This window comes from Microbacterium sp. P5_E9 (assembly GCF_054049175.1).
On the sequence record NZ_JBFUMV010000005.1, the window covers coordinates 55,548 to 170,658 of the forward strand.

Annotated in this window: 95 protein-coding genes, 1 tRNA gene and 1 riboswitch (2 of these 97 only partly in view); of the genes, 43 read left to right on the forward strand and 53 right to left on the reverse strand. The window is 69.2% G+C overall.

Going from position 1 to position 115,111, the window contains the following annotated elements:
• Together ACXJ3V_RS09420 and glyA are read right to left on the reverse strand one after the other, a co-directional pair.
• Nucleotides 1-839, reverse strand: partial view of a bifunctional methylenetetrahydrofolate dehydrogenase/methenyltetrahydrofolate cyclohydrolase gene (locus ACXJ3V_RS09420; protein ID WP_457100032.1) — the 5' portion only. The gene continues 43 nt to the left of window position 1, outside the view; 839 of the gene's 882 nt are visible here — the first part of the coding sequence; it begins with the start codon at nt 837-839; its stop codon lies off the left edge, out of view.
• A gap of 141 nt (nt 840-980) precedes the next feature.
• Nucleotides 981-2,255 (reverse strand): serine hydroxymethyltransferase, encoded by a 1,275-nt coding sequence (gene glyA, locus ACXJ3V_RS09425; RefSeq protein WP_457100033.1) that lies wholly within the window; start codon nt 2,253-2,255, stop codon nt 981-983.
• 69 nt (nt 2,256-2,324) lie between these two features.
• Nucleotides 2,325-2,409, reverse strand: a riboswitch (ZMP/ZTP riboswitch).
• A 115-nt stretch (nt 2,410-2,524) separates the two neighbouring features.
• On the opposite strand from glyA, the gene ACXJ3V_RS09430 reads away from it, so the two are divergent.
• The 5 genes from ACXJ3V_RS09430 to ACXJ3V_RS09450 all read left to right on the forward strand — a co-directional run bounded on the left by ACXJ3V_RS09430 (nt 2,525) and on the right by ACXJ3V_RS09450 (nt 9,169).
• Nucleotides 2,525-4,039, forward strand: a complete 1,515-nt coding sequence (locus ACXJ3V_RS09430) for a family 20 glycosylhydrolase (RefSeq protein ID WP_457100034.1) — start codon at nt 2,525-2,527, stop codon at nt 4,037-4,039.
• Nucleotides 4,024-5,211, forward strand: coding sequence for an N-acetylglucosamine-6-phosphate deacetylase (gene nagA / locus ACXJ3V_RS09435; protein WP_457100035.1), 1,188 nt, complete (start codon nt 4,024-4,026; stop codon nt 5,209-5,211). The genes ACXJ3V_RS09430 and nagA overlap by 16 nt, the downstream gene beginning before the upstream one ends.
• A 380-nt stretch (nt 5,212-5,591) precedes the next feature.
• On the forward strand, nt 5,592-7,355 hold the full coding sequence (locus ACXJ3V_RS09440) for a sigma-70 family RNA polymerase sigma factor (RefSeq protein ID WP_457100036.1): 1,764 nt from the start codon (nt 5,592-5,594) through the stop codon (nt 7,353-7,355).
• A 54-nt stretch (nt 7,356-7,409) separates the two neighbouring features.
• A complete protein-coding gene (locus tag ACXJ3V_RS09445) occupies nt 7,410-7,802 on the forward strand; it encodes a YrdB family protein (RefSeq protein ID WP_457100037.1) in 393 nt (130 codons plus the stop codon).
• Nucleotides 7,799-9,169 carry an FAD-binding oxidoreductase gene (locus ACXJ3V_RS09450; RefSeq protein WP_457100038.1) on the forward strand — a complete coding sequence of 457 codons (1,371 nt, stop codon included), beginning with the start codon at nt 7,799-7,801 and terminating at the stop codon, nt 9,167-9,169. Before ACXJ3V_RS09445 ends, ACXJ3V_RS09450 begins: the two co-directional genes overlap by 4 nt.
• Nucleotides 9,170-9,176: 7 nt before the next feature.
• Here ACXJ3V_RS09450 and ACXJ3V_RS09455 read toward each other — a convergent pair whose 3' ends face one another.
• The 8 genes from ACXJ3V_RS09455 to ACXJ3V_RS09490 all read right to left on the reverse strand — a co-directional run bounded on the left by ACXJ3V_RS09455 (nt 9,177) and on the right by ACXJ3V_RS09490 (nt 16,971).
• A complete protein-coding gene (locus ACXJ3V_RS09455) occupies nt 9,177-9,896 on the reverse strand; it encodes a hypothetical protein (protein WP_457100039.1) in 720 nt (239 codons plus the stop codon).
• A 224-nt stretch (nt 9,897-10,120) separates the two neighbouring features.
• A complete protein-coding gene (locus ACXJ3V_RS09460; RefSeq protein WP_457100040.1) occupies nt 10,121-10,516 on the reverse strand; it encodes a PPOX class F420-dependent oxidoreductase in 396 nt (131 codons plus the stop codon).
• Entirely contained in the window at nt 10,513-11,208 is a 696-nt protein-coding gene (locus ACXJ3V_RS09465) for a hypothetical protein (protein WP_457100041.1), read from the reverse strand. Before ACXJ3V_RS09465 ends, ACXJ3V_RS09460 begins: the two co-directional genes overlap by 4 nt.
• A gap of 192 nt (nt 11,209-11,400) precedes the next feature.
• Entirely contained in the window at nt 11,401-12,342 is a 942-nt protein-coding gene (locus ACXJ3V_RS09470; RefSeq protein WP_457100042.1) for an ROK family protein, read from the reverse strand.
• A gap of 43 nt (nt 12,343-12,385) precedes the next feature.
• A complete protein-coding gene (locus ACXJ3V_RS09475; RefSeq protein ID WP_457100043.1) occupies nt 12,386-13,297 on the reverse strand; it encodes a carbohydrate ABC transporter permease in 912 nt (303 codons plus the stop codon).
• A complete protein-coding gene (locus ACXJ3V_RS09480) occupies nt 13,297-14,256 on the reverse strand; it encodes a carbohydrate ABC transporter permease (protein WP_457100044.1) in 960 nt (319 codons plus the stop codon). The genes ACXJ3V_RS09475 and ACXJ3V_RS09480 overlap by 1 nt, the downstream gene beginning before the upstream one ends.
• Nucleotides 14,257-14,336: 80 nt before the next feature.
• The gene (locus tag ACXJ3V_RS09485) at nt 14,337-15,671 is read right to left on the reverse strand and encodes an extracellular solute-binding protein (protein ID WP_457100045.1); all 1,335 of its coding nucleotides are present in this window, start codon (nt 15,669-15,671) and stop codon (nt 14,337-14,339) included.
• Nucleotides 15,672-15,768: 97 nt separating this feature from the next.
• Entirely contained in the window at nt 15,769-16,971 is a 1,203-nt protein-coding gene (locus ACXJ3V_RS09490) for an ROK family transcriptional regulator (protein ID WP_457100046.1), read from the reverse strand.
• 137 nt (nt 16,972-17,108) lie between these two features.
• On the opposite strand from ACXJ3V_RS09490, the gene ACXJ3V_RS09495 reads away from it, so the two are divergent.
• The 4 genes from ACXJ3V_RS09495 to ACXJ3V_RS09510 all read left to right on the forward strand — a co-directional run bounded on the left by ACXJ3V_RS09495 (nt 17,109) and on the right by ACXJ3V_RS09510 (nt 21,979).
• A complete protein-coding gene (locus ACXJ3V_RS09495) occupies nt 17,109-17,567 on the forward strand; it encodes a hypothetical protein (protein ID WP_457100047.1) in 459 nt (152 codons plus the stop codon).
• 91 nt (nt 17,568-17,658) lie between these two features.
• The gene (locus ACXJ3V_RS09500) at nt 17,659-19,143 is read left to right on the forward strand and encodes a L,D-transpeptidase family protein (protein WP_457100048.1); all 1,485 of its coding nucleotides are present in this window, start codon (nt 17,659-17,661) and stop codon (nt 19,141-19,143) included.
• A gap of 89 nt (nt 19,144-19,232) precedes the next feature.
• Nucleotides 19,233-20,207, forward strand: coding sequence for an acetylxylan esterase (locus ACXJ3V_RS09505; protein WP_457100049.1), 975 nt, complete (start codon nt 19,233-19,235; stop codon nt 20,205-20,207).
• Entirely contained in the window at nt 20,204-21,979 is a 1,776-nt protein-coding gene (locus tag ACXJ3V_RS09510) for an ABC transporter ATP-binding protein (protein ID WP_457100050.1), read from the forward strand. Before ACXJ3V_RS09505 ends, ACXJ3V_RS09510 begins: the two co-directional genes overlap by 4 nt.
• A gap of 8 nt (nt 21,980-21,987) precedes the next feature.
• Here the strand turns inward: ACXJ3V_RS09510 and ACXJ3V_RS09515 are convergent, their stop codons facing one another.
• Entirely contained in the window at nt 21,988-24,141 is a 2,154-nt protein-coding gene (locus ACXJ3V_RS09515) for an alpha-galactosidase (protein WP_457100051.1), read from the reverse strand.
• The gene (locus ACXJ3V_RS09520) at nt 24,138-25,163 is read right to left on the reverse strand and encodes a LacI family DNA-binding transcriptional regulator (protein WP_457100052.1); all 1,026 of its coding nucleotides are present in this window, start codon (nt 25,161-25,163) and stop codon (nt 24,138-24,140) included. Before ACXJ3V_RS09520 ends, ACXJ3V_RS09515 begins: the two co-directional genes overlap by 4 nt.
• 275 nt (nt 25,164-25,438) lie before the next feature.
• Between ACXJ3V_RS09520 and ACXJ3V_RS09525 the strand changes: the two genes are divergently transcribed.
• The 7 genes from ACXJ3V_RS09525 to ACXJ3V_RS09555 are packed head-to-tail and all read left to right on the forward strand — an operon-like array spanning nt 25,439 to nt 35,031.
• Nucleotides 25,439-26,755 (forward strand): ABC transporter substrate-binding protein, encoded by a 1,317-nt coding sequence (locus ACXJ3V_RS09525; RefSeq protein WP_457100053.1) that lies wholly within the window; start codon nt 25,439-25,441, stop codon nt 26,753-26,755.
• Between the two features lie 25 nt (nt 26,756-26,780).
• Nucleotides 26,781-27,779 carry a carbohydrate ABC transporter permease gene (locus ACXJ3V_RS09530; protein WP_457100054.1) on the forward strand — a complete coding sequence of 333 codons (999 nt, stop codon included), beginning with the start codon at nt 26,781-26,783 and terminating at the stop codon, nt 27,777-27,779.
• Entirely contained in the window at nt 27,776-28,642 is an 867-nt protein-coding gene (locus ACXJ3V_RS09535; protein ID WP_457100055.1) for a carbohydrate ABC transporter permease, read from the forward strand. The genes ACXJ3V_RS09530 and ACXJ3V_RS09535 overlap by 4 nt, the downstream gene beginning before the upstream one ends.
• Entirely contained in the window at nt 28,639-31,143 is a 2,505-nt protein-coding gene (locus tag ACXJ3V_RS09540; protein WP_457100056.1) for a glycosyl hydrolase 2 galactose-binding domain-containing protein, read from the forward strand. The genes ACXJ3V_RS09535 and ACXJ3V_RS09540 overlap by 4 nt, the downstream gene beginning before the upstream one ends.
• On the forward strand, nt 31,140-32,111 hold the full coding sequence (locus tag ACXJ3V_RS09545) for a glycoside hydrolase family 113 (protein ID WP_457100057.1): 972 nt from the start codon (nt 31,140-31,142) through the stop codon (nt 32,109-32,111). The genes ACXJ3V_RS09540 and ACXJ3V_RS09545 overlap by 4 nt, the downstream gene beginning before the upstream one ends.
• Nucleotides 32,108-33,037, forward strand: a complete 930-nt coding sequence (locus tag ACXJ3V_RS09550; protein ID WP_457100058.1) for an N-acetylglucosamine kinase — start codon at nt 32,108-32,110, stop codon at nt 33,035-33,037. The genes ACXJ3V_RS09545 and ACXJ3V_RS09550 overlap by 4 nt, the downstream gene beginning before the upstream one ends.
• Nucleotides 33,037-35,031: a beta-galactosidase gene (locus ACXJ3V_RS09555; protein WP_457100059.1), complete on the forward strand. Its 1,995-nt coding sequence runs from the start codon at nt 33,037-33,039 to the stop codon at nt 35,029-35,031. The genes ACXJ3V_RS09550 and ACXJ3V_RS09555 overlap by 1 nt, the downstream gene beginning before the upstream one ends.
• Nucleotides 35,032-35,094: 63 nt before the next feature.
• Here ACXJ3V_RS09555 and ACXJ3V_RS09560 read toward each other — a convergent pair whose 3' ends face one another.
• Nucleotides 35,095-37,314, reverse strand: coding sequence for an NADP-dependent isocitrate dehydrogenase (locus ACXJ3V_RS09560; RefSeq protein WP_457100060.1), 2,220 nt, complete (start codon nt 37,312-37,314; stop codon nt 35,095-35,097).
• Between the two features lie 145 nt (nt 37,315-37,459).
• Here ACXJ3V_RS09560 and ACXJ3V_RS09565 point away from each other — a divergent pair, with 145 nt between their 5' ends.
• Nucleotides 37,460-37,912 carry an N-acetyltransferase family protein gene (locus ACXJ3V_RS09565; RefSeq protein ID WP_457100061.1) on the forward strand — a complete coding sequence of 151 codons (453 nt, stop codon included), beginning with the start codon at nt 37,460-37,462 and terminating at the stop codon, nt 37,910-37,912.
• A 270-nt stretch (nt 37,913-38,182) separates the two neighbouring features.
• Here ACXJ3V_RS09565 and ACXJ3V_RS09570 read toward each other — a convergent pair whose 3' ends face one another.
• From ACXJ3V_RS09570 to ACXJ3V_RS09600, 7 genes are all read right to left on the reverse strand, one after another.
• Nucleotides 38,183-40,000: an ABC transporter ATP-binding protein gene (locus ACXJ3V_RS09570; protein ID WP_457100062.1), complete on the reverse strand. Its 1,818-nt coding sequence runs from the start codon at nt 39,998-40,000 to the stop codon at nt 38,183-38,185.
• Nucleotides 39,997-41,850: an ABC transporter ATP-binding protein gene (locus ACXJ3V_RS09575; RefSeq protein ID WP_457100063.1), complete on the reverse strand. Its 1,854-nt coding sequence runs from the start codon at nt 41,848-41,850 to the stop codon at nt 39,997-39,999. Before ACXJ3V_RS09575 ends, ACXJ3V_RS09570 begins: the two co-directional genes overlap by 4 nt.
• A gap of 336 nt (nt 41,851-42,186) precedes the next feature.
• Nucleotides 42,187-42,681 carry a methylated-DNA--[protein]-cysteine S-methyltransferase gene (locus tag ACXJ3V_RS09580; protein WP_457100064.1) on the reverse strand — a complete coding sequence of 165 codons (495 nt, stop codon included), beginning with the start codon at nt 42,679-42,681 and terminating at the stop codon, nt 42,187-42,189.
• Entirely contained in the window at nt 42,678-44,291 is a 1,614-nt protein-coding gene (locus ACXJ3V_RS09585) for a DNA-3-methyladenine glycosylase 2 family protein (RefSeq protein WP_457100065.1), read from the reverse strand. The genes ACXJ3V_RS09580 and ACXJ3V_RS09585 overlap by 4 nt, the downstream gene beginning before the upstream one ends.
• Nucleotides 44,292-44,382: 91 nt before the next feature.
• On the reverse strand, nt 44,383-45,990 hold the full coding sequence (gene purH / locus ACXJ3V_RS09590; RefSeq protein ID WP_457100066.1) for a bifunctional phosphoribosylaminoimidazolecarboxamide formyltransferase/IMP cyclohydrolase: 1,608 nt from the start codon (nt 45,988-45,990) through the stop codon (nt 44,383-44,385).
• 31 nt (nt 45,991-46,021) lie between these two features.
• Complete coding sequence (gene purN / locus ACXJ3V_RS09595; RefSeq protein WP_457100067.1) at nt 46,022-46,612, reverse strand: phosphoribosylglycinamide formyltransferase; 591 nt, start codon at nt 46,610-46,612, stop codon at nt 46,022-46,024.
• A gap of 72 nt (nt 46,613-46,684) precedes the next feature.
• Nucleotides 46,685-48,439: a cell division protein PerM gene (locus ACXJ3V_RS09600; RefSeq protein WP_457100068.1), complete on the reverse strand. Its 1,755-nt coding sequence runs from the start codon at nt 48,437-48,439 to the stop codon at nt 46,685-46,687.
• A 110-nt stretch (nt 48,440-48,549) separates the two neighbouring features.
• Here ACXJ3V_RS09600 and ACXJ3V_RS09605 point away from each other — a divergent pair, with 110 nt between their 5' ends.
• On the forward strand, nt 48,550-50,016 hold the full coding sequence (locus ACXJ3V_RS09605; RefSeq protein ID WP_457100069.1) for an NCS2 family permease: 1,467 nt from the start codon (nt 48,550-48,552) through the stop codon (nt 50,014-50,016).
• A 46-nt stretch (nt 50,017-50,062) separates the two neighbouring features.
• Here the strand turns inward: ACXJ3V_RS09605 and ACXJ3V_RS09610 are convergent, their stop codons facing one another.
• Nucleotides 50,063-50,503 (reverse strand): nitroreductase family deazaflavin-dependent oxidoreductase, encoded by a 441-nt coding sequence (locus ACXJ3V_RS09610; protein ID WP_457100070.1) that lies wholly within the window; start codon nt 50,501-50,503, stop codon nt 50,063-50,065.
• A gap of 93 nt (nt 50,504-50,596) precedes the next feature.
• On the opposite strand from ACXJ3V_RS09610, the gene ACXJ3V_RS09615 reads away from it, so the two are divergent.
• Nucleotides 50,597-50,815, forward strand: a complete 219-nt coding sequence (locus ACXJ3V_RS09615; protein ID WP_457100071.1) for a tautomerase family protein — start codon at nt 50,597-50,599, stop codon at nt 50,813-50,815.
• Between the two features lie 89 nt (nt 50,816-50,904).
• Here ACXJ3V_RS09615 and sucD read toward each other — a convergent pair whose 3' ends face one another.
• Both sucD and sucC read right to left on the reverse strand, forming a co-directional pair.
• The gene (gene sucD / locus ACXJ3V_RS09620) at nt 50,905-51,807 is read right to left on the reverse strand and encodes a succinate--CoA ligase subunit alpha (protein WP_457100072.1); all 903 of its coding nucleotides are present in this window, start codon (nt 51,805-51,807) and stop codon (nt 50,905-50,907) included.
• Between the two features lie 14 nt (nt 51,808-51,821).
• Nucleotides 51,822-52,985: an ADP-forming succinate--CoA ligase subunit beta gene (sucC, locus tag ACXJ3V_RS09625; protein ID WP_457100073.1), complete on the reverse strand. Its 1,164-nt coding sequence runs from the start codon at nt 52,983-52,985 to the stop codon at nt 51,822-51,824.
• 176 nt (nt 52,986-53,161) lie between these two features.
• Here sucC and ACXJ3V_RS09630 point away from each other — a divergent pair, with 176 nt between their 5' ends.
• Genes ACXJ3V_RS09630 through ACXJ3V_RS09640 form a run of 3 tightly spaced genes read left to right on the forward strand, consistent with a single transcriptional unit; the run spans nt 53,162 to nt 55,387 of the window.
• On the forward strand, nt 53,162-53,833 hold the full coding sequence (locus ACXJ3V_RS09630) for a TetR/AcrR family transcriptional regulator (protein WP_457100074.1): 672 nt from the start codon (nt 53,162-53,164) through the stop codon (nt 53,831-53,833).
• A gap of 14 nt (nt 53,834-53,847) precedes the next feature.
• Nucleotides 53,848-54,963, forward strand: a complete 1,116-nt coding sequence (locus ACXJ3V_RS09635) for an alcohol dehydrogenase catalytic domain-containing protein (protein WP_457100075.1) — start codon at nt 53,848-53,850, stop codon at nt 54,961-54,963.
• A gap of 10 nt (nt 54,964-54,973) precedes the next feature.
• Nucleotides 54,974-55,387: an acyl-CoA thioesterase gene (locus tag ACXJ3V_RS09640; protein ID WP_457100076.1), complete on the forward strand. Its 414-nt coding sequence runs from the start codon at nt 54,974-54,976 to the stop codon at nt 55,385-55,387.
• 3 nt (nt 55,388-55,390) lie between these two features.
• Here the strand turns inward: ACXJ3V_RS09640 and ACXJ3V_RS09645 are convergent, their stop codons facing one another.
• Nucleotides 55,391-55,819: a VOC family protein gene (locus ACXJ3V_RS09645; RefSeq protein ID WP_457100077.1), complete on the reverse strand. Its 429-nt coding sequence runs from the start codon at nt 55,817-55,819 to the stop codon at nt 55,391-55,393.
• Between the two features lie 298 nt (nt 55,820-56,117).
• Here ACXJ3V_RS09645 and ACXJ3V_RS09650 point away from each other — a divergent pair, with 298 nt between their 5' ends.
• Both ACXJ3V_RS09650 and ACXJ3V_RS09655 read left to right on the forward strand, forming a co-directional pair.
• Nucleotides 56,118-57,152 carry a phosphotransferase family protein gene (locus ACXJ3V_RS09650; protein WP_457100078.1) on the forward strand — a complete coding sequence of 345 codons (1,035 nt, stop codon included), beginning with the start codon at nt 56,118-56,120 and terminating at the stop codon, nt 57,150-57,152.
• On the forward strand, nt 57,152-58,354 hold the full coding sequence (locus ACXJ3V_RS09655; RefSeq protein ID WP_457100079.1) for an acyl-CoA dehydrogenase family protein: 1,203 nt from the start codon (nt 57,152-57,154) through the stop codon (nt 58,352-58,354). Before ACXJ3V_RS09650 ends, ACXJ3V_RS09655 begins: the two co-directional genes overlap by 1 nt.
• 137 nt (nt 58,355-58,491) lie before the next feature.
• Here the strand turns inward: ACXJ3V_RS09655 and ACXJ3V_RS09660 are convergent, their stop codons facing one another.
• The 4 genes from ACXJ3V_RS09660 to ACXJ3V_RS09675 form a co-directional block, all read right to left on the reverse strand.
• Nucleotides 58,492-59,064 carry an SDR family NAD(P)-dependent oxidoreductase gene (locus ACXJ3V_RS09660; RefSeq protein ID WP_457100080.1) on the reverse strand — a complete coding sequence of 191 codons (573 nt, stop codon included), beginning with the start codon at nt 59,062-59,064 and terminating at the stop codon, nt 58,492-58,494.
• Between the two features lie 157 nt (nt 59,065-59,221).
• A complete protein-coding gene (locus ACXJ3V_RS09665; protein ID WP_457100081.1) occupies nt 59,222-60,238 on the reverse strand; it encodes an NADPH:quinone oxidoreductase family protein in 1,017 nt (338 codons plus the stop codon).
• Nucleotides 60,231-60,815, reverse strand: a complete 585-nt coding sequence (locus ACXJ3V_RS09670) for a TetR/AcrR family transcriptional regulator (RefSeq protein ID WP_457100082.1) — start codon at nt 60,813-60,815, stop codon at nt 60,231-60,233. Before ACXJ3V_RS09670 ends, ACXJ3V_RS09665 begins: the two co-directional genes overlap by 8 nt.
• Nucleotides 60,816-60,823: 8 nt before the next feature.
• Nucleotides 60,824-61,561 (reverse strand): SDR family oxidoreductase, encoded by a 738-nt coding sequence (locus tag ACXJ3V_RS09675; RefSeq protein WP_457100083.1) that lies wholly within the window; start codon nt 61,559-61,561, stop codon nt 60,824-60,826.
• A gap of 160 nt (nt 61,562-61,721) precedes the next feature.
• On the opposite strand from ACXJ3V_RS09675, the gene ACXJ3V_RS09680 reads away from it, so the two are divergent.
• A complete protein-coding gene (locus ACXJ3V_RS09680) occupies nt 61,722-64,439 on the forward strand; it encodes a cation-translocating P-type ATPase (protein ID WP_457100084.1) in 2,718 nt (905 codons plus the stop codon).
• A 132-nt stretch (nt 64,440-64,571) separates the two neighbouring features.
• Complete coding sequence (locus ACXJ3V_RS09685) at nt 64,572-65,804, forward strand: acyl-CoA dehydrogenase family protein (protein ID WP_457100085.1); 1,233 nt, start codon at nt 64,572-64,574, stop codon at nt 65,802-65,804.
• A gap of 36 nt (nt 65,805-65,840) precedes the next feature.
• On the opposite strand, the gene ACXJ3V_RS09690 is transcribed toward ACXJ3V_RS09685, so the two are convergent.
• Nucleotides 65,841-67,574, reverse strand: a complete 1,734-nt coding sequence (locus tag ACXJ3V_RS09690) for an aspartate:alanine exchanger family transporter (RefSeq protein WP_457100086.1) — start codon at nt 67,572-67,574, stop codon at nt 65,841-65,843.
• A 77-nt stretch (nt 67,575-67,651) separates the two neighbouring features.
• Here ACXJ3V_RS09690 and ACXJ3V_RS09695 point away from each other — a divergent pair, with 77 nt between their 5' ends.
• The gene (locus ACXJ3V_RS09695) at nt 67,652-68,698 is read left to right on the forward strand and encodes an ATP-dependent DNA ligase (RefSeq protein ID WP_457100087.1); all 1,047 of its coding nucleotides are present in this window, start codon (nt 67,652-67,654) and stop codon (nt 68,696-68,698) included.
• Between the two features lie 214 nt (nt 68,699-68,912).
• On the opposite strand, the gene ligD is transcribed toward ACXJ3V_RS09695, so the two are convergent.
• The 5 genes from ligD to ACXJ3V_RS09720 form a co-directional block, all read right to left on the reverse strand.
• Nucleotides 68,913-69,944 carry a non-homologous end-joining DNA ligase gene (gene ligD, locus ACXJ3V_RS09700; protein WP_457100088.1) on the reverse strand — a complete coding sequence of 344 codons (1,032 nt, stop codon included), beginning with the start codon at nt 69,942-69,944 and terminating at the stop codon, nt 68,913-68,915.
• Nucleotides 69,945-70,103: 159 nt separating this feature from the next.
• Entirely contained in the window at nt 70,104-70,580 is a 477-nt protein-coding gene (locus ACXJ3V_RS09705) for an SRPBCC family protein (RefSeq protein WP_457100089.1), read from the reverse strand.
• Nucleotides 70,577-71,005: an ArsR/SmtB family transcription factor gene (locus ACXJ3V_RS09710; protein WP_457100090.1), complete on the reverse strand. Its 429-nt coding sequence runs from the start codon at nt 71,003-71,005 to the stop codon at nt 70,577-70,579. The genes ACXJ3V_RS09705 and ACXJ3V_RS09710 overlap by 4 nt, the downstream gene beginning before the upstream one ends.
• Before the next feature lie 82 nt (nt 71,006-71,087).
• On the reverse strand, nt 71,088-72,224 hold the full coding sequence (locus tag ACXJ3V_RS09715) for an SseB family protein (protein WP_457100091.1): 1,137 nt from the start codon (nt 72,222-72,224) through the stop codon (nt 71,088-71,090).
• Between the two features lie 135 nt (nt 72,225-72,359).
• Nucleotides 72,360-74,825, reverse strand: coding sequence for an ATP-dependent helicase (locus ACXJ3V_RS09720; protein WP_457100092.1), 2,466 nt, complete (start codon nt 74,823-74,825; stop codon nt 72,360-72,362).
• An 87-nt stretch (nt 74,826-74,912) separates the two neighbouring features.
• Between ACXJ3V_RS09720 and ACXJ3V_RS09725 the strand changes: the two genes are divergently transcribed.
• Complete coding sequence (locus ACXJ3V_RS09725) at nt 74,913-75,311, forward strand: YccF domain-containing protein (protein WP_457100093.1); 399 nt, start codon at nt 74,913-74,915, stop codon at nt 75,309-75,311.
• A 35-nt stretch (nt 75,312-75,346) separates the two neighbouring features.
• Here ACXJ3V_RS09725 and ppk2 read toward each other — a convergent pair whose 3' ends face one another.
• The 3 genes from ppk2 to ACXJ3V_RS09740 form a co-directional block, all read right to left on the reverse strand.
• The gene (ppk2, locus tag ACXJ3V_RS09730) at nt 75,347-76,147 is read right to left on the reverse strand and encodes a polyphosphate kinase 2 (RefSeq protein WP_457100094.1); all 801 of its coding nucleotides are present in this window, start codon (nt 76,145-76,147) and stop codon (nt 75,347-75,349) included.
• Between the two features lie 57 nt (nt 76,148-76,204).
• Nucleotides 76,205-79,231, reverse strand: coding sequence for a hypothetical protein (locus ACXJ3V_RS09735; protein ID WP_457100095.1), 3,027 nt, complete (start codon nt 79,229-79,231; stop codon nt 76,205-76,207).
• A 253-nt stretch (nt 79,232-79,484) separates the two neighbouring features.
• On the reverse strand, nt 79,485-80,264 hold the full coding sequence (locus ACXJ3V_RS09740) for an MBL fold metallo-hydrolase (RefSeq protein ID WP_457100096.1): 780 nt from the start codon (nt 80,262-80,264) through the stop codon (nt 79,485-79,487).
• A gap of 121 nt (nt 80,265-80,385) precedes the next feature.
• Here ACXJ3V_RS09740 and ACXJ3V_RS09745 point away from each other — a divergent pair, with 121 nt between their 5' ends.
• On the forward strand, nt 80,386-80,787 hold the full coding sequence (locus tag ACXJ3V_RS09745; protein ID WP_457100097.1) for a hypothetical protein: 402 nt from the start codon (nt 80,386-80,388) through the stop codon (nt 80,785-80,787).
• Between the two features lie 106 nt (nt 80,788-80,893).
• Here the strand turns inward: ACXJ3V_RS09745 and ACXJ3V_RS09750 are convergent, their stop codons facing one another.
• The 3 genes from ACXJ3V_RS09750 to ACXJ3V_RS09760 all read right to left on the reverse strand — a co-directional run bounded on the left by ACXJ3V_RS09750 (nt 80,894) and on the right by ACXJ3V_RS09760 (nt 84,922).
• Entirely contained in the window at nt 80,894-84,013 is a 3,120-nt protein-coding gene (locus tag ACXJ3V_RS09750; protein WP_457100098.1) for a S8 family serine peptidase, read from the reverse strand.
• A 145-nt stretch (nt 84,014-84,158) separates the two neighbouring features.
• Nucleotides 84,159-84,668, reverse strand: a complete 510-nt coding sequence (locus tag ACXJ3V_RS09755) for a PucR family transcriptional regulator (RefSeq protein ID WP_457100099.1) — start codon at nt 84,666-84,668, stop codon at nt 84,159-84,161.
• A gap of 23 nt (nt 84,669-84,691) precedes the next feature.
• The gene (locus tag ACXJ3V_RS09760; protein ID WP_457100100.1) at nt 84,692-84,922 is read right to left on the reverse strand and encodes a hypothetical protein; all 231 of its coding nucleotides are present in this window, start codon (nt 84,920-84,922) and stop codon (nt 84,692-84,694) included.
• Nucleotides 84,923-85,319: 397 nt separating this feature from the next.
• On the opposite strand from ACXJ3V_RS09760, the gene ACXJ3V_RS09765 reads away from it, so the two are divergent.
• Together ACXJ3V_RS09765 and ACXJ3V_RS09770 are read left to right on the forward strand one after the other, a co-directional pair.
• Nucleotides 85,320-85,395, forward strand: a tRNA-Met gene (locus ACXJ3V_RS09765).
• Between the two features lie 628 nt (nt 85,396-86,023).
• Nucleotides 86,024-86,893, forward strand: coding sequence for a tetratricopeptide repeat protein (locus ACXJ3V_RS09770; protein WP_457100101.1), 870 nt, complete (start codon nt 86,024-86,026; stop codon nt 86,891-86,893).
• Nucleotides 86,894-86,929: 36 nt separating this feature from the next.
• On the opposite strand, the gene ACXJ3V_RS09775 is transcribed toward ACXJ3V_RS09770, so the two are convergent.
• Both ACXJ3V_RS09775 and ACXJ3V_RS09780 read right to left on the reverse strand, forming a co-directional pair.
• Nucleotides 86,930-87,388, reverse strand: coding sequence for a hypothetical protein (locus ACXJ3V_RS09775; protein ID WP_457100102.1), 459 nt, complete (start codon nt 87,386-87,388; stop codon nt 86,930-86,932).
• Nucleotides 87,389-87,619: 231 nt separating this feature from the next.
• Nucleotides 87,620-88,087, reverse strand: coding sequence for a hypothetical protein (locus tag ACXJ3V_RS09780; protein WP_457100103.1), 468 nt, complete (start codon nt 88,085-88,087; stop codon nt 87,620-87,622).
• 182 nt (nt 88,088-88,269) lie between these two features.
• On the opposite strand from ACXJ3V_RS09780, the gene ACXJ3V_RS09785 reads away from it, so the two are divergent.
• Both ACXJ3V_RS09785 and ACXJ3V_RS09790 read left to right on the forward strand, forming a co-directional pair.
• Complete coding sequence (locus ACXJ3V_RS09785; RefSeq protein WP_457100104.1) at nt 88,270-88,641, forward strand: hypothetical protein; 372 nt, start codon at nt 88,270-88,272, stop codon at nt 88,639-88,641.
• Between the two features lie 7 nt (nt 88,642-88,648).
• Entirely contained in the window at nt 88,649-89,326 is a 678-nt protein-coding gene (locus ACXJ3V_RS09790; protein WP_457100105.1) for a hypothetical protein, read from the forward strand.
• Between the two features lie 662 nt (nt 89,327-89,988).
• On the opposite strand, the gene ACXJ3V_RS09795 is transcribed toward ACXJ3V_RS09790, so the two are convergent.
• Both ACXJ3V_RS09795 and ACXJ3V_RS09800 read right to left on the reverse strand, forming a co-directional pair.
• A complete protein-coding gene (locus tag ACXJ3V_RS09795; protein WP_457100106.1) occupies nt 89,989-90,861 on the reverse strand; it encodes a hypothetical protein in 873 nt (290 codons plus the stop codon).
• Nucleotides 90,839-91,918 (reverse strand): type IV toxin-antitoxin system AbiEi family antitoxin, encoded by a 1,080-nt coding sequence (locus ACXJ3V_RS09800; RefSeq protein WP_457100107.1) that lies wholly within the window; start codon nt 91,916-91,918, stop codon nt 90,839-90,841. The genes ACXJ3V_RS09795 and ACXJ3V_RS09800 overlap by 23 nt, the downstream gene beginning before the upstream one ends.
• 552 nt (nt 91,919-92,470) lie before the next feature.
• Between ACXJ3V_RS09800 and ACXJ3V_RS09805 the strand changes: the two genes are divergently transcribed.
• The 5 genes from ACXJ3V_RS09805 to ACXJ3V_RS09825 all read left to right on the forward strand — a co-directional run bounded on the left by ACXJ3V_RS09805 (nt 92,471) and on the right by ACXJ3V_RS09825 (nt 99,008).
• Complete coding sequence (locus tag ACXJ3V_RS09805; protein ID WP_457100108.1) at nt 92,471-94,303, forward strand: hypothetical protein; 1,833 nt, start codon at nt 92,471-92,473, stop codon at nt 94,301-94,303.
• Complete coding sequence (locus ACXJ3V_RS09810; protein WP_457100109.1) at nt 94,303-95,148, forward strand: hypothetical protein; 846 nt, start codon at nt 94,303-94,305, stop codon at nt 95,146-95,148. The genes ACXJ3V_RS09805 and ACXJ3V_RS09810 overlap by 1 nt, the downstream gene beginning before the upstream one ends.
• A 181-nt stretch (nt 95,149-95,329) precedes the next feature.
• Nucleotides 95,330-95,548 (forward strand): hypothetical protein, encoded by a 219-nt coding sequence (locus ACXJ3V_RS09815; protein ID WP_457100110.1) that lies wholly within the window; start codon nt 95,330-95,332, stop codon nt 95,546-95,548.
• 176 nt (nt 95,549-95,724) lie between these two features.
• Nucleotides 95,725-95,892 (forward strand): response regulator transcription factor, encoded by a 168-nt coding sequence (locus ACXJ3V_RS09820; protein WP_457100151.1) that lies wholly within the window; start codon nt 95,725-95,727, stop codon nt 95,890-95,892.
• A gap of 98 nt (nt 95,893-95,990) precedes the next feature.
• Nucleotides 95,991-99,008, forward strand: a complete 3,018-nt coding sequence (locus ACXJ3V_RS09825) for an ExeM/NucH family extracellular endonuclease (RefSeq protein WP_457100111.1) — start codon at nt 95,991-95,993, stop codon at nt 99,006-99,008.
• A 106-nt stretch (nt 99,009-99,114) separates the two neighbouring features.
• On the opposite strand, the gene ACXJ3V_RS09830 is transcribed toward ACXJ3V_RS09825, so the two are convergent.
• A complete protein-coding gene (locus tag ACXJ3V_RS09830) occupies nt 99,115-99,957 on the reverse strand; it encodes a lysyl oxidase family protein (RefSeq protein WP_457100112.1) in 843 nt (280 codons plus the stop codon).
• A gap of 232 nt (nt 99,958-100,189) precedes the next feature.
• On the opposite strand from ACXJ3V_RS09830, the gene ACXJ3V_RS09835 reads away from it, so the two are divergent.
• A complete protein-coding gene (locus tag ACXJ3V_RS09835; RefSeq protein WP_457100113.1) occupies nt 100,190-101,305 on the forward strand; it encodes a Zn-dependent alcohol dehydrogenase in 1,116 nt (371 codons plus the stop codon).
• A gap of 47 nt (nt 101,306-101,352) precedes the next feature.
• Complete coding sequence (locus tag ACXJ3V_RS09840; RefSeq protein WP_457100114.1) at nt 101,353-103,470, forward strand: RecQ family ATP-dependent DNA helicase; 2,118 nt, start codon at nt 101,353-101,355, stop codon at nt 103,468-103,470.
• 411 nt (nt 103,471-103,881) lie between these two features.
• Here the strand turns inward: ACXJ3V_RS09840 and ACXJ3V_RS09845 are convergent, their stop codons facing one another.
• Together ACXJ3V_RS09845 and ACXJ3V_RS09850 are read right to left on the reverse strand one after the other, a co-directional pair.
• Nucleotides 103,882-104,277 (reverse strand): VOC family protein, encoded by a 396-nt coding sequence (locus ACXJ3V_RS09845; protein ID WP_457100115.1) that lies wholly within the window; start codon nt 104,275-104,277, stop codon nt 103,882-103,884.
• Nucleotides 104,274-104,558, reverse strand: coding sequence for an ArsR/SmtB family transcription factor (locus ACXJ3V_RS09850; RefSeq protein ID WP_457100116.1), 285 nt, complete (start codon nt 104,556-104,558; stop codon nt 104,274-104,276). Before ACXJ3V_RS09850 ends, ACXJ3V_RS09845 begins: the two co-directional genes overlap by 4 nt.
• Before the next feature lie 87 nt (nt 104,559-104,645).
• On the opposite strand from ACXJ3V_RS09850, the gene ACXJ3V_RS09855 reads away from it, so the two are divergent.
• Both ACXJ3V_RS09855 and ACXJ3V_RS09860 read left to right on the forward strand, forming a co-directional pair.
• Entirely contained in the window at nt 104,646-105,524 is an 879-nt protein-coding gene (locus ACXJ3V_RS09855; RefSeq protein ID WP_457100117.1) for a CHAD domain-containing protein, read from the forward strand.
• 219 nt (nt 105,525-105,743) lie between these two features.
• A complete protein-coding gene (locus ACXJ3V_RS09860; RefSeq protein WP_457100118.1) occupies nt 105,744-106,781 on the forward strand; it encodes an amidase domain-containing protein in 1,038 nt (345 codons plus the stop codon).
• 15 nt (nt 106,782-106,796) lie between these two features.
• On the opposite strand, the gene ACXJ3V_RS09865 is transcribed toward ACXJ3V_RS09860, so the two are convergent.
• The 6 genes from ACXJ3V_RS09865 to ACXJ3V_RS09890 all read right to left on the reverse strand — a co-directional run bounded on the left by ACXJ3V_RS09865 (nt 106,797) and on the right by ACXJ3V_RS09890 (nt 114,805).
• On the reverse strand, nt 106,797-107,930 hold the full coding sequence (locus ACXJ3V_RS09865; RefSeq protein WP_457100119.1) for an LLM class flavin-dependent oxidoreductase: 1,134 nt from the start codon (nt 107,928-107,930) through the stop codon (nt 106,797-106,799).
• A gap of 71 nt (nt 107,931-108,001) precedes the next feature.
• Entirely contained in the window at nt 108,002-109,120 is a 1,119-nt protein-coding gene (locus ACXJ3V_RS09870; RefSeq protein WP_457100120.1) for a fatty acid desaturase family protein, read from the reverse strand.
• Between the two features lie 177 nt (nt 109,121-109,297).
• A complete protein-coding gene (locus ACXJ3V_RS09875) occupies nt 109,298-111,658 on the reverse strand; it encodes an ATP-binding cassette domain-containing protein (RefSeq protein WP_457100121.1) in 2,361 nt (786 codons plus the stop codon).
• Nucleotides 111,659-111,746: 88 nt separating this feature from the next.
• The gene (locus tag ACXJ3V_RS09880) at nt 111,747-112,793 is read right to left on the reverse strand and encodes an ABC transporter permease (protein WP_457100122.1); all 1,047 of its coding nucleotides are present in this window, start codon (nt 112,791-112,793) and stop codon (nt 111,747-111,749) included.
• Nucleotides 112,790-113,770 (reverse strand): ABC transporter ATP-binding protein, encoded by a 981-nt coding sequence (locus ACXJ3V_RS09885; protein WP_457100123.1) that lies wholly within the window; start codon nt 113,768-113,770, stop codon nt 112,790-112,792. Before ACXJ3V_RS09885 ends, ACXJ3V_RS09880 begins: the two co-directional genes overlap by 4 nt.
• A gap of 9 nt (nt 113,771-113,779) precedes the next feature.
• A complete protein-coding gene (locus tag ACXJ3V_RS09890; protein ID WP_457100124.1) occupies nt 113,780-114,805 on the reverse strand; it encodes a glycerophosphodiester phosphodiesterase family protein in 1,026 nt (341 codons plus the stop codon).
• Between the two features lie 153 nt (nt 114,806-114,958).
• Here ACXJ3V_RS09890 and ACXJ3V_RS09895 point away from each other — a divergent pair, with 153 nt between their 5' ends.
• Nucleotides 114,959-115,111: the 5' end (the start) of a Bax inhibitor-1/YccA family protein gene (locus ACXJ3V_RS09895; RefSeq protein WP_457100125.1), read on the forward strand. It continues 774 nt past the right edge of the window; 153 of the gene's 927 nt are visible here — the first part of the coding sequence; it begins with the start codon at nt 114,959-114,961; its stop codon lies off the right edge, out of view.

Below are 115,111 nucleotides of genomic sequence, written 5' to 3' on the forward strand. Positions count from 1 at the left end.
AGCAGCGCCACGGTCATCGGGCCCACGCCGCCGGGATTCGGCGACAGGAAGCCCGCGACCTCGGCGACGTCGGGATGCACGTCGCCGTAGACCTTGGACTTGGCCGTCTCGGGGTCGGTCTCGCGCGTGACACCGACGTCGAGCACGGCAGCGCCGGGCTTGACGTCCTCGGGGCGCACGATGTGCTTGACGCCCGCCGCGGCGACGATGACGTCCGCCTCCCGCAGATACCGGCCGAGATCGACGGTGCCCGTGTGGGTGAGGGTCACCGTCGCGTTGATCTCGCGGCGCGTGAGCAGCAGCCCAATCGAGCGGCCGATCGTGACGCCGCGGCCGACGACGACCACGTGCTTGCCCTTGAGGTCGTAGTCGTTGCGCAGCAGCAGCTCGATCACGCCGCGCGGCGTACAAGGGAGCGGCGTCGTGATCGGGGAGTTGACGTTGAGCACGAGCCGGCCGAGGTTGGTCGGATGCAGGCCGTCGGCGTCCTTGGCGGGGTCGATGCGCTCGAGGATCGCGTCGGTGTCGAGGTGCTTCGGCAGCGGCAGCTGCACGATGTAGCCGTGGCAGGTGGGGTCGGCGTTGAGTTCGTCGATCAGCGCCTCGACCTCGGCCTGCGTGGCGTCGGCGGGCAGCTCGCGCTGGATCGAGTTCATGCCGATCGCCTCGGACTCGCGGTGCTTCATGCCGACGTACAGCTGCGACGCGGGGTCGGCCCCGACGAGCACTGTCGCGATGCCAGGCACGATGCCCCGCTCGTTGAGCGCGGCGACGCGCTCGCGCAGTTCGGCCTTGATGCCGGCCGCGGCGGCCTTGCCGTCCAGTCTCTGTGCGGTCATGGTCGTTCCTTCCTCATCTCGAGAAACCACATTGCCGATGAGACATCACGCTGCGCGTGGTTTCTCGATCGCGAAGTGGTTTCTCAGGCGCGAAGTGGTTTTTCGCGGGGGGTCGTGGGCTTGGGCGGAGTGCGACGCGCCCTACTGCTGGAGACCCGGGTAGAGCGGGAACGCGGAGGTGAGGGCGGCGACGCGCCCGCGCAGCGCCTCGACATCGGCTCCGGGCAGCAGCGCGAGCGCGATGATGTCGGCGACCTCGGCGAACTCGGCGTCGCCGAATCCGCGCGTGGCGAGCGCCGGCGTGCCGATCCGCAGCCCCGACGTCACCATCGGCGGACGGGGGTCGTTCGGCACCGCGTTGCGGTTCACCGTGATGTGGATCTCATGCAGGAGGTCCTCCGCCTGCTTGCCGTCGATCTCGGCGTGGCGGAGGTCGACGAGCACGAGGTGCACGTCGGTGCCGCCCGAGCGCACGCTGATGCCCGCGGCCGCGACATCCGGCTTCGAAAGCCGCTCCGCGATGAGGTGTGCGCCATTCAGCACGCGCTGCTGGCGCTCCTTGAACTCCGGCGTCGCGGCGAGCTTGAACGCGGTGGCCTTCGCGGCGATCACGTGCATGAGCGGGCCGCCCTGCTGGCCGGGGAAGACGGCGGTGTTGAGCTTCTTCGCGAGATCGGCGTCGTTGGTGAGGATGAAGCCCGACCGCGGTCCGCCGATGGTCTTGTGCACGGTGGACGAGACCACGTGGGCGTGCGGCACCGGCGACGGATGCAGGCCTGCGGCCACGAGGCCGGCGAAGTGCGCCATGTCCACCCAGAGCAGCGCGCCGACCTCGTCGGCGATCGCACGGAAGGCGGCGAAGTCGAGCTGACGGGGGTACGCGGACCAGCCCGCGATGATGACCTTGGGCTTGTGCTCGATCGCGAGCCGGCGCACCTCGGCCATGTCGACGAGCGACGTCTCGGGGTCGACCCCGTACGCGACGATGTTGTAGAGGCGGCCGGAGAAGTTGATCTTCATGCCGTGCGTGAGGTGGCCACCCTGGTCGAGGGACAGGCCGAGCAGGGTGTCGCCGGGGCGGGCGATGGCGTGCAGCACTGCCGCGTTCGCCGTGGCACCCGAGTGCGGCTGGACGTTCGCGAACTCGGAGCCGAACAGGGCCTTGGCCCGTTCGATGGCGAGCTCCTCGGCGACGTCGACCTCTTCGCAGCCCCCGTAGTAGCGGCGACCGGGGTAGCCCTCGGCGTACTTGTTCGTGAGCACCGAGCCCTGCGACTGCAGGATCGACACGGGCACGAAGTTCTCGGACGCGATCATCTCGAGATACCCGCGCTGTCGCTGCAGTTCGCGCTCGAGCACCTGCGCGATCTCGGGATCGACTTCGGCGAGGGGGGCGTTGAAGTACTTATCGGTCACTGGGGATCTCCTTGACGACGGCTTTGTGAGTTTCGGCCGCCCGCGGTGCGGGCTTGCCGAGTTCGGTCTCGCATCGGCCCAGGCGCGCGGTCGAATGCCGTTGTCGGTCGCTCCCCGGTGGTAACCCACCTCAACGCCAGTTGCGACTCGTCGAGCATATCGGACACCGCGCTGATAGGCTGGCCGGGCTATTTGTTAGGGCTCTTTACGTGAGATCCTTGGATGGGCCGCACCGGTGCGAGTGGCGGCCGACCAGAAGTGGAGAAGCCGTGCCGCTGCCGCCCGTCGTCCCCGCCCCCGCCTCGATCGAGGCGTCGGCCGGAGCCCCCTTCGTCCTTGACGCCGGCGTGCTCGTCACGGGAGAGACGGATGCCGCGGCCGCCCTACGCCGCCTGCTCGAGGCGCGCACGGGCCTCACCGCCGCCGGCGCCGACGAACCCGGCGCCGACGCGCGGATCGACGTGCGCATCACGCCGGGCGGAGCGCCCGAGTCGTACCGCATCGCGGTGGACGCGGCATCCGTCGTCATCACCGGCGCCGATGCGGCCGGGGCGTTCTACGGCGTCCAGACGCTCGGTCAGCTGATCGCGCGCGACGGCGAGCGCTGGGTGATCCCGGCGCTCGAGATCGCCGATGCCCCCCGCTTCGCGTATCGCGGGGTGATGCTCGACGTCGCACGCCATTTCCAGACTGTCGAGACGACGAGGGCGTACATCGACCGTGCGGCCGGCCTGAAGTTCAACACCCTGCATCTGCACCTCAGCGATGATCAGGGCTGGCGCCTCCAGCTCGACTCCCGTCCGAAGCTGACCGAGCTCGCCTCCGGCACGTCGGTCGGCGGCGATGCCGGCGGGTACTTCACCAAGGCGGACTACGCCGAGATCGTCGCGTACGCGGCCGCGCGGCACATGACGGTGGTCCCCGAACTCGACATGCCCGGTCACACGCACGCCGTCGGCCTGGCGTACCCCGAACTCGCCGAAGCACCCGTGCTCCCCGAGCACGGCGAGCCGCACGACGCAGACCCACCCCCGCGCGCCGGCCACGGATACGAGGGGATCGCCGTCGGCTTCTCCTCGCTGCGGATCCACGAGGAGGCGACCTACGACTTCGTCTCCGACGTGTTCGGCGAGCTGGCGGACATGACTCCGGGGCCGTACCTCCACCTCGGCGGCGACGAGTCGCTCGGCACCGATCCCGACGACTTCGCCGAGTTCATGGCGCGTGCCACCGCGATCGTCGCGGACCTCGGCAAGATCCCGGTGACCTGGCACGAGGCCGGCGCCGCACCCGACCTGCACCCCGACACGGTCGGCCAGTACTGGGGGTTCTTGACGCCCACGAACGGCATGGACGAGAAGACCCGCGCCTTCGTCCGCCACGGCGCACAGGTGATCCTCTCCCCCGCCGATGCGATCTACCTCGACATGAAGTACGACGACACGACCTCGCTCGGCCTCGCCTGGGCGAACGGCCCCACGAGCGTCGAACGCGCCTACTCCTGGGAGCCCTCCGACATCATCGACGGCATCGCCGATGCCGACATCCTGGGCATCGAGGCGCCGCTGTGGAGCGAGACGATCCGCGACCTGGAAGACATCGACACGATGGCCTTCCCGCGCATCGCCGCGGCCGCGGAGGCCGCCTGGTCTCCCCCGGCCGGCTCCAGCGAACAGCGCACCTGGGCATCCTTCCGCACGCGGGTGGGCGCCCTCGGACCGCTCTGGACGAGCCTCGGCATCCGGTTCCACGCATCGAAGGAGATCCCATGGACGACCGACTGACCACCGTCATCCACTCCGTGCGGCAGGTTCTGCCCGGCCCGCACGCCGGGGGTCGCATCATCGACGACGCGTGGGTGCGCTTCGACGGCGATCGGGTCGTCGCGACGGGGACCGGCGACGGCTGGCGGGCCACGCAGGGGACGGATGCCGCGACCGTCGTCGACGGCACCGCACTGGCCGGCGCGGGAGCCCTGCTGACGCCGGGCTTCATCGATCTGCACGGGCACGGCGGCGGCGGCGCCTCGTACGACGACGGACCGGACGCCATCGAGGTCGCCCGGGCGCTGCACCGCGCGCACGGGACGACCCGCGCGGTGGTCTCGCTCGTCACCGCCCCCCTCGAAACCCTGGAGCGCCGGGTGGCGATGGTCGCGGACGTCATGGCGGACGACCCCGAGATCCTCGGCTCGCATCTCGAGGGACCGTTCCTCGACCCCGGGCACAAGGGCGCGCACGATCTCTCGCTGCTCCGCGATCCCAGCCTCGCCGCCGTCGAACGTCTGCTCGCGGCGGGGCGCGGCACGGTGCGCCAGGTGACCTTGGCACCGGAACGGCCCGGCGGGCACGACGCGATCCGCGCCATCGTGGCGGGCGGCGCGGCGGCCGCGGTCGGACACACGGATGCCGGCTTCGACGCGGCCGGGGCGGCCTTCGACGCCGGTGCGACGATCCTCACGCACGCGTTCAACGCGATGCCCCCGCTGCACCACCGGGATCCCGGACCGGTTGTGGCCGCGGCATCCGACTCCCGTGTCACCCTCGAGGTCATCGCCGACGGTGTGCACCTGCACCCGGAGATCGTGCGCCTCGCGTTCCTCGTGGCGCCCGGACGCGTGGCGCTGATCACCGATGCCATGGCCGGAGCGGGCGCCGCGGATGGGCGTTATGAGCTGGGCGGGCTCGAGGTCGATGTCGTCGCCGGCATCGCCCGACTCGCCGACGGCGGGTCGATCGCCGGATCGACGCTGACCCAGGATGCGGCGCTGCGCTACGCGGTGACCGCGGGGGTTGACCTGGTCGACGCCGTCGGCGCGCTCACCCTCGTTCCCGCCCGCGCGATCGGGCGCGAGCAGGACCTCGGCACACTGGCGCCGGCGTCGCTCGCCGATGCGGTGCTGCTGTCCGCGGACCTGCAGGTCCGCGGCGTGTGGATCGGCGGCGCAGCCGTCTGAGCGCGCGACGATCGGCGGATGCACCGTGTCGGCTGTGGCGCCAGGTACGTCCGTTGCATTCCCCAGATGCAACGGCCGCGCCACCCCAGGTGAGCCGGGTCCGGAGATCCCTCCCCCGAGTTCTCTCCGGACCCGGCTCACCTCTCGAAGAATTCGGGTGAGTCTTCTTGCTTGAGTAGACGGCGATCTGCCAGGTCTATTACGCGACTTCGGCAGGTTTTCTTCGAGCGCAGGCGCTGGATCGTCCTGAGCGAGACGCGCCTGCCGATCCGGGCATGGCGGAAACCGGGAATCGCGCGGACAATGGAGGCGCAGCGCGGCAAGAACTCGCGACACCGCCCTCCGGCCCTGCCGGACCCGATCGCAGATCCGGAGACGACGTGACGACCATCGACGGCGCCGGCGAGCCAGCGGCCGCGCTCGACGACGCCGCCGATCAGGAACTCGTCCTGCGCAGCCGATCCGGCGACCGCGCCGCGTTCGGTGAGCTCTGGCGCCGCCACTACCGAGCCGGGATCGCGGTGGCCCGGTCGATGACGTCGAGCCTCGACTCCGACGACCTCGTCCAGGAGGCGTACGCGCGCATCTATCAGTCGATCCTGCGCGGCGGCGGCCCCACCGGCTCGTTCCGGGCGTATCTGTTCACCAGTATCCGCAATACCGCGGCCGGCTGGGGACGCGCCCGCAGAGAGACGACCACCGACGACCTGGAGACGATGGAAGACCCCGCCACCAGCGACCGCGCGACCGAGGATGCGCTCGACCGCAGCATCACCGTGCGCGCCTTCCGCAGCCTGCCGTCGCGGTGGCAGGAAGCGCTCTGGTACTCCGAGATCGAGGGGATGAAGCCGGCGGAGGTCGCCCCGCTGCTCGGCATGAAGCCGACCGCCGTCGCCCAGCTGACGTTCCGGGCGCGCGAGGGGCTGCGCGAAGCCTGGATCCAGGCGCATCTCAAGGACGTCGCGAACGGCTCGGACTGCCAATGGACCATCGAACGCCTCGGCGCGTTCGCGCGGTCCAATCTCGGCCGGCGAGACCAGGCAAGGGCGGAGGCGCATCTCGCCGATTGCCCCCGATGCTCGATCGTCGCGAGCGAGGCGAAGGATGTCTCCCGTCGCCTCACCCTCGTGCTTCTTCCCCTGACTGTCGGCGTGACGGGAACCGCCGCGTACCTTGCGACCGTCCAAGGCGGTGGGTCATCCCTCGTGGCACTCGCGGCGATGCCGAGCGGTGTCGTCCACGGCACGGTCGCGATGCATGGCGGCACGGGCCTGGCGGTCGCCGGGACGGGGTTCGGGGCCACCGGCTCGGGAGTCGCGACCGTGGGCGCGGGCGCGGGAGCCGCCATGGCAGGCACCGCGGGCGCAGCCGGAACCGTCGCAGGCACGGCAGCCGCCACGGCGGGGCTGGTGGCCGCCGGGGCGGCAGGCGGGGGGCTGCTCTCGACCATCGGAGGCATGGTCGGCGTGGTCGTCGCCGGCGCGGTCCTCGTCGGCTCGGCGGCCTCGGGCATCGCCCTGCAACCCGCGGTCCCCGCGCCCTCTGCGACCACGCACGTCGCGACCGAACTGCTCCCCACCGGGGTCGACGAGACGGGGACGGTGCCCGCTTCGGCAGGCGATTCGAACAATCCCACCGAAGGCTTCTCCTCGGCTGAGGACGAAGAGGTGGGGAGCGACGGCACCACCGCGAGCCGCACCGGCGACCCGACCGCCGACGGAACGGCGACGGGCAGCGCCAACGGCACCGGACCCGGCTCCGCCAACGGAACGGCGACGGGCAGCGCCAACGGCACCGGACCCCGCTCCGCCAACGGCACCGGACCCGACTCCGCCAACGGCACCGCAACAGGCACCACCAACGGCCCCGGACCCGGCTCCGCCAACGGCACCGCAACAGGCCACACCGACCACACTGCGCCCGGCGCCGAACCCGCGACTACGGCGGACGGCAGCGATGGCGAAGTACGCGAGCGCGGGAGCTACCCTCAGGCGAGGGTCGTCCCCCCGCCGCCGCCGGCAGGGGCTGCGGCCGCTGCCTCCGCGGCCGATCGCGGCGCACCTGCCAGCGGCCTTGCGCCCGCCGCTGCCCCGGGTGCCGCCGTCCAGGTGCCCATCAGCGAACTGGTCGCCCCCTCCGACTGAGGGTGCCGTCGGGGCCCCGGCGGGCCGGCCAACAGGCCGCCGTAGACTTGACGCATGTCCGAGACCCCCCGTGTGACCCCTGCGAAACCCGCAGAGCCCGCACCCGGCACCCGTGCGCCGCTGACTCCGCTCGACCTCGCGGCCTTCGTGTGCGAGCTCCTGGCATTCGGCTCCCTCGCGCTGTGGGGCTTCGTCGCGTGGTCGTTTCCGTGGAACATCGTCGTCGGCATCGCCGCTCCTTTGGTCGCCCTCCTCATCTGGGCGCTGTTCGTCTCGCCGCGCGCCGTCTTCGCCGTGCATCCCTTCATCCGCGCCCTCGTCGAGCTGCTCGTCTACGTCGCGGCGACGATGGCCTGGTGGAGCCTCGGGCAGGCGTGGATCGGCATCATCTTCGGCGTCGTCGCGGTGACCGTGGGCGTGCTCGCCGGCCGGCGACGCCTGACGTGAGCGAAGCCGCCGACGTTCTGGCGCTCCTGTGCGCGGCGCTCGGCGATCGGGTCGACAGCACCGCGGCCGCGCTGCGCGAGGCCCGCGCCGACAAGTCCGGGCACGCGGCATCCGGAGTCCCGCTTGCTGTCGTCCATGCGCAGTCGATCGCCGACGTCCAGGCGACCCTGCGCATCGCGACCGAGACCCGCACCCCCGTGGTCGTCCGCGGTGCGGGAACGGGTCTGGCGGGGGCGGCGAACGCCGGCGAAGGCGAGATCGCACTGTCGATGCGGGCGATGGATCGCATCCTCGAGGTGCGTCCAGACGACCTGCTCGCCGTGGTCGAGCCCGGCATCCTCAACGGCGATCTCGACACGGCGCTCGCCGAGTTCGGCCTGTGGTGGGCGCCGGACCCCGCGAGCCGTGCGATCTCGACCGTCGGCGGCAACATCGCCACCGGCGCGGGCGGCCTCCTCTGCGCGAAATACGGAGTGGTGCGGGATGCCGTCCTCGGCGTAGATCTCGTGCTCGCCGACGGCCGGCTCCTGCATCTCGGCCACCGCACGGTCAAGGGTGTGACGGGCCTCGATCTCACCTCGCTCGTCATCGGGTCGGAAGGGACGCTCGGCGTCGTCGTCGGCGCCACCCTGAAGCTGCGCCGGCTCGTCCCCGGGGACGTGTGCACGATCGCGGCCACGTTCCCCGACGTGCGGGCGGCGGCTGAGGCATCCGCCACCGTCACCGCGTCCGGCGTGCAGCCGTCGATCATGGAACTGATGGATGCCGCGTCCCTGGCCGCCGTCCACGCGCTTCTCTCCCTCGGCGCACCGGCTCGCGGCGCCGCGCAGCTGACGGTCCAGACCGACGGGCCGGCCGCGGCCGCCGAGGCTGACGCGATCGCTGCGACCCTGCGGGCCGTGGGGGGCACGGTCGTCGTCTCGCATGACCGCGCCGAGGGCGAGCGGCTGCTGGCGATCCGCCGGTCGATGCACCCGGCGATGGAGACCCTCGGGACGACGCTCATCGAGGATGTCTCGGTGCCGCGCAGCGCGCTGCCCGCGATGTTCGACGAGATCGCCCGCGTGGAGCGCACCTACGGCGTGACGATCCCCACGGTCGCGCATGCCGGCGATGGAAACCTGCATCCGAACTTCATCTTCGAGGGACCGGATGTTCCCGCGGTCGTCTGGGAGGCCGCGGACGATCTCTTCCGCTCCGCCCTGCGTCTCGGCGGCACCCTGACCGGCGAGCACGGCATCGGCGTGCTCAAGCGCCGCTGGCTCGTCGACGAGCTCGGCGATGACCAGTGGGAGCTGCAGCGTCAGATCACGCGCGTCTTCGACCCGCTCGGCATCCTCAATCCGGGCAAGGTCTTCGAGCGCTGAAAGCCGGTCAGACCGCCGGCGCGGACGGGTCCGCAGGCGTGATCGCGAACGAGTCCGACGGCGGCGTCTCCGCGCGCGCGGCGCGACGGCCCGCTGCGACGGCCAGTCCGATCGCGAGTACGCCGAGCAGGAGGTGCGCGACGATGTCCGCCCAGAGGACCGCTTGGAAGGGGAAGTCCATAAGCAGCATGTAGGCGCCGGTGTTGGACATGATGCTCGTGACGTAAAGGATGAGGTAAGGGCAGATCGCGATCGCCGGAGCCCATCGCCAGAGACCCGGAATCGCGCGCGCCCGCCCGATCGAGACAACCGCGATGATCACGACGATGGGCAGGAGCACCGGCAGGCCGATGAGGATGAGGAGCGACACCAGATTCTCGCCCGGATTCGCCTCGAGAAGTGGCGGCCCGACGAGCAGGAGCACGAAGTTCCACAGCCCGAGCACGGTCATGGCGGTCAGTCCGACGGCCTTGCGCGCGACGACGCTGCCCTCGCCGCGCACTCCCCAGGCGAAGACGAGAAGGGACGCTCCGAAAAGCCCAGCTCCGATCATCGGCGGAAAGTAGTACACAAGTCCCTGCACCTGGATACCCAGCGCGTCCCACGGGAGCGCGGCCCTCACGAATTCGACGAGCGAGGCCGCGATCAGGAGACTGCCCCCCAGGACGAACGCGATCCTTCCGTTGCGGGTGCTTACGGCCGTCCGCCCGGCGAATGGTTGCGACATAGCGAGTGCCTCCACTCATCGGAGGCTGAGGCACACCACCGAGTCGATAGTCCGATGCACCGTTGCATCCGACTTGGCGGCGAGCATATACCCCCAGATCGCCCGTGCATCAGGGCTGCTCTGCCACCGTCGCGCATACCGCCCGTGCGGCGAGGAAGCCGCGGCAACGCCGAAGGCGAGCAGTGCGCCCGCCGACCCCTGCGATCTGCCGTCGAATCGGCCGATCAGCGGCCGACGCTGCTGACCTTGTCGGCCTCGATGGTGATCACGACCCGCACCTGATCGCGCCCGCCGTACCAGGCGTAGGGACCCCCGGTGTATTTGTGCGAGAGCGTGTCGATGTGGTCAGGGCCGCCCACCTCGGTGATCTCGATCGCGCGTCCGCGCACCTGGAAGTAGCCGCCCGGCCGGGCGGGATCGCTGATCGTGACTGCCACGCGCGGGTCACGCCGGAGGTTGCGCACCTTGAGGTGGGTGTCGACGCTGTTGATCACGATGTGCTCGCCATCCGTGTCGACCCACACCTGGGTCAGCTGCGGCGATCCGTCCTTCATGAGGGTGGCGATGTAGCAGATGCTCGGGGCGCGCAGCAGGGCCAGGAGCCCATCGGGAAGGGTCATCCTTCGACCCTACGTGCGGTTCCGGCGTCACTCGCCAACCAGATCGCCACGGCGCCGAGCACAAGTGGACTGACGACCGGGTACCAGGCCGTCATTTGGCCGACCACGGTGCGAATCGAGTCCGTTACGGCGGGTTCGGCCGACGAGAAGGCCGCCATGACTCCCCACAGCGCCACGGCGATCCCGAACGACACAGCGATCACCGGCAGCCACCGCCACCCACCCGGCACAGCCCCGACCAGCGCGATTCGCATGGCGCCCGTGACCCCCGCGAGCGGCATCACGAGGATCGACACCAGATTCACACCCCAGGCCACCGCCCCCAGAGAGTCATCTGGGTGGGCGACCGTGAAGAGGAGACCGACTGCGTCGACCACCGGTATCGAGAGCGCGAACAGCGTCAGAGCGGTGAGCCCGAGTGGTCGACGAGCAACCACGCTGCCTTTGCCCCGGATACCCCACGCGAACACCAGCACTCCCGCGCCGAAGAGCACAGCCGCACCAAGGTGGAGCACGTCCGCGACGCTCAGATCTGCGCTTGCCGGTGGCGGATAGTCGGAACCGCTGACCGGCGCCAGCACGACATTGAGGATGGCAGAAGCAATGAACAGCCCGCCTCCGAGGACGAACGCGATCCGCCCGTCTCTCGTGCTCACCGCCGTCGCCGATCGGTCGGTCGCGGATCCGGACATCGATGCTCCGCTCGCGGAGGAGTCAGAGCTGACCCCGGCTCAGGATCAGACACCCCAGTGCATCCGATCTGATGCAGAGGATAGACCCCGGGTGCCGCGTGTCAGCGTCGCGCCTGCAGTCCCTGCCGCTCCGGCTTGTTCGCAAACGCGCAACGGCAGCAGTCGGCGAACCTCAGGCGGGATGCCGCGGCTTCAGCCATGGATCAGCGCCTCCTCGGGTTCCGGATCGCGAGCGCCGATGAGCGCCGCGCCGAGCGCGGCGGCCGGAGAGCCGAACGTGAGCATCTCGACCCGTTCCTCGAGCCGGAGCGAACGCATGAACGGCGAAGCCTGGGCGCTGGCGGCGAGTTCGGCCGCGACATCCGCCATCAGCCGCTCGCCGAGCGCCGTGACACCGCCGCCCAGCACGACCACCTCGACGTCGGCGGTGAGGACGAGCACCCGGACGGCGGCGGCGACTCCGCGAGCCAGGCCAGCGCGCAGTGCACGTGCGAAGGGATCGCCGGCGTCGGCCGCATCGAACACGTCGAGCACGGGCAGATCCCCTCCGCGGTCCCAGCGCTGCGCGATCGCACCGCCGCCGGCGAGCGCCTCGATGCAGCCGCGCTGACCGCAGCGGCACTCGGGCCCCTGCGGGTCGACCGAGATGTGGCCGACCTCCCCGGCTGCGCCGTGGGCGCCGCGCCACAGCCGCCCGCCGATCACGATGCCCGCGGCGATGCCGGTGCCGAGGTTGAGGTAGGCCATCGAGTCGATGCGATCGCCGCCGGCGCGGTGGAGGGCGTGGGCGCCGAGCCCAGCCGCCTTCACATCGTTCTCGACGCGCACCGTGACGCCCAGCTCGGCCGAGACCGCCGCGCCGAGGTTCAGTTCGTCGACGCCGAGGTTCACCGCGTGCAGCACGCGGCCGGTGCCCGGATCGACCTGACCGGGGATGCCGATCCCGACCGATCTGATCGACGCCAGCGTGGCCCCGGCATCCGTGGCTACTGCGTGCACGGCCGCGATCACGGTGTCGATGACCCCCTCGGCCCCCCAGCCGGTCGCCAGTCGAACGCGTGCCGCGATCTCCCCGGTCGGGTCGACCACGACGGCGTCGATCTTGCTGCCGCCGACATCCAGCCCGACCCTCATCGGCCGGCCTCCCTGGGGAAGGCGGCCCGTGTCTGCGTGCCCATCAGCCCTTGACCGCCCCGGAGACGAGTCCGCTCGTCATTCGGCCCTGGACGATCAGGAAGAAGATGATGACCGGCACCGCGACGATCGTCGAGGCGGCCATCACCTGTCCCCAGTCGATCGCGCGGGTCGTCGACGCCTGCACGAATCCGCGCAGCCAGAGCGGAAGCGTCTCGCTGTCGGCGCTCATGATCACGAGCGCGACGGTGAATTCGTTCCAGCACTGCAGGAACGCGAAGACGGCGGCTGCCACGAGCCCGGGCGCGAGCAGCGGCAGGGTGATCCGGATGAACGCCTGGGTGCGACTCAGCCCATCGACCATCGCCGCCTCCTCGAGCTCGGCGGGCACGCCGGCGACGAAGCCGCGCAGCATCCAGACCGTGAACGGGACGACAGCGGCGATGTAGAGGAGGCTCAGACCGGCGATGTTGCTCAGCAGGCCCAGCTCGCTCATCATCTTGTACTGCGCGACGAACAGGCCCTCGGCGGGGAGCATCTGGATCAGCAGGATCGAGATGATGAAGGCCGTGCGTCCGCGGAACTTGAACCGGCTGATCGCGATGGCGGCGAGGAAGGCGAAGATGAGGCAGAAGAACACCGCGATCAGCGTCACGCTGAGGCTGATCGCCAGCGCTGAGAAGAAGCTCTCGTCGATGACGGCGCGGAAGTTCGCGAACGAACCGCCGAACGGCACGAACGTCGGGGTGAACGACTCCAGGGCCGACGTCGGCAGCAGTGCGGAGTTGACCATCCAGTAGACCGGGAAGGCCCAGGCGATCGCGACGACGATGGCCAGGACGCTCCAGCCCCATGTGGCGGGCCGGCCGAGGCGGTGGCGGCGCGTGGGGACCGGCTTCGCGGACGCGGTCCGGGGCTGCCCCGCGCCGGGTGCGGTGACGGTGTGCGTGGACATCAGGCCTGGTCTTCCTTGAGGAGGCTCCGGATGTAGAACCAGCTGATCAGGATGGTGAGAGCGAGCACGAAGATCGCCATGGCGGCGCCCTGGCCGAAGTTGAGCCCCGCGACACCCTGCTTGTAGATGTAGGTGCCGAGCAGGTCGTAGTCGCTGGCCTGGGGCCCGGCATCCTGCAGCATCGTGATCTGCGTGAACACGCGGAGGTCCCAGATGAGGTTCAGCAGCAGGACGATCATGATGACGGGGCGGACCATCGGCAGCAGGATGTAGCGCAGGCGCTGCCACCCGGACGCGCCGTCGAGCTGAGAGGCCTCGATGACCTCGTCGGACACCTGCGTCAGGCCCGCATACGACGAGAAGGCGACGAACGGCACCGACATCCAGATGACGATGATGGATGCCACGCCGAAGAAGATCGCGGGGTCACCGCCGATCCAGTTGAAGTTGTTCATGTCGACGCCCGGGATCTTGTCCAGGAGGTAGTTGACGACGCCGCGACGCCGGTCGAACAGCCAGATCCAGACGGTCATCGCCGCTACGACCGGCATCGCCCATGCGAGCAGGAGCGAGACCTGCAGGATGATGCGGACCACGGTGGGCACCTTGCTCATCAGCACGGCCAGCAGCATGCCGATCACGACGGTGATGACCGCGGTGACGATGCAGAACACGATGGACCGGATGGCCACGGCCCAGAAGGTGGGGCTGGTGGCGACGGCGATGTAGTTGTCGAGGCCGATGAACTCGGGGGCCTTGCCGCCCAGCTGCTGCATCGCGCCGTACTTCTGGAACGACGTGATGACCTGCCACACGACCGGGTAGCCCATGCCGAACAGCAGGATCGCGATAGCGGGGAGGAGCAGGAACAGGTGGGTGAGGGGCCGGCGGCGTGAGCCGACCGCCTCATTGGCACGCGGGCCCGCCGTGACACTCGTGGTGGGGGCGGCGATCGCCATGGTCACATCCTTGGTGGTCGCGAAGGTGAATTCGGGATGTTCCCGGGCCGGAGGCGATGCTCCGACCCGGGAACGGTGGATCAGCCGTTGATGATGGCGTTGATCTTCTCGTCGTACTCCTTGGCGAGGGCCTCGATGTCGCCACCGCCGGCCACCTTGCCGAAGAACTCCTCGAGGATCTTCGCGCCCTCGACCGCGGCCCAGCCGGGCGCCGCAGGGGTGAGCTTCGAGTTCAGCGCCGAGTCGATCAGGGCCGTGGCGAACTGGTCGTCGCCGAGCGAGCCGACCTGCGTCGTGTTCGCCGGGCCGAGGCCGTTCTCACCGAGCATCTGCTGGTACTCGTCCGAGAAGATGATGCGCATCAGCTCCTTGGCGCCGGCCTGGTTCTTGCTCTTGGCCGAGATGCCGATGTTCGAGCCGCCGGCGAACACGGGTGCGGCCTCGCCGGCCGTGGTGCCGGGCAACGGGAAGACGCCGAACGTGTCGTCGTTCCACTCGCGGACCTCGACCGTGTCGCCCGCGTCGTTGGTCTTGTCGCCGGTGTAGTCACCGATCGACCAGTGCGCCCAGCCGGGTGCGATGATCGTGGCGGCCGTCGGCGGGGCGCCGGTCTTGTCGTTGTTGATGTTGACCCACGGGGTGCTGTCCGCCTCGGTGACCGGAGCCGTCGACGCGTTCACGAACAGGTCCTGGAACTGCTCGAGGCCCGCGATGCTCTTCGGGTCGGAGAGGGTCGAGACCCACTTGTCGCCGTCCTTCTTCGCGAGGTCGCCGCCGTTGGCGAAGATCCACGAGATGCCGTTGCGCCAGTCCTGGCCGCCGATGTAGAAGCCGGCCTGGTCGTCGGTCTTCAGTGACTTGACCGAGGTGTTGAACTCTTCGAGCGTGGCGGGCACCGACAGGCCGGCGGCCTCCCAGATGTCCTTGCGGTAGGTGATGTAGCGCGAGCCGAAATAGTACGGCAGCGCGTACTGCGCCCCGTCGACCGAGCCGACCTCGACGAAGGACGGCAGCAGATCGGACCCGCCGAGGTCCTCGTAGATGTCGCTGAGGTCGCTGAACGCACCGGCCGTGGTGAAGGTCGGCGCCCAGGTGTTGCCGATCTCGGTGACGTCGGGGGTGTTGTTGGCGTCGGGCAGCTGGTTCGCGAGCTTGGTGAGCGCGTCGCCCCAGCTCTGCTCCTCGATCGTGAGGGTGCCGCCGGTGGCATCCTTGTACTCCGCGACGAGGTAGTCGCGCAGCGCCGCGGGGGTGTCGCCGCCCATCACCCAGAAGGTGATGTTCTGGTCTTTGGCGCCTTCGGGGTCGAATCCCGACGGAGCGGCGCTCTCCGAGCCGCCGGCGCCGCCGGAGCAGCCCGCGAGCACGAGTGCCGCTGCGCCCAGGAAGGCGAAGGCTCCCAGCTTCTTGTTCATGTGTCTTCCTTCGTTTCTTGGTGATTTCGATGGGCCGGGTGGCCCATCCGGGGGGATTTCGGGTCCGGGGCGAACCCGTGGAGCGGGTCGTGCGGTGCTATGACACCCCGAGTTGTCCGGACAGAACCATGACGGCCGCGCCGCGCAGGACGATGTCCTGGCCTTGCTCCGTCATCCGCACGCGCACGCCGTCGTGGAACTTGGCGAGCGTCCGGGTGCGGAGGGTCTCGACGATCGCTTCCGCGAGTACTCCGTCGAGAAGTTCGGTGGGGCCGGAGAGCACGATCTCCGACACGTCCAGGACGCCCACGATCGGCGCGAGGGCGATGCCGAGGCGCTCCCCCGCGTCGCGGAGGATCCCTTCGCGGGCGTCGGCGGATGCCGCGGCCAGCCGCGCCGTGAGCGCAGGCACCGAGAGCCAGGCTTCGAGGCATCCGACCTTGCCGCAGACGCACAGCGGTCCACCGTCGGTGCCGACCGTGACATGGCCGATCTCGCCCGCGGCGAAGTGGGCGCCGCGCATGGGCTGCCCGCCGGCGAGCAGGCCCGACCCGACGCCTCGGCCGACCTTGACCAGCAGCACATCGTCGCCGGAGCCGCCGAAGGTGTACTCCGCGAGCACTGCCGCATTGGCGTCGTTGGCGACGAGGACGGGCAGGTCGAGCGCACCGCGCAGCGCGCCCTCGAGATCGAAGCCGGCCCAGCCCAGGTTCGGCGCGGTGAGGATGACGCCATGGTCGTCGACCACGCCGGGGGTGCCCACGCCGATGCCGAGCACCGGGGCGTGCGACTGGGCGACCAGTTCGCGGGCGAGCGCGACGACCGTGTCGACGACGTCGTCGGCGCCGGTCGGCACGGGAGCCTCGAGTCGCACGACGATGTCGCCGTCGAGGGTGAGGACTGCGCCGATGAACGCGTCGCTGCCGGAGAGGTCGATGCCGACGATCCGGTGTCCGTCGCGATCGAGGTCGACGAGCATCGCCGGCTTGCCGGGCCCCGAGGCCTCGCGCACACCCTTCTCCACGACGAGCTGATCGGCGATGAGCTCGGCCACGAGGTCGGAGATCGTCACCCGGGTCAGGCCGGTCTCGCGAGCCAGGTCGGCCCGGCTCATCGCGCCCTGGTGGAAGAGGGTCTGCAGGACGAGCGCGCGGTTGTGGCCGCGAGCGTGCTCGGGGAGCACTTTCGCTCCCTGGCGGAGGGCGCGACCCGGGCCGAACGAGCGCGAGGCCGCGGGCCCTGTGTGTGGGTGCGCCGGCTCGAGGGTGGATGAGCCGCGCTGCACTTCCGATGCAGTCATGTTTGTTAGTAAAGCGTACGAACAAACGACCAGCAAGCTTTCCCAGGGATTTGGATGCCGTGTTTACAAACTTGTTACATGCGGCTCGTCGCCCGCTGCCCGTCCTCGGGGCGCGACCGGCCGCGTAGGTTGAACAGGTGGACTCCCTGAGACGATGCATCGCCGCACTGGCCATCACTGTCGCCGCGCTCGCGGGATCGACCGCGTGCACGACCGTCCCCGGCGGAGTCGGATCCTCCCCCACGGCAGCCGAGCAGGCCGGTGACGCAGACCAGACGGTCGCGGAGGGGTGCGCGCTCGTGCAGGACACCATCACCGACGCGACCAGGGAATTCGAGGATGCTGCGGCCAAGGATCCCGCCGCCGTGGTCGAGGCGATGCAGGCGGCCGCGGGCAAGCTCCACGATGCGGCATCCGCCGTCACGAACGACGAGGTCGCCGCGATCCTCCCGGACCTCGAGGACATGTTCGCCACCGTGGCGGACGTCATGCAGGCGATCGTGGAGGGCGACACGTCGAAGGTGCAGGACCTCGCGGCGCTGGGCGAGTCATTCCAGCAGACCAGCGAGCGCTTCCAGGAGCTGTGCGTGCCCTGACAAGTCACCGGACTGTGATCTTCTGGTGACATAGCGACCGCGCCCATCATTTAGCATTAGGGGACGTGTTCAGGAGCCGGGGGGTGATGGCATGACAGATCTGGCGACCAGGCCCGGCGCCGACGAGACGACCGTCGACGGCGAGGTCAAGCCTTTCGTCGATGCGTCGCAGCCTCTCGACGGCGGCACCGATGCCCCACCGCCCGCGTACGAGTGGGCGTCGACCGGGCCGGCTCCCCGCCGTCGCCGGCTCTGGCTGTGGATCGCGATTCCCGTCGCGGTCGTCGCGGTCGGGCTCGGCATCACCTCGCTCGTCCTGATCGCCCCCGGAACCGCGGTGGCCGGCGTCCCCGTCGGTGGACTCACCCCGGGCGCGGCCGTCGAGGCCGTGCAGCAGCATCTCGCCGACACGACGATCGTCCTCACCGGATCCGGCGCCGACGCCACGGTCACCGCCGCAGACCTCGGAGCCTCGGTCGATGCCCGCGCGCTGGTCGACGAGGCCTTCGCCGCGCACCCTGCCTGGAACTTCGGCGCCTGGTTCGCCTCGCCGATGGACGCCCAGGTCACCGTCGACACCGCGACCGCTGTCGCGGCGCTGCGCGCAGCTGTCCCCAGCCTGTACGTCGATCCCACCGACGCGACCGTCGCGTTCGACCCCGCGTCGGCGACCTACGTCGCCACGCCCGCGGTCGATGGCGCCGGCGTCGACGTCGACGCGGTGCGCGCCGCCCTGCAGGATGCGTTCGTCGCCGGCGACCTGACGGTCGACCTCGCCGCCACGACTGCTGCGGTCGCCCCTGAGGTCCCGACGTACGTCGCGAACGCGACAGTCGGCACCCTGAACAGCATGCTGGACACGGCCGGCTTCTATATCGGGGCCGAGCGGACCGTGCCGATCGACCGGGCCACCCTCGCCTCATGGCTGACCGTGACACGCACCGCGGATAACACGTTCGAGATCACCGCCGAGGAACAGCCGATCCAGCCTGTGGTCGATGGGCTTCCGGCAGCCGTCGACCGGGCGGCCGTCGCCGCGACCGTGATCGCCAACGACTCCGGGACGGTGCTGCGCACGCCGACGGCCGGCGTGACGGGCCGGGCCCTCGAGACGACGGCGGGCATCGCCGCCGGGTTCGCCTCACAGCTCGCCACCGGCAACGCCGTCTACCAGCTCCCCGTCCAGGAAGTCGCGTTCAACACGACGACCATCGTCCGACTGCTCGAGGTCAACCTGAGCGAGCAGCGCCTGTACCTCAAGGAGAACGGCGCGGTCGTCGACAGCTGGCTCATCTCCAGCGGCCTGTCGTTCCCGACCGAGACCGGGCACTACCGCATCAACTCGCACTACCCCGTGCAGACGATGAAGGGCCTCAACGTCGACGGCACACCCTACACGACCGAGAACGTCCAGTGGGTGATGTACTTCAACGGCGGCCAGGCGTTCCACGGCGTCTACTGGCACACCAACTGGGGTCACCGCATGAGCCACGGCTGCGTCGGCATGCCGATCTCCCGCGCGCAGCAGATCTACAACTGGTCAGCCAGCGGCACCGACGTGTGGATCCACAACTGATCTGAGCTCCCTCGGGTTTGCGCAGTTTGCGCGACGAGCGACGCGGCGTCTATCGTGGCGCCGTCACACACCGCGCAAGAGGAGCATGGATGCCGCGATTCGATCTCTCACCCACCGAGCTGGAGACCTACCTGCCCGACGTGGGTGAGCCCGCCGACTTCGAGGATTTCTGGGCCTCGACTCTCGCTGAGTCCCGCGCCGTCGGAGCCGAAGTGGTCGTCAAGGCCGAGGCATCCCCGTTCCGCACCCTCGACGTCTTCGACGTCACCTTTCCGGGCTTCGCGGGCGACCCCGTCAAGGCGTGGCTCACGCTCCCGCGCGGGATCGAAGGGCCGCTGCCCACGGTCGTCGAATACAACGGCTACGGCGGCGGGCGCGGCCTGCCGGTCGAGCGGCTCGGCTGGGCGTCGGCCGGCTATGCCCATCTGTTCATGGACACCCGCGGGCAGGGCTCCGGGTGGGGCAGCGGCGGGGGCACCCCCGACCCGCACGGCACCGGTCCATCATCGAGCGGCTTCATGACGCGCGGGATCGAGCACCCCGAGGACTACTACTACCGCCGGGTGTTCACCGACGCCGTTCGCGCCGTCGACGCCGTGCGAACGCTGCCGCAGATCGACGCGTCGCGCGTCGCGGTCGCGGGCGGCAGCCAGGGCGGCGGGATCGCCCTCGCTGCGGCCGGGCTGTCCGAAGGACTGATCGGCGTCATGCCGGACGTCCCGTTCCTCTGCCACTTCGAACGCTCTGTCGGCTTCACCGGCCAGGACCCCTATCAGGAGGTGGTCCGCTATCTCTCCGTCCATCGCGGCGCCGAACCGCGCGTGTTCGAAACGCTCTCCTACTTCGATGGCGTGAACTTCGCGAAGCGAGCGGACGCCGCCGCACTGTTCTCGGTCGCGCTGCTCGACCCGATCTGCCCGCCATCGACCGTCTACGCCGCCTTCAACCACTACGCCGGCGCAGACAAGCACATCGAGGTGTACGCCCACAACGAGCACGAAGGCGGCCAGTCCTACCAGTGGATCGCGCAGACATCGTTCCTCGCCGAACGATGTCGTCCATGACGGGCTTCGCAGACGCGGAGGCCCTCCTGGCCGGAAGCCTTCAGCGATCGCACCCGCTTCGGTCGCTGCTGCGGCTGCTGCACCCGCATCGCAGCAGCCTGATCCTCGCGATGCTCTGCTTCGTCGTCAAAGACAGTCCGGCGTGGATTCTGCCTCCGATCACCGCCGCGGTCATCGACATCGTCGTCGCCGGCGGCCCCGTGGACCGCCTGTGGGTCTGGGGCGGTCTCGCTCTCGCGCTGCTCGCCTTGAACTATCCGTTCAACATGATCGTCGTGCGGCTGACGTCTTCGGCGACCCGCTCGATGGCCTACAACGTGCGATCCGGTCTCGCGGCGCGACTGCAGCGTCTCTCGCTCGGGTACCACAACCGCCAGAACGCCTCGATCATGCAGACCAAGATCATCCGCGACGTCGAGAACCTCGAACTGACGATGCAGCAGGTGTTCCCCACGGCGGTCGGCTCGATCGCGACCCTGGTCGGCGCGATCGTCGTCACCGCCATCACCGTGCCTCAGTTCGTCATCGTGTTCGCGCTCACCATCCCGGTCGCGGCGGGGCTCATCATCTACATCCGGCGGCGCGCGACGCAGCGCAACGAGGAGTTCCGCCGTCAGGTCGAGCGCCTCTCCGCGCAGGTGAACGAGATGGCGACGCTCATGCCGCTCACCCGCGGACACGGGCTGGAGGACCTCGCGACGTCGCAGGTGGCCGAGCGCGCGGCATCCGTACGATCCGCCGGTCGCGACCTCGACGTGCTCAACGGCCGGTTCGGCGCACTCTCCTGGATCTCGTATCAGGTGCTCGGGCTCATCTGCCTGATCGGGGCGGCCGCGGTCTCCGTCCTCGGACTGGTGCCGATCACGCCCGGACAGGTGGTGCTCCTGACGACCTACTTCACGGTGCTCACCAACGCGATCGTCATGCTGCTCAACGTGGCGCCCGTGTTCAGCCGCGGCATGGACTCGGTGCGCTCCATCGCCGAGGTGACCGACGAACTGGACGTCGAGGACAACACCGGCAAGGCCCCAGTGGGAGCCATCGACGGTCGAATCGAGCTGCGCGCCGTGACGGTCCAGTATCCGGATGCCCCGCGGGCGGCCTTGGACGCACTGTCGCTGGACATCCGGCCCGGCGAGACTGTCGCCTTCGTCGGCCCGTCCGGCTCGGGCAAGTCGACGATCCTGAACGTGATCCTCGGGTTCGTCCGTCCCGTCGAGGGGGACGTCCTCATCGACGGGCAGGATCTCGCGGGCCTCGATCTGCGCTCACTGCGCCGCCGCGTGGCGATCGTCCCGCAGGAGACGGCGCTGTTCGATGGGAGCATCCGGCAGAACGTCACCTATGGCGTGGGCGAGAAGAGCGACGCCGAGATCCTGGACGCGCTGGGCGCCGCCAACGCGCTCGACATCGTCCGCGACCAGCCCGGCGGGCTGGACGCCGTCGTGGGCGACCGCGGGTCCCGGTTGTCGGGCGGGCAGCGGCAGCGGCTGGCGATCGCGCGCGCGCTCATCCGCGACCCGCGCATCCTCGTCCTGGACGAAGCGACCAGCGCCCTCGATCCGGAGTCCGAGTCGAAGGTCACCGCAGCCATCGATCGCGCCCGCGCGGGCCGGACCACGCTCGTGGTCGCGCATCGCCTCTCCACCGTGCGTGGCGCTGACCGGATCGTCGTGATCGATGCGGGACGCATCGTGGAGATCGGCGACCACCGCACGCTCCTCGCGCGCGACGGGCTCTATGCTCGCCTCGTCGCGCTGCAGACCCACTGACCGGTGACTTAGACGGCCACCAGGTCGAGGATGAATGCCTGCGTCGGCCAGAGGGTCGGCAGCTGCAGCCCGACCCGCGCGAGCACCGCCGCCGGAAGCGTGATCTCGCCGCTCGTGTACCACTCCGGCGCAATCCACCCGTAGGCGGCGGCGCCGATCTCCCGCCGCACGCGCACGCGGTACTCGCGCCCCTGATCCAGACCGGGGATGCGCAGTCGCTCGGCCCTGGCATCCTCGAGGCTTCCGACGTTCGCCACGACCACGACCGCCCGCAAAGCATCCGGTGCGACGAATCCCGTGACCCGCCAGGCGGGATCCCGCAGCTCCGGGTGGATGACGACACCACCGTGGATTATGGGCCGCAGCTCGCGGTACAGCGCCGCGAACCGGGTGATCGCGGCGAGCTCGTCCTCGTCGCAGCCGAGGATGTCCCACTCGAACCCCGCGGAGCCGAGCAGGCTGGTCGCCATGCGGTAGCTCAGGGCCGTCGTCCGGCCCGAACTGTGGGATTCGGTGGGGCCGACGTGAGCGCCGACGAGTTCGGGCGGCAGCAGGAGGCCCGTCCAGCGCTGGATGTCCTGGCGTTCCACCGGGTCGTTCGAGTCGCTCGCCCAGACGCGATCGCACACCGCCATGATCCCGAGGTCGGTGCGCGCGCCGCCGCTCGAGCACGACTCGATCTCGAGGCCGGGATGCCGCTCCTTCAGCTCGCCGATGAGCCGGTAGACCGCCGCCATCTGCGCGTGGGTGCCGGGCCGGCCATCGTGCACCGTCTCGGTGAGGTCGCGGTTGTGGTCCCACTTGATGAAGTCGATGCCGAGCTGCGAGATGAGGGCGTCGATCTGGTCCCGCACGTGCCTGTAAGCGGCCGGATTCGCCAGGTCCATGACGTACTGCGTGCGCCACGAGAGCTCTGGGGCGTGATCCAGGTGGCCCGGATCGTGCAGCAGCCAGTCCGGGTGCGCGCGGGCGACGTCGGAGTCCGCGCTCACCATCTCCGGTTCGAACCAGAGACCGAACTCCATGCCGAGCCCGTGCACCTGGCGCGCGAGCGGCCCCAGTCCCTCGGGCCACACGGCACGGTCGACGGTCCAGTCGCCGAGACTCGTCGTGTCGTCCCGCCGCGCCAGGAACCACCCGTCGTCGAGCACGAAGCGCTCGATCCCCACTTCAGCGGCACGCTCGGCCAGCTCCGCGATCCGCGCCGGGTTGTGGTCGAAGTACACCGCCTCCCACGTGTTGAGGGTGAGGGGGCGGGGGGAGACCGGATGCTGCGGCCGCGCGCGCAGCCACGTGTGCACTCGACCAGCCAGCGTGTCGAGCCCATCGGCCGCCCAGACGAACGCCGCACGCGGGGTTCGGTACTCTTCGCCGGCGCTCAGGACGATCTCCCCGGGGCGCAGCAGCTCGCCCGCGCCGATGAGGGTCACGGCGTCGGTGACGCGATCCACTCGGTACGTCACGTCCGACGACCACGCGAGGTGGGTGCCCCACAGTGCGCCCGAGCGCCAGCGCGGTTCGGCCTCGGACGCGATGAACAGCGTGGGGGCGTCGTGGCCCGGTCTGCCTCTGCGGGACTGACGCACCGTGGAGCCGGGTGGCATCCCGGACGTCACGGGGCGCTTCTCCCTCGTCCAGCGGCCGTCGAAGGTCGTCAGATGCGTCGTGCTCGAAGGCACCGGCAAGGTCGGCTCGAGCCAGTCCACCTCGAACCGCGCGTCAGTCTCGCCTTCTGCTGCGGCGAGCGCAACCTCGACCCACACCACTCCGCCCGTCTCGATGCTGAGGGAGAGTTCGAGCCTCAGAGCGGATGCCGCATCGGCCGCCGTGATGACGCAGCGCACACCGTCTGCGCTCGTATCGTGGGCGATGCCCTCGAGGCGCCATCTGCAGTGGTGGAGGAGGCCATTTCGTCGCACCTGCAGACCCGGTCGTCCCGTCCAGCCATCACCCTCCTGCGGGATGAGCGAGAGCTGCCAGGCGGCATCGAGCGTGCCAGGGGCGGACTGGCGACTCACTCCGTCTGCCAGCCTCTCCAGCGCGGCGTGCGACAGCGAACCGAGTGCTTCGCCCCAATGAAGCACGCGCGGCAGACCTGCCCCGCGCGCGTCGAGCACCAGCCCGACGCCGGCGGCCTCCAGCTGAACAATTCCCGCGGTCATTCCTCGCCTCTCTGAGCTGCGTGCCGTTCGCCGGTGCCTCGCTCGATGATCCAGGTGGGCAGTGCGATCTGCCGGGTGAAGCCGGCCGGGTCGCCGATGCGCTCGAGCGCAACCTGCGCAGCCCTGCGACCGAGTTCGACGGGGTCGTAGCTGATGACCGAAACCCCGAGCACGTCGGCGGTGTCGAAGTCGTCGAAGCCGACGATCGCGGTTCGCCCGTCGTCGTGGAGGTCGCGCAGCACCCGAAGCGCGCCGATCGTGACGCGGTTGTTCCCCGCCAGGAGCGCGGTGGGCGGGTCGTCCATGGTCATCACCCTCCGCACGAGCTCGTCCGCCGGGATCGCCAGGTCGTCCGCCAGCATCTCCCACCTCGCCGTCTCGGTCACGCCCGCCGCCGCCATCGCATCGCGATAGCCGCGCAGGCGCTCAGCCTGGGTGTAGACGGATGCCGGATTGCAGATGTACGCGATCCGCCGATGGCCCCGTGCGAGCAGCCGGCTGGTCGCGTCGAAGACCCCACGGTGGTTCTCGAGCACGATCGAGTCGGCCACGAGATTGCGTGCCGGCCGGTCGATCGCAACGACCGGCGTGCCGAGCTGGCGCTCTCCTTCGAGATACGACTGGTCGTCGGCCACCGGGATCAGCAGCAGCGCGCCGATGCGCTGCGCGAGCAGCGCATCGGCGACGCGCTCCTCGCCTTCTGGGGTGTCGTCGGTGGTGGCGACGACCAGCCCGTAGCCGGCGCCGGCGAGCTCGCGCTCGATGCCGGAGGCGACCTTGTAGTAGAACGGGTTGCTCAGCTCACCCATGATGAATCCGACGGTGTTCGTGCCCCCGCCGCGCCGCAGACCGCGCGCGAGGGTGTTGGGCCGGAACCGCAGTCGCTTGGCGGCCGCGAGGACCCGATCGACCGTCTCGGGCGCGACCAGTTCGCGGGTCGTGAAGACGCGCGAGACCGTCTTCGAGCTGACCCCTGCGAGCCGGGCGACATCATCGAGCGTGGCGCGCTGCTGAACCGTCATCGGCCCTCCTCCCGGTCAGATTAGCAGAGGTACAGGGGAATGGCGACGATGGACATTTCATGGACATTTCAGACATGAAGCTACGATCAAGGTCACCTTAAAGTGCTGATCGAGGGCTGTTTTTTGAATCTGAATTCTGAACGGACAGAATACGACAGCGTTGACATTTACCCTTGCGGAGAGCGCTCTCACGCGCCTAATGTGGGCCCGCGACAACCCCGATGCGGCGGCGACTGCATCCGAGGTCAACGGAGAACCCTCACAAGGAGATACACATGGCAAAGAAGACATTGGGAGCGCTCGCCCTGCTCACCGTCACCGGGATCGCCCTCGCGGGCTGTGCCGGCGGAGGTGGCTCGAGCGACGCCGACAACACGATCGACGGCGACGTGAAGGGCGACATCACGGTGGTCACGTGGCGCACCGACCTGATCGCGGACGGCACGTTCGACAAGTACGCGAAGGAGTTCACGGCGAAGTACCCCGACGTGAAAGTCACCTTCGAGGGGATCACCGACTACGCCGGCGAAATGCAGACGCGGATGAGCACCTCGAACTACGGCGACGTGCTCGGCATCCCGACGATCTCCCCCAACCAGTACGACCAGTTCCTCGAGCCCCTGGGCAAGACCGCCGACTTCGCGGACACCTACCGGTTCCTGCCGGCGGCGAGCTACGACGGCACGCAGTACGGCATCGCCTTCGGCGGCAACGCGAACGGCGTGATCTACAACAAGAAGGTCTGGGAAGAGGCGGGAATCACGACCCCGCCGACCGACGAAGACGAGTGGCTCGAGGCGCTGCAGGCGATCAAGGACAACACCGACGCGATCCCGCTCTACACGAACTACAAGGACGGCTGGCCGCTCACCCAGAGCTTCGGCAACCTCGGCGTCGTGACCGACGACCAGGACGCACCGATCACGATGGCGGAAGACCCGGCGCCGTGGACCGAAGGTACCGATGTCTACGCGATCGACTCGCTGCTGTACGACTCGGTCGCCGCAGGCCTGACCGAGGAAGACCCGCTCACCACGAACTGGGAGCAGTCGAAGGTCGACCTGGCCACCGGCAAGATCGCGACGATGACCCTCGGCTCATGGGCGATCTCGCAGATGCAGGCGAAGGCTGAAGAGAACGGCGCCTCGGCCGACGACATCGGCTACATCGCCTTCCCCGCGACCGTGGACGGCACGCAGTTCGCCGTGGTCGGCGGCGACTACAACCTCGCCGTGAGCAAGCACTCCAAGGCCAAGGCGGCCGCATGGGCATGGATCCAGTGGGTCGTTTCGGAGTCCGGCTACACCGAGGCGCAGGGCATGATCTCGCCGGTTCTCGAGAAGCCCCTCCCCGACAACCTCGCCGGCTTCACCGACGCGGGCGTCGAGCTCATCGAGATCAACCCCGCTCCTGCGGGCAAGGAGAGCCTCCTCGCMGACACCGCCAACGACGCGCAGATCGACATCTACGGCCCGCTCTACCGTCAGAAGCTCGTCGACATCGCCCGCGGCGCTGCCGACGGCGACAAGGACAGCTACTTCGCCGAGCTCAACGAACGTTGGGGCGCTTCGGTCGAGAAGCTCTCCAACTGACCCACCCCTGGACTCGGAGAAGCACATGGCACTCGCACCACTCGGCTCCGCACCCGCGGGCGCCCCGTCCGTCCTCTCCGCTCCCGTACGTGCTCGCCGGTTCCGCGGTTCCCGCGGAACCGGCGATGCCGGGCCCAAGACCGGCCGTTCCGCGGGACGGTCGTTCCGGCAGCACCTCACCCCGTGGCTGTTCCTGGCCACCGCGGTGGGTCTGCTCCTGGTGTTCACCTACTGGCCCGCGCTGAATCTCTTCTACTTCAGCGTGACCGACTGGGACGGCATCGATCTCACCAAGAACTTCGTCGGCCTGGAGAACTACGTCCAGGTCTTCACCGACCCGCGCATCTTCAGCGTCTTCGGGGTCAGCCTCTACTACTTCCTCGCCACGTTCGTGCAGATGGCGATCGCCCTCTACTTCGCGACGATCCTGAGCTTCTCGACGCGGTTCCAGAACCTGTTCCGCGGCATCCTCTTCTTCCCCTACCTGATCAACGGCGTCGCGATCGGGTTCGTGTTCCTCTACCTCTTCCAGCCGGGCGGCACACTCGACACGGCACTGTCGTGGTTCGGCGTCACCGACCCCCCGCACTGGCTCGGCGACCCCGCCTACGTGAACTGGTCGCTGGCAGCGACCTCGGTCTGGCGCTACACGGGCCTCAACTTCGTGCTCTTCCTCGGAGCGATCCAGTCGATTCCCCGCGAGCTGTATGAAGCCGCCGAGATCGACGGCGCGTCGCGGTTCCAGCAGTTCTGGGCCCTGATCTTCCCCGGCATCCGCCGCGTCATCGGCCTGTCATTCATCCTCGCGGTGGCCGGCGCCCTGAGTGTGTTCGAGATCCCGTTCATCATGACCGGCGGCGCGAACGGCTCGGCGACGTTCGTGATCCAGACGCTGCAGACCGCCTTCAGCTACCGGCAGGTCGGCCTCGCGTCGGCGATGGCCGTCGTGCTGCTGTTCATCGTGCTGATCGTGACCGTGATCCAGCGCAAAGTCTTCCCCGACGAGAAGGTTGACCTGACATGACGACCGTGCGCCGCTATGAGAGCGGCCTGACCCCCTTCATGCGCTTCAAGGGCATGAGCGCGACCACCGCGAAGTACGTCAGCCTCATCGTGGGTGCTCTGTTCACCCTGCTCCCGCTGTCGGTGGTGCTGTTCGCGAGCTTGAAGACGAGTTCCGAGTTCGCCTCCACCGGCCCGTTCGATCTGCCGCAGAACTGGCTCAACTTCGACAACTTCGTCACGGCGTTCACGAGCGGCGAGATGCTCGAGGGCTTCGTCAACACGACGATCGTGCTCGTGGTCTCGCTCGTCGGGACGATCTTCATCGGCACCATGGCCGCGTACGCGCTCGATCGGTTCGTGTTCCGCGGCAAGAAGCTCGTGGTCGGGCTCTTCCTGGTCGCCACGCTCATCCCGAGCGCGACGAGCCAGGTGGCGACCTTCCAATTGATCAACGGACTCGGCCTCTACGACACGAAGACCGCGCTGATCCTCCTCTTCATGGGCACGGACATCATCGCGATCTACCTGTTCATCCAGTTCATGCAGTCGATCCCCGTCTCGCTCGATGAGGCGGCGATGCTCGACGGCGCCAATCGCTGGACGATCTACTGGCGCATCATCCTTCCGCTGCTGCGCCCGGCGATCGCCACCGTCGTGATCATCAAGGGCATCGCGATCTACAACGAGTTCTACGCGCCGTTCCTCTACCTGCCTTCCGAGGGCTTCATCTCCACGTCGCTCTTCCGGTTCAAGGGACCGTTCGGAGCCCAGTGGGAAATCATCGCGGCCGGCACGATCGTCGTCATCATCCCCACGATCCTCGCGTTCCTCTTCCTGCAGCGCTGGATCTACCGTGGCCTCACCTCAGGAGCCGTCAAGTGACATCCACCCGCACCCTGCACGACGGCTGGTCCGTACGCGCAGGCTCCGGTCCCGCGCCCGAGCCCATCGCCTCGGCGCTGATCCCCGCGACAGTGCCTGGGGTCGTCCATCTCGATCTGATGGCGGCGGGACTGATCCCGGATCCCTACCTCGACGACAACGAGTCGGCGCTGGCCTGGATCGGCCTCGTCGACTGGACGTACGAGACCACGTTCACCGTCGACGAATCGGAGCTCGCGGCGCACTCTCGCCACGACCTCGCCTTCGACGGGCTCGACACGGTCGCGACCGTGCGGCTCAACGGCACGACGGTCGCCGAGACCGCGAACCAGCACCGCACGTACCGCATCGACGTGCGCGACGCCCTCGTCGCGGGCGACAACGTGCTGACGGTCTCGTTCCGCAGTCCGATCCGCTACGCGAACGAGCAGAGCGTCGCCCTCGGCGTGCGCCAGCGCCCGTACCCCCTCCCCTACGACGCGATCCGCAAGTCCGCGTGCAGCTTCGGGTGGGACTGGGGCATCAAGACCGCGACCAGCGGCATCTGGAAGCCGGTGCGCCTCGAATCCTGGTCGACCGCGCGGCTCGCGTCGGTGCGCCCGCAGGTGCGGGTGACGGATGCCGCGACCGGCATCGTCGACGTCGCCCTCGTGATCGAGCGCGCGGGCGACGAGCCGGTCACCGCGACCGTCTCCGTGGCGGGCGTGTCGGTCAGCGCCGAGATCGCCGCCGGGGAGACGGAAGCGACGGTGTCGGCGTCCGTTCCCGACGTCGAGCTGTGGTGGCCCGCCGGCTATGGCGAGCAGCCGCTGTACGACGTGGACGTGCGGATCGAGGCATCCGGAGTCGTCGCCTCCGAAGCCCGTCGCCGCGTCGGGTTCCGCACCGTCGCGTGGGATTCCACCCCGGACGACGCGGGCACGCCGTTCACGCTGCACGTCAACGGCGTGCCGGTCTTCGTCAAGGGCGCGAACTGGATTCCGGATGACGCGTTCCCGGTGCGTGTCGACCGTGCCCGCTACGAGCGGCGGCTACGTCAGGCGCGCGCCGGCCACCTAAACCTKATCCGTGTGTGGGGCGGCGGCATCTACGAGGCGGACGACTTCTACGACGTCGCCGACGAGCTCGGCCTGCTGACCTGGCAGGACTTCCTCTTCGCGTGCGCGGCGTATGCCGAAGAGGAGCCCCTGCGCGGCGAAGTCGAGGCGGAGGCGCGCGACAACGTCACGCGCATCGGCCACCACGCATCGCTCGTGCTGCTCACCGGCAACAACGAGAACCTCTGGGGCTACGAGGACTGGGGCTGGAAGCTCCGCCTCGACGGCAAGACCTGGGGCGCCTACTACTACTACGACCTGCTGCCTTCGGTGGTCTCAGAGCTCGCCCCGCTCGTGCCGTATGCACCCGGGAGCCCGTTCAGCCCTGGCGGGCGCGCGTCAGCAAACCGGGGGTTTGGGGCGGAGCCCCATAAGGCGCCGGGCGACCAGCACCCGAACGCCGAGCAGCACGGCACGATGCACATCTGGGATCTCTGGAACCAGAAGGACTGGCCGCACTACCGCGACTACACCCCGCGGTTCGTCGCCGAGTTCGGCTGGCAGGGTCCGCCGACGTGGTCCACCCTGACCCGGTCCATCAGCGACCAGCCGCTGACCCCCGAGTCGCCGGGCATGATCGTTCATCAGAAGGCGATGGAAGGCAACGTCAAGCTCACGAACGGCCTGATCGCGCACTATCGGCTTCCCGAGGACATGGAGACCTGGCACTGGGCCATGCAGCTCAACCAGGCGAATGCGATCTCGACGGCGCTCGAGCACTTCCGCTCGCACGCTCCGCACACGGCCGGCGCGATCATCTGGCAGCTCAACGACTGCTGGCCGGTGACGTCGTGGGCCGCGATCGACGGCGACGAGCACCAGAAGCCACTGTTCTACGCGCTGCGCAACGCCTTCGCGCCACGGGTCGTCACGATCCAGCCCCGGGGCGACGGCCTCGTGGTGGCCGTCGTGAACGACACCGGCGACGCGTGGAGCGGCGAGCTGCGGATCACCCGGCGCGACTACAGCGGCGTCGTGCTCGCCGAGCACATCTCCTCAGTGACGACGCCCGCGCGCGCCGTGACGACCGTCGCGATCCCGGATGCCGCGGCCCAAGCGGGCGACGCCGGTTCGGAACTGATCGTCGCCGAGCTCGACGGCGTGCGCGGACTGTGGTTCTTCGGCGAGCCGCGGGATTCCGCTCTCGAGCCCCCGCGCGTGTCGGTCGAGGTCGCCGAGCACGCCGCCGGAGTGGAGATCACGCTGACCGCCCACAACCTGGTGCGTGAGCTGGCCCTGCTCGTCGACAAGATCGTCCCCGACGCCGTCGCCGAGGAGGGCCTGGTGACGCTGCTGCCCGGCGAGTCCACGACGATCCTCGTGCGTGGGCTCAGTGCCCGCGAGGCTCCGGCCATCTCGCACCCGAGCGTGCTGCGTTCGGCGAACCAGCTGGTGGTGACATGACGACCTTGATCGACGCGCTCGGCGAGCCGATCTGCGGCATGACGTGGGGCTGGGTGGGCACCCGCGGCACGTGGGCGACACCGGAGGCCGCGGCATCCCTCGCGGCGATGGCCGACCACGCCGTCACCTGGACCGCGATCGCCTACGCCGCCGTGCAGCAGACGCCGTTCTCGACGGAGATCCCGTTCGACTCGGAGCCGACCGTCACCGACGATGAGATCGTCTGGGCGATCCGCGAGGCCAAGGGCCTGGGGCTGAAAGTCGCCCTCAAGCCGGTCGTGAACTGCGCCGATGGAACCTGGCGCGCACACATCGGGTTCTTCGACTGGGATGTGCCCAATGAGCCGAGCTGGTCCGACTGGTTCGCCTCGTATCGCGCCTTCATCCTGCATGCGGCCACGATCGCCGAGGCAGAGGGCTGCGAGATGCTCTGCATCGGGTGCGAGATGGTGCGCGCCGACGGCCAGGAAGAGCACTGGCGACGCCTGGTGGATGACGTGCGCATGGTGTACTCCGGACTCATCACCTACAACTGCGACAAGTACCAGGAGGACCACATCACGTGGTGGGATGCCGTCGACGTCATCTCCTCGAGCGGGTACTACCCGATCGACACCTGGCAGACCCACCTCGACCGCATCGAGCAGGTGGTCGAGGCATCCGGCAAGCCGTTCTTCTTCATGGAGACGGGCTGCCCCAGTCGCACCGGCTCGGCAGACCTGCCCAACGACTGGGCGCTGCCCGGCGAGCCGTCGGGCGAGGAGCAGCTGCGCTACTACCGCGCGATGTTCGAGGCGTGCGCCGATCGGCCGTGGGTGGGCGGGTTCATGCTGTGGGATTGGCCGGCCACGCTGTACGCGATCGAGGATGCGCCGTCGAACGATGACTACTGTCCCTACGGAAAACCCGCAGGTGTCTACCTGCGGGAGGTCTACACCGCGATGAGCACGCGAGAGGTGAGCGCATGACCGCCGCAGGGGTGCTCGCGATCGACGCGGGCCAGACCGGGATGAAGGTGCGTCTCCAGGACGGCGATGGGCGCCGCGATGTGCTGTTCGGCGGCATCAGGACGCACGAGCCGCTGCTCCCCCAGCTCGCCGCCGTCGTGCACGCCGCGATCGTCGAGACCGGCACCCGCCCCGAGATCGTCACGGCGGGCATCTCGGGCCTTACAGATCGGGATGCCGATGCCGGGTCGCTCCTCGCGCTCCTGCGCGACACCGGCATCCGCGAAGCGGCGCTCGCCCACGACTCGACGACGTCCTTCCTCGGCGCGCTCGGCGACACCCGGGGCGCCGTCGTCGCCGCCGGAACCGGCGTGGTCACCCTCGCCGTCGGACGCGACGCCATCGCCCGCGTCGACGGCTGGGGCCACATCATGGGCGACGCCGGCAGCGGGTACTGGATCGGTCGCGAAGCGCTCGACGCGGTCATGCGCGGCTACGACGGCCGGGGGCCGGACACCGCGCTCGTCGACGTCGTCCGCGAACGCTGGCCCCAGCTGGAGCAGGCCTACATCGCCCTGCAGGCCACCGACGATCGGGTACGGGTGGTCGCGTCCTTCGCCGCGGACGTCGCGCGGCTGGCGGAAGAAGGCGACCCGGTCGCGTTGACCATCACCGAGGCGGCGGGGCAGCAGCTCGCGCTCAGTGTGTCGACGGCGATCGGCAGGGTGGCACTTCCCGACGATCACCTCGTGGTGTGCGCGATCGGCGGCGTCTTCCGCTCGCGGCTGCTCCAGAGCGCGTTCTCGGCCGCGCTGCTCGGCGGCGCGCACGGCGCCGTCATGACGCTCGTCGCGCCCCAGGGCGAAGGCATCGACGGGGCTGTGGCACTCGCAGATCTCCCGCCGGGGCATCCGCTCTCCGCCGGCGTGCACAGCGCGAGAGCGTGATGGCGACGAATCTGCAGACGACTCGTCTGTTCTTCGGCGGCGACTACAACCCGGAGCAGTGGCCGGAGAGCGTGTGGCAGGAGGATGTCGCGCTCATGCAGGAAGCCGGCGTCAACATCGTGACGCTCGGCGTGTTCTCGTGGGCGTTCGTCGAGATCGACGACGACCAGTGGGACTGGGGCTGGTTCGACCGCATCGTCGGGCTGCTCGCCGACGTCGGGATCGGCATCGACCTGGCCACCCCGACGGCGGCGCCGCCGACGTGGCTGCACCGCGCGCACCCCGAGATCATTCCGGTCGACCGGCGGGGCGTCCGCTTCCACCAGGGCGGTCGGCTCGGCTGGTGTGCGAGCCATCCGGTCTGGCACCGCTACTCCACGCGGATCGCCGAGCGCCTCGGCGAGCGCTACGGCGCCCATCCGGCCGTGCGGATGTGGCACGTCGGCAATGAGCTCGGCGGCGGAAACCGCCAGTGCTACTGCGACGAGTCGTCCAAGGCGTTCCGCGAGTGGACGCGCGAGCGCTACGGCACGATCGATGAGCTCAACCGCGCGTGGGGCACCGCCGTGTGGGGACTGCGGTACCGCAGCTTCGACGATGTGATCGCGCCGCTCGCCAGCGAGTCGGGGCAGAACCCCTCGCTGCTGCTCGCGTTCGACCGCTTCAGCTCGGACGCCCTCCTGGACCAGTACCGGCGCGAGCGCGACGCGCTCCGGCGGGTGGGCGTCTCGACGCCTATCACCACCAATCTCATGCTGGGAGTCGGCGGCAGCGTGGCGGACTACGCCGGCTGGGTGGACGACCTCGACATCGTCGCGATCGATCACTACACCGCCATGGCCGACCCGCGGCGCGAGCGCGAATTGGCGTTCGTCGCTTCGCGGGCGCGCGGGCTCGATCGAGGGCGCCCCTGGCTGCTGATGGAGCACTCGGCGAGTGCGGTGAACTGGCAGCCGCGCAACCCGCCGAAGGCGCCGGGCGAGATGACCCGCCACAGCCTCCAGCACATCGCGCATGGCTCGGACGGAGCGCTCTTCTTCCAGTGGCGCGCGTCAGCGTCCGGCGTCGAGCAGTACCACTCCGGGATGGTGCCCCACGCCGGCACGGACACCCGGCAGTGGCGCGAGGTGACGCAGCTCGGCCGCACGCTGGCGGGCCTCAGCGAGGTCGCGGGAAGTCTGGTCGAGGCATCCCGCGTCGCGATCGTCGCCGACATCCCCGCCAAGTGGGCGTGGGAGGAAGGCCAGAAGCCGCTCAACGACTACCCGCTCGAGAGATCGGGCCGACGGTGGCACGAGGCGCTCTCCGAGCGCGGCCACGGACCGGATGTCGTCGCTCCCGGCGCGGATCTGTCGACGTACGACCTGCTGATCGTGCCGGGGCTGTACGCCGTCGCCGACGCAGTGGTCGCGGACCTCTCCGCCGCCGCGGAGCGCGGTGCGACGGTGGTCGTCGGGCACCTCTCCGGCATCGTCGACGAGGAGAACCGGATCCGGACGGGCGGCTACCCCGGCGCCTTCCGCGACCTCGTCGGCGTGTTCGGCGAGGAGTTCACGCCGCTGCTCGAAGGCGATCGGGTCGCGCTGTCCAACGGTGCGATCGCGATCGACTGGACCGAACGCATTCGTGCGATCGATGCCGAGGTCGTCGCCACCTATGCCGAGGGTGCGCTGGCCGGCCTGCCCGCGATCACCTCCCGCCGCGTCGGCGCCGGGAGCGCGTGGTACGTGTCCGCGGACGTGCACGAGGGCTTCGGCGCCCTCGTCGACACTGTCGTTGCTTCCTCGGGCGTCGCGGCGCGGCTGCCCGTCGTGCCGGGTGTGGAGGCCGTGCGTCGCTGCGCGGACGGCACGTCCTGGCTGTTCCTGATCAACCACGGAGCGGCCGCCGCCGACGTTCCCGTCAGGGGACTGGAACTGCTGACCGGCGACTCCGCGGACGGCGTGCTCACGGTCGCCGCAGGGGCGGTGGCGGTCGTCCGTGAGGCACCCTGAGCTGCTTCGACCATGAAAAGAGGGGACGGATGCCGCGGCATCCGTCCCCTCTTTTCGTGTCGGTCAGGAAATACTRTCGACGATCTCGTTGAAGGTCGCGGACGGGCGCATGACGGCCTCGACGAGCTGCGCGTCGGGGCGGTAGTAGCCGCCGATGTCGACCGGCGAGCCCTGCACGGCGAGGAGCTCGGCGACGATCTCCTGCTCGCGCGCGGCGAGCGTCTCGGCGATCGGCGTGAACACAGCCGCGAGCTCCGGATCGGCGTCCTGCGTGGCCAGCTCCTGCACCCAGTACAGGGCGAGGTAGAAGTGGCTGCCGCGGTTGTCGATCGTTCCGAGCGCGCGCCCCGGCGACTTGTCGTTCTCGAGGAACGAGCCGGTCGCAGCATCCAGCGTGTCGGCCAGCACCTGCGCCTTGACGTTGCCGGTGAAGGTCGCGAGGTGCTCAAGCGAGGCGGCGAGCGCGAAGAACTCGCCGAGCGAGTCCCAGCGCAGGTAGTTCTCCTCGAGCAGCTGCTGCACGTGCTTGGGCGCCGACCCGCCTGCGCCGGTCTCGAACAGTCCGCCGCCGGCGAGCAGCGGAACGATCGAGAGCATCTTGGCGCTCGTGCCGACCTCGAGGATCGGGAAGAGGTCGGTGAGGTAGTCGCGCAGCACGTTGCCGGTCACCGAGATGGTCTCGAGGCCCTCGCGGATGCGGTCCAGCGAGTACTGGGTGGCGGCGGCGGGCGCGAGGATCTCGATGGTGAGGCCCTCGGTGTCGTGCTCCGCGAGGTAGGTCTTCACCTTGGCGATCAGCGCGGCGTCGTGCGAACGGGTCTCGTCGAGCCAGAACACGGCGGGCGAGCCGGTCGCGCGGGCACGGGTGACCGCGAGCTTCACCCAGTCGCGGATCGCGACATCCTTCGTCTGCGTGGCGCGCCAGATGTCGCCGGGTGCGACGGCGGACTCGAGGAGCACCTCGCCCGCCTGGTTCAGCACCTGCACGGTGCCGGCCGACGCGATCTCGAAGGTCTTGTCGTGGCTGCCGTACTCCTCGGCGGCCTGCGCCATGAGGCCGACGTTCGGGACGGTGCCGATCGTGGCCGGATCCAGCGGACCGTGCGCGATCACGTCGTCGATGGTGGTCTGGTAGACGCTCGCGTACGAGGAGTCCGGGATGACGGCGAGCGTGTCGTCCTCGCCGCCGTCGACGCCCCACAGCTTGCCGCCATTGCGGATCAGCGCCGGCATCGAGGCATCGACGATGACGTCCGAGGGGACGTGCAGGTTCGTGATGCCCTTGTCGGAGTTCGTGTACGAGAGCCGAGGGCCGCGGGCGAGGTCGGCGGTGATCGCGGCCGCGATCTCGGCGCCGCCGTCGACCGACGGCAGGCCCGCGAGGATCGCGCCGAGTCCGTCGTTCGCGGTGAGCCCGGCCTCGGCGATCTTGTCGCCGTACGTGTCGAACACGTCGGCGAAGAACGCCTTCACGACGTGGCCGAAGATGATCGGGTCGCTGACCTTCATCATGGTCGCCTTGAGGTGCACCGAGTACAGCACGTCGTCGGCCTTGGCCTCGGCGAGCGTGTCGGCGAGGAAGGCGTCGAGCGCGGCGGCCGAGAGGAACGTGGCATCGAGGATCTCGCCGGGCAGCACCTTGAGACCGCTCTTCAGCGCGGTGACGGCGCCGTCGGCGGCGACGTGCTGGATCGTGAGGACGTCGTCGGCGGAGATGACGACGGACTGCTCGTTGGACTTGAAGTCGTCGTGACCCATGGTCGCGACACGCGTCTTCGACCCGGCGGCGAAGGCCTTGTTGCGGTGCGGGTGCTTCTTCGCGTAGTTCTTCACCGACAGCGGCGCACGCCGGTCGCTGTTGCCCTCGCGCAGCACCGGGTTCACGGCGGAGCCCTTGATGCGGTCGTAGCGGGCGCGGACGTCCTTCTCTTCGAGCGTCTGCGCGTCGTCCGGGTAGTCCGGGATGTCGAAGCCCTGCGCCTGCAGCTCGGCGATGGCCGCCTTCAGCTGCGGGATCGAGGCCGAGATGTTCGGCAGCTTGATGATGTTCGCCTCGGGGAGCGTGGCGAGGCCCCCGAGCTCGGCGAGCGCGTCGCCCACCTGCTGCTCGGGAGTCAGGTTCTGCGGGAATGCCGCGAGCACACGACCCGCGAGCGAGATGTCGCGGGTTTCGACATCCACCCCCGCCGTGCGCGTCACTGCCTTCACGATCGGCAGGAACGAGGCTGTCGCCAGAGCCGGCGCCTCATCGGTGTGGGTATAGAAAATGGTCGAGTCGGTCACCGGCGCTGCTTTCGTTTCGGGTCGTCATGCCAGACTATCGCACCGCGAAAGTATCTTGATGTCGAGATACTTCGGCATGTGAAATCCACGTTAATGCTGATACTCGAGCGTGCCGGATATCGGGTTTGGCCACTAGCCTGGCCCTATGGGTGACCTCCGGCTCGTAGAACTGTCCGCCGCCACGATCGTGGCGGTCAACAACATGTCGCTCAAACCAGGTCAGGAGCAGTTCCTCGCCCCGATCTCCTATGCCGTCGCCGGCACCGTCGCCAATCCCGCCACGGCGTGGCAGCGCGTCGTGCTCGACGGCGACGACGTCGTGGGATTCGTGAGCGCGAACTTCGATCTCGAGGCGACGCAGGACTACTTCCGTTCGGTGCTGTGGCGCATCAACGTCGACGCCGATGATCAGGGCCGCGGTGTCGGCCGCTTCGCCGTCGCGAAGCTCATCGAAGAAGCGCGCGACCGCGGCATGAGCCACGTGAACGTCATCTACGAGGCGGGTTCGGGCGGGCCGGAGGCCTTCTTCGAGCGCGTCGGCTTCACAGCGGTCGGTGAGACCGAATACGGTGAGGTCATCGCGGAGATCCGGATCTAGCCGCCGCCCGTTCACCCGGGCGCCGGCATTCAGACCGGCGGCGGGGCCTCGAATTCCCCTCCCCCATCGAGACCCCGTCGCCTTTCTCCGCGACGGTGATCGTTGTCGTGCAGGCGGCTGGCCCCGACGCCCCGATGCTCGCGCGGTCGAAACCGCCACGCGCGCCCGAAAGTCATGACCGCGAGTGGCGGTTTCGGCAGCGCGAACGACGACGAAGCGGATGCCGCGGCCGGCACTCGTGGCCGGGCCGCGGCATCCGCTCTCAGACGATCAGACGAGCGACTCCCGCCACGCCGAATGCAGCTGCGCGAACTTGCCGGTGCCGCTGATGAGGGTCTCGGGAGTGTCGTCCTCGATGATGCGGCCATGCTCCATCACGAGCACCCGGTCGGCGATCGCCACGGTGGAGAGCCGGTGGGCGATGATGATCGCGGTGCGGTCGGCGAGCAGGGTCTGCAGCGCGTCCTGGATGAGCCGCTCGCTCGGGATGTCGAGCGACGCCGTCGCCTCGTCGAGGATCAGCACCGCCGGATCGGCGAGGAACGCCCGCGCGAACGAGATCAGCTGACGCTGCCCCGCTGAGACGCGGCCGCCGCGCTTGTTGACGTCAGTGCCGTAGCCGTCCGGGAGCTCCTGGATGAAGGCATCCGCTCCCACCGCCCGTGCGGCGGCCCTGATCTCGTCGAGCGTCGCATCCGGCTTGCCGAGCGCGATGTTGTCGGCGACCGTGCCGCTGAAGAGGTACGCCTCCTGGGTGACCATGACGATCGCCCGACGCAGATCCTTCGGATGCAGCGACCGCAGGTCGACGCCGTCGAGCGTCACCTGGCCCCTGGTGGGGTCGTAGAAGCGCGAGACGAGCTTGGCGAGCGTCGACTTGCCGGCGCCGGTCGTCCCCACGAGTGCGATGGTCTGACCCGCCGGGATGTCGAGGCGGAAGTCGGGCAGGATGATCCGGTCCTCGCTGTACCCGAAGGTGACGTCCTCGAACCGCAGCGCGCCGCGCGCCTTCCACAGGTCGATCGGGCGGGTGGGATCGGGGACGGTGGGCTCTTCCTCGAGCACGCCCGACACCTTCTCGAGCGCCGCGGTCGCGGACTGGTAGGAGTTCAGGAAGAACGCCACCTCCTGCAGCGGCGAGAAGAAGTTGCGGACGTACAGCACCGCGGCGAGCAGAACGCCGACCTCGAGCGAGCCTTCGGCGACGCGGATGCCTCCCCACAGCACGACGAGCGCTGTCGAGAACGCCGCCACCGCGATGAGGCCGGGCTCGAACGTGCCGAACAGGCGGATCGAGCGGAGGTTGACCTCACGGTACTGGCTGGACAGCTCGCCGAACTCCTCGTCGTTGCGCGACTCCTTGCGGAACGCCTTGACGGCGCGGATGCCCGTCATCGTCTCGACGAAGTGCACGATGACCTTCGCGCTGACGGTGCGCGACTCGCGGTAGGCGAGCTGCGAGCGCGTGTAGAACCAGCGCATGAGCAGCCACAGCGGCAGCGCCATGACGACGAGCACCATGCCGCTCTGCCAGTCCAGGAGCATGAGCGCGATGAGCGTGAACCCCCCGTAGAGGATGCCCGACACGAGTTCGTTGAGTCCGCCGTCGAGCAGCTCGCGGATCGAGTCGAGGTCGCTCGTCTGGCGCGAGATGATGCGGCCGGACGTGTACGACTCGTGGAACTCGAGGCTGAGCCGCTGGGTGTGCAGGAAGATCCGCTTGCGCAGGTCGAGCATGACGGCCTGCGTGAGGCGGGCGGCCACGACGACGTACCAGCCGATGAGGGCTGCCCCACCGAGCGCCGAGATCAGGTAGACGCCGACGACCATGGCGGCCGGCATCCAATCCGCTTCTTCGACCGCAGCCGGAAGCGCCGTGTCGATGCCATACGCGATCAGCGCGGGGCCGAGAACCCGCAGCGCGGTCGAAACGACGAGCACCGACAGGGCCAGCACGAGCTGCCACTTCTGCGGGCTCAGGAGCGACCCGAGCAGGCGCAGCGATCGCGCGCGGATCTGCTTGCTCTCAACCTTGGTGTAGTCGGAGCGGTCTTCGCCCGTGGTGCCGGACACTGTTGCCGTGGTCACAGGGTCACCTCCCTTTCCCGCTCGCGCAGATCAGGTTGTTCGCCGTCGACAGACTCACCGGCCGCACGGGCGGCGATCTCGAGGCTGGAGATGACGTAGCGGTAGTGCTCGCTCGTGCGCAGCAGATCGGAGTGGGTGCCGACGGCGGTCACGCGACCGGCCTCGAGCAGCGCCACCCGGTCGGCGAGGGCCACCGTCGAAGGACGGTGCGCGACGATAAGCGCGGTCGTGTCGGCGAGCACCCGGCGCAGCGCCTCTTCGACGAGGGCCTCGGTGTCGACGTCGAGCGCCGACAGCGGGTCGTCGAGCACGAGCACGGCGGGCTTGGCCGCCACGGCGCGAGCGAGCGCGAGGCGCTGTCGCTGGCCACCCGACAGCGAGAGCCCCTCTTCGCCGATCACGGTGTCGACGCCGTCCGGCAGGTCGTCCACGAAACCGGCCTGGGCGACGTCCAGCGCTTCGCGCAGCACGGCCTCGGCCTCGGCGCTGCCGGGTTCGAGATCGCGCCCCAGCAGGACGTTGTCACGGACGGATGCCGAGAACAGCGTGGCGTCCTCGAAGGCCATCGACACGTGCGAACGCAGCTCGCCGAGCGTCAGGTCGCGCACATCGACCCCGTCGAGGGTGACGCGCCCGGCGGTGACGTCGTACAGGCGCGTCGGCAGCGTGGTGAGGGTGGTCTTGCCCGACCCCGTGAGTCCGACCAGGGCCATCGTCTCGCCGGGTTGCAGGACGAGGTCGATGCCGTTGAGCAGATCGCGCTGCGAAGCCGGGGCATCCGGGTAGCGGAAGTGCACACCCTCGAAGGTGAGCGCGCCGTGCGGCTCCGCGATCGTGACCGGGGTCTCCGCATCGATGATCGTGTTCTGCTCGTCGAAGACCTCGAAGATGCGGTCGGTCGCCGTGCGCGCATCGAGCAGGAACGAGTACAGGAACCCGATCGACTCCATCGGCCAGCGCAGGACAGTCGCCATCGCGAAGAACGCGAACAGCTCCGACACGGTGAGCTGACCGAGCACGTTCAGCACGATGCCCGCCGCCAGGCAGAGCGCGAACGCGACGTCCGGAAGCACCACGAGCCAGAACCAGACGAGCCCGACCGCGCGAGCCTTGCCCAGCTCGGTCTCACGCAGTGTCTCGGCCTGCTGGGTGAACTTCATCAGGGCGTGCTTGCCCCGGCCGAACGCCTTCAGCACACGGATGCCGTGGACGCTCTCTTCGACGGAGGTGGCGAGGTCGCCCGCCTGGTCCTGGCTCTGGCGCGCCAGCGCGCCGTAGCGCTTCTCGAACCGGTAGCCCACGTACCAGATCGGCAGCGAGCAGGCCAGGAAGATCGTCCCGAGCAGCCAGTGCCACCGGAACAGCAGCACCGAGCCCACGCCGATCGTGATGATGTTGACGACGAGGAGGATGACGCCGAAGGCGAGCCACCGGCGGATGAGGCTGATGTCCTGCATCATCCGCGACAGCAGCTGCCCGGACTGCCACCGGTCGTGGAACGAGACCGGCAGCCGCTGCAGGCGCTGGTAGAAGGTCGTGCGCAGCTCGTACTCGACACGGGTAGCCGGCGTCAGCACGAACCAGCGGCGGGCCCAGACGAGGCCGGCCTCCGCGAGCCCGAGCGCCAGGATGATGCCCGCGCCGAGCAGGATCTGGGCCAGGTCGCCCGACGCGACCGGACCGCCGACGACGACCTCCAGCACGAGCGGGATCGACAGCGCGACGAGCGCCGCACCGAGGGCGCTCACGGCGCCCATGGTCAGGCGCGGCAGCACCGGTTTGGCGAACGGCAGCAGCCGCGCCAGCGCGCGGAGGGTGGAAAGACGAGGGGGCGAGGGGGTGGGAGTCATGATCCTTGCAGGGGGTGACGGATGCCGCGGCTTCGCGGCGGAAAACTGGTGGGGCGTGCGAATGGCACAGGTGGCCGGCGGACCGGTCTGTCGGAGGAAACGCTCGCGGAGCCCGGGCTATGCCGGATCCGCGACGGCGCTCAGGAGAGCAGACCCCCGGCGAGGTGCGCCGTCGTGGGGGCGAAGTCGACCGGCTTGATGGCGATGATTGCCTGGTACATGGCTTCCTCCTCGGATCGACGGGTTGCGGCGCGGACGCGCGACAGCCCTCCAGAATAGACCTGGGAGCCAGCTGTATGCAAGCCGAAAAATCTCCGCGTTCGGCAGGGGTCGCGGTCAGGCGGCCGCTTCGCGCGCGAGCAGCGCGCGCTTGACGTCGAGGCCCCAAGCGAAGCCGCCGAGCGTCCCGTCAGAGCGCAGCACGCGGTGGCAAGGGACGAACAGCGCCGGCGCATTGCGGGCGCAGATGGATGCCGCGGCGCGCACCGCGCTCGGCTGCCCGAGCGCCTCGGCGAAACCGGCATAGCTGAGCGGGGCGCCGGGCACGATGCGTCGGAGTGCGGCCCAGCCGCGCTGCTGCAGCGCGGTGCCGTCCTGCGCGACGGCCACGGCGTCGATCGCCGAGACGTCGCCCGCGTAGTAGGCGCGCACCGCGGCAGCGGCATCCGTCTCCCCCTCGACGACCGTCTCGGGGCGCAGGCGCGGGTGGATGCGCAGTCGCGCGGCCTCGGCGTCGGCGGTCCAGCCGGAGGCGAGCACGCGGCCGCGGTCGTCGGCGATGATCGTGAAGGCCCCGTCCGGGGTGTCGATGGTCTGGATCCTGGCGGTCATGCTGTCTGCTCCTGGGTCTCGTCTCGGCGCGGCGTACCGATCTCAGGATGGTGCGCTGCTGCGGATGGCCGATGGGCCGGATTTACGCGGTTCCTCGGCTCGCGCGTCGCCGCCGAGCCTGAGTTGGGTACGCCGCGGGGCGGCACCGCCCGCCAGAGGTGCGCGGTGAGGTACGACCGCCACGGCCCGGTGCGCGCGGCCCACTCCGTCAGCCCCACCGGATCGGACGGGATTCCGATGGCCGCGGCGCCGGCGCGCACGGCGACGTCGCCCGGCAGGAACACGTCGGGATCGCCGAGCACGCGCATGCGCACGTAGTCGGCGGTCCAGGGGCCGATCCCGGGCATGGCCAGCAGCGCCTGGCGCTGCTCGGCGCGGTCGTCGCCCGGCGTCAGCGTCAGGGTGCCGTCGGCGAGCGCGGCCGCTGCCCCGACGACGGCCCGGATGCGCGCGGCCGGCCCGCGCAGCACCTCCCCGCCGTGCTCGGCGATGGCCGTCATCGTGGGGAAGAGCCGGCTGGTGCCGTCGACACCGGCGGTCTGCTCGCCCAGCGCCTCGGTGAGCGCCGTGAGGGCGGTGCGCGCGGCGGCCACCGTGATCTGCTGGCCGATCATCGCGCGGATCAGCATCTCGTGTGGATCGGCGGCGCCGGGCACGCGGATCCCCGGCAGGTGCGCGACGCGCCCGGAGAGCTCCGGATGCCGCGCCAGCGCCTCGTCGACGGCCACCGGATCGGCATCCAGGTCGAAGAGCCGCCGTGCCCGGGCCACCGTCGTGGGCAGGTCGCTGAGCGCGGCGAGCCGTGCCCGCAGGCGCACCCGGCCGATCTCGTCGATGCGCAGCTCGAACCACGCCGGACCGCCAGGAAGTCGCAGGGTCCGGGCGAACGAGGTCGGCGTCGCAACCTCCACCCCCGGAATCTCCCTGGCCGCCATCCACGCGAACAGTCCGTCGGCATCGAGCGGTCCGCGGTGCGGCAGCACGAGGTCGATCGCCCCGGCCGGCGCTTCGGCGGGCCGGCCCGTCGCCGTGCGCCGGGCGCGCAGCTCGAGTGGAGGCATCCCGAACACCTCCCGCACGGTGTCGTTGAACTGCCGCACGCTCGCGAAGCCGGCGGAGAACGCGACATCGGACGCCGGCAGGTCGGTGCCGACGAGCAGCATGCGGGCGGTGTGGGCGCGGTGCGCACGGCTGAGGGCGAGCGGCCCTGCGCCGAGTTCGGCGGTCAGCAGCCGGGTGAGGTGCCGAGGCGAGTAGCCGAGGCGCCGGGCGAGACCGGGGACACCCTCGCGCTCGACCACCCCATCGGCGATCAGGCGCATCGCGCGGGCGGTCGTGTCGCCGCGGAGGTTCCACTCCGGCGACCCGGGCGCCGCCTCGGGAAGACAGCGCTTGCACGCCCGATACCCGGCCTCGTGCGCGGCGGCGCTCGTCGCGTAGAAGGTGACGTTCACCGGCTTCGGCGTGCGTGCGGGGCAGCTCGGCCGGCAGTAGATCCCGGTGGAGCGCACGGCCGTGACGAACTGCCCGTCGAAGCGCACATCGCGCGATTCGATGACGCGGTAGCGCTCATCGAAGGTCATGCCTGCGGGGGGTGCGGTCGTGCTCATGCCCCTAGCCTGACACGCGCCAGGAGGTCTGGCTCGCGGAAATCGGACACGGCGGTGCGGCGATCCCGCGACCCCCGCACGGCACCCGGGCTCAGTGGAAGAAGTGCCGCTCGCCCGTGAAGAACATCGTGACCCCGGCATCCCGCGCCGCCTCGATGACCTCGTCGTCGCGCACCGAACCACCGGGCTGCACGATCGTCGAGATGCCGGCGTCGATCAGCACCTGGGGCCCGTCCGCGAACGGGAAGAAGGCATCGGATGCCGCGACCGAGCCGGCCGCGCGCGCCCCGGCGCGCTCGACCGCGAGCCGGCACGAATCCACGCGGTTGACCTGGCCCATGCCGATGCCCACCGTCGCCGAGCCCTTGGCCAGCACGATCGCGTTCGACTTGACGGCGCGGCAGGCCTTCCAGGCGAAGATCAGGTTGGTCATCTCATCGTCGGAGGGGCGCTCGCCGGACACGAGCTGCCAGTCCTTGGCGACGACCTCCAACTCATCGGGGAACCGGTCGGCGTCCTGCAGCAGCAGACCACCGGACAGGAGGCGGACGTCCATCGGCTCCTGGCGCCAGTCGGCGGGGAGCTGCAGCACGCGCAGGTTCTTCTTGAGCGCGAAGACCTCGAGGGCCTCCGGCTCGAAGTCGGTCGCGACGATGACCTCGGTGAAGATGTCGCGGAGGTTCTCGGCCATCTTCAGCGTGATGGTGCGGTTGGCGGCGATGACCCCGCCGAACGCCGAGACCGGATCGCACTCGTGCGCGCGCAGGTGGGCGCTGGCGATCGGGTCGAGGGCGTTCGGGGCCGCGACGGCGATCCCGCACGGGTTGGCGTGCTTGATGATCGCGACCGCGGGCTTGACCATGTCGAACGCGGCGCGGAGCGCGGCATCGGCGTCGACGTAGTTGTTGTACGACATCTCCTTGCCCTGCAGCTGCGTCGCCTGCGCGATCCCGTGCCCGCCGATGCGCGAGTAGATCGCGGCGCGCTGGTGCGAGTTCTCGCCGTAGCGCAGGGTGGAGAGGCGCTCCGCCTTGATCGTGAGGTGCTGCGGGAGGTCCTCGTCCTCGCTCAGCGTGCCCTCGGCGAACCAGGTGGCGACCGCCCGGTCGTATTGCGCCGTGTGCGTGAACGCACGCGCGGCCAGTTCGCGCCGCTGTGCGAGGGACGTTCCGCCTGAGCCGAGCGCCTCGATGATCGCCGGGTAGGACTCCGGCGCGACGACGATCGCGACGTTGGCGAAGTTCTTGGCCGAGGCGCGCACCATCGCCGGTCCGCCGATGTCGATCTGCTCCACCACATCGTCGCCGACGGCGCCCGAGGCGACAGTCTCGACGAACGGGTAGAGGTTGACCACGACGAGCTCGAACGGGTCGATGTGCAGCTCTTCGAGCTGGCGCTCGTGATCCTCGAGCCGGAGGTCGGCGAGCAGCCCGGCGTGCACCCCCGGGTGGAGCGTCTTCACGCGGCCGTCGAGCGACTCGGGGAAGCCTGTCACGGACGCGACATCCGTCACCGCGTAGCCGGCTTCGCGGATCTTCGACGCCGTCGAGCCCGTGGAGACGATCTCGACACCGGCGCCGGCGAGCGCCTCGGCGAGCCGCAGCAGGTCGGTCTTGTCGCTGACCGAGACCAGGGCCCGGCGGATGGGGACGACATCGCGGTCGCGGTACAGGGCGGGGTCGTGGGTCGGGCCGGCCATGGGGGGACTCCTCGGTTCGGGTCGGGGAAGATCAGACGGATGCCGCGGCGAGGTCGAGCTCGCCGGTCGCGATCCTGCGGACCACATCGATCAGCAGACGTCGTTCGACGGGCTTGATGCGCTCGTGCAGGGTGTGCTCGTCGTCGCCGGGCAGCACCGGGACGCGCTCCTGCGCGATCACCGGACCGGTGTCGACGCCGTCGTCGACGATGATGACGCTCGCGCCGGACTGCGCCGCGTCGGCGGCGATCGCGTCGCGGACCGCGTGGGCCCCGGGGAACTCGGGAAGGTAAGCCGGGTGGGTGTTGATGATGCGAGGCGCCCACGTCTCGACCACCGCGGAGGGCAGCAGGCGCATCAGTCCGCTCAGCACGACGAGGTCGGGCTGCCACACCTCGAGCTGGGCGACGAGCTCAGCGCCCCACTCCTCGCGCGTGTCGAATTCACGCCACGGGACCAGGAACGAGGGGATGCCGTAGTCCTCCGCGTGCGCGAACCCCTCGGCCTCGCGATCGGCGCCGACGACCACGATGCGCGCCGGGAAGTCGGGGTCCGCTGCAGCGTCCAGCAGGGCCCGGAGATTCGACCCGGCGCCGGAGATGAGGACGGCGACCGTGAGCACAGGTCCAGTCTACTGACGGGTGTCCGGGCTCTGCGGCGGCCGACAGTGTCGCCGGATCAGGTGATTCGGCGACTACAGGCTGGAATCGTCCGGATCGTCCTGATGTCGCGACTTCTCCTGATCCGGCGACGCTGCCCGCGGTGGGAGCGGAATCGGCGCCGTGTCCGCGTCGGGATCGGCGACCGGCGGCGCCGGCGCAGCCGCAGGCTCGGCGGGCGCGGGGGCGGGCACCGGAGCGGGCGCGGGCTCGACCGGAGCCGGCTGCTCCACTGACCGGGCCGCAGCCCAGCGCGCCAGCGCGGCAGCCGCCCCGAGCTCGGGCGTGGGGGCGTGCTCGGGAAGCGGTTCGGCGACCTCGGGAAGCGGCTCGGGCGTCGAGTCGGCCGGCGCTTCGGCCGACAGCCCCTCGCTGCCGTGCTCGCGACGACGACCGGAGAGGAGCAGGATGCTCGCGCCGAGCGCCACTTCGAGTCCGACGGCGAGGGCGACCGGACCGGGCTGGGGGCCGACCGCGGCGAGGCGGCCAGGGCCGAGTGCCCCTGAGGCGAAGGCGGCGAACAGAGCGGATGCCCCGGCGGCGAGCACCGCGATGGCTACCGTGAGGGCGAGCCGGGGCAGGAACGGCTCGACGGCCCCGGCCGCCGGCGCGGGCGGTGCGGACTCCGGAGGCGGCTCGGGTGAGTCGATCCGCGCCGTCGAACCAGCGCCGCCGGGTGTCAGCAGCCCGACCAGCGCCGTCCGCCGATCCTCGTCCAGCGCCCCGGTCTCGACCGGCAAGGCCATCGGACCGACCGGGAACAGCGCCGGCGCGGGCGGGGCGGGGCGTGGGGCGGGGGGTCGCACCGTGGCGGCGAACCGGGAACGGGCGATCCACCCGGCGAGGGCGCCGACGCCGATCGGCAGCAGTGCCAGCAGCAGGAGCCAGGTCGTCGTGGACTCCGGGACCGCCCCGAGCACCGGCACGCCGGGCAGCACGCCCACCTGGGTGCCGGCGGGCGAGACCGCGGTGCCCGCTCCCAGCGCGAACCCCGGTCCCGCGACGAAGGAGAGCCCCCACACCACGAAGGTCGGCAGGTACGCGAACTGGGTGACGGTAACGACGATCGCGCCGAGCAGGTCGAAGTTGCCGGCCTGGTAGAGCGCCACGATCTGGCCGGCTCCGATCAGCACTGCGACACCCAGTGCGAGGGCGCCGAGGCCGATCAGCCCGGCGATGGCCGCCGCCGCGGCGCGCACGGTGATCCCCGGCACAGGTGCCCATCCGCCGGGCAGCGCCTCGGAGCGGTCGCGCAGCCGGGCGATCAGGCCCCGTCCCGCGTCGCGCCATTCGGTCACGACGGCGCCTAGCAGTGCGGGCACCGCGAACAGCAGGGCGGGAAACAGCACCGCCTGCCAGAGCTGCGCCTCGGCCACCGCCGTGTGCGAGGTCAGCGCGACCAGCGTTCCCAGGGCGGTGAAGGCCACGCTGCCGGTCACCACACCGGTGATCCAGGCATCCGCACTCGACGCCCGCGCGCCGGAGCGCGCCGCGAAGATCGCGGTGAAGGTGGCGAAGGCGAGCGGCGCGAGTGAGACGGGGAACGAGCCCGCCGAAGGGTCGATGCCGGTCGCGGCGAGATACTCCCCGGGCAGGGTGACGTGCATCGGCACCAGATGCCCGAACTGCCAGATCTTCGCCCCGGTCGGCCACAGCGCACCCCAGTCGGCCCCGTCGCCGAGTCCGAACACCCACAGCAGGGTGAGCGGCGCGAGGGTCGCCGCAAGACCCGCGGCGGCCGCGATGGCGGCGTCGAACGCGGCGAGTAGGGCGACGGTCAGTCGGTGCATGCCTCATCGACCCTACCCAGGGGCATCGCGGGCTCTTCGCGGGCGCGCCCGCAGGCCCCGGCTGAGGGATTCCTGGGAGTCTGCCCTAGAGTCTTCCGCGGAGGTCACCGATGAGCACAGCGCCCGCACCAACCACAGAGCCCACCGAGCCGACCGAGCCGAAGAACGGCTTGGATCGGTTCTTCGAGATCACCCGCCGGGGTTCGACGGTCGGCGCCGAGGTCCGCGGTGGCCTCGTGACGTTCGTGACGATGGCCTACATCGTCATCCTGAACCCGATCATTCTGTCGGGCGGGACGGATGTCGCGGGCAACAGCCTCGCCTTCCCCGCGGTCGCCGCCGTCACGGCGCTGACGGCCGGCGTGATGACGGTGCTGTTCGGCCTCGTCACCCGCCTGCCCTTCGCGTTCGCCGCGGGACTGGGGATCAATTCGTTCCTCGCGTTCTCCGTCGTCGGTGACGTGACCTGGCCCGAGGCGATGGGGCTCGTCGTCATCAACGGGCTCATCATCGTCATCCTCGCCGCCACCGGGCTGCGCCGCATGATCTTCACCGCTGTGCCGATCCAGCTGAAGCTCGCGATCACGGTCGGCATCGGCCTGTTCATCGCGTTCATCGGCTTCGTCGATGCAGGCTTCGTAACCTCGACGGGCCAGGCATCACCGCCCGTCGGACTCGGGGTCGCCGGCTCGGTCGCGACCGTGCCGACGCTCATCTTCGTCATCACGCTCCTGCTCACCGGCGTCCTGGTGGCGCGCAAGGTCAAGGGCGGCATCCTGATCGGCCTCGTCACCGGCACGGTCATCGCCGTCATCGTCGAGGCGATCTGGCACCTGGGCGGAAAGRCACCCGACGGCAGCAACCCCGGCGGATGGGGACTGAGCGTGCCCGAGCTGCCCTCGTCGCTCGTGGAGATGCCCGACCTGTCGCTGATCGGCCAGGTCTCGTTCGGCTCGTTCGAACGAATCGGCGTGCTCGCCGCGCTGATGCTCGTGTTCACGCTGGTGTTCACGAACTTCTTCGACGCGATGGGCACCATGACGGGCCTCTCCAAGGAGGCCGGACTGGCGGACGAGAAGGGCGACTTCCCCCGCATCAAGTCCGCGCTCATCGTCGAGGGCGTCGGCGCGGTCGCGGGCGGCTACGCCTCGGCCTCGTCGAACACGGTCTTCATCGAGTCCGGCGCCGGCATCGGCGAGGGCGCCCGCACGGGTCTCGCGAACGTCGTGACCGGCCTGCTGTTCCTCGTCGCGATGTTCTTCACGCCGCTCGTGTATGTCGTCCCCTCCGAGGTGGCCGCCGCGGCGCTCGTGATCGTCGGTGCGCTGATGATGTCGCAGATCCGGTTCATCGACTTCACGGAGTTCTCGGTGCTGCTGCCCGTCTTCCTCGCGATCACCGTGATGCCGCTGACCTACTCGATCGCCAACGGCATCGGCGCGGGCTTCATCTCCTGGGTGATCATCCGGTCGCTGTCGGGCAAGGCCAAGGAGATCAGCCCGCTGCTGTGGATCGTCGCGGCGGGCTTCCTGATCTACTTCGCCCGCGGTCCCGTCGAGACGCTGCTCGCCGGCTGACGCACGGACGAGAGACGGGATGCCGCGGCCGCGGCATCCCGTCTTCTCATTCCTCGATCGGCTCCAGCAGGAACACCGCGATGAGGCGATCGGTCTTGGACTGGTAGCTGTCGTAGTCGGGCCACACCGCGGTGGCGCGCACCCACCACTCCGCACGCTCATCGCCGGACAGCTCGCGCGCGAAGTAGTCGCGCTTGACCGCGCCGTCCTGCAGTTCGACGTGCGCGTTCTTGCGGACGTTCCAGTACCAGGCCGGCGGGTCGGGATGACCGCCCTTCGACGCGACGACGAGGTAGCGCCCCTCATGCTCGACGCGCATGAGGGCGGTCTTGCGCAGCCCGCCGCTCTTCGCGCCGACGCTCGTCAGCACGATGATCGGCACACCGCGGAGCAGGTTCGCCTCCGCGCCTTCGGTTGCTTCGAACTTCTCGGCCTGTTTGCGTGCCCAGTCGGACGTGGACGGTTTGTACTCTCCGGTCAGCGGCATGATTTCACCCTAACGTGGGGCCGAACGACCGAGCCGATACGCTGAACGCTCCGTAACGTCCCGCCGATTCGTCGTCGCATCAGAGGAGCCCGCATGCCGAACATCAGGGTCGAACTACTGCCTGGCCGGTCGGTCGAGCAGCGCCGGCGCTTCGCCGAGGAGGTCACGCGCTCCGCCGTCGAGGTGCTCGGCGCCCGGCAGCAGGACGTCCGGATCATGTTCGAGGAGGTCGCCGCCGACTTCGTCGCGAACGGCGGCGTCCTCGCGAGCGAAGACGCGTCGCGCAGCGCGGTGACCGAGCGCTGGGGCTGACTTCCTCGAGCCGACATTCGAAAAGCGGACGCCGCAGCCGAAGCTGCGGCATCCGCCTTTGAAAATCGGTCCCTGAGCCTGTCGAAGGGCTACAGTGCCGCGATGATCTCGCGCATGAGAGCGGCGGTCTCGGACGGCGTCTTGCCGACCTTGACGCCGGCGGCCTCGAGGGCTTCCTTCTTGGCCTGAGCGGTGCCTGCGGAGCCAGAGACGATCGCGCCGGCGTGGCCCATCGTCTTGCCCTCGGGGGCGGTGAAGCCCGCGACGTAGCCGACGACCGGCTTGGTGACGTTGGCCTTGATGAAGTCCGCTGCCCGCTCCTCTGCGTCGCCGCCGATCTCGCCGATCATGACGATCGCCTTGGTCTCGGGGTCGGCCTCGAACGCGGCGAGCGCGTCGATGTGCGTCGTGCCGATGATCGGGTCGCCGCCGATGCCGATGGCCGTCGAGAAGCCGATCTCGCGCAGCTCGTACATCATCTGGTACGTCAGGGTGCCGGACTTCGAGACCAGGCCGATCGGGCCCTTGCCGGTGATGTTCGCCGGCGTGATGCCGACGAGCGACTCGCCCGGGGTGATGATGCCGGGGCAGTTCGGCCCGATGATGCGGGTCGTGTTGCCCTTCGACTGCGCGTAGGCCCAGGCATCGGCCGTGTCGCCGATCGGCACGCCCTCGGTGATCACGACGAGCAGCGGGATCTCGGCGTCGATGGCCTCGATCATCGCGTTCTTCGTGAAGGCCGGGGGCACGAACGCGATCGAGACGTCCGCGCCGGTCGCGGCGATGGCCTCGGCCACGGACGCGAACACGGGCAGTTCGACGGCGGAGCCCGCGGCATCCGTGTGCAGCACCGTGGTGCCCGCCTTGCGGGCGTTCACGCCGCCGACGACCTGGGTGCCGGCCTTGAGCATCAGCGCGGTGTGCTTGGTGCCTTCGCCGCCGGTGATGCCCTGGACGATGACCTTGGAGTCCTTATTGAGGAAGATCGACATGTCTGCTTTGGTCCTTACGCGTTCGCGAGCTCGGCGGCCTTGTCGGCGCCTTCGTCCATGGTTTCGGCGAGGGTGACGAGCGGGTGGTTCGCGTCGCGGAGGATCGCGCGCCCCTCCTCGACCTTGTTGCCGTCGAGCCGCACGAMGAGCGGCTTGGTCGCGGTCGCGCCCAGCTCGGCGAGGGCACCCACGATGCCCTTGGCGACGGCGTCGCACGCCGTGATGCCGCCGAAGACGTTGACGAACACGCTCTTGACCTGCGGGTCGCCGAGGATGACGTCCAGGCCCGCGGCCATGACCTCAGCCGAGGCGCCGCCGCCGATGTCGAGGAAGTTCGCCGGCTTGACGCCGCCGTGGTTCTCGCCCGCGTAGGCGACGACGTCGAGCGTCGACATCACGAGACCCGCGCCGTTGCCGATGACTCCGACCTCGCCGTCGAGCTTGACGTAGTTGAGGTCGTTCTGCTTGGCCTTGGCCTCGAGCGGGTCCGCGGCATCCTTGTCTTCGAGCAGCGCGTGGCCGGCGTGACGGAACTCCGCGTTCTCGTCGAGCGACACCTTGCCGTCGAGGGCGATGATCTCGCCATCCTCCGAGAGGATCAGCGGGTTGACCTCGACGAGCGTCGCGTCCTCGCCGGTGTAGACGGCGTAGAGCTTGACGAAGACGTCGGCGACCTTGGGCGCGAGCTCGTCGTCGAAGCCGCCGGCCTTGGCGATCTCGAGGGCCTTGGCCTGGTCGATGCCGGTAAGCGGGTCGACCTGGATGCGCGCGAGCGCCTCCGGCTTCTCGACCGCGAGCTGCTCGATCTCCATGCCGCCCTCGACCGAGCAGAGGCTCAGGTAGGAGCGGTTCGCACGGTCCAGCAGCACCGAGAAGTAGAACTCCTTGGCGATGCGCGCGCCGCCGGCGACCATGACGCGCTTGACGATGTGGCCCTTGATGTCGAGGCCGAAGATGGCCTTCGCCGCCTCGTAGGCCTCATCGGGGGTCTTGGCCACCTTCACGCCGCCGGCTTTGCCGCGGCCTCCGGCCTTGACCTGCGCCTTGACGACGACGACGCCGCCCAGCTTCTCGGCGGCCGCCCTCACCTCTTCCGGCGTGTCCGCGACGATGCCGGGGAGCACCGGCACCTCGTACTTCTCGAAAAGGTCTCGTGCCTGGTACTCGTACAGATCCACGTGTGCATTCCTCCGCTGGGGCGAACGTGAGGGGGTGACGAGGGCCTGACGCCCTCAGGGAAGGCCAAAGTTGTCTCGATATCGAGAGAGATCGACCGATTTACCAGCCTACTACCGTCGATCAGGGGCTCTGTCCGCCCACTGGCGCCGGGCCGGGCCCGCATTAGGCTCACGGCATGAGCGACACCGCCCCCGCCACCGAACCCCGCCGCGCAGTCGTGGCCGCGGCTCTCGAGCTGTTCGCGACACAGGGGTTCGAGGCGACATCCGTCGAGCAGATCGCCCAGGCCGCGGGCATCTCGCGCTCGACGTTCTTCCGGCAGTTCGGCGGCAAGGACGACGTCGTCTTCGCCGATCACGAGCTGCTGCTGGCCGAGCTGCGCACGCAGCTGTCGCGGCCCCATGACAACCCATGGGTGGCCGTGTGCGAGGCATCCGTCTGGGTGTACCGGCAGTTCACGGCGGATCCCGAGCTCGCCCGACGCCGCTACGCGGTGGTGCGCGAGGTGCCGGTGCTGCGCGAGCGCGAGATCGTCACGGTGTTCCGCTACGAGCGACTGTTCGACGACTATCTGCGCGGCGCTCTGCCCGGACTCGATCCGCTCGACGCGGTGGGCTTCGCCGCCCTCGTGACCGCCGTGCACAACCACGTGCTGCGCCAGCTGCTGCGCGGCACCAAACGCGTGCCCGTCTCGGTGCTGCGTCACGCCCTCGACGATGTGCTGCGCCGGTTCGGCGTGCACCCCGACGGCGACGCGGCTGCCGAAGACGACCTCGTCGTGGCCGTCTTTCCGCGACGGATGCCGGCGGCCGAGGTCACTCGTCGCCTCAGCGAGCAGCTCGGCTGAGCGCAGGATCTCGCGTGCAGATCATCGGTGCCGTCCTGGAGCGGACGGACGCCCCCACGCCGTTCGCCGCGTCTCGACCGTTCACGGTCGGCGCGCTCGAGCTGGATCCACCCTCGGCGGGTGAGCTGCTCGTGCGCATCGAGGCGGCGGGCGTCTGCCACTCCGACCTCAGCGTCGTCGACGGCAGCCGCCTGCGCCCGACGCCCATGCTCCTCGGTCATGAGGCCGCGGGCATCGTGGAGCGGGTCGGCGACGGCGTGACGGATGTCGCACCCGGCGATCGGGTCGTCATGACCTTCCTCCCCCGCTGCGGGCGCTGCGCGGGCTGCCGCACCGACGGCCGGCTGCCGTGCGAGGTCGGGACCGCCGCCAACACCGCGGGCACCMTGGTGGGCGGTGGCATCCGTCTGCATCGGACGGATGCCGCGGGCTCCGGTCAGGACGTGCACCATCACCTCGGCGTGAGCGCCTTCGCGTCGCACGCGGTCGTCAGCCGCACGTCGGTCGTGCCGGTCGCCGCGGACGTGCCGCCCGAGATCGCCGCGCTGCTCGGCTGCGCTGTGCTGACCGGCGGCGGAGCCGTCATCAACGCCGGCCGCCCCGACCCCGGAGCGCGGGTCATCGTGGTGGGCCTCGGCGGCGTCGGGATGGCGGCGCTGCTGGTCGCGGTGGCGCTCGGTCACGAGGTCATCGGCGTCGACGCCGTCCCCGCGAAGCTCGAGCTCGCGCGGCAACTCGGTGCGGCAGACGCCTTCGAGCCTGCGGGGGCGGCTGAGCGCGGCATCCGTGCTCCCGTCGTGATCGAGGCGGCGGGATCGGCGCGCGCCTTCGAGACGGCGCTCGACCTCACGGCGCCCGGTGKCACGACCGTCACGGTCGGGCTGCCCGCGCCGGACGCGCGTGCCAGCGTGTCGCCCCTCCGGCTGACCGCCGAGGCACGCACCGTCGTCGGCAGCTACCTGGGGTCGGCGGTGCCGAGTCGCGACATCCCGCGCTACGTCGACCTGTGGCGCGCCGGCCGCCTGCCGCTGGAGCGACTGGTCTCATCGCGGATCCCGCTCCAGCGCATCGACGAGGCCATGGACCGGCTCGCCGCCGGCGGCGAGCTGCGCCAGCTCATCACGTTCTGAGGAGAGCCCTGTGCCCGACTACCCCGTGCGCGTCCCGTTCGGCACCCGCTGGAACGACAACGACCAGTACGGCCACCTCAACAACGCCGTCTACTACGAGGCGATGGACACCGCCGTCAACACCTGGATGATCCGACACGCGGGTCTCGACCCGCTCGGCGACGCCCCGATCGCCCTGTGCGTGGCCTCCTCGTGCGAGTTCCGGGTGTCGGCGGCCTTCCCCGAGCCGCTCGAAGTGGGCATCGGGATCGAGCGCCTCGGAACGACAAGTGTGACGTGGGCCCTCAGCATCCTGCGCTCCGGTGAGAGCGAGCCGATCGCGATCGGTCGGTTCGTACACGTGTTCGTGGATGCCGCGGACCGGCGCCCCACGCCGGTGCCGCACTCGATCCGCTCGGCGATCGAAGAGCAGCTCGTCGCCTAGGGCCTACTGCAGGCAGAACTCGTTGCCGTCCGGATCGCGCAGCTGGTAGTAGAGCTCCGGCCACGGACCCCAGTCTTGGTCGACGAGGCGCACGACCTCGGCGCCGAGCGCCACGAGTCGATCCTTCTCCGCCTCGAGCTCTGCGCGGGTCGGGCGGCGCCCTGGGGTGGCCTGGATATCGAGGTGCAGCCGGTTGCGGCCCTCCTTCGGCTCCGTCGCGTGGTGGAAGAACAGCCGCGGGCCGACGCCCTCCGGGTCTTCGGCGAGACCGCGATGCGCCAGGTCCTCCTCGGTCAGGCCGGACGCGAGGAGTTCGCTCTTCAGCGGCTCCTCCCAGTCCGCGAGCGGGTAGCCGAACACTCCGGCCCAGAAGCGCGCGAGGGCTTGTGGATCGTCCGCGTAGAAGGTGATGTTGCCGAGCTTCGATGCCATGGGTTCGCTCCTCTCCTCGGCGGCGCCGCCGTGCGGAGTCGCCGTGACCCTCACGATAGGTGGCGCCTCCGACAGGCTCCGGGGCCCGCCGCTGGCCGTTCCCGCCGAGACCACTCACTTCGCGCCAGACCACACAGTTCGACGCGCCGAAGTCGGTGGACTGGCGCGGAATCGGTGGATTCGGCATCCTCCCGCGGCCCCGGCCTGCGGCGGGCAGTCGGCGCCTCGGAGCATACCGACCATCCGGTATGCTCCGAGACACGAGCCCGAGGATGGGTGAGGGAGAGGCGTGTCGACGATGACCGACGTCCCAGGACTCGATGTGGCCGGCCTCACCGCCTGGCTCGCCGACGCCCACCCCGATCTCGCCGACGCGCCGCTTCGGGCGAGCGTCATCGCGGGCGGCCGGAGCAATCTCACCTACGCGGTGGATGGCGCTGGCGTCCCGCTCGTGTTGCGACGCCCCCCGCTCGGGCACGTGCTCTCGACCGCCCACGACATGCGCCGCGAGCACCGCGTGATCTCGGCGCTCGCGCAGAGCCCGGTCCCGGTGCCGCACGCGATCGACCTCGTCGATGACACGGCGGAGCGTCGGGTGACCGGCACCGTGTTCTTCCTGATGGAGCGCGCCCCGGGTGAGGTGCTCGCGCATCCCGCGCAGAACGCGGCCTTCACGTCGGGCGGCCTGCGCGCCCTCAGCATCGAGCTCGTCGGGCACCTCGCCGACCTGCACGCGGTCGATCCCGCCGCGGTCGGTCTGGCGGATTTCGGCCGCCCGGTCGGGTACCTGGCTCGCCAGCTCTCCACCTGGCGTCGGCAACTGGAGGCGTCGCGCTCGCGCGCGACGCCGCTGCTCGACGAATTGCAAGACGGCCTGGGAGCAGACGTGCCCGACTCGGGGCGCGCCGGAATCGTGCACGGGGACTTCCGCCTCGACAACGCGCTCGTCGTCGGCGCGGCCGACCAGCCGCACATCTCGGCAATCCTGGACTGGGAGATGGCGACCCTGGGCGACCCCTTCGTCGACCTCGGCATCTTCGCGCTGTACTGGGACATCGCGGACATCCCCGGGGGTGCCGCCGCTGTCACGAGCGCCGTCGATCCTGCTGCCGGGTACCCGTCCTTCGATGAACTGGTCGAGGTCTATGCGCAGCGCGCCGACATCGGCATCCCGGATCTCCGCTGGTACCGCGCGTTCGCTGCGTACAAGCTGGCCGTGATCCTCGAGGGGATCCACTTCCGCTATCAGGCCGGCGACACCGTCGGCGAAGGCTTCGATCGGATGGGCGGGCTCGTCGAGCCGCTCGCCCGGAAAGGACTCGAGGTGCGCTGATGGACTTCGCCCCCGACGATCGCGCCCGCGAAATCACCGAACGTGCCCGTACATTCCTCGACGAGCATGTACTGCCTGCAGAGCCGGTGCTGGACGCTCAGCTCGCCGGCTCTCCCGCGGACTGGGACGTGCGGCCGATCGTGCGCGACCTGCAGGCAAAGGCGCGCGCACAGGGCCTCTGGAACCTCTTCCTGCCCGGTGAGCATGGCGCGGGACTCACGAACCTGCAGTACGCACCGGTCGCCGAGGTCACCGGATGGAGTCCCCGGCTGGCCCCGGCATCCTTCAACTGCGCAGCTCCCGACACCGGAAACATGGAGGTGCTCAGCGACTTCGGCACACCCGAGCAGAAGGAGCAGTGGCTCGCTCCTCTGCTGCGCGCCGATATCCGCTCCTCGTTCTGCATGACCGAGCCCGACACCGCCTCATCCGACGCGACCAACATCGGCACCCGCATCCGTCGCGACGGCGACGACTTCATCGTGTCGGGCCGCAAGTGGTGGTCGACGGGCGCGATGAATCCGGATGCCGCGATCTTCATCGTCATGGGCAAGACCGATCCGGAGGCCGAGCGGCACCGGCAGCAGTCGATGATCCTCGTGCCGCGCGACACCCCGGGCGTGCGGATCGTCCGTCCGCTGAGCGTCTTCGGCTATGACGACCGCGACCACGGCGGCCATGCCGAGATCGCGTTCGATGATGTGCGGGTGCCCGCGGCGAACCTCATCGGCGCCGAGGGCTCCGGCTTCGMGATCGCGCAGGSCCGSCTCGGKCCGGGGCGCATCCACCACTGCATGCGCGCCCTCGGCATGGGCGAGCGCGCGCTGGCGCTCGTGCGCGCGCGGGCGAACGAGCGGCACGCCTTCGGCCGGTCGCTGGCTGAGCAGGGCGTCATCCGCGAGTGGGCTGCGGAGTCCCGCATCCAGCTCGAGGCGCTGCGCCTGCTGGTCCTCAAGACCGCGTGGCTCATGGACACCGTCGGCAACCGCATGGCGATGACCGAGATCCAGGCGATCAAGATCGCGGTCCCCCGCGCCGTGCAGACGATCATCGACCGCGCGATCCAGGTGCACGGCGCCGCCGGGGTGTCGTCCGACACCCCGCTGGCCGAGCTGTACGCGGGGATCCGGTCGCTGCGCATCGCGGACGGCCCCGACGAGGTGCACCTCTCGAGCCTCGGCCGCGCCGAGCTGCGCCGCTGACTCCCGGCTGCGAGTTCGCCAGCTGAGGAGATTCGCAGTTCCGAGGACGATTCCGCGCCGACGATCCTCAGTACTGCGAATCTCCTCGCCTGGGCGAGTCGAATGGGACGGATGCCGCGGCCCGGCCGGGCCGCTGGCTACCGGTGCGGGATGCCGGAGATCATGCCGCCGTCGACCACGAACTCCGCGCCGCTGGTGAACGCGGAGGCATCCGAGGCGAGGAACACGATAGTCCCGGCGACGTCGCCGGGGAGCCCGGGGCGACCGAGGGGGATGTCGAGGTGCGCGGGGTCGATGCGGGTCGTCATGTCGGTGAGGATCAGGCCCGGATGCACGGAGTTCACCCGGATGCCGCTCGGCCGGAGCTCCACGGCGAGCCCCTGGGTCAGCCCGCGGACCCCGAACTTCGCCGCGGTGTAGCCGTGCAGCCCAGGACTGCCGCGCATTCCCTCGACCGAAGAGATGTTGATGATCGAGCCGCGGCCCTGCGCCTTCATCTGCGGCACCACCGCACGGCAGCCGAGGAAGACCCCGGTGAGGTTGACCGCGATCACGGCGTTCCACTTCTGCAGCGTGAAGTGCTCGATGGGCGCCGCGTTGGCGATTCCGGCGTTGTTCACCAGCACGTCGACGGCCCCGAAGGCGGCGACGGATGCCTGGACCGCGGCATCCCATTCCCCCTCGTCGGTGACATCGAGGTGCACGAACATGGCGCTCCCCCAACTCGGCGGCGAGCGCCGCGCCTGCGTCGTCGAGCAGATCCGCGATGACCACGCGTGCGCCGGCCCCGTGCAGCGCGCGGACGTACGCCTCGCCGAGCCCACGAGCGCCCCCCGGTCACGAGCGCCACCCGGCCGCCCAGATCCGTCACGTCGCCACCTCGATCACGACGCGGCCCACGGTGCCGCCCGCCGCCAGAGCGGTCAGCGCCGCCGGCGCCTCCTCGAACGGCACGACGCGATCGACGACCGGCCGCACGACCTCCTCGTCGGCGAGCCGCGTGAGTTCCGCCCTGGCCACGTCGACGAGATCGGGCCGCACGCCGGGGTACATGCCCCAGTGCAGCCCGAGCACCGAATAGTTCTTGACCAGTACATGCCCGGCGGCGAGGGACTGGATCGTCCCGCCGGCGAAGCCCACCACGACGATCCGCCCCTCGAACGCGATGCACCGCGTGGAGGCCTCGAACGCCGCGCCGCCGACCGGGTCGAAGACGACGTCGGCCCCGCGGCCGCCCGTCGCGGCCTTCACCGACCCGACGATGTCGTCGACGCCCCGCACGATCACCACTGAAGCCCCGGCATCCGTCACCGCCTGCGCTTTCGCTGCGGATCCGACGACGCCGATCACCCGCGCCCCGGCCGCGGCGCCGAGCTGCACCGCGGCGAGGCCGACACCGCCGGCGGCGGCGTGCACGAGCAGCCACTCCCCCGGCTGGATCGCCGCCCGCCGATGGAGTCCGAACCACGCGGTCTGGTACGCGACGGTGAGTCCGGATGCCTCGGCATCGGTGAGCGACGGCGGAGCCGCCCAGACATCCGAAGCCGGCACGGCGGCATACTCCGCCAGCAGCCCGATCTTCGAGGCGAGCACGCGATCGCCCACCGCGAACCCGGTGACCGCGGAGCCGAGCGCCGCGACACGAGCAGCGCACTCGACGCCGGGCACGAACGGCAGTTCCGGGCGCACCTGGTACTGCCCGCGCGCGAGCAGCACGTCGGGGAAGTTCGCCGCCACAGCGACCACCCGCAGCAGCACCTCGTCCGGCCCGGGGGCCGGCACCGGCACCTCGTCGAGCGACAGCGCGTCGGCGGGCTCGCCCAGCGTGGTCACACGCCAGGCACGCATCGCCGAGGGGATGGCCGCGGCGTGAAGCTCAGGCATCCGTCCTCCTGATTCCGGTGATGAACAGGTCGGTGAGCTGCTCGGCGACGACCGCCGCGCTCTCAGGACCTGCGGGGTCGTACCAATGCGACAGATAGTGGATATCGCTGAAGAAGTGGGCGATCAGCACGGCGTGCGGGATGTCGGTGCGGTAGCGGCCCTCGTCCTGCCCGCGGCGCACGAGGCCCGCGAAGGCGTCGTGGTACTCGCGCCGCCGCCGGATCACTTCCTGCTGCCGGGGTGCGGTCAGCATGTGCTGACTGCCGAAGAACACGGTGCCCTCGGGGAGGAACTCGATCGAGGTCTCCACCACGTCGATGCACACTGCGCGCAGCACGTCGTCGACCGGGCCGCCGCGGGCGATGATCTCGTCGAGGTGCGACTTCTGCAGCGACAGCATGCGCTCGTAGATCGCGAAGAGCAGATCGTCCTTCGACTCGAAGTAGTGGTACATCGCGCCCTTGGTGACGCCCGCGGCCTCGACGATCTGCTGCACGCTGGTGTTCGCGTAGCCCTGCGCAGCGAACAGCCGCACGGCCGCGCGGGTCACGTCGTCGGCGACGCTCGTCTCCTTCACTGCGCGCCTCAGGCGATCAGGCGCAGGCTCGCGCCGCCGTCGATCACGATCGTCTGGCCGGTGATCCAGTCGGCGTCCTCCGACAGCAGGAAGGCCACAGGGCCGGCGACATCCGCGGTCTCGCCCAGCCGGCCGAGCGGGTAGCCGGCGGACACCTCGGCTTCGCGTCCTTCGTAAAGGGCGCGCGCGAACGCGGTCTTGATGACGGCGGGGGCGACCGCATTGACCCGGATGCCGGGCGACAGCTCCTGCGCGAGCTGAATGGTGAGGTTCATGATCGCCGCCTTCGACACCCCGTAGAACGCGATGCCCGGGGCGGCGCTGACGGCGCTGATCGACGACAGGTTCACGATGGAGCGACTCAGACCCGCGGCGACGGCATCCCTCGTCCACTCCAGGGTGCCCAGCACGTTGACCGCGAGGATCTTCTGCGCGACGGCGAGGTCGATTTCGAGCAGCGGACCGTACGCCGGATTGATGCCCGCGTTGTTCACAAGGTGGTCGAGCCGCCCGTGGCGTTCGGCCACGTGCGCGAACACTGCGGCGCGGTGTTCGGGGTCGTCGGCTTTGCCGGCGACGGCCGAGGCCTGCGGGCCGAGGGTGGCGAGCGCCTCGTCGAGCGAGTCCTGGCGGCGCCCTGTGATGACGACGGAGGCGCCTTCGTCGGTGAGCCGCTGGGCGATGGCGAAGCCGATTCCACGGCTGCCGCCGGTGATGACCGCGACCCGGTCTGCGAACCTCTGCACCTGCACTCCTTCGTGTGGCAACACTGTCCGGTAGACCGGCACATACCGGCCAGTCGGTTTGCCCACCGTACCACCCGGTGCCGATCCACAGACCCTGACCGAATGCCGCGACTGCCGCTCATCCGGCGCCACCCCTCCGGGGCGGCGGTAGTGTCAGCCCATGGATGCCGCTCAGGCCACGAAGACCACTGCCCCTTGGTTCACCCAGGACGGCGCGGCCGTCGCTGCGGCGCTCCAGACCGACCCGGTCAGGGGGCTCAGCGCCGGTGAGGCTGAGCGCCGGCTCGCCGAGCATGGTCCCAACTCCATCGCCGCCGAGCCTCAGCCGTCGGTCTGGCAGGTGGCGTTCCAGCAGCTCATCGACCCCATGAATGTGATGCTCGTGGCGGTCGCGATCATCAGCCTGTTCATCAACCAGGTCAGCGTCGGAATCCTCGTCGGCGTCCTCGTCATTCTGAATGTCTTCATGGGCACGCGGCAGGAGCTCAAGGCGAAGGCATCCGTCGACGCGCTCGCGAAGATGCAGATCCCGACGGCCAAGGTGATCCGCGACGGGTCGCTCCTTCAGCTCGAATCCACGAGCCTGGTGCCCGGCGACCTCGTCGCGGTGGAGGCAGGCGACATCGTGCCCGCGGACGGGCGCATCGTGCGATCCGCCACCCTCGAGACCCAGGAGGCTGCCCTCACGGGCGAGAGTGCGCCGATTCCGAAGGATGCCGCGACCCTGCCGAACCCCGAGACGACTCTGGGCGATCGCGCGAACATGGTGTTCCAGAACACCCAGGTCACCCGTGGCACGGCGACCGTCGTCGTCACCGACACCGGCATGGGCACCCAGATGGGCCAGATCGCGTCGATGCTGTCGGCCGTGAAGCCGAGCAAGTCGCCCCTGCAGCGGGAGCTCGACGCGCTGACCGGCGTGCTCGGGTGGATCGCGTGGGGCGCTGTGGCGGTCATCGTCGTCACCGGCCTGCTGCGCGGGCAGGACATCGCCGCGGTCGTGCTGCTCGGCATCTCGATGGCGATCTCGGCGATCCCCACCGGCATGCCCTCGTTCGTGCAGGCGATGCTGTCGTTCGGCTCTCGCCAGCTGGCCGAGCACAACGCGGTCGTCAAGAACCTCACCGATGTCGAGACCCTCGGAGCCACGAGCGCGATCAACTCCGACAAGACCGGCACTCTCACGATGAACGAGATGATGGTCGAGTCGCTCTACCTCGCGGGCGACTGGTTCACCGTCGCCGGCAGCGGCTACCAGAAGTCGGGCGATATTCGTGGGGTGGCGGGACAGCCGAACCCCGACTTCACCCAGCTCGCGATGGGGCTGACCCTGTGCAGCGACGCGACAGTCTCCGACGATGGTGAGGTGATTGGAGACCCGACCGAGGCGGCGCTGATCGTGCTTGCCGCCAAGATGGGCGCCGACGCCGAGCTCACCCGGGCGCGGTATCCCCGCGCGGCGGAGGTGCCGTTCGACTCGGCCTACAAGTTCATGGCCACGCTGCACCACGCGCCGCGTGACGCCGGCGAGCAGCTGGTGATGCTCGTCAAAGGCGGGCCGGATGTCGTGCTCGAGCGCTGCTCGACGGTCGCGACGGCGGACGGCCCGGCATCCATCGAGAAGGCGCGCGACACGGTCCTGGAGGCGAACCGCACGCTCTCGGAGCAGGGCCTTCGCGTGCTCGCGTTCGCCGTGCGCCGGTTCGCCCCCGGCACGCCGGTGCCCGCCGATCCGATGACCGAGGTGAAGGACCTCGAGCTGGTCGGGCTCGTCGGCATCATCGACCCGCTCCGGCCGTCATCGAAGGAGGCCGTGCGCATCGCGCACCTGGCCGGCATCGAGGTGCGCATGATCACGGGCGACCACGCGATCACGGCCGCCGCCATCGGCGCCAAGCTGGGCCTCGGCCCTGGTGCTGCCAGCGGCGCCGACATCCAGGCGATGACCGACGACGAGCTCAAGGCGGCGCTGCCGAACCTGCACGTCTTCGGGCGGGTCACCCCCGAAGACAAGCTGCGGCTCGCGCGCCTGATGCAGGAGAACGGCGACGTCGTCGCGATGACCGGCGATGCCGTCAACGACGCCGCCGCCCTCAAGCAGGCCGACATCGGCGTCGCGATGGGTTCGGGCAGCGAGGTCACCAAGCAGGCCGGCAAGATGATCCTGGTCGACGACAACTTCGGCACCCTGGTGACCGCCGTCCAGCTCGGCCGGGCGATCTACGACAAGATCGTCAGCTACGTCCGCTACCAGATGTCGCAGCTGTTCTCACTCGTGCTGCTGTTCCTGGTGGCGAGCCTCTTCAACATCAACCACGGCGTGCCGCTGCAGCCGATCATGATCCTGTTCCTCAACTTCTTCGTCGCGATCTTCCCGGTCATCGTGATCCTCCAAGACCCGGTGCCGGACGGCATCATGCTGAAGCCGCCGCGCGACCCGAAGAAGACCATCGCCAACGGCGGTGCCGTCACGCTCTGGTTCATCTACGGCGGGCTGCTGTTCCTGATGACGCTGATTCCGCTGCTGCTCTACCCCGACCAGCTCAGCCCGACCGAGCCGAACGTGCCCGTCACGATGACCTTCGTCGTCGCCGCGTTCGGCGCCGTCCTCGGCGGGCTCGCGATGCGCCGCGACCCCGAGCCCGGCCTCACTGCGCCCATCCTCACGGCGGTAAAGTGGCTGTCCATTCCGCTGGCGCTCACCGTCGCTGCGGTCGAGCTGCCCTTCCTGCAGCGCCTGATCCTCACGACCGGGCTGAGCGGCGACCAATGGCTCATCTGCATCGGCCTCGCGCTTGTCGTGCCGATCTTCGTCGAGGTGGAGAAGTGGATCCGTCGCACGCGCATCGCGAAGCGAGGCGGAGCGGCACGGTCCTGACCGCGCGGGCGAGGTGGCGGGCACGGTCCTGCCGGCGGGCCGCCGCTCGGCGGGTGAGACTCAGTCCGACGAACGGTGGGACTGAGTTCCACTAGGCTGGAAGCCTCACCCCCGCACGTCAGGAGCACCGCCATGACTGGATTCGATCCCCTCCCCGGTCAGCAGGTCGACGGCTACGACCTCACCGGACGCCGCGGCACCGACTACTACGCGGTGTTCGCCGACATCCCGGATGCCGACCGCGCGGTGTGGGAACGGGCGCAGGGCTACGTCGACGAGATCGGCGATCGCATGCAGGGCGCGTGGGATGCCGCCGAGTACCCGCTCGACCTCGCTCGGCGGCTGGGCGAGCTCGACCTGCTCAACGACGGCATCGACCACCCCGGCCTCACCCCCTTCTCGCCCCTCGCGGCGGGTCTTGTGAACATGGAGGTCTCGCGCGGCGACGGCTCGCTCGGCACGGTGATCGCGGTGCAGGGCGGTCTGGCGCTGCGCACCCTCGCGCTGTTCGGCAGCCCGGCGCAGCAGGAGAAGTGGCTGGTGCCGGTCGCGCGCGCCGAGGTGCTCGCGGCGTTCGCGCTCACCGAGCCCGACCATGGCTCGGATTCCGTCTCGCTCGAGACGATCGCCCTCCGCGACGGCTCCGACTGGGTGCTGCGGGGCGCCAAGAAGTGGATCGGCAACGGCGCGTCCGGCGGCATCACGTTCGTCTGGGCGCGCATCGACGACGACGGCGCGCCCGATCACGGCGCCGTGCGCTGCTTCCTCGTCGAGCAGGATCGCCCCGGCTACACCGGCACCGTCATCACCGGCAAGGCGTCGCTGCGCGGCATCCACCAGGCGCACATCGTCCTCGACGACGTGCGGGTGCCGCTCGACGCCGTGCTGCCGGGCACGAAGAGCTTCAAGGATGCCTCGACCGTGCTGTATTCGACGCGCTCCGGCGTCGCCTGGTCGGCCCTCGGGCACGCGACCGCCTGCTACGAGGCCGCGCTCACCTACGCGCAGCAGCGCATCCAGTTCGGCAAGCCGCTCGCGAAGTTCCAGATGGTGCAGGAGCGCCTGGCGCAGATGCTCGAGGAGCTGACTGCGATGCAGCTGTACTGCCGGCACCTCGCCGACCTCGAGCTGTCCGGCGGCCTCCGGCCCACCCAGGCGTCGCTCGCGAAATACCACAACACGCGCGCCGCGCGCCGGATCGCGGCATCCGCTCGCGATCTGCTCGGCGGCAACGGCATCCTGCTCGAGAACGGCGTGATGCAGCACATGGCAGACATCGAGGCGATCCACACCTACGAGGGCACCGAGTCGATCCAGGCACTGCTGATCGGCCGGGACATCACCGGAATGAGCGCCTTCGCCTGAGCGGGAGCGGATGCCTCGGCACGAGGCATCCGTCAATCAGAGGGTGACGAGCACCTGGGCGAGCAGGATCTTCACGATCATGGCGACCGGGTAGACCAGGCTGTAACCGAGGGCGACGCGGACGTCGTAGCCGGTGCGGGCGTTGGCGAACCCGAAGATCGCGGGATTGGTCGAGGCGCCGGAGATGACCCCGGACAGCCGGGTGCCGCCCACGTGGAACACGTGACGGACGATGAGGTACGTGCCGAACATCGCGATCGAGGTGACCACGACGCCGATCCCCAGCAGCACGAACACCTGTCCGGACACGATCGCATCGACGATCACCGAGCCGGCATTGCTCCCTGCGTAGGCGAGGAAGATCAGCAGTCCGAGTTCGGCGAGCACCGTCGCCGCGGTCTGCGGCATCGACGTCACGAACGGGCCGATCCGCCGGAGGCGGCCCATGATCAGCCCGATGATCAGCGCGCCGGCGGCGAAGCCCAGGCTGAAATGCGAGCCGCCCGGGAGCGGGATCTGGATCGATCCGAGCAGCAGACCGATGGTGATCCCGATACCCAGCGCCACCGGGTTGAGGTCGGCCGTGCCGCGTTCGGAGTCACCGAGGAACGACGTGACCTCGGGCATCGTGTCGGTGGGGCCGACCACCCGCATGCGGTCCCCGAGGTTGAGCACGAAGCTCGGGCTGCCCACGAATTCGACGTCGCCTCGGCGCACCCGCACGATGTTCGCGCCGAACCGCCGCTGCAGTCCGAGACTCTGGATCGTCCGCCCGGACAGCTTCGGATCCGAGAGGATGATGCGCCGGAAGTCGAGACTGCTGCGGTCGCGGGTGATGTCGATCGTCGAGGTGTGGCCGAGTTCTGCGGCAACCGCGTCGACCTCGTCCTGCGGCCCGACGACGTTCACCACGTCGCCCTGCTCGAGTTGGGTGTCGGGGCCGATCGCCTCGGACTCTCCGCCCTCACCGTGGGTCACGCGCGAGAACGTGATCCGGTGTCCGTGCGCCTCCGCGATGTCGGTGGCCTTCGGGATCGAGGTCGTGTCGATCCGGATGGGCTTGTCGACGATCGGGGACGGGGCATCCGTATCGTCCTTGCGGTGCCGCAGCGCGAGTGCCGTCGCGGCCATCGCTCCGAGCACCCCGAAGACGTACGCGCTGGCGTAGCCGACGGTCGCTTCTGGGCTGCCGCCGGTGGCCGCCAGCGCGGGCGTGTTGGTGATGGCCCCTGCGAAGGTGCCCGCGATCGTGAGCGGATCGAGGTCGGCCGCGCGACCCAGGACGAGGGTCGCGGTCGCCGCCACGGCCATGATCACCGCGACGACGATCATGAGCGGGTACGCCGTCTTCAGTGCGTTGAAGAAGCCGGGACCGGCGATGATGCCCGTGCAGAACGCGAACACCACCAGCCCGACATCGCCGACGACCGCCGGGACCCCGATCTGCTCCCCGACCGCCACGCTCCAGGCGGTGAGTCCGATCGCGGTGAACAGCACGGCGATCGCGCCCAGCGACACCACGCCGATGCGGATCCGGCCGAAGGCCGCGCCCACCCCGATGAAGAGGAACAGTACGATCACCGGTCGCTCGGCGAGGAACCCGAAGACGACGTCCATTGCACCTCCACCGGGGCGCATGTGCGCCCGGTCCGAGTCTGCCGTGCCCGCCCGCCCGCCGCACCCCCTCATCGCCAACCCGCCGTACCCAGCTGCGGGGATGAAGACCGACACGCCGAGGATCGGATGCCGCCACCCGGCGGGTCGCGGCATCCGCCCGCACATAGGTACGGGCGGGATCCGGCCGGGCAGGGGTGGGCGAGACCGGACGTCCACGGCAGGATGGACCCATGCCGTACGAGATCCCCGCGCCGATGCTCGCGAAGTCCGTTCCGAAGGTGCCCGAGCAGGACGCCGTCGCCGGCGGGTTCAGCTACGAGCCGAAGTGGGACGGATTCCGCGGCCTCGTGTCGTGGGACGGCGAGAACGTCGAGATCGGCAGCCGCGGCGCGAAGCCCCTCACCCGCTACTTCCCGGAACTGGTCGAGGCGTTCGCGCGGCTTCTCCCCGAGCCGTGCCTGCTCGACGGCGAGGTCGTCGTGCCGAAGGGCGACAGCGGAGACCAGCGGCTCGACTGGCAGTCGCTGACGCAGCGCATCCACCCCGCGGCATCCCGCGTCAACATGCTCGCCGAGACCACCCCGGCGATGTTCATCGCGTTCGACCTGCTCGCGCGCGGGGATCGAGACCTGCGCGACGAGCCGTTCGAGGTGCGCCGGGCCGAACTCGTCGACCTGCTGCGGGGGGTGCCGCACCCGGTGCACGTCACCCGTACGACCGCCGACGCCGAACTCGCGAAGCGCTGGCTCGCCGAGTTCGAGGGCGCCGGCCTCGACGGCGTGATCGCCAAGCCGCTCGCCCAGCCGTACGCCCCCAACAAGCGCACGATGTTCAAGATCAAGCACGCGCGGACGGCGGATGTCGTCGCCCTCGGTTACCGGATCCACAAGTCCGGGCAGGGGGTGGGGTCGCTTCTCGTGGGTCTCTATTCGGCGGACGGCGAGCTGTACCCGGTCGGCGGGGTCGCCGCGTGGAGCGACAAGCGCCGCCTCGAGCTCATCGATGAGCTCGCGCCGCTCGTCGAGCGCGACGAAGACGGGTCCGCGCTCACCGGCGCCGGCGAGAAGTCGCGGTTCTCCGCCGCCCGGGCCGACTCGTCGTTCGTGCGCCTGCGTCCGGAGCGGGTGCTCGAGGTGCGCTACGACCAGCTCGAGGGCTGGCGGTTCCGCCACACCGTCCAGTTCGAGCGGTGGCGCCCCGACCGCGACCCGGAGTCGTGCACCTACGACCAGCTCGAGTCGGTATCCGCCTACGACCTGGGCGACGTCCTGGACTGACCCGCGCTGCCCGCGCTGTCACGCAACCGCGCTGAAAAACCACATTCAGGCCGAGAAACCACATTCCCACTGAGACATCACGCGGCGCGCGGTGTCTCAGCCGGGATCTGGTTTCTCGTCGCGGACCTGCGCCGCCGACCGGTCCCTGAGCTTGTCGAAGGGTCCGGGCGACGCTGGACGCTTCGACAAGCTCAGCGACCGACGCCGGGCAGTCTCACTCCCAGTTCGCCTCGTTCTTCCGGCTCGGCTGCACCCGCGGGGGCTCCCCCGGCATCTTCGGGAAGTCCGGCGGGAAGTTCAGCTCGCCGAGCCCGTTCGAAAGGTCGCGCTCCCACCACTCCAGCAGCGTGCCGATCTTGCCGGGCTTCGCGAGCAGCGCGGCCCACGGGTCGCCGACCTCGGCGAGGCGCTCCGGCACCGACCGCACCGTGAAGGTACCCGGATCTACCCCGGCCTCGAGTTCGTCCCACGTCACCGGCGTCGACACGGTCGCGCCCGCCAGCGCCCGCGGGCTGTAGGCGCCTGCCATCGTGCGGTCGCGGTTGGCCTGGTTGAAGTCGATGAAGATGCGCTCACCGCGCTCCTCCTTCCACCAGTTCGTCGTCACCTTGTCGGGCATCCGCCGCTCGAGCTCCCGCCCGGCGGCGATCACGGCATGGCGCACGTCGAGGAACTCGTGGGTCGGTTCGATGGGGCAGAAGACATGGATGCCGCGGTTCCCGCTCGTCTTCACGAACGCGGTCAGTCCGGCCTCGGTGAGCACTTCGCGCAGCGCAGGGGCAACGGCCGCGGCATCCGCGAAATCCGTCCCCGGCTGCGGGTCGAGGTCGATGCGCAGCTCGACGGGGTTGTCGGTGTCGGCTGCGAGCGAGGCCCACGGGTGGAACACGATCGTGTTCATCTGCGCCGCCCACACCGCCGTGGCGATCTCAGTGAGGATGAGCTGCGGATGCCGCCGCCCGCTGTTGTAGGTGACCGTCTGCGCCTCGACGAACGGCGGCGCACCCTTGGGCGGGTTCTTGGAGTAGAAGCGCTCGCCGTCGACTCCCTCCGGGAAGCGCTCCAGCGAGACCGGCCGGTCGCCGTTGGCCGCGATGAACGGCTCGGCGACGGTGATGAGGTACTCCGCGAGTTCGTGCTTGGTGATGCCGAGCTCCGGCCAGAGCACGCGGTTCGGGCTGGAGAGCCCGACCTCGCGGTCGCCGTGCGGCCCTGGGACGGTCAGCGTGATGCGGTCGGACGCCATGCCTCGACCCTATTGGCGGGTCGAGGCATCCGTCACCCCCGCCTCCCCGGCGCATGCCGTGCACCACCTCAGGCTGGAATCTGGCGATAGGGCCGGAAACGGCCCTCTGGGGGCAGTGCCCCGATTCCAGCCTGAGTCAGTGCACGGGTGGGACCCGAATCAGCCCCGGGCGAGGAGTTCGTCGAGCTTCTCGTAGCCCTCGTTCATGCCGTACTCCATGCCTTGGGACATCATGCCCTCGAGCACCTCGACGGAGGGGAACACGCTGTGGTCGACGAGCCGCGAGCGGCCACCGGGCAGCTGCTCGAAGCGCATCGTGTCGACGGCCACCTCGTCGGGGGCGCCCTCGTACTCGAACGTCTGGATGATCAGCTCGTTCTCGCGCACGGTGTGGAAGACGCCGTTGAAGGCGTAGACGTTGCCCTCGGGATCCGTCTGCTCGTAGCGGTAACGGCCGCCGGTGCGGAAGTCCCACTCGGTGATGTTCGTCTGGAGGGCGCGGGGTCCGATCCACTCGCGGAACTGGTCGCGGTCGGCATGCGCGCGGAACACCGCCTCCACGGGAGCGTCGAACTCGCGCGAGATGTCGGCGTAGGACTGTCCGGGGGTGGCGTCGATGACGACGGGATTGCTCATGATTCCTTCTCCTTCGATGGATGAGCGCCGGCTCCGCCGACGCGAGGGGTGGATGCCGGCGGACTGCCGGCGGATGCCCGGGTGGAAGCGGCAAGCAGCGCGTCCAACCGGCGGTACTGCCCTTCGGCTTCGAGCCGATAGCGGTCGATCCAGGCGGTGAGATGCTCGAGCGCCGCGGCGTCCAGGTGGACGGGCCGGCGCTGCGCGTCGCGGCTGCGGGTGACGAGCCCCGCCAGCTCCAGCACTTGGATGTGCCGCGACACCGCCTGCTTCGTGATCGCGAACGGCTCTGCGAGCTCGTTCACGGTCGCCGGCCCCCGGCTGAGCCGGGCGACGATCGCTCGGCGGACGGGATCGGCGAGAGCCAGGAACGCACGGTCGAGACGCCCGTCTTCGAGGACGGATGCCGCGGGCCCGTGGTTCATGATCAACTCATTCCTTTATCAACCTCTGTGTTGATTACCAAGGTACGCCGACAGACCGAACCGCGCAACCCTCGAGGGGAGATCAACCAGGCAGGGCGCTGAGGAGGTCCTCGCGGGAGAGGCGGATCCACGGCCCGCCCGGGTCGACGATCGCGCCGGCCAGCTGGTCGTCCACAGCGAGCGCCTTGCCGAGCTGCTCGCCGGTCATCGGCGCCGGCTGGTCGCCGCGGCCGAGCGCGATCACCTCGAGCGGGTGCGAATACAGCTCGATGAAGCGCTCCCCCTCCGGGTTGCGGGCCTCGGCGATCCCGAGCTTGCCGGTGTCGCCGACGCGGTTGACCGCGATCCAGAACCTGGTGTTCGCCAAGGCGAAGGCGACGGACGACGCGGTGGCGGCGGTGCGCTCCGCGACGAGCAGGCTCTTGATCGTGAGCTCGGGATCGGCGCCGTCGACCATCTTCTCGATGAGGTCCCGGGAGAGGATCGCGCGAGCCGGCGCCGACGACGGGTCGAGCAGCAGGCCGTCGTGCGGTCCCGCGAGCACGGCCCGCAGCACCGAGAGCACGGGCTGGCCCATCGCCGAGGTGTCGGCGTCGCCGTCTTCGCGCACGCTCGCCTGCATGGCGCCGCCGCTCGAGTAGGCGATGACGTAGCGCTTCTCCCCCACCGTGGCGAGCGCGAACGGCACCGGACGCCCCTGCGACAGGAGCGACCGCGCGTCGCCCTTGACTCGCAGGAAGAGGTGCCCCTGCATCAGCTGTCGCCCGACATCGATGAGGTCGGCGGTCGTGGGGGCACCCGTGATCCGCGCCAGCGCGGCGACGACCACGACATTGTCGCGCAGGCCCGAGACCGACTGCTTGGGCACGGGCGCCGTCTCCGGCGCGGGCGGACGGGGCGGCGGCGTGGCATTCAGGCCCCGGAAAGCGGAGACCGAGATGGGGACGGATGCCTCGGCCGCGGCATCCGGAACCGGCGAGGTGGATGCCGCCTCAGTGGCTTCGGCCGTCGGCGTTCCGGCCGACTCGGCAGCGGGCTCGGCGCCCTGCTCGGCGGCGGGCTCGGCGGCGGGCTCGGCCGTCTGCTCGTCGGCTTTCGCGGCGGCCTGCCCGGCCTCGGCCTGAGCCGACTCGGCACTCTCGTCGGGCTCGGCCGGCGTCGCCGCCGCGCTCGGGTCGGCGGGCTGGGGCGTGCGCTTGCCGCGCGAGAAGAAGGCCATCATCCGAGCCTAATCGCGGTGCGGGCGAGGCACCTGAGAGATCCGGCTCCCGGGTTTCGATACGGGCGCCTGCGGCGGCCTACTCAACCTTGAGTTGAGACGCGTCAACGCGGGCTTCGCTCGCATTGACCCGTCTCAACTCAATTTCTCGATGGGTGCGATCTTGATGAGGAGCTTCTTGGCGCCGGCCTTCTCGAAGCGCACGTGGGCAACGCGCTTCGCGCCTTCGCCGGTCACGGCATCCACTCGTCCCTCGCCGAAGTCGTCGTGACGGATGCGGTCACCCGGCGCGAGCACCATGTCGCCGTTGTCGCGCACCTTGGCGGGAACGCGGTTCGCGAACCGCTCGATCGACGTGGACTTGGGCAGGAGGTCCTCGCCGTAGCGCCCGCTGCCCGACCCACCGCCCCAGCCGCCGCCTGGGCGGCGCGCGTTGAGCGCCCGCGACTGCGTGCCGCCGCGGGAGTTGACGTCGCCGGGCGACTGCCGCCAGTCGACGAGCTCGGGGGGGATCTCCTGCAGGAACCGGCTGGGCATCGCGACCGACACCTCGCCGAACTGCGCCCTGGTCATCGCGAGGGTGAGGTACAGCCGCTTCCGCGCGCGGGTCACACCGACGTAGAACAGCCGGCGCTCCTCCTGTGGGCCACCCGGCTCCCCCGCCGAGATGCGGTGCGGGATGAGGTCCTCCTCGACGCCGGTGATGAACACGGCGTCGTATTCGAGGCCCTTGGCCGTATGCATGGTCATCAGCGAGACCGAGCCCGACGCGTCTTCGAGGTCATCGGCATCCGACACCAGCGCGACCTCCGTGAGGAAGTCGATGATCGTGCCCTCGGGGTTGTTGCGCGCGAACTCGCGGGCGACCGCGACCATCTCGTCGAGGTTCTCGAGGCGAGCCTCGTCCTGCGGATCGCGGCTCGCACGGAGCGCGTCGTTGTAGCCGCTCTTGCCGAGGAGCAGCTGCAGGCCCTGGGCGACGGCGGTCGGCGGGGCGAGCTCGCCCGTGGCGGGAAGCATGAGGTCGGTGGCCTCGGCCAGCACGGCGTCGAGGTGTGCGATGGCGGCCTGGATCTTGGGTCCGACCCCGAGCGCCGACGAGTTCGCGAGCGCGTCGCGGAAGGTGATCTGCTGGTCGGCGGCGTAGCGCGCGATCGCGGTCTCGGTGACGTCGCCGATGCCGCGCCGCGGCTTGTTCAGGATGCGGCGCACGGCCATCTCGTCGGCGGGGTTGGCCACCGCGACGAGGTAGGCGAGGGCGTCCTTGATCTCGGCGCGCTCGTAGAACTTCGTGCCGCCCATGATCTTGTACGGCACGGCCGAGCGGATGAAGATCTCCTCCAGCGCTCGCGACTGCGAGTTGGTCCGGTAGAAGACCGCCATCTGCGAGTAGTCGACGCCGGCACGGCGCAGCGCCTCGGTCTCGTCCGCGACGAACTGGGCCTCATCGTGCTGCGAGTAGCCGGTGAACCCGACGATCCGCTCGCCCGCGCCGACGTCGGTCCACAGCTTCTTGTCTTTGCGGTCGAAGTTGTGGCTGATCACGGCGTTCGCGGCGCTCAGGATGTTCTGCGACGAGCGGTAGTTCTGCTCCAGCAGCACCACCTTCGCGCCCGGGTAGTCGCGCTCGAACTCCGTGATGTTGCGGATGTCCGCGCCCCGGAACGCGTAGATCGACTGGTCGGAATCACCGACGACGGTGAGGGATGCCCCGGCACGGTCGGGATCATCACCGGTCGCTGAGCCTGTCGAAGCGTCGAAGATCATCATGCCGCTCGAGTGAGCGATGGGCTCGGCATCCGTCCCGATGGGACGCGTCAGCTCGCGGATCAGTGCGTACTGCGCGTGGTTGGTGTCCTGGTACTCGTCGACCAGGATGTGCCGGAAGCGGCGCCGATAGGTGTCGGCCACGTGCGGGAACGCGCGGAAGAGGTACACCGTCTGGGCGATGAGGTCGTCGAAGTCGAAGGCGTTCGCCCGCTGAAGCGCACGCTGGTAGTCGCCGAAGATGCCGACGAAGATGCGCTCGGCAGGGTCGTTCATGTTGGCGTCCCGCGCGTAGGACTCGGCATCCGCAAGCTCGTTCTTGAGCTTGGAGATGCGACTCTGCACGCCGCCGGGGGTCAGGCCGAAGGCATCCGCCTCATGCTCCTTGACGAGCCGCTTGATGAGCGCGCGCGAGTCGCCGGAGTCGTAGATCGTGAACGACTTGGTGAACCCGAACTGGTCGGCCTCGCGACGGAGGATCCGCACGCACGCGGAGTGGAACGTCGAGATCCACATGCCCTGCGCGCGGTCGCCCACGAGCTGCGCGACGCGCTCGCGCATCTCGCCGGCGGCTTTGTTGGTGAAGGTGATCGCGAGGATCTGGCTCGGCCAGGCCTCTTTGTTGCGCAGCAGGCTCGCGACGCGGCGGGTGAGCACGCTCGTCTTGCCCGAGCCGGCGCCCGCGACGATGAGCAGGGCAGGCCCGCGGTGGGTGACGGCTTCCCGCTGCGGAGGGTTGAGGCCGGCGAGGAGGTCTTCGTCGGCGCGGCCGTGCGAACCGCTCTGCGGTCCTCGATCCCCGCCGACGACAAGAGGCGTGGATGCGTCGGTCATGGCCTTCCGAGTCTAAGCCGGGCCACCCCCACGGGCCGTCGGCGCAGTCTCGCCCGATTCCCAGCCGTGCTCCATCACAATGATCGGATGCGCACCCTTCTCAACATCATCTGGTTCGTGCTGTCGGGCTTCTGGATGTTCCTGGGATACGTGGCCGCCGGCATTCTGCTGTGCATCCTCATCCTCACGATCCCGTGGGGCATCGCGTCGTTCCGGATCGGCGCCTACGCGCTCTGGCCGTTCGGTCGCACCATCGTCGCGAAGCCGTCGGCGGGCGTCGGCTCGTTCCTCGGCAACGTCGTCTGGGTCGTCCTGGCCGGCTGGTGGCTCGCGATTGGCCACATCCTCACCGGTGTGGCGATGTGCATCACGATCATCGGCATCCCGCTCGGCATCGCGAGCTTCAAGCTCGTGCCGGTGTCGCTCATGCCGCTCGGCAAGGAGATCGTCCGCACCGACGAGGTCGCAGGCGCCGGCATCATCTGATCAGACGGATGCCGGGGCCCCCGGCATCCGGATCGTCAGAACTCCTCGGCGACGTAACGGAACGGGTAGCCCGGGTCGACATAGTCGCCCTGCTCCTGCCGCGGCGGCAAAGTGACGGGCTCCCGGGGGATCGTGCCGTAGGGCACCTGCGAGAGCAGGTGGGTGATGATGTTCAGCCGCGCGCGCTCTTTGTCGTTCGAGACGGCCACGTGCCACGGCGCGTGCGGGGTGTCGGTCGCCTGGAACATCGCGTCCCGGGCGCGGGAGTAGTCGTACCAGCGGCTGTAGGACTTGAGGTCCATGCCGGTGAGCTTCCACGTCTTGCGGCCGTCGGTGATGCGGCCCTCGAGCCGACGCGTCTGCTCCTCCGGGCTCACTTCGAGCCAGTACTTGATGAGGATGATCCCCGAGTCGACCATCGCCTTCTCGACCCCTGGCACCTGCTCGAGGAACTTGGTCACGGTGGCCTCGTCGGAGAACCCCATCACCCGCTCGACCCCGGCGCGGTTGTACCAGGACCGGTCGAAGATCACGACCTCGCCCGCGGCGGGCAGGTGCGGGATGTACCGCTGGATGTACATCTGGCTCTTCTCCCGGTCGTTCGGCGCGGGCAGTGCCACGACGCGGAACACCCGAGGACTGACGCGCTCGGTGATCGCCTTGATCGTGCCGCCCTTGCCCGCTCCGTCGCGACCCTCGAACACGATGCAGACCTTCAGGCCCTCCTGCTTCACCCACTCCTGGAGCTTCACCAGCTCGATGTGGAGCTTCTTGAGCTCCTTCAGGTACTGCTTCTCCGACAGGCCGTGGCCGTCGCCCTTGGATTTCTTCGACATCTTCGTCTCCTCGAGGTGAGTCGCGCCCGCGCGCTTGGCGCCACACTAGCGCGCTCGTCAGGAGGGGACGGATGCCTCGACTCGGGCGCGGCGGCCCCAGGGCAGTGCGAGCAGCACACCGACGACGACCAGGACGGCTCCGAAGGCAGCGGCCCACCACGCGGTGTCGCCGGGGATCTCGAGGTAGGTCGTGAGTCCGAGGATGCGGGCGAGCCCCCAGGGCAGCAGGCCCACCTGGTCGTTCCAGAGCGACAGCACCGGCTCGAGCCCGATGATCGCGACCACGGTCGCGGGAATCGCGAGCCCTGCGCCGACCGCCGTGAGCACGGCGCCGGTCGCGCGTCGAGCCCCGAGGTGAGTCGACAGCGCCCAGCCGGCGGCGACGAACAGCCAGAGGAACAGAGCGAAGGCGAGCGTGATGTAGACGGTGCGGCGGGTCGGATCGGTCCAGAATCCGTACCAGTACCCGCCCGGACCCGAGAAGGAGAGCGCGAACAGGGTGAGGCTGCAGCGCAGCACAATGACGCCGCCGACCGCGGAGATGACGGGCCATGGCGAGCGATGGCGGCGCATCAGCCGGTCCAGCACGAGCAGGAAGACGACCCACGCCCCGAGCACGATGACCAGGTGCGTCCACGACAGGAACGAGGTCTGCACGGCGCGGGTGCCGACGAGCAGTGCACCAGGCACGATGAGCAGCAGCCAGTGGTCGAGCGTGAGCATGCCGAGCGTCGACTCGCGCGCCCGCCACGGCCGGGTTGCTCCCAGCCAGGTCGCGCGGGCAGCCGCGGCTCCCGGCCGGCCCACCAGGCGGGTGCGGGTGGAGATCATGCCGATCACGAGCCAGATGAGGGCGAGCACGAGCATCACCCGGGCGATCCACGACATGGCCAGATCGCGATCGGCGCGCTGGACGGCTTCCTGGGCTGCGGTCAGGTTCCACGCCGGGTAGTCCACATCGCCGGTGTACGCGGCGAGGTGCTCATCCGCCGCGGCCGTGAACTCGTCGCGCGCGTCGGACCAGGCCGCGTACGCGTCGGGCGACAGGGTCTGGTGCCAGCGGGCCTGCTCGAGGAACATCGCACGGTACGCCGACAGCATGTGCAGCACGTCGACCTCGTAGTCGAGGCTTCCCACGAAGGCCTCGCGCATCGCGGGATCACGCCAGGTCGAGGCATCCGTCCCCTCGACCGCATCCCGCATCTGCTCGGCCGTCGCGACCGCCCCTTCGCCGAGGGCGATGGTCTCGTCGACGCGTTCGCCGACGATCTTCGAGATGACGCCCAGCGAGGCGGAGTCGCCGGTGACGATGTCCCATTCGAAGATCCACATCATGGGCGGGGGTTCGAGGCCGATCGCGAAGCTGCGCACCTCGGCGAACGGCTGGAGGTACAGGCCCTGGGTGACGGCGTCGCGCGAGAGCGCCATGGCGTTCGCGATCGCGGTGACGGTCTCGGGGTCGTCCGAGAACCACTCGCGCGCCCAGTCGACGGTGACCTGGCCGATGTCGGCCTCGGGGTCGCGCGCGAGCGCCGCGGCGGTCTGCGTGTTCAGCTCGTACAGCTGCCAGAACCCGGACTTGAGGTAGAGCGACATCGGACCGGCCCGCCATGGGCCGCCGTCCTGCGTCCACGTCCAGATGCCCTCGATGTTCGGGTTCTCGGCGAGCAGCGTCTGCAGCGCCCATTGGTACTGCGGCCCGAGGTCGTTCGGGAACGATCCGAACGCCTCGAACTCGCGCCGGCTCTGCAGCTCGACGATGCGCCGCTGGTCGCCGGTGGCGAGCGTGTCGTTCAGCGGCAGCCAGCTGTAGAAGTCGCCGAGCGTGTACTTCGTCGACACGATCAGCGCGGGCGAATCGATGCCGTCGAGCACCGCGTGGTACGACGCGGGGTCGGTGTGCATGTCGCCGACGTCGCCGATCCCGACGCTCCAGGTGCGGAAGATCACTTCGCGACCTTCTGCCTCGGCCTGCGCCGAATACGTCTCGAGCATCGTCCGCACGGCGTCGACCGTGCGCACCGCGATCTCGGAGTAGTAGTCCCAGCCGGGCTCCTGATAGACGTTGCCGCCTTCGCCGATGCGGATCAGGATGCCGGAGAGCGCCGGCTCCGCCGCGTACAGCTCTTCCAGGCCCGCGGTGTAGACCTCCCAGAACTCCGGGTTCTCGGTGTCGAGACTGCCGAACCGCTGCTGGAAGTAGGAGTCGAGCTCGGGGGTGAGCGTCGGCATATCGGTGCGGAGGAAGATCTTGACGCCGAGCTCGGCAGCGCGGTCCCAGAACGGGCCGAACGCCTCGCGCAGCGCGAGCGCACGCGCGACATGAGGGTCGCCCTCGGTGTAGACCGGGCCGTCCGGCACATCGGCGAAGGTCGCGAACTCGACGAACCCCGGCCACGACACAGCGTTGTAGCCGTTCTCGACCGAGTGGGCGAGGAAGATCTCCCAGTCGTCGTACGCGTCGGCGAGTGCGGCCTGGTCGATGTAGGGCGGGTCGGCGAGATAGACGTCCTCGAACGCACGCGAGACGTGGGAGTAGTCGGTGCCGTCGACCCACTGCGCGGGGTTGGGGTCGACGCCGACCGCGCCGAGATCGACCATGCGGAAGGGCAGGGTGGCGGCGGGCTGCGCGCCGACGAGCGCCGTGATGTCGGTGCCGGAGCGCACGGCCGCGGCCAGGTCGTAGACGCCGCGGGCGGCGCCGGCGTCGCTCACCGCGTCGATCCGCAGCGCCGTCGCGTCTCCGCTCAACGTGTACGAGTCGTCGGCGGTGTCGCCATCGCCGGTGGAGACGGTGAGGGATGCCTCGCCCGAGGTCTGCGCGGCGGCGGCCGAGGCATCCGTCAACGACTGGAGCGCGAGCGTCACGCGGGGCGTGGCAGGCGCGTCCACTGTGGTGAAGCGAGGTGCGGCGACCGCGGCGGCGACGACCGGAACGACCGGGTCGGCGGGGGTCATCTGGGCCGAAGGCTCGGTGCGGATGCCGAGCGCATCGCCGACGACGACACCGACCCCGAGACCCAGCGCGAGAAGGACGATGGCGGTCACGGCAGCGAGGATTCCCCGTCGCCGCGCCGTTGTCATGAGAAGAGCCTAGGTGGCGCCGTCGGACGGGTCGTTCCGTCGGGCGCCGCTCCCGGCCCGACGCGGCCAATCGTTACCGTTTCGAAGTGCGCCCCGCGCCTCAGACCACGCGCCGGACGAGCGTCAGCCCATCCTCCGCTGAGCGGAGGGGATCGGACGAGCGGAGGTCGATCGCACGCACATCGACCCTCCCCCGCCCTGTGGCACTCCGCTCAGCGGAGGAGCCGGCGGTCCGGCCGCCCTGGACTTCTGATCAGACGGATGTCGGGATGCCGTCGGGCAGCCACGTGAAGCGGTCATGCACCGCGGCGGGCGCGCGCTCGACAGCGGTGCGGATGCCGTTCTCCCCGTCGAGGAAGTGCGACCAGCCGTCGTAGTGCGCCGGCACCACGATGCGCGGCTCGAGGTCGGCGATGAGGGTGACCGCGTCCGCCCCGGTCATCGTGTACCGCAGGGCTCCGGTGAGCGGAAAGCGGACGCCGCCGACGTTGACGATCGCGACGTCCACATCCAGGTCGCGAGCGACTTGGCGCACCGGACGCGAGAGCACGGTATCGCCGACGACCCAGAGCGCGACCTTGGACTCGCCGGGCCGCCGCAGCGCGAAGCCGATCGCCTCGCCGACGATCGGCCGGGTGAAGGGCGGGCCGTGCCGGCAGGGCGTCGCCGTGACGTCGATCGGCGGGCGGCCCTCGGCTTCGAGCCGGATCGTCGCGCCGGTGTTGAGCCCCTGGGTGTTCGGCAGCGCGAGCCGCTTGGCGCCGCTCGGCGTCGTGACGACGTGGCGTGCCGACGGCAGGAGTGCACGACCGGCATCGTCGAGGTTGTCGGCGTGGTGGTCATGGCTGAGCAGCACCAGATCGATCGGACCGAGATCTTCAACCGATACGAGCGGCCCGCGCGTCTTGACGCTCGAGGTTCCCAACGCGAAGGCATAGCGCCGTCCCGGCGGATCGAAGGTGGGATCAAGGAGGATCCGCCATCCGTCGAACTCCACCAGGATCGTCGGGCCGCCGATGCGGGTCAGTTCCATCACCGAACACCTTCCCCAAGGATCCGTAGGGCTATTGGCCCGCTTGATCACCGTAGCGGGCTGCCCTCCCTGCCAACGCGAAGCCACTCGATTTAGGCTGAGCGTGACCCCGAGGAGTGCGATGCCCCGACTTCTGGCCGCTGCCGGCGTCATCCTGCTGCTCTCACTCACCGCGTGCGCTGGAGGCTCCATGTCCGATCCGACGTCTTCGGCATCCGAACGTCCCCCTTTCCGCACGAGCTCACCCGGGCCGGTCTCGCCACCGGGAAGCCCGACGGCGGTACCGCCGGCGTACTGGGACGCGATCGTCGCCGATCTGGCCGAGCGCGGGGTCACCGGCACCCCCGAACTCGTCTCGGCCCAGGCGGTGACCTGGAACAACGGAGCGCTCGGCTGCCCGAAACCCGGCATGTCCTACACGCAGGCGATGGTCGATGGCATGCAGGTCATCGTCAGCGTCGATGACACGCAGTACGACTACCGCTTCGGCACGTCCGGCACACCGGTTCTCTGCGAGAAGTGATGACCTGATCGGATGCCGCGACCGCGCGGCCGCGGCATCCGATCATTCCCCACCGTGCGCGAAGGGGCGCCGCGCCAACCGGCGCGACGCCCCCTTCTGGCAGTCGCTACTGGACCTTGGTCAGGATCGCCTCTTCCGCACCCGACGTGTTGTCCATGACGACCGTCATCACGCCGAGCGGCTTCTGGGCCGCGACCTGCGCGGCGTTCACCGCGACCGGGTACGTGACATTGCCGTTGCGCGGCACCGTCTCGTACTGACCGTTGCTCAGCGCGGGCGACCACGGGTTGTACGACGCCCACGTGTCGAACGAGTCGGACGCGCCCGCGACGACGTTCGAGTAGCCGGACACCGTGTAGGCGAACGGCGCGGCCGTCGCCGTGAGGCCGAGCGCGCTCGCCCGCACCGGCAGCAGAATCGTGCTGCTGTCGGTCGGTGCGGTGGCGAAGAAGCCGCTTCTGCTGATGCCACGCGTCCCGTAGTTGTAGATGAACACCTCGGAGATGCCGTTCGCCGAGCCCGCGGTGACACTGCCCGAGTCGGCCGAGATCACGGCGTACTCCGGACGCCCGTCACCGTTCGTGTCGATGTTCACGTCGAACTCATCGCTCGCGGCGTTCGACCACCGCTGATGGGTGTTCACCGCGAACACGAGGAGCTTGGTCGGGCCGAAGTCGAAGGACTGCACGCCTGCAGCGCGCAGGTCATACCCGGTGTCGACCAGGGTCGTCGGCACATCCTGCGGGTCGCTCAGACCCCAGGTGTAGACGTCGGCGGCTGCGTCAAGCGCACCTTGCGGGTTGCTCAGCGTGATGTCCTTCTGGCCGTCGGCGACCACCGCACCCGGCGCGAACAGCGGGCTGCCGCTGGCCACACCGACCTGACTCGTCGCACGGGGCACGAGCAGGTAGGGCACGCGCAAGGTTTCCGAGTTGGACTTCAGCACGACGTCGCCCGAGAACTCGTAGAACGAGAACTGGTCGTCTTCGCCGAGGGACGTGCCGACCGCGGACGGATCGGCGGTGAGCGTGACAGTGAACTTGACGGTGCTGCCACCGGGAACGGTGACCTTCTTCGGGCTGAACACGATCTTCGCCGTCTCAGACTGCGCCGATGGCTCCGAGCTGAGGTTGTAGGTCACCGGCTTCTTGCCGTAGTTGTTCAGCGTAATCGTCTTCTCGCCGCGGAAGCTGGAGGCCGACTCCTGGAAGCCGTAGCTGAGCGCGGTCTCGCGAAGCCATCCGCTGTCCGTCTGGAACGCATCACCCGTCGCCGTGACCTGGGCGCCGACTGCCTGGGCGGCATCGACGAGGCCGACTCCGCCGAGGACCAGGTTCTGCCCCGCGACATTCTCCGGGTCGGCGCTCGACACGATCGCCGCGGCGACCTCGCTCGCCTTCCACCCCGGGTGCGCCTGGACGACCAGCGCCGCGACGCCCGCGACGTGCGGCGACGCCATCGAGGTCCCCGACATCGTCGCGGTCCCGTTGCCGGTGCCGAATCCGGTCGAGACGATCGAGACGCCCGGTGCCGCGACATCCACGCCCACGGCACTATCACCGCCGCGCGGTCCGCTCGAGGTGAACGAGGCGTACCCGCGGAAGCCCGGGTTCGCGAGCGGCGCCGCTGCAACCGTCGCCGGTTGATCGGTCACGAACTTCGCGTCGTCCGTGGACTTGACGCCGAGGAACGGGATCGTCACGGTGAACGGCTCTCCTGTGTCGGGGTTCGAGGTGATCGCACCTTCGAACGGCGGGTAGGCGTCGACATTGTTGACCATCAGCGACACCGCAGCGCCGGCCTGCTGGGCGAAGATCGCCTTGGCGGCCCGGGCGCATGTCCCGCGCTGCGCGACGGCGAGCTGGTGCCCGCCGGGCACGACGCCGGCGAACTGGTACGCGGCCACTGAGCAGCCGAGGGCTTCGTTCTCGACCGTGGCCGGGTTGTTCGTGAGGCGCACGACTTTGGTGTCGCCGATGTTCGAGAGATCCGCACCGTTGGCGTTGATCGCGGGGACTCCTACGCCGCCGACCGTGACGATCGCACCCGGGAAGGTCGAGGTGCTGTCGACGGCTGAGACCGAGATGACACCATCGCCGTTGCCGGCGATGTAGGGGCTCGGGCCGGAGTTGCCGGCCGACTTGACGACGACGATTCCGGCGCCGATCGCGTTGGATGCGGCGACCTCGTCGGGGTCGTCCCCTCGGCTGAACGGCGAGCCGAGCGACATGTTGATGACGTTCATGCCGTGGTCGACGGCCCAGTCGATCGCCGGGGTGATCACATTGGTCGAGCCCGCACACCCGAAGACGCGCAGCGCGTAGATGTCGGCCTGCGGCGCGACGCCCGGACCGATGATCCACGCCTTCGATGCCGTCGACGAGTCGTAGGGGCCCGTGTAAGTGGCACCGGCGTCAGTGACGCCGGTGCCCGCGGCCGTGCCGGCGACGTGGCTCCCGTGACCTGCACAGTCGAGGGGATTCTCGTCGGGCTTCGGCACACTGCCGGGCGTGTTGGCGTTGTACGCGTCGCCGACGAAGTCGAAGCCGCCCTTGACGCGGGGAGCTGCGGGGCCGAACAGTGCCGGCTCCGGGGCCTGGGCGTCCGTCGCGAGCGCCGCCTGGTACGCGGCGACCGTGCCTGGGCCGCCGAAGTTGGCGTGGGTGTAGTCGATGCCGGTGTCGATGACCGCCACCTTGACGTTCGTGCCCGTGTAACCAGTGTTCTGCCACACCTGCGGCACACCCAGGAACGGCACCGAGACGGCGTTGTCGACCGTATAGGTCTTCACGGCGTGCACCGCGACGACGTTCGGGAGTGCGGCGACCTCGTCGACATGCTCGGCGGGAATCGAAAGCTGAATGCCGTTGTACGCAGACTGCATGTCAGCCTGGATCTTGCCCCCCTGGCTCTTGATCGCGCCGGCGATGGCATCCTGAGCCTTCTTGAGGTTGCCCTTCACCGAGTTGCGCTCATCCTGGGTGAGGTCGCGGCCTTTCTTGGCCTGCACCACGGCGACCGGATCACCCTTCATCTCGACGATGACAGTCACCTCGCCGTCGGCGCCGACGGACAGCGGCGTTGCCGTGGTGTCGATCGGGCCCTCCGACTCGGACTTCTGGAACCGTGACGACGGATCGTCGTCGGGAGTCGCGGCGAAAGCTGCCGTGGGAGTGGCGATCGCGAGCGCTAATGCGCCGGCTGCAGCCAGAGAGCGTCGGAACAAGGGACCCTGCTTTCTCAGATGTGAAACAGCGGCATACCTTGCGGACGCTATGTGGCGTATCACAAAAGGTCAACATGGAACGTTCAGATTTGAGCAGAGCGCACAAGCCAAAGCGCGGATTTTCCGCGATCTGGCACAGCCTTGATTAGGAAGACTTAATCAACACGCGCTCCCCCAGCACCGATGTCAGCAGGAGCGCGACGTGCGTCTCGAGCGTGTGGTCGTCGCCATTGCCCATCAGTTCCGCCGCCCGCTTGACGCGCTGCACCACGGTGTTCTTGTGCAGGTGATGGGTGTGCGCCACTGCGGTGTAGCTCTCCCCCGCTTCGAGAAAAGCGAGCATGGTTTCACGCAGCTCGCCTGCACGCTCACCCGAATCCGCCAGTGCACCCAGACGGGCGACGACGAACTCACGCGCGGCGGGCAGATCCGCCGTCAGCATCGCGACGAGCTGTACGTCATGAAACCGCACCACCGGCCCGATCCTCCCTGGCACTGCGACCCTGATCATCGCGCGTGCCTGCTCCGCTTCCTGGTGGGAACGGACGAATCCCGCAATGCCGGTGCGCATGGTGCCGATGCCGACCGTCACGCCCTCCTCGATCGCCGGAATCGTCACCGGCGCCTCGACAGAGACTGCAACCCAGGCATCCATCGCGTTCAATCCCGTCGCGAGCGTCAGCAGACCGCTCGCCCCATGCTTGCGGCGATGGTCCGCGCCGCCGACTCGAGTGGATCCATGCCTGCCGCGGCATCCTGTTCTCGATGCAGGCTCAATGCGATGTGCCGCTCGTTGAGGGGGTAGTGCAGGAGCCGTGACGCCTCATTGGCATCGACCCGCTCGCCGGCGAGAATGGCTGCGACCACGGCGGCACGACGTGCCGCACCCGACGTTGCGCGGCGCTGCATCTCGCGTTCGTACTCGACGACCACGATCTCGGAAAGCCGATCGATGTTCCATCGTGTCGACGCACCCGCGCTCAGACGATGTCCCGGTACCCCACCGTTGAGCGACCGCTATGGTTCCGGGCACCATAGCGAGGAATCGGTCAGCTGCGGCGTGGGTGCCCTCCGGCGTCGAGTACGCAACGGATCTCGCCGAACCGACGCGTGCCGAGATGCGCGAGACACGGGAACGGATGCTGCGCGCGCTCGACGTTCCGGTGCCACCCGCTGTTGGCCGGTCTTCGTGACTTCGAGACACACAGCGAAACCGAAGGTCACGCTGGTGCCTTTTGTCGGCCGCCGGGGTTAGCGTTGGGGCGTCCCCGCGAGGGGATGAAGTCCTCGAGATCTTCGGGGGCATCGCGGCGATCCGGGCGGACCCGGGCTCCGGTTCATACCCGGAAGCGCTGCGGGTTCGACTCCCGCCGTCGCGTCCATGGTTGAAGGGCCGCGATCCCTTCTCTCGTATCAGGACATCGGTGACGAATCTGCGTCAGGACATCAGCATCAGTTCTGCGAATCAGTTCAGAAGCGTCCGTGACGTTGACTGGTCGGCAATGGCCGAGTCGATCCATTTACTCAAGATCGAGTTCACCGAAGTCGATCGGGAGCAGTTGACTAGTCGTGGGGCGTTCGGTGGGCGGCGCCGGCGAGTGCCGCGTCMCGGTGCTGCAACACATCGGACAGGTCGTCGATGCTTGGAACAGTGAGGCGCACCATCCCCGGAACCGCTTCCACCGGGATCTGGACGACACCGTTGAAGCGCTCCGGATCTATGCCCGCGGCTCGTCGTCCCTCGGGAGCCCGCAATTCACCTCGCCACCGCCGTTGCGCAAGGAAGAATGCCTGGTCGGAGTTTGTTTCTTTCAGGGCCTCTGAACGTTTCGACACTCCGACTCCACTTCCATCGCCCGACATCAAGGTAGCGCGATACCTGACCACGACTGGCTCGGTTCGGACTCCCACCTCTGTGGCGCACCGTCGGCGCTCATCCAGCGGGATGCACGATTAGCATGACTGACAGCGCGCCATTGCGAGCACGGCATTCACTTTTGGGGAGTATGGATGGGTTGGTTCAAGCGTCGGGATGTGGCCGATTCGGCAGGTCCCATCACGAGCTCTTCAGGCGGAGAACAGGCGTCGCCGCCGAAGGATCAAGGAAGCCGGCGCGGAGATGCTGACGCAATTACCAGCCTTGGTGTCCTCGCCGAGCGACGCGGCGATATGGACGAAGCTATCCGCCTGTATACGCAGGCGTCGCACGCCGGCGACTCTCGAGCGATGGTGTTTCTCGCTCTGTGCTACAAGGCACTTGGGCACACCGACAAGATGGTTCGGTGGTACGAGACGGCTGCAACAGCGCGCAACTCCGACGCAATGTTCAACCTTGGCAATCACTATAGGGACGGAGGTGATGTCGATAGGTCAATCCACTGGTACAAGCAGGCTGCGGCGGCGGGCGACACGGACGCGCCCCTGAATGTGGCAGCGGCGTACTTTAAGAAGGGCGAGGCGGACCAAGCGATCGATTGGTACGTGACTGCAAACGAGGCTGGCAATCCAGACGCCGCCGCACCGCTCCAACTCCTTCGCGGCGCGAAGGCCGGAGATCCGCAGGACATGCTCGCGCTCGGTGTTATCTGCCATCAACTAGGGAATCGAGAGCAGGCCGTTCGCTGGTTCCGGCAGGCATCTGATCGTGGCAACGCAGAGGCGATGCACGACCTCGGTGTGGTCTACGAGGAGAGCGCTGAGTATCGGCAAGCCTTGGATTGGTACACCCAGGCGACGATGAACAACTACTACGACTCGATCCATGGCATTCTGCGAATCCTGGGAAGCCAGGATCGTGTTTTGGAATGGCTTGATGATGCCATCAAGAGGCGCAACCCGGTGGCCAGCAGATTCCTCCGCGAACTCGGCGAAGGTGTCTAGAGAGTCTGCCAATCGAATGCTGACAAGCCGCTCGCCTCAGGACAGCTGGGCGACCAGTCCGGGCGGCACTGGTGGAACCGACTGCGCGAACATCCTGTACTGCAGAAGGGTGAGGTAGAGCGTCGACCTGATCGAGGCCACGTCGTCGCTTGCCCCCGGGCCGGGGTAGTCGTTGTGAAGGACGCGCGCGAGTGCGACAAGCCCGTTGGGCTCCGCAATCTCGTGAAGAAAGAGCAGGAGAACCTGCGAGTCACGGACCTCAGCGTCCGCCTCGTCCGCGGTCAGAACGCGCAGCTGGCGTTGCGGACTCGCGCCGGAATCGCGCGCGCCGACAATCGAGACGGCTCGATCAAGCATCGCGAGTTTGGCGGCACCCCCCGTCCCGCTCGGCGCTCCTACAAGGTCTCGCAACTTCACGAGGCGTGTCGGGTGGGTCATCTCGACGAGAATCTCGATCAGGAGCGCACTTGCCGCGGCGAAGTTCACGCTCACCATTGCTCGGATCATTGCCTCGTTGGACGAGGACCCGTCCTGCCATTGCGACCACTCGTATCGCGGAGGCTGGGAAAGACGCCGCTCAGTCCACTGCTCCCATTGCTCTACCGTCGACAAGTTCAACCACTCCTTCAGAGTTCAGACCGTGAGCTGGTGCCAGCTCAAACTAGTGGGTACCGCGTATCGACACCGTGCGGGATCATTGGATTCGGGGGTCGGTCACCTCATTCTCTATTTGAGGATTAGGAGGGCAGTTTCGGCCGCCCGATTCCTCCACCCGGCCTCCTCCACCAGCTTGACCCGAACGGCCGAGACGAGAGCCGGACCGCTCGCATAGGTCATCATCTGGACGAGCTGAACGGCACCCGAGACGCGAGCTTCCGCCTCCGCCTCGGTAAGACCATCCGCGACGAGTATCGGCTTTGCCTGTCCCTCGTTCTTCGCGCGGTGAAGGAGGATGCTGACCTGCGTAAGGAGAATCGGATCATCCCGACGCTCGGCTGCGCCATCCATCACTGTTTCGAACACGGCCGCGAAATGCTCCCTGGGCATCAGGGGCGCGAAGATCGCTACCAGCAGTTCGGACGCGGCGAACAGCATCGTCGGGCTGCCGCCAGCACTGTATCTCTCGAAGAACACCCGTTCCGGGAATGGCTTGAGCTGCTGGGCAACCCAGCCTTCTATCGTCATCGCGGTCATCCGCTGCCTCATTTCGCTAATCGGCGTTCTCAACGATTCTAAACGTGTGGTCTGACCACATGCTGTGAGAACCGAGGGGTCCGACAATCAGGTAATAGTCAGGAGTCCTTACTAATGTTGCGATGGATACATGGGGCAACCCCCGCTCGCCCTTGGCGGGGGCTGGAAGGACTGGAGACAGCGTGAACGAGACATCTCTGTGGCGAACGTGGAAGCCATACGCGGCGATCGCGGCGATCGCGATTGGCGGGATCTGGTGGTGGAACAGCCAGTCGTCCTTCGCAGCCCTGAAGGATGGGCCCTACAACTGCACCGCCGTATTCGTCGGCGAGGACGGCAAGTACTCACTGGTCACCGATGACGCCGGGAACCGGATGTACGCCGAAGCGACCGTCGACGGTGGAGAGGTCGTAGCCCTGTCCGGCGACAATGCCGTTTCTACAGCGCAGCTCGAATCCCTCACCGTTCGAGCCAAGGGCGACTCGCACTTCCACATCACGGACGACCCGGCCATGCACTCGTACAACGCAATCGCCTGCGATTATGCGGGATAAGGATCGGATGCCGAGGGTACGAGTTGCGGGGACCGTAGTCGCCGTCACGCTGATCGCGCTGGCGCTTGCGGCGTGCAGCAGTTCGGTCGGCGGGTACGCCGACGAGTCGGCACAGTCCGACGTCTCCTGCGAAGAAGTCGCGGCTTCGGTCGTGCAGCGTGAGCGCGGCGACGACACGTCGGGTGCGATCAACGACGAGATGCAGTATCTGGCCGACAACTGTCCGGATGCATACGACATCACCGTCGACTACGTCTCATCCCGCAGCACCGACCCACAGTTTCGCTTCGAAACGTGCGAAGAGGCGGCGCAGTACATTCGGGCCGAGGCTGTTGAGCTGCTCCGCGCAGACGGACTCTGCTCAGATGGTGCCGCCGCGGGTGGAGTGTCCGAGAGTCCAACTGGTGAAGGACTTCCCTGGAATGAGGCGGTGAATCACGCCGGTTCGAACGAACGTGTCTGCGGGCCGCTCGCAAGTCAGGGTCGCGACGACGACGACGTGTTCCTCAACCTCGGCCGCGCCTATCCCGACCCCGCGCGGTTCCAGATTGTGCTCTGGGATGTCGGCGGAGTGGAGTCGCTGCCCGTCGGCACCACAGTGTGCGCAACGGGCCCGATCACCCTGTACAACGGGGTCGCCCAAATCGAGCTCGAGGATGTCGGCGCGGTACAGGTCGGGAACTGACCTAGCGTCGGAGTGCACCTTCGCAGACTCAGCGCCGCACCGCTAACACGCGCATCTGTGCCAGCACCAGGCATGGTGCCTAGCTGCATTGCTGCAATGTTGGTTCTGGTTTCGTCGCTGGGGGCGCGACCGTACGCACCTCGGTCGCCAACGTTGGCGTCCCGTAAAGGCACGTGAGCGTGCATGTTCGTCAGGCAGGCACGCTCATCGGAGAACCTGCATGCCGAGGCCATGCGGACTACCGGACGGCGTGCAAGCCGACCTGCTGCGGGCGGCTCGAGATTCGGCGGCTTGGAGCTTGCGGTAGCAGAGCGGTCATCGGATAGAAGCGGGGCGCCATCAACGCAACGTCGTCGAGTGGCCGGCTCGACGGAGGGCCTCAATCAGCAGTCCGTGATGCGAAATGTTGACGTCCCCCAGAAGGAGTGTGGCTCCGGCGCCCGAATGATTCGGCTCGCTTCGTCAGCGTTTCTTCCAAACGCTTCGGCAAGTTCATCGATGCTCTGTTTCGCGGCACATCCAGATACCAGCACCAGCACAACTCCCGTGCAGAGCGCGAGACGTAACCAGCCTGACCTCATTGCGCGCCTCGACCAATCGGCGACATCGAATTCGCAGATTGGACAATCGCTGCTGTAAAGCCGCTTTACAGAGGACCGCGCCTACTCCGCCAGGGGCGACAGTTTCTCGATTGCCTCGACGAGGTCCGCAGCGAGGAACGACACCGACTGCGAGACGAATGCGGGGTCGCCGATTCCCTCCTCAGCGCGGCCGGCCATCTCTGACCCTGTCGCGTCCGGGCCCGCCGCGAAGAGTTCCCGAAGATACTCGATCGCCTTGATAGTCACACTCCCGGCGAGTTCGTCCGCCGCCAGACGCATCACGGTCGCAGCGAGCTCGTCCGTGGGGCCGTCGACGAGGATTCGATATATGTCGTGAGCATCCTTGTCGACGAGCCGATCCGGATTCCCGACAGCGCGCTCGCCCAACTTGTGTAGCTTTGCGACCAGAAGCGCCGCGAGCCCCGCGACTCGCACGCGGTAGACGCGAGCATCCAAGGGATCGAGCGCTGCAACATCGAGTACAGAATTATCGACGAGTGCCGCCTCAAGGCCAACGGCGCGCCTGGTCGCACGACGGCTGTGGGGTGGAATGCGGGCTCCGCGGCTGCTCGCGGTTCCCGGGCCGGAGAGCGCCTCGGGAACCATCAGGTCGACCGGGATCCCCGCTGTGTTCATCCACTCACCGGGATTGCCGGAAAACGGGTTCGGGTAGAAGCGCGCACTCGTCATCGCTTCCTCTACCTTGGGGTCCTCGGCGAGCTCCCGCGGATCGATCGCGAGGTCGCTGTCCTTGGTGGCCTCGGCGAGTGCAACGGGTGATGCCTTCGTTCGCAGATAGACCGCCTGTGCACCGATGACAATGACGGCACCACGGTGAGCCTCTAGCGCCTCGAGTGCGTCGAGGAGCGCGGATCTTGCCGCGACCAGGAGGTCTTCGCGACCAACCGGGCTATCGGCGCCAGATGGGTTCATTGCGCGACATCCAATTGATAAGTTCCTCGGCCTCTGAGGGATTGCGGCCGGGTCCGGTCAGAAGGTCGACCACGACCTGAGATGGCGCCACCATCGTCACTCCGTCCCACGCCTCCGCTCGCTCGAAGACCACGTCAAAGTTGGGCTGGGCAAGCACGACATTCGTGCCGCTCTCGCCTGGACGCAGACCCCAGGCATCCGCAATTTCGTCGGCGGATGCTGCATAAACCATCAGCGAGCGAGGCGGGGCATAGGGCGCCCACCGGGAAGCAGCAACGGTGCTCGTGATCGCATAGCGAAGGTCGCTGGTCTCGCGTGCGCGCGCCAACACGTCGTCTATCCCCCGTGGCGCGATCCACTTGCTGGTCTGGTTGGTTCGCGTGAAGCTGTAATCGGCACTCCATCTCCGCAGAATTGACTGCCAGTCGCGCACGACGACACGACTATTCGCCCGCTCCACCAGGCCTTCTTCATCCAGGAACTCAATGACGCGGTACGTCGCGCCTGTGGATGCCCGCGATGCTTCAGCGAGTTCACGCATCGACCAATCGCGGTCGAAGTCGATGAGCGCGCGCACCACCTTGGCCGCCGGCGCTCCCTTGAGCGTTCCCTTTGGTCGGCCCGGCCCCCGCCAAGGGTCACTGTCCGCGCCTCGGTTGAACACGAACAGGCCGGGCCAAGTCAGACTTATTCGCATGTTGCCCGTTGCGTCTGCCCAGGAAAGCCCGGCATCAGTCAGCCTGTCACGGACGGTCGCTGGGAGATAGCGCGCCATCACGATGAGGTCCGAGCCTGGTGATCCGATCTGTGAACGGGCGCCTTCGGCGATCGTTGCAACGTCGCGGCCTTCAACGATTCGTTTTACCTCGACGGGGATGGTTGCGGCCACGCCGCTTGGTGCGCGTACCGTCAACTCAGCGTCATTCCGTCGAAGCGGTCCAACGTTGGACTGCGCGACAAGCTCTCCTGACCAGCTCGAAGGCAGCACCTCGAGCAGACGTCGCGTTGCTTCCCGCATTACGTCTGCTTCAGGCATAGGGGGCGGCGTGGTAGCCATGATCATTCCTTCGTTCGGAAAACAGACTATCTCACAACGCGGTGGAGACCCCCGGTTTCCCGAACAATCTCCTCGACCAGCGCACGTGACTAGTTCAACTAGACGGCAAAATCACGCCCTGTGTAGCTCGATGACGGCCAAACCGTTTGGCTCTGCGAGGTGCCGTTCGGGAAATAGTCATACTCGCGCACCGCTGGAAACGGCGAAATACGCGAACGAGGCCGAAAAGTCAGACTTTCCGTACTGACAGCGCAAAACCCCTCCGCGCTGTTGCCACTCGCCGGGCACGTCCTCGTCGAGCATTCCCACGGGAGGGGTCGTGGATTCCCTTGGTGGCGCGGTTGAACCACGACATCGGGCGCCGCGCGCCCTTCGAGGTGATCGCGGGCCTACCATGCGGGCGGTGGGTGCTGCCGCATCTCCCTTGACAGTTCGGCACGGTGACGCCACGCTTGCGCCAGCGGGACTCGGGGCCCGCCGTCTGGGGGGACGATGGCGCCAAGGCTGATCGGTCGCGCTCTCGCCGGTGCAGCGATCGCCATGATGTCAGCGTTGGCCGTCGCCTCGCCCGCCCTCGCTGCGCCGACGAACGCCTCGCGTGCGATCGTTTCTACGGCGATCGTTTCTACGGCGATCGTCTCGACGGCGACCGACGAAGCGACTCCGACTCCGACTCCGACGATCGCGCCGACGCCCGACCCCGAAACTGTCACCGCGGCCGAGCTCGGGGTCGCGTGCGACACGGCCGGCGATCTCGCGGACGCAGAACTCTACGACCAGGCGCTCGGCGTCGTCCAGGCCGCGATCGACGCGGGTGTCGCGGCGATCACGGCGGGCAGGCCTCTCGGGGACGCGGTGACCGCGTGCGAGACGCAGCGCAAGGCGATCGTCGAGCAGCAGGCCGCGGACGCCCCCGCGCCCTCGCCGACACCCGTCCCCGAGCCGGACGCGAAGGCGCTCGGAAATGCGTGGGCCGCGTTCGTCGCGGGATCGCTTGCACCGTTGGTGACGCCCGGACTGTTCATCCTGGGCGCCTGGATCCTGCTGTTCGTGATCACGCGCCTTGCGGCGCAGGTGTGGGGGGCGGGCAGCACGAGCACGCCGATCCGGCGGCGTGGCGCGGGCATCATCGGCGCCGTCTCGGGACTGCTGGCGCCTATCGTCGCGGTGTACTTCGTGCTGCGTACTGGCCCGGGACTGACGGCCGACCCCGCGTCGTCTGCCGATCCGGCCGTCCAGCCAGCCGTTGCCGCAACGCCGCTTCCCACTCCGACCGGCACCGCATGGCTGGGGCGTCCCGCTCCGGAGTGGTCGCCGACCGAGATGGTCGCCGCAAACGGGTCTCTCGTCGCGGGCGGGGTGGCGCTCGTCGTCTGGGGTGTCATCGGGATCGTCTTCCTCAGCTACGCGTTCGCGACACGTCAGAAGATCACCGTCACGTTCACGGCAGCGGCGAACTCTCGCGACTTCGTCCCGGAGTTCACGGGCATCCTGCACGAGATGGGCGGTTCGCCGGCGCGCGGCGTCGAGGTTCCGGTCGGCCCGGACCTGTCGAGCCTTGACGCGTCGATTCTCGATCTGACAAAGGTCGGACCAGCCGTCTCTTTCATCTCCAGCGTGTGGACGGCGATCCGCAGCATCTCGCCGTGGAAGCTCGAGGTGAAGATTGAGGGCGACGACGCGGCGGAGGGCGGAGTGACCGCAGCATCGTTCACACTGACGCGGAATGGACGTTTGGTGGCGTCGGATCGAATCACCGCCAACAGTCAGGCATATCTGCTCGACCAAGCGGTCGGCGCCACTCCAGCCCAGCGACTATCGACCGTCATCGCGGCGCACCTGATTGCGAGCCTTCGGCAGGTGTATGCCACCGAATGGGCGATGGCCCTGCACGGCGCGACGGCTCCTTCCGGCATCGCGATGCAGTTCCTCGCAACGAAGTGGCATAACGGATGGACGCACCGCCCGACGGGGATCGCCCTTCTGGCGAACTCGTTGAATCGCGATGCAGCGAATCGATCGGCACTCGTCGCGTTGTGGAACCTCATGTATCGAGAGAGCGAGTCGCCCGATGACTGGGCTCTGTACAACACCTGGCTCATCGACCAGGTCAACATCGAGATAGGAATCGCCGCAGGTGGTCAGCCCCCTCAGCTGGTCGTGATCGCGAAGGACGACCTGCTCTTGCGGCTGCTGCTGACACAGGGAGCGCTCGCCCGTAACGTGAGCGCCAACGGCACTCCATCGACAGACGACGATCTGCAACGCGCGGACCTCGCCCTCGACATCCTTTCAGTGCCGGGGAAAGGTCCCGTTGACTCCGCGCACATACACAGGCTCACGCTGGCGGAGATCAACTTCGCGCAACTGAGTGCGGAGGAATGATGACTGGACTCGTTCCGCTCCCCTCGGATGGCGGCTTCCACACACACGAACCGGTACGGCTGCGGCCGGACTACGCGCCGGCCGGGATGTCGCCTGAGATCGCGTATTCGCTCGCGTGCCACCTCGTGCGCACCGAACACAATGGCGGCATCACCGAGAAGGTACGCTCGCTGCTGACCATCGCCTTCCTCGATGAGGAGCTGCGTCGCTGGGCGATGACCGATCCTGAGCTGAAGCGCGTTCGGAGTGTTCCGGGGCAACCGAAAGAGGTCTCCCTGAAGTTCAGGGAACTCGTCGGGATGGCCGATGCGCCAACGGTCACGCCGGCCGCAAAACAGCTCTTCGCCCTCGCGTGCCAGGTCGATCCGTTCGACGGCCTCGCCGCCGCGGCATCCAATGCGCTGGCGGCGCTGGCAGCACCCGAACAGGACGATCACGCCAGGCGGGGCTGCTTCCAGCTCCGAACGAAGGTCGTTCCGCCCAAGCCGGTCACCGTCGACGACCTCAAGGAGCTGCGCGGGTCGCAGAACTGGTCGATCATCGAACGGTCGATCTGGCGGACACTGCACGACACGTATGGCTTCGCCGGAGACCCGCTCCGAGTGCACACCTGGCTCGCCAGGATCATGGGAGCCGAGGGGCCCGACCCAGCGCTCTCCCCGCCGAAAGCGAAAGAGGCTGACAAGCCGGACCCCGACAAAGCCGACCCGGCGAAGTCAGGCTCCGAGAAGGCGGACGACGGGAAGTCAGGCGCCGAGAAGCCAGGCGCCGAGAAGCCGGACGACGGGAAGTCAGGCGCCGAGAAGGCGGACGGGCAGAAGGCGGACGAGGCGAAGACGGACTAGGCCTCGATTCCTGCGGTGAGCCGACCGAGGCTGCTGACGCTTCGGGTCCGTAGCAGCCGGTCGACTCAGGACTTCGTGAACGGGTCGACAAGATCTGCGACGAAAAGCAATCCGATCCCGCCCTGGCAACGAAGTTAGCCATGTCGGGTGAAACGCACCCGCCTTCGGAAGGGAAAGTCCAATGAAGCGCATTCTCACCATCGGCTCGATCGTCGCTCTCTCCATTTTCGGCTTCGCCGGCACCGCTAACGCCGCGCCCGCCGACGCTGCCTGCTTCGGCCAGGTCCACAAGACCATCAACACCGTAGGCGCCCTCAATTTCACGAACGTKGGAGACGTCGTCCAGGCGCTCGGTGGCCAGGGCAAGAACGCCACCGCCAGGATGATCTGCGGCGACTGAGGGTAGGGGCTTTCACAGCACTCGTGTCGGCGGCTCGGAACCCCGTTCCGAGCCGACGACACGTCTTCCAACGGCGTGGGTGCGCGTAGAGCCGAAGGCGGACCGGGTCGTCACGCCCCGGCGCGCGAGCGCGCCCGTGACGATCACCGACGAGCACCAGGTACTGCACGCCGTAGATCGGCCCGCTCGTCGCCGAGGGGCGCACCAATGCAGCCATCGCGCGGCGGCTGTGGCTCTCGGAGCGCACGGTCGAGACGCACATCAGCGGTGTGATCGCCAAGCTCGAGGCGGTGGGACGACCCGTCACAGACGCGTTCACGAAGGGGACACCGTCAAGTGGTTGAACCGAAACGGGTCATCGGAGAGAGTGAACGGTAGCTGTCTCCGTGCGTGTGGTGGGACGGTGCCCCCGGGACCAAGGAGATCTAGCGTGCATGCATCGATGAGGACGGCGACCGCGGGGATCACAGCCTTCGCGCTCGTGTGGGCAGGAGTGGCCGTCAGCGCGGGGGGCGCGCAGGCAGCCGTGGACACAACTCCACGAGTCCTGATCAACGAGGTCTACGGGGGTGGGGGCAACTCCGGCGGCGCGTACAACCGCGACTTCATCGAGCTCGTCAACACCCAGTCCACTGCCGTCGACGTGACGGGTTGGGCGGTGCAATACGGCGCCGCCGGCAACACCACGTTCGGGGCCAAGACCGTGCTGACGGGCATTATCCCCGCGGGCGGCTCGCTGCTGGTCGGCGAGGCGCCTGGCACCGCCACGACCCAGCCCGCCATCACCCCGGACATCGATGGCACGATCGCGATCTCAGGTACGGCCGGGAAGGTGGCGCTCACGAGCACCTCCGACACGCTGGTCTGCGCGAACGCCGCCGCGTGCGCAGGAGACCCTGCGGTCGTCGACCTCGTCGGCTGGGGCGCCTCCGTCGTGTTCGCCGGCGCAAACGCCGCGCCCGGGACAGCCAACTCGACGTCGACTTCCCGTGACGCGGTCCACACCAACACCGCGAACAACGCGGCTGACTTCACCACGGGCACCCCCACCCCGCAGGGCGCCGGCGGCGGCGGCACCGATCCAGGCACGCCGACCGTCCGCACGATCGCCGAGATCCAGGGCACCGGCTCGGCATCCCCGCTCGCGGGCCAGACGGTCATCACGCAAGGCGTCGTCACAGCGGCCTACCCGTCGGGGGGCCTGAGCGGCTACGTCATCCAGACCGCCGGCACCGGCGGAACCATCGACGCGGCGCACACCGCGTCGGACGCGGTCTTCGTGTTCTCGTCGGCGACTGTCGGTGCGGTCGCTGTCGGCGATCACGTCCGCGTCACCGGGGTCGTGAGCGAGTTCAACGGGCTCACCGAGCTCACGGTCAGTACGGGTGGACTCGCGGTGCTGACGACCTCGGCCTCGGTGACACCGGCGACGGTGCCCTGGCCGACCACGGACGGCGGCCGGGAGGCGCTCGAGTCGATGCTCGTCGCTCCGAGCGGCTCCTTCACGGTGACCAACCTGTTCAGCACCAACCAGTACGGCGAGGTCGGACTTGCGGCCGGCGCCACGCCGTTGATTCAGCCCACCGAGGTGGGCACGCCTGGCTCGGCGGATGCCGCGGCCGCGGCATCCGACAATGCCGCCCGCGCCGTCGTCCTCGATGACGGCGCCTCGACGAACTTCCTCTCCGCGGCGAACCAGAGCCTCACGCCGCCGTACATCTCGCTCACCTCTCCGGTGCGCGTCGGCGCGGCCGTGACCTTCACGCAGTCGGTCATCGTCGACTACCGGAACAGAGTCTGGAAGTTCAACCCGACGACCCCGTACCTGGCGGGCGGCACCCCGCCGGCCACCTTCGAAAACGACCGCGCCGCGGCCCCCGCCGAGATCGGCGGCGACCTGCGGGTCGCCTCGTTCAACGTGCTCAACTACTTCACGACGCTCGGCGCCGCAACGACCACCTGCGTGCCGTTCACCGACCGCACCGGCGACGGCGTGACGGTCGAGAAGGGCTGCGACCAGCGCGGGGCGTGGGATCCGGCTGACCTGCAGCGCCAGCAGGACAAGATCGTCGCCGCGATCAATGCACTCGACGCCGATGTGGTGGGACTGCTCGAGATCGAGAACTCGGCTCGGGTCGACGGGACCCCAGACGAGGCACTCGGCGCCCTCGTCGACGCCCTCAATGCGGCAGCCGGTGCGGGCACCTGGGCATTCGTCCCGTCGTCCGCAGAGCTGCCCGCGGTTGCGCTGCAGGACACCATCACCAACGCCCTGATCTACCGGACCGCCACCGTGGAGCGGACCGGCGACGCGCGGGCGCTCGGCACAGCCAGCGCAGCGGGCCAGGCGTTCGAGAATGCCCGCGAACCCATCGGCCAGGTCTTCACGCCGGCCGGCGGTCGCGAGCCGATCCTCGTCGTCGTCAACCACTTCAAGTCGAAAGGCTCGGCGGGCCCATGGCCGGGCGACGTCGATGCGGGCGACGGGCAGGGCGCCTCGAACGAGTCCCGGGTGCGGCAGGCGACCGCACTGCGCGACTGGGTGCCCACGATCCAGGGTGACGTGGAATCGGTCGCGCTCGTCGGCGACTTCAACTCCTACACGCAGGAGGACCCGCTGCGGCTCCTCTACGCCGCGGGGTACACCGACGCTGCGTCGCACCTCGCGCCGGGTCAGTATTCGTACTCGTTCAGCGGACTGTCGGGGTCGCTCGACCACGTGCTGCTCAACGGCCCGGCGCTGGAGCGCACGACCGGCGCGGACATCTGGGAGATCAATGCCGAAGAGTCCCTCGCCCTCGAGTACAGCCGATACAACTACCACGGCACCCTCTTCTATGCCGCGGACGCGTACCGGTCCTCCGACCACGACCCGGTCGTCGTCGGCCTCGAGGCTGGGCTGGCGACGTCGACCACTACCCTCACCGCCTCACCGAGCAGCCAGCTGTTCGGCTCGGCTTCACGCGTGACACTCACGGCGACCGTGGCCGCCGGCTTGGCAGCCTCGGGCTCGGTCGAGTTCGTCGCCGGTGACACCGTGCTCGGCACTGCCACGCTGCAGGACGGAACGGCCACACTCCTCCTGCCGTCCACGACGCCCGCCGGCGAGTATGCGATCGTCGCCCGGTACGCGGGAGATGGAGCGGTGTCGAGCTCGCTGTCATCGCCGGTGAACGTCACAGTCAAGAAGGTCACGACCACGACAAGCCTGACGGTGACACGCAACGCCCGCGGCCCGCTGTCGCTGGCGACCATCGCGGTCACGACGGATAACGGAGGTCTGCCCTCCGGGAAGATCGAGATTCGCGAGGGAGCCACGGTCGTCCAGACGCTCGACGTGGTGACCGGCGTCGAGTTCGCGACCTTGCCGAGGGGCAAGCACACGTACACGGCGACGTTCATCCCGAACGACCCCGCGAACGTATCGCCGAGCACGAGCGCACCGGTCAGCACCCGCTGACGCGCCGAAGCAGTGTGCGGGCCCGGAAACGATCCGGACCCGCACACTCGGGGTCAGCGCCCGGTGTCAGTGGAGACGGCGCGCTCGGCGTGACTGAGGGCGGGCATCAGGGGTTGCCGCCGAACCCACAGACGATCGCGGGGACGCATCCAGAGTTTCCGGTGACCGTCACGGATGCATTGCCGTTCGGTGCGGCGTCGTCCCCATGGCGGTCGAGGAAGAACTCGACCCAAGTGAAGTTGTTGTCCTCGTCCGACTCGATCCAGTGGTCGTCTGGATCAGCGGTGTGGGTCAGATAGTAGGTGCCCTCTGGGATGCCGGTGATCTCGAGCTCCTGGAGCGGCGTCGACTGGTGGTACGAGTCCGCCCACCACGACGCGAGGCCCTGCAGTTCGCCGTTGCACTCGAAGTAGGTTCGCGGCTTGGCCTTCTTCAGCACACCGTTCGTTCCGATGAACTCGACGTCGACGAAGCAGAACGTGATCTTGACGCCGTGCGCGACCGCGGTCGACGGATCGTCGGGATCGGTGCGCACGTCGAACTCCGCCACCGCGGACTGGTGCCAGTGATTGTGCTCGGGGTGGAAGACGGCGACGCCGGCTGGATGCCGGTAGACGATGTCGCCCGCAGCGTTGAGGATCTCCTGCGTGGCGATGGTGCACTGGGCGTACTCGATGTCGTCGGTCTCACACGACTGCACCTGCCCTCCCCCGCGAATCTGGAGATTACCCGGGCCGACGTTGATGTGCGTCGTCGAGAAGCGCAGCCATTCTTGTCCCTGGGTGTTCTGGATCTGAAGGTGATGCGGGACCTCCTCGATGACGTCCGGGAGGATCGCGTCGGCGGGCAGGTCTTCCGGGGGCGGGGTGTCGTAGGCGCTGGCAGGACCACCGAACCCCAAGGCGAAGATCGACACGAGCAGCACAGCAAGAACCGACTTCCGCGACATGGCGGCCATCCCCCCAAAGAAGACCCCACGTCTCTTATGGCTGCATGCTTCCACTGCACCGATAGCCGCACAAGGGCCGCCCCGAGGCGACCATAGGCTAACCCTATGGTTGGCATCGTACATATCCGGGTTGTCCTCTAGTTCGGCTGATACCTAGGCTCTCGGACATTGGCAACCCGAAGGCTGTAGGAGACAACCGCATGACCACCACTGAGAGTGGCGCCCCGACAGCATGAAAGCCATCGTCTTCCGGGATGCCGGCGAGCCCGTCTCCCTCGAGGAGGTCCAGCTGAACCCCCCGCGGCGAGGTGAGGTCGAGGTCGCCATCGCGGCGGCCGGCGTCTGCCACAGCGACCTGCATGTCCGGCGCGGCGAGTGGGAGCTGCCGGTCCCACTGGTGATGGGACACGAGGGCAGTGGAATCGTGACAGCTCTCGGTGAGGGGGTCTCTCATCTGCAGGTCGGCGATCATGTCGTCCTCTCCTGGGTAGCCCCCTGCGGCGAGTGCCGCAACTGCCTGCTCGGGCGTGAGGTGCGATGCGAGGTGGCGGCGGGGATCGTCGCGCTCGGCGGCACCCTCAACGACGGTACGACCCGGCTCAGCATCGGCGACGAGCGCCTGCACCACTATCTCGGCACATCGGCCTTCGCCGAGCGCGCCGTGGTGCCGGCATCCGGAGCTATCAAGGTGCGCGATGACGCACCGCTCGAAGCGATCTCGATCATCGGCTGCGCCATCGCCACCGGTGTCGGTGCGGTGCGCAATACGGCCCAGGTGCCCGCCGGCGCCACGGTGGCGGTCGTCGGCTGCGGGGGCGTCGGACTCTCGATCGTTCAGGGTGCCCGGCTCGCGAGGGCGGAGCGGATCATCGCCGTCGACGTGCGCGACGACAAGACGGAGCTCGCGGTTCGCCTCGGCGCGACCGACGTGATCGTCATCGAGCCTGGACAGGATGTCGCCGACCGTGTGCGTGAGCTCCTCCCGGAGGGGGTGGACTACGCGTTCGACGCGATCGGCAAGGCGCCGGTCACAGACCAGTGCATTCGGATGCTCGCAATCGGTGGAAGCGCCGTTGTCGTCGGCATTCCCGCCGCCGGAACCAAGGTCTCGTTCGAGCCCCAGACGCTCGTCGACCTGGATCAGCGGATCATCGGCTCCAACTACGGTGGCATCCGCCCCTCGCGGGACATTCCCTGGCTGGTCGACGAGTACATGGCCGGGCGGCTCTTCGTGGATGAGCTGATCAGCGCACGTCGGCCGCTCGCAGACGCCGAAGACAGCCTGGACCGGCTGGCATCCGGAGACGCGCTGCGCCAGCTCCTCATCCCCTCGATGCCGTCTTCCTGACTCGGCGCCCGGCTCGCCGCGTCGGTGGCATGAGGCAGGGTGGAGCGATGACCTCGACGACGCCCGTGCGTGCCCAGGCACTCGACATCCTGCGCACGCTCGTCGGCCGCGACGACGCCGACTTCCACGACGGCCAGTTCGAGGCGATCGAGGCGCTCGTTGACGCCCGCCGCCGGGCCCTCGTGGTGCAGCGCACCGGGTGGGGCAAGTCGGCGGTGTACTTCGTCGCGACGCTGCTGCTGCGCCGCCGCGGCGCCGGACCCACCGTGCTGGTCTCGCCGCTGCTGGCGCTCATGCGCGACCAGATCGCCGCGGCGCAGCGTGCCGGTGTGCGGGCGGTCGCGATCAACTCCACGAACGCGCACGAGTGGAGCGACGTGCTCGCGCAGCTCGACCGCGACGAGGTCGACGTGCTGCTGGTGTCTCCGGAGCGGCTCAACAACCCGTCGTTCCGCGACCAGCAGCTGCCGCAGCTGGTGCCGAGGATCGGACTGCTCGTCGTCGACGAGGCGCACTGCATCAGCGACTGGGGACACGACTTCCGCCCCGACTATCGCCGGCTTCGCGACCTCATCGCCCGGATCCCCGCCGGGGTTCCCGTGCTCGCGACCACGGCGACCGCCAACAGCCGGGTCGTGGCGGATGTCGCCGAGCAGCTCGGCGCGCTCGACGAGAGCGGCGCGTCGCCCGAGGTCCTCGTCATCCGCGGCCCTCTCGCGCGCACCTCGCTGCGGCTCGGCGTGCTGCGGCTGCCCGACGCGCCGAGCCGGCTCGCATGGCTCATCAGCCACCTGGGCGACCTCCCCGGCTCGGGCATCATCTACACGCTCACCGTCGCGGCCGCGAACGACACCGCCCGGCTCCTCCGCGACCGCGGATACGAGGTGCGCGCGTACACGGGCCAGACCGACCCGGACGAGCGCGAGGAATCCGAGTCCCTCCTGAAGAACAACCGGGTCAAGGCGCTCGTCGCGACCAGCGCCCTGGGCATGGGATTCGACAAGCCCGACCTCGGCTTCGTGATCCATCTCGGTGCGCCCTCGTCGCCGGTGTCGTACTACCAGCAGGTCGGCCGCGCCGGCCGCGCCACCGCCTCCGCCGACGTGCTCCTGCTCCCCGGCGTCGAAGACCGTGACATCTGGCACTACTTCGCCACGGCGTCGATGCCCGACCGTGAGCGCGCCGAGCGCGTGCTCTCGGCCCTGTCCGCCTCGGGCACCCCGCTGTCGACGCCGGCGCTCGAGGCCATGGTCGACATCCGTCGCACTCCGCTCGAACTGCTGCTCAAGGTGCTCGACGTCGACGGTGCGGTCGGCCGCGTGCAGGGCGGCTGGATCGCCACCGGTCGACCGTGGACGTACGACGAGGAGCGCTACGGCCGGATCGCCGCGGAACGCATCGCCGAGCAGCAGCACATGGTCGAGTACGAAGAGACCCGCGCGTGCCGCATGGAGTTCCTGCAGCGCTCCCTCGACGACGACACCGCGACGCCGTGCGGGCGCTGCGACAACTGCGCGGGCGCCTGGTTCGCGACCGCGATCGGCAAGGACGCGACGGATGCCGCATCCGCCGCCCTCGATCGCGTCGGGGTGCCGATCGAGCCGCGCCGCCAGTGGCCGACCGGCGCGGACCGCCTCGGCGTGCCCGTGCGGGGCCGCATTCCCGCCGGCGAGCAGTCGGACGAGGGAAGGGCGCTCGCCCGCCTCACCGACCTCGGGTGGGGCGGAACACTGCGCGAGCTGTTCGCGGCGAGCGCCACGGACAGTCCGGTTCCGCCGAATGTGCTCGCCGCCTGCGTCCGGGTGCTGGCCGACTGGGGGTGGCCCGAGCGTCCGGTCGCCGTGGTCGCGATGCCGTCGCGCTCGAAGCCGCAGCTGGTGAGCACCCTGGCGCGCGGCATCGCCGACGTCGGGCGCATGCCGCTGCTCGGTGCCCTCGAGCTCGTGGACGGCGGCCCTGTGGGTGGGCCCGGCGGCAACAGCGCCTTCCGGCTCGCCGGAGTCTGGCAGCGGTTCAGTGCGGCGGGTCTCGACGTGCCGGCCGGTCCCGTGCTGCTCATCGACGACCTCGTCGACAGCAGGTGGACGATGACCGTGGCCGCGCGCGAGCTGCGAGCCGCCGGAGCGACCGCGGTGCTGCCCTTCGCCCTCGCGCTCCGCGGCTGAGTCGGGCGGACCGAGGCTCAACTCGGGCAAGGAAAAAGCCCCGACCGTTACCACGCGGCCGGGGCGAGACGGATGAGAAATCCGCCTATCACCTGAAGGCTACCACGCGCGGTCCGGCGCTGACTGGGAGCTGCCCCCACGAGGGGCGGCCCGATCCGAGGAGATTCGCACCCCCGAGGATGCCGCGGGCTCCCGGCATCCTGAGCAATGCGAATCTCCTCAGCTGTGCGGCGCGATCGCGGCCCGCGCGGCCCTGGGCTCAACCCGTGGCCGCCCCACCCGTTCTGAGGAGATTCGCACTTCCGAGGATGCCGCGGGCTCCGGGCGTCCTCGGTAATGCGAATCTCCTCGGTTATGAGGCGCGATCACCGCCTGTGCGGCTGCGATCACCGCCCCGGACGTCACCGCGCGTCAGGGCGCGGCATCCGTCTTCGCCTCGATGAGCTGGATGAGGTTGCCGCAGGTGTCGTCGAAGACGGCGACTATCGCCATGCCGATGTCGGTCGGAGGCTGGGTGAACACCACGCCCCGCTCAGTCAGCCGGGCGTGCTCGGCGGCGAGATCGTCGACCGCGAATTGAGCGAGCGGGATGCCATCCGCCACGAGCGCGTCGCGATAGGGCCCCACCGCCGGGTGCTTCGACGGCTCGAGCAGCAGCTCCGCCCCGCCCTCCGGCGAGAGCACGGTGAGCCAGGAGTCCTCGCCGAGCGGGACGTCGTGGTGCTTCGTGAAGCCGAGCACCTCGGTGTAGAAGGCGAGCGCGGCTCGCTGATCGTCGACGAACACGCTCGTGAGTTCGATTCTCATGGTCCGGTCCTCTTTCTCTGGGGCCACCGCTCGGTGATCTCGGCCAGCGGTGCGGGGGTGAAGTAGTGGAACTTGGAGCGACCTCGTCGCTCCGTCACGACCAGGCCGGCTTCCTCGAGCACGCCGAGGTGCTGCGAGATGGCCTGCCGCGTGTGGCCGAGCCCGTGCCGGGTCAGCAGCACGGTGCAGATCTCGAAGAGGGTCTGCCCGTCCCGCGCCGACAGCTCGTCGAGGATCAGCCGCCTCGTCTCATCGTCGAGCGCTCGGAAGACATCCACCACGAGCCCATGATAGGCAAGTGGTGACTTGCATATCAAGAGACGACGCGGGGATTGCCCACGGCGCCGACAGCGAGCATGGTGGATCGCATGCCTGACCTCCTCGCGGGTGACGTGATCACCGACGCCCTCCGCGAGCTCGTGCGGCAGTTCGACGAGACCGAGCGGGCGATGCTGGCCCGCGAGCCGGAGGGCGTGCACGAGCACCGCAACGTCGTCCGGCGGCTGCGCAGCACGCTCAAGGTGTTCCGCGACCTGTTCGACCCGTTCGCCGTCGACGAGCTGCGCCTCCAGCTCCGCGAGTGGGGCGCGGCCCTCGGCGTCGTCCGCGACCGCGAGGTGGCCGCCGCCCAGGCCGAGTCGCTGCTCGCCGACCTCCCGTCCGCGCGCGACGACCCCCGGCTGCACGAGCGACTCATCGCGACCGAGCGCGCAGCGGCCACGGCCGCGTACCAGCGCCTCCTCGAGATCCACGACCTCGAACGCCTGCGCGCCACGCGTGCCCGCCTGCACGACTTCGCCGCGAATCCGCCGATGACTCCGGAGGCCGCGGCCCCGGCATCCGTCCTCAAAACGACCCTGGCCCGGGAAGGCGAGGACACGCTGCGCACGGCGGAGGACATGACCGGCTCGCTCGAGTCCCAGCACGAGTACCGCAAGAGCGCCCGCGGGCTGCGATACGCCGTCGAGGCCGCGATGATCGACCCGCCGGGGCTGTTCGGGCGGCGCACCCGCCGCGTCGGGACGGCGGCCCATCGCATTCAGAAGCGCCTCGGCGATCACCGCGATGCCGTGCTGCTCGTGCAGCGCATCGAGCGGGCGCGCGTCCGCGCGGGGCGCGCCCAGGAGCAGACCTCGGGCTACGACGATCTGGCCGCGGCCGCACGCGCCCTCGCCGACGCCGCGCTCGATGGGGTCGACCACGCCACGCCGAAGCTCGCCGCCGCCGTCGAGGCCATCGCCGCGTAGTTCAACTAGGCGCCGCACGCCCCGACCTAGGGCGGCGGGACCCTCCGCCGGCCGGAGTGGATGAGGCGAGGGGAGGACCGACTCGCGGCATCCGACCCTCCCCCCGGCCGATCCCCTCCGCTCAACGGAGGAAGGCCCCGGAACCTCGTGCAAAGTCGAGTCCGCGACCTGCTGAGCCACCTCCCGAGTCCAGGCGCGAGCCCGGGATATCCTCGCGCGGTGAGCCTGTCCGCGCGAGAACGTGCCGCGCGCCGCCGCATGTTCCGGCGCCGGCGCGCCGGGGTGCTGCTCGTCGTCGTCCTGATCGCGCTGGCAGCCGTCGTCGTCCCCCGGATCGCGGGCGCCGCAGCGGCCGCGGAAGTGCGCCACACCCTCGACGACCTCGTCGCCATCGCCGATGCCGCGACCGCCGTATCGTCCTCGGTCGCGCCGGCCGAGGCATCCGCTGCCCTCGCGTCCGCACGCGACGCGGCCGGCGCCGCACAGCCGACCGATGAGCAGACCGCCGCGGCCGCCGACGCCATGAGCGCCGCCGTCGCAGCATTCCAGAAGGAGGCCGTCGCGGGCGCCGAGAACGTGCTCGCGGACTGGTCGGATGCCGAGCAGGGCGTCGAAGCCGCCCTCTACGCGCAGATCAAAAAGCTGCGCAAAGCGCCGCCGGAGAAGCTCGCCGCCGCCCTCGAGGCGACGTCGACCGCCGCGGACGCGGTGCGTGCGGACGCCCAGGCCTACCGCGACACGATCATCGCCGCAGCGAAAGGCTCGAGCGCGCAGCCGACCGGCGGCTCCGCAGCCGCCCAGGTGGACTACCTCCTCGCCCACGCGAACGACTACAACACGGCAGTGTGGGGCGACTACAACCCCGCAGGCGGCGACTGCGTCAACTTCGCCAGCCAGGGCCTGCTCGCGCGAGGCTGGGTGATGGATGCCGCGTGGAACTCGGGCGGACCGTGGGAGGCGTCGAAGGCGTGGCGCTCGACGCCCGACCTCGACGCCTACCTGACCGCGCAGGGCTTCACCTACGCGACTGCCGACAACCTCGACCGCGTGCGCGTGGGCGACGTCGGCATCTTCAACTGGGGCGACACCGGCCCCGGGCTGGATCACACCATGACCGTCTCGCGGGTCGGGTACTCCCCCGACGGCCCGGTGATCTCGTTCGCGAGTCACAACACCGACGGCCAGTACCGCCCATTCCCGGCGACGCTGACCGACAAGGCGTCCGGGTCGACGGTGCGGATCTACTCGATCCCCTGAGCCGGACGCCGGGTCCTAAAGCAGGCCGCGCCGGCCGAGCTCGGGCCGCACGCCCTCCGCGAACCAGTACGCCTCCTCGAGATGCGGGTACCCCGACATCACGAACTCGGTGAAGCCGTACGAGTGGTACTCCTCGATGAGGTCGGCGACCTCCCGGTAGCTGCCGACGAGCGCCGTACCGGCGCCGCCGCGCACGAGCCCGACGCCCGCCCACAGGCCCGGGTGGATCTCGAGGTCGGTGCGGGTCGTGCCGCCGCCGCCGCTGAGGGCCGCCTGCCGCTGCTGCCCGACCGACCCCGAAGACGCGAACGCGCTGCGCTTGCGCGCGATCAGCTCGGGGTCGAGGCCCGCGACGAGCGCGTCGGCGATGGCCCACGCCTGGTCGGACTCCGGCCGTGCGATCGCGTGCAGACGGATGCCGAAGCGCAGCGTGCGCCCGCGCGCGGCAGCGGCCGCCCGCACCCGCGCGATCTTCTCCCCCGCCTGCGCGGGCGGTTCGCCCCAGGTCAGATAGACATCGGCGTGCTCCGCCGCGACCTCGATCGCGGCATCCGATGATCCGCCGAGGTAGATCTCGGGAATGGATGCCGGCGAGTTGACGTAGGCGTCTTCCACATGGAAGAACTCGCCCTGGTGGGTCACGCGCTCGCCCGCCCAGAGCCGTTTCAGGATGCCGACATACTCGGCCGCGCGGCGGTACCGCAGGTCGTGGCCGAGGTGGTCGCCGAACCGCTTCTGCTCGAAGTCCTCGCCGCCCACGACGACGTTGATCCGCAGCCGCCCACCGCTGATGGTCTGGAAGGTGGACGCGATCTGCGCTTGCAGGGTCGGCGAGATCAGGCCGGGGCGCACGGCGATGAGGTATTCGAGGGTGCGGGTGTGCTGGGTCAGCGCCGTGGCGATCGTCCAGCTCTCCTCGTTGCCGCTGCCCACCGGCACGAGCACCGACTGAAAGTCGAGCTGTTCCGCGGCGCGGGCGATCTGCGACAGATAGGCGATGCTCGGCTCGCGCTGCGCGCTCGCGATCCGCTCGTTGCTGGTCGCGCTGCCCATGCTCAGGTCGGTGCGCGAGTCACCCGTGAGCGGGAGGAACCAATCCAGCACGACCTTGTCGTCCGAGGGGGGCGAGGGGGCAGTCGAGGGCGTCACCTCAACAGGCTAGGGAGCACGCCGAGCACCGCGGAGTCGAACGTCACACTTCGACCCGCGGACGACCTGGATCAGACGCCGGCTTCGATCGCCGTGTGCACCGGCGCCCCGATCGCGGCGCGGTCGGCGACGAGCGGGCACGTGAAGACGTCGCGCTCCCCCATCCCCACGCGGTTGATGTAGCGGACCACGATGGCATACGACGTGAACAGTCCCGTCTCGGTGTACGGCACATCGTGCTCGCGGCAGTACTCCGAGATCATCGCGGCGGCCCGGCGCAGGTGCGGCCGGGGCATCGACGGGAACAGGTGGTGCTCGATCTGGTAATTGAGCCCGCCCATCACCACGTCGAGCAGACGAGGACCGCGGATGTCGCGGCTCATCATGACCTGACGGTGCAGGAAGTCGAGCACGACGCCGCGCGGCACGATCGGCATCCCTTTGTGGTTCGGCGCGAACGACATGCCCATATAGAGGCCGAACAGTCCGAGCTGGATGCCGAGGAAGACGAAGGCGATCCCGGGTGAGAGCACGAGGAACACCAGGACGAGGAATCCGCCGATTCGGAAGCTGAGGAAGCCGATCTCCACCCAGCGCCGATCGAGATGCCCGCGCGAGAACACCCGGCGCACGCCGGAGGCGTGCAGCGACAGGCCCTCCAGCATCAGGACGGGGAAGAAGAACAGCCCCTGATGCGCGCGCAGCCAGGCGAACGGCGGCGAGCGGTGCACCGTGACCCGATCCGGGGCCACGGCGATCACCGGCACCTCGATGTCGGGGTCCGCCTCGATCTTGTTCGGGTTGGCGTGATGCCGGGTGTGCTTGTGCTGCCACCAGCCGTAGCTCAGACCCACGAGCAGGTCGGCCAGCACCAGGCTGACCCAGTCGTTCCACCGGCCCGACACGAAGATCTGCCGATGCGCGGCATCGTGGCCCAGGAACGCGATCTGCGTGAGCACGACCGCGAGCGCCGCGGCGGTGAACAGCTGCCACCAGGTGTCGCCGATGAAGACGAAGGCCACCAGGCACGCCACCAGCACCAGCGGCAGCGCGATCAGCTTGGTCCAGTAGTAGCCGTATCTGCGACGCAGCAGTCCGCTGTCGCGGACCCGTCGCGCGAGTTCGGAGAATTCGCTGGCCCCGCGGGGGGCTCCTGCGGTCCGAGCTGTCGTCGTGCGAACGAGGCTCATGATGACTCGTCCTGCGGCGGACGCCCGCTAGCGGCGGGTGGAGCCACCTGCCTTGCCGCGGGCGGGAACCAACCCGATCGCAGTCACTTTCGTGTCCATGAACGGGACGCTACGCCCCCTACCTGGACGGCTCACAGGTTGGGGGGAGCTGCTCAGCCGCGTTCGGCGCAGGCCGGCTCAGGCCCCGACGTAGGTGGCGAGGTGCTGCCCGGTCAGGGTGGACCGATCCGCGACCACGTCGGCCGGCGTGCCCTCGAAGACGACGCGCCCGCCGTCGTGCCCGGCACCAGGGCCGAGGTCGATGATCCAATCGGCGTGCGCCATCACGGCCTGGTGGTGCTCGATGACGATCACGGTCTTGCCGGAGTCCACGAGCCGGTCGAGCAGGCCGAGCAGCTGCTCGACATCGGCGAGGTGCAGGCCGGTGGTCGGCTCGTCGAGGACGTACACGCCGCCCTTCTCGCCCATGTGGGTCGCGAGCTTGAGCCGCTGCCGCTCGCCGCCCGACAGGGTGGTGAGGGGCTGGCCGATCGTGAGGTAGCCGAGCCCGACGTCGGCGAGCCGCTTGAGGATCGTGTGGGCGGCCGGCAGCTTGGCCTCGCCTGCCCGGAAGAACTCCTCCGCCTCGGTCACCGACATCCCGAGCACCTCGCTGATGTCGCGCCCGCCGAGGTGGTATTCGAGCACCGACTGGTCGAATCGCTTGCCCTCGCAGACCTCGCAGACCGTCGAGACGCTCGCCATGACGCCGAGGTCGGTGTAGATCACCCCGGCGCCGTTGCAGTTCGGGCAGGCGCCTTCGGAGTTCGCGCTGAACAGAGCGGGCTTGACGCCGTTCACCTTCGCGAACTGCTTGCGGATGGGCTCGAGCAGGCCGGTGTAGGTCGCCGGATTGCTGCGCCGCGAGCCGCGGATCGCGCCCTGGTCGATGGTCACCACCCCGTCCTGCGGTGCGACCGAGCCGTGGATGAGCGAGCTCTTGCCCGAGCCGGCGACCCCGGTGATGACGCAGAGCACGCCTCGGGGGATGTCGACATCGACGTTCTGCAGGTTGTGGCTGTCGGCGCCGCGCACCTCGAGCACTCCGGAGGGCTTGCGCACCGCCGCCTTCACCGAAGCGCGGTAGTCGAGGTGCCGACCGGTCAGCGTGCCGCTGGCCCGGAGCTCCGCGACCGTCCCCTCGAACACGACTTCGCCGCCGGCCGATCCGGCACCAGGACCGAGGTCGACGACGTGGTCGGCGATCGCGATCGCCTCGGGCTTGTGCTCGACGACGAGGACGGTGTTGCCCTTGTCGCGCAGCTGGATCAGCAGCTGGTTCATCCGCTGGATATCGTGCGGGTGCAGGCCGATCGTCGGTTCGTCGAAGACATACGTGATGTCGGTGAGCGAGGATCCCAGGTGCCGGATCATCTTGGTGCGCTGCGCCTCGCCGCCCGAGAGCGTGCCCGAAGGCCGGTCGAGCGAGAGGTAGCCGAGGCCGATGTCGACGAAGGAGTCGAGGGCGTCGCGCAGGTTCGCGAGCAGCGGCGCGACCGAGGGATCATCCAGTCCCCGCACCCAGTCGGCGAGGTCGCTGATCTGCATCGCGCAGGCATCGGCGATGCTGATGCCCTTGATCTTCGAGGCTCGGGCGCCCTCACTGAGGCGGGTACCGCCGCATTCCGGACACGCGGTGAAGGCGACCGCCCGCTCCACGAATGCGCGGATGTGCGGCTGCATCGCGTTGACGTCCTTCGACAGCATCGACTTCTGCACCTTCGGGACGAGCCCTTCGTAGGTGATGTTGATGCCGTTGATCTTCACCTTGACCGGCTCCTTGTAGAGCAGGTCGTCGCGCTCGGTCTTGCTGTAGTCGCGGATCGGCTTGTCGGCATCGAAGAAGCCGGACTCGGTGAACATCCGCACCGACCAGCCGTCGGCGGTGTAGCCGGGCACCGTGATGGCGCCGCCGGCGAGCGACTTGGACTCATCGACGATCTGCGTGAGGTCGATGTCCGAGACCGACCCCATCCCCTCGCAACGAGGGCACATGCCGCCGGTCTGGGCGAAGCTGCGCCGGATCGTCCCCTTGCCTTCGATCGTGATCGCCCCGCCGCCCTTCACCGAGGGCACGTTGAACGAGAACGCCTGCGGCGACCCGATGTGCGGCATCCCGAGCCTGCTGAACAGGATCCGCAGCATGGCGTTCGCGTCGGTGACCGTGCCGACGGTCGATCGCGAGTTCGCGCCCATCCGCTCCTGGTCGACGATGATCGCCGTGGTGAGGCCGTCGAGCACATCGACGTCTGGGCGTGCGAGCGACGGCATGAACCCCTGCACGAACGAGCTGTAGGTCTCGTTGATCATCCGCTGCGACTCGGCGGCGATCGTCGAGAACACGAGCGAGCTCTTGCCCGAGCCGGAGACGCCGGTGAACACGGTCAGGCGCCGCTTGGGCAGCTCGACGCTGATGTCCTTGAGGTTGTTCTCGCGCGCGCCCTGCACCCGGATCAGGTCGTGGCTGTCCGCCGGCGCAGTCTTCGGGTCCGTGGTCATGCTCGTCTCCATCCGCGGCGACACCGCTTCGTTCGCCTGTCCGATTCAACCAGAGGGACGGATGCCGCTGCCCGCCGTCGACGGCGACTCAGGCGATGCGGGTACCGGGGGGAAGCCGACGCGCGGGGGTGCGCGTGCGCGCCCATGCCCACCAGAGGAGTCCCGCGGCGAGTACGAGCTGCAGCGCGAGGCCGACGAACCAGCTCGGCACCGTGCTGTCGAGGAGCTCTCGCGGCGCCGGCTGGCTGCTCTGCTGGGTCACGCGATCGCAGTCGTCCCAGACGTACTCGAGGTCGGGCGGGAGCTGAGCCAACCGCATGCCGGTCTTGATCTGGCTGAACAGATCCACCGGGTACCCGGATCGGTCGAAGGTTGCGGGGGTGGCGTCGGCGAGGATCACGAAGGGGTTCGGCGTCAGCATCCACCACACGTAGTCGTAGCGTGGCATCTCGTAGGTGTCGGTCTGCCACGGTCCGCAGGTCTGCGGCTCGACGGGATTGCCCTGGCTGTCGAATTCGATGCTGCGGTACGAGCTGGTCGCTTCGGACCGGACGACGGCGCCGCTCAGGCCGAACGCGATGAGGGTGCCGACACAGAGCGCGGCGACGACCAGATAGGTCGAGGCGACGGAGAAGAGCGGGCGGGCGAGGATGCCGCTCAGTGCGACGCCGATCGCCGCGACGATCGCGGTCTCGACGATCAGTACGAGCAGGGAGATCGCCATCGTCGCGATGCTCACCCCACCTGCGACGGTGCTCGCGACGATGAACGGCACTGCAACGGCAAGGAACGCGAGCCCTGTGACCCACGCGGCCAGGAACTTGCCGAGCACGATCTCGCCGGTCGTGGCGAGCGTGACCTGCACGGGAGCGAGCGTCGCGGCATCCCGATCCCCATTGATCGCGTTGCCGCTCAGCGTCGGCGAGACCAGCACGACGAGCAGGAGCACGAAATAGACGACGACCGCGTAGACGCTCCCGCCCCTCGTCTCCTGGGATGAGAAGGCGAGGAACGAGAGCACGGTCACCAGCAGGAGCAGGACGGCGAAGACTCCGAGCAGGACGTACCAGGCGACGCTTCGCACACGCTGCGTGAGCTCCAGCCGCACGATCGTGCCGATCCGATCGAGGTTCATGAGGCCTCTCCCTGCGACCCGTCGGCCGGCGCTTCGTCGGCGGGCTCCGCCGGCGGCGGCGGCGCTGCCCGCGAGTCGAGGTCGAGATAGGCGGTCTCGAGCGAGCCCAGCACCGGCCCGTACTCGATGACCGCAACTCCACCCGTCACCAGCGCGCGCAGCCCGGCAGCGGCTGCGTCTTCGGACTCGAACGCGACGAGGGCCGCGCCACGATCGGCTCGCACGTCCGCGGTGCTGATCCCCAGCGCGCGGACGACCGCGTCGAGGTCGAGCTCGCCCGCCACTCGGATCCGCCAGGCCCGCTGCGTTCCCGCTGCCGCCTGCACCGGGTCGACCGTGCGGCCCGCGACGAGGAATACGGCATCGTCGACGAGCTCCTCGAGCTCGATGAGGATGTGGCTCGAGATGAGGATCGTGCGTCCCTCTGCGGCCAGCTGCCGCAGCAGCTCGCGCAGCTGCACGCGCGCCTGCGGGTCGAGCCCCGACGCCGGCTCGTCGAGCAGCAGCACCTGGGGGTCGTGCACCAGGGCACGCGCGAGCCCGAGCTTCTGCTTCTGCCCGCGCGAGAGCACGCGCGCCGGGACGTCGGCGAGGTCGGTGAGCGTCAGCAGGTGCAGCAGCTCGTTGGCCCGCTGCTCGGCGGCGGTGCGCGGCATCCCGTACAGCCGTCCCGTCACGACGAGCGATTCGCGGGCCGTCAGCGAAGGCCATGCGCCTAGGGCGTCGGGCATCCAGCCTACGAGCCGCCTCGCATCCTGCGGATGCGTCACCGGGTCGACTCCACCGACGCGCAGCTCGCCGTCGTCGGGCGCCAGCAGCGAGGCGAGCATGAGCAGCAAGGTCGTCTTGCCTGCGCCGTTCGGGCCGACCAGGCCGGTGATCCGACCGGCTTGCGCCTCGAACCCGACGTCTCGGACGGCGTGGACGTCTCCGAAGGAGCGTCGCACACCTCTGGCGGCGATGCCGGGGGCAGTCATCGCCCCACTCTAGGGATGGTTGGCGGGCGAACCGAAGAACGCCATGCCGAGGTCGGGGTGGTCGACGAAGACGCCGTCGATCCCGGCATCCCGGATCACCGCCCACTCCGCCTCCCAATCGCCGAATGCGGCGGATCCGCCACGGCCGCGGAACTGTCCCACCAGGAAGGTGTTCTCGGGTCGGCAGGTCCAGGTGAACACCCGGAGGCCACGGGCGTGCGCGTCGGCGACGAGGCTCGACGGCCCGGCGACGCGGCCCAGCCGGTCGGGGCCGAGGATCATCCGCTTGGCGACGCTGATCCCGTCGACCCGTCCGACGAGGCCGTCCAGCCCGGCTGGGCTCGCGGTCTGCGCGTAGGTCGGGGCCTTGGCGCCTTCTGCCGCGACCAGGTCGGCCGGCTTCCCGGTGGCGTCGAGCAGGTAGATGTAGGTGCCCCGGATGCCGCGTTCCTGCAGCTGCTGCAGCACCGTCGACTCGAACGACTCGAGGATCAGCGGCAGCTCGCCGTCCGCCCAGCCCGCCGCCCGCAGCTCCGCCTCGATCAGGGCGGCCATGTCCCAGCCGCAGCCGGCGAAGTAGGTGGCGTGCTTGATCTCGAGGACGACGCCGATCTCGCGGCCCTGCTCCAGCGAACCCGCACGCACGAGGTCGAGCACGTCACGGAGCAGCAGCACCGGCTGGCTGTCGTCGAAGGAGGCGCTCGTCGCCCGCACTTTGGGCAGGCGCTCGCGGCAGCGCAGCGAGGTGAGCTCGGCGGCCGTGAAGTCCTCGGTGAACCATCCGGTCAGCTCTACGCCGTCGACCGTCTTCGTCGTACGGCGGTCGGCGAACTCCGGGCGGGTGCCGACATCGGTCGTGGATCCGATCTCGTTCTCGTGCCGCACCACGAGCACGCCGTCGCGGCTGATGACGATGTCGGGCTCGACGGCATCCACTCCCATCGCCAGGGCGAGGTCGTACGAGGACCGGCTGTGCTCAGGCCGGTAACCCGGCGCACCTCGATGCCCGATGACGAGCGGACGGGTGCGCGGCATCCGTCCAGGCTATCCGCGGCGCGCGCGGCCCGCGCCGAGCCGTCGATCCTCATAGGCGTCTCCCAGAACCGCGCCGAACTCGCCCCTCCTCTATCAGTTATCGTTGATCCACACAGCACATCGCTGTGCACCGACTTTGGAGTGTGAACGGGCATGGCAACGTCAAACCCCGCATTCAACAACCCGGCGTTCCAGGATCCCCGCGCCGTCAAGAGCTACCCGGGCGGCCCGCAGGCTGCGAACCTGGGCGCGACCACCCAGTATGCGACGACGTCGCAAGCCGGTTTGGATGCCGCGACCCAGGCA

Excerpts from the sequence above, each read along its gene's own strand:
- nagA (WP_457100035.1), top strand. The coding sequence starts at position 4,024 with ATGGACGACCGACTGACCACCGTCATCCACTCCGTGCGGCAGGTTCTG.
- ACXJ3V_RS09445 (WP_457100037.1), top strand. The coding sequence starts at position 7,410 with ATGTCCGAGACCCCCCGTGTGACCCCTGCGAAACCCGCAGAGCCCGCA.
- ACXJ3V_RS09455 (WP_457100039.1), bottom strand. The coding sequence starts at position 9,896 with ATGTCGCAACCATTCGCCGGGCGGACGGCCGTAAGCACCCGCAACGGA.
- ACXJ3V_RS09460 (WP_457100040.1), bottom strand. The coding sequence starts at position 10,516 with ATGACCCTTCCCGATGGGCTCCTGGCCCTGCTGCGCGCCCCGAGCATC.
- ACXJ3V_RS09465 (WP_457100041.1), bottom strand. The coding sequence starts at position 11,208 with ATGTCCGGATCCGCGACCGACCGATCGGCGACGGCGGTGAGCACGAGA.
- ACXJ3V_RS09470 (WP_457100042.1), bottom strand. The coding sequence starts at position 12,342 with ATGAGGGTCGGGCTGGATGTCGGCGGCAGCAAGATCGACGCCGTCGTG.
- ACXJ3V_RS09475 (WP_457100043.1), bottom strand. The coding sequence starts at position 13,297 with ATGTCCACGCACACCGTCACCGCACCCGGCGCGGGGCAGCCCCGGACC.
- ACXJ3V_RS09480 (WP_457100044.1), bottom strand. The coding sequence starts at position 14,256 with ATGGCGATCGCCGCCCCCACCACGAGTGTCACGGCGGGCCCGCGTGCC.
- ACXJ3V_RS09485 (WP_457100045.1), bottom strand. The coding sequence starts at position 15,671 with ATGAACAAGAAGCTGGGAGCCTTCGCCTTCCTGGGCGCAGCGGCACTC.
- ACXJ3V_RS09490 (WP_457100046.1), bottom strand. The coding sequence starts at position 16,971 with ATGACTGCATCGGAAGTGCAGCGCGGCTCATCCACCCTCGAGCCGGCG.
- ACXJ3V_RS09500 (WP_457100048.1), top strand. The coding sequence starts at position 17,659 with ATGACAGATCTGGCGACCAGGCCCGGCGCCGACGAGACGACCGTCGAC.
- ACXJ3V_RS09505 (WP_457100049.1), top strand. The coding sequence starts at position 19,233 with ATGCCGCGATTCGATCTCTCACCCACCGAGCTGGAGACCTACCTGCCC.
- ACXJ3V_RS09510 (WP_457100050.1), top strand. The coding sequence starts at position 20,204 with ATGACGGGCTTCGCAGACGCGGAGGCCCTCCTGGCCGGAAGCCTTCAG.
- ACXJ3V_RS09515 (WP_457100051.1), bottom strand. The coding sequence starts at position 24,141 with ATGACCGCGGGAATTGTTCAGCTGGAGGCCGCCGGCGTCGGGCTGGTG.
- ACXJ3V_RS09520 (WP_457100052.1), bottom strand. The coding sequence starts at position 25,163 with ATGACGGTTCAGCAGCGCGCCACGCTCGATGATGTCGCCCGGCTCGCA.
- ACXJ3V_RS09530 (WP_457100054.1), top strand. The coding sequence starts at position 26,781 with ATGGCACTCGCACCACTCGGCTCCGCACCCGCGGGCGCCCCGTCCGTC.
- ACXJ3V_RS09535 (WP_457100055.1), top strand. The coding sequence starts at position 27,776 with ATGACGACCGTGCGCCGCTATGAGAGCGGCCTGACCCCCTTCATGCGC.
- ACXJ3V_RS09545 (WP_457100057.1), top strand. The coding sequence starts at position 31,140 with ATGACGACCTTGATCGACGCGCTCGGCGAGCCGATCTGCGGCATGACG.
- ACXJ3V_RS09550 (WP_457100058.1), top strand. The coding sequence starts at position 32,108 with ATGACCGCCGCAGGGGTGCTCGCGATCGACGCGGGCCAGACCGGGATG.
- ACXJ3V_RS09555 (WP_457100059.1), top strand. The coding sequence starts at position 33,037 with ATGGCGACGAATCTGCAGACGACTCGTCTGTTCTTCGGCGGCGACTAC.
- ACXJ3V_RS09565 (WP_457100061.1), top strand. The coding sequence starts at position 37,460 with ATGGGTGACCTCCGGCTCGTAGAACTGTCCGCCGCCACGATCGTGGCG.
- ACXJ3V_RS09575 (WP_457100063.1), bottom strand. The coding sequence starts at position 41,850 with ATGACTCCCACCCCCTCGCCCCCTCGTCTTTCCACCCTCCGCGCGCTG.
- ACXJ3V_RS09580 (WP_457100064.1), bottom strand. The coding sequence starts at position 42,681 with ATGACCGCCAGGATCCAGACCATCGACACCCCGGACGGGGCCTTCACG.
- ACXJ3V_RS09585 (WP_457100065.1), bottom strand. The coding sequence starts at position 44,291 with ATGAGCACGACCGCACCCCCCGCAGGCATGACCTTCGATGAGCGCTAC.
- purH (WP_457100066.1), bottom strand. The coding sequence starts at position 45,990 with ATGGCCGGCCCGACCCACGACCCCGCCCTGTACCGCGACCGCGATGTC.
- ACXJ3V_RS09600 (WP_457100068.1), bottom strand. The coding sequence starts at position 48,439 with ATGCACCGACTGACCGTCGCCCTACTCGCCGCGTTCGACGCCGCCATC.
- ACXJ3V_RS09610 (WP_457100070.1), bottom strand. The coding sequence starts at position 50,503 with ATGCCGCTGACCGGAGAGTACAAACCGTCCACGTCCGACTGGGCACGC.
- ACXJ3V_RS09615 (WP_457100071.1), top strand. The coding sequence starts at position 50,597 with ATGCCGAACATCAGGGTCGAACTACTGCCTGGCCGGTCGGTCGAGCAG.
- sucD (WP_457100072.1), bottom strand. The coding sequence starts at position 51,807 with ATGTCGATCTTCCTCAATAAGGACTCCAAGGTCATCGTCCAGGGCATC.
- ACXJ3V_RS09630 (WP_457100074.1), top strand. The coding sequence starts at position 53,162 with ATGAGCGACACCGCCCCCGCCACCGAACCCCGCCGCGCAGTCGTGGCC.
- ACXJ3V_RS09645 (WP_457100077.1), bottom strand. The coding sequence starts at position 55,819 with ATGGCATCGAAGCTCGGCAACATCACCTTCTACGCGGACGATCCACAA.
- ACXJ3V_RS09650 (WP_457100078.1), top strand. The coding sequence starts at position 56,118 with ATGACCGACGTCCCAGGACTCGATGTGGCCGGCCTCACCGCCTGGCTC.
- ACXJ3V_RS09660 (WP_457100080.1), bottom strand. The coding sequence starts at position 59,064 with ATGTTCGTGCACCTCGATGTCACCGACGAGGGGGAATGGGATGCCGCG.
- ACXJ3V_RS09665 (WP_457100081.1), bottom strand. The coding sequence starts at position 60,238 with ATGCCTGAGCTTCACGCCGCGGCCATCCCCTCGGCGATGCGTGCCTGG.
- ACXJ3V_RS09680 (WP_457100084.1), top strand. The coding sequence starts at position 61,722 with ATGGATGCCGCTCAGGCCACGAAGACCACTGCCCCTTGGTTCACCCAG.
- ACXJ3V_RS09685 (WP_457100085.1), top strand. The coding sequence starts at position 64,572 with ATGACTGGATTCGATCCCCTCCCCGGTCAGCAGGTCGACGGCTACGAC.
- ACXJ3V_RS09690 (WP_457100086.1), bottom strand. The coding sequence starts at position 67,574 with ATGCCGCGACCCGCCGGGTGGCGGCATCCGATCCTCGGCGTGTCGGTC.
- ACXJ3V_RS09695 (WP_457100087.1), top strand. The coding sequence starts at position 67,652 with ATGCCGTACGAGATCCCCGCGCCGATGCTCGCGAAGTCCGTTCCGAAG.
- ligD (WP_457100088.1), bottom strand. The coding sequence starts at position 69,944 with ATGGCGTCCGACCGCATCACGCTGACCGTCCCAGGGCCGCACGGCGAC.
- ACXJ3V_RS09705 (WP_457100089.1), bottom strand. The coding sequence starts at position 70,580 with ATGAGCAATCCCGTCGTCATCGACGCCACCCCCGGACAGTCCTACGCC.
- ACXJ3V_RS09710 (WP_457100090.1), bottom strand. The coding sequence starts at position 71,005 with ATGAACCACGGGCCCGCGGCATCCGTCCTCGAAGACGGGCGTCTCGAC.
- ACXJ3V_RS09715 (WP_457100091.1), bottom strand. The coding sequence starts at position 72,224 with ATGGCCTTCTTCTCGCGCGGCAAGCGCACGCCCCAGCCCGCCGACCCG.
- ACXJ3V_RS09720 (WP_457100092.1), bottom strand. The coding sequence starts at position 74,825 with ATGACCGACGCATCCACGCCTCTTGTCGTCGGCGGGGATCGAGGACCG.
- ACXJ3V_RS09725 (WP_457100093.1), top strand. The coding sequence starts at position 74,913 with ATGCGCACCCTTCTCAACATCATCTGGTTCGTGCTGTCGGGCTTCTGG.
- ppk2 (WP_457100094.1), bottom strand. The coding sequence starts at position 76,147 with ATGTCGAAGAAATCCAAGGGCGACGGCCACGGCCTGTCGGAGAAGCAG.
- ACXJ3V_RS09735 (WP_457100095.1), bottom strand. The coding sequence starts at position 79,231 with ATGACAACGGCGCGGCGACGGGGAATCCTCGCTGCCGTGACCGCCATC.
- ACXJ3V_RS09740 (WP_457100096.1), bottom strand. The coding sequence starts at position 80,264 with ATGGAACTGACCCGCATCGGCGGCCCGACGATCCTGGTGGAGTTCGAC.
- ACXJ3V_RS09745 (WP_457100097.1), top strand. The coding sequence starts at position 80,386 with ATGCCCCGACTTCTGGCCGCTGCCGGCGTCATCCTGCTGCTCTCACTC.
- ACXJ3V_RS09755 (WP_457100099.1), bottom strand. The coding sequence starts at position 84,668 with ATGGATGCCTGGGTTGCAGTCTCTGTCGAGGCGCCGGTGACGATTCCG.
- ACXJ3V_RS09760 (WP_457100100.1), bottom strand. The coding sequence starts at position 84,922 with ATGCAGCGCCGCGCAACGTCGGGTGCGGCACGTCGTGCCGCCGTGGTC.
- ACXJ3V_RS09770 (WP_457100101.1), top strand. The coding sequence starts at position 86,024 with ATGGGTTGGTTCAAGCGTCGGGATGTGGCCGATTCGGCAGGTCCCATC.
- ACXJ3V_RS09775 (WP_457100102.1), bottom strand. The coding sequence starts at position 87,388 with ATGGTGAGCGTGAACTTCGCCGCGGCAAGTGCGCTCCTGATCGAGATT.
- ACXJ3V_RS09780 (WP_457100103.1), bottom strand. The coding sequence starts at position 88,087 with ATGACCGCGATGACGATAGAAGGCTGGGTTGCCCAGCAGCTCAAGCCA.
- ACXJ3V_RS09790 (WP_457100105.1), top strand. The coding sequence starts at position 88,649 with ATGCCGAGGGTACGAGTTGCGGGGACCGTAGTCGCCGTCACGCTGATC.
- ACXJ3V_RS09795 (WP_457100106.1), bottom strand. The coding sequence starts at position 90,861 with ATGAACCCATCTGGCGCCGATAGCCCGGTTGGTCGCGAAGACCTCCTG.
- ACXJ3V_RS09800 (WP_457100107.1), bottom strand. The coding sequence starts at position 91,918 with ATGGCTACCACGCCGCCCCCTATGCCTGAAGCAGACGTAATGCGGGAA.
- ACXJ3V_RS09810 (WP_457100109.1), top strand. The coding sequence starts at position 94,303 with ATGACTGGACTCGTTCCGCTCCCCTCGGATGGCGGCTTCCACACACAC.
- ACXJ3V_RS09825 (WP_457100111.1), top strand. The coding sequence starts at position 95,991 with ATGAGGACGGCGACCGCGGGGATCACAGCCTTCGCGCTCGTGTGGGCA.
- ACXJ3V_RS09830 (WP_457100112.1), bottom strand. The coding sequence starts at position 99,957 with ATGTCGCGGAAGTCGGTTCTTGCTGTGCTGCTCGTGTCGATCTTCGCC.
- ACXJ3V_RS09835 (WP_457100113.1), top strand. The coding sequence starts at position 100,190 with ATGAAAGCCATCGTCTTCCGGGATGCCGGCGAGCCCGTCTCCCTCGAG.
- ACXJ3V_RS09840 (WP_457100114.1), top strand. The coding sequence starts at position 101,353 with ATGACCTCGACGACGCCCGTGCGTGCCCAGGCACTCGACATCCTGCGC.
- ACXJ3V_RS09845 (WP_457100115.1), bottom strand. The coding sequence starts at position 104,277 with ATGAGAATCGAACTCACGAGCGTGTTCGTCGACGATCAGCGAGCCGCG.
- ACXJ3V_RS09855 (WP_457100117.1), top strand. The coding sequence starts at position 104,646 with ATGCCTGACCTCCTCGCGGGTGACGTGATCACCGACGCCCTCCGCGAG.
- ACXJ3V_RS09870 (WP_457100120.1), bottom strand. The coding sequence starts at position 109,120 with ATGAGCCTCGTTCGCACGACGACAGCTCGGACCGCAGGAGCCCCCCGC.
- ACXJ3V_RS09875 (WP_457100121.1), bottom strand. The coding sequence starts at position 111,658 with ATGACCACGGACCCGAAGACTGCGCCGGCGGACAGCCACGACCTGATC.
- ACXJ3V_RS09880 (WP_457100122.1), bottom strand. The coding sequence starts at position 112,793 with ATGAACCTCGATCGGATCGGCACGATCGTGCGGCTGGAGCTCACGCAG.
- ACXJ3V_RS09885 (WP_457100123.1), bottom strand. The coding sequence starts at position 113,770 with ATGACTGCCCCCGGCATCGCCGCCAGAGGTGTGCGACGCTCCTTCGGA.
- ACXJ3V_RS09890 (WP_457100124.1), bottom strand. The coding sequence starts at position 114,805 with ATGCCGCGCACCCGTCCGCTCGTCATCGGGCATCGAGGTGCGCCGGGT.